Annotated in this window: 103 protein-coding genes and 1 other RNA gene (2 of these 104 running past the window's edge); 60 read left to right on the forward strand and 44 right to left on the reverse strand. The window is 60.8% G+C overall.

The annotated features are described in order from the left end of the window. The 3 genes from J3P91_RS04470 to J3P91_RS04480 all read right to left on the reverse strand — a co-directional run. Positions 1-261 carry the beginning of a FecR domain-containing protein gene (locus tag J3P91_RS04470; protein ID WP_434602857.1) on the reverse strand. Its footprint begins 687 nt before the window's first position, so the window shows 261 of its 948 coding nt (coding positions 1-261); it begins with the start codon at positions 259-261; its stop codon lies off the left edge, out of view. Between the two features lie 8 nt (positions 262-269). Beyond that, positions 270-758, reverse strand: a complete 489-nt coding sequence (locus tag J3P91_RS04475; RefSeq protein ID WP_434569758.1) for a sigma-70 family RNA polymerase sigma factor — start codon at positions 756-758, stop codon at positions 270-272. A 156-nt stretch (positions 759-914) separates the two neighbouring features. After that, entirely contained in the window at positions 915-1,790 is an 876-nt protein-coding gene (locus tag J3P91_RS04480) for a helix-turn-helix domain-containing protein (protein WP_434602858.1), read from the reverse strand. Between the two features lie 135 nt (positions 1,791-1,925). Between J3P91_RS04480 and J3P91_RS04485 the strand changes: the two genes are divergently transcribed. Further along, entirely contained in the window at positions 1,926-2,825 is a 900-nt protein-coding gene (locus J3P91_RS04485) for a DMT family transporter (protein WP_434602859.1), read from the forward strand. A 159-nt stretch (positions 2,826-2,984) separates the two neighbouring features. On the opposite strand, the gene J3P91_RS04490 is transcribed toward J3P91_RS04485, so the two are convergent. The 5 genes from J3P91_RS04490 to norR form a co-directional block, all read right to left on the reverse strand. Then, positions 2,985-3,956, reverse strand: coding sequence for a 2-hydroxyacid dehydrogenase (locus tag J3P91_RS04490; RefSeq protein ID WP_305496709.1), 972 nt, complete (start codon positions 3,954-3,956; stop codon positions 2,985-2,987). Between the two features lie 218 nt (positions 3,957-4,174). After that, positions 4,175-4,924: a YkgJ family cysteine cluster protein gene (locus J3P91_RS04495; RefSeq protein ID WP_434602860.1), complete on the reverse strand. Its 750-nt coding sequence runs from the start codon at positions 4,922-4,924 to the stop codon at positions 4,175-4,177. A gap of 78 nt (positions 4,925-5,002) precedes the next feature. Continuing rightward, positions 5,003-5,329, reverse strand: a complete 327-nt coding sequence (locus J3P91_RS04500; RefSeq protein ID WP_434602861.1) for a hypothetical protein — start codon at positions 5,327-5,329, stop codon at positions 5,003-5,005. A gap of 116 nt (positions 5,330-5,445) precedes the next feature. Next, positions 5,446-6,348, reverse strand: a complete 903-nt coding sequence (locus tag J3P91_RS04505; RefSeq protein WP_030139917.1) for a chemotaxis protein CheV — start codon at positions 6,346-6,348, stop codon at positions 5,446-5,448. A gap of 277 nt (positions 6,349-6,625) precedes the next feature. Then, on the reverse strand, positions 6,626-8,179 hold the full coding sequence (gene norR, locus J3P91_RS04510) for a nitric oxide reductase transcriptional regulator NorR (RefSeq protein ID WP_434602862.1): 1,554 nt from the start codon (positions 8,177-8,179) through the stop codon (positions 6,626-6,628). A gap of 150 nt (positions 8,180-8,329) precedes the next feature. Between norR and hmpA the strand changes: the two genes are divergently transcribed. The 10 genes from hmpA to J3P91_RS04560 all read left to right on the forward strand — a co-directional run bounded on the left by hmpA (position 8,330) and on the right by J3P91_RS04560 (position 16,749). Then, entirely contained in the window at positions 8,330-9,511 is a 1,182-nt protein-coding gene (gene hmpA / locus J3P91_RS04515; RefSeq protein WP_434602863.1) for an NO-inducible flavohemoprotein, read from the forward strand. 303 nt (positions 9,512-9,814) lie between these two features. Beyond that, positions 9,815-10,324 carry a disulfide bond formation protein B gene (locus tag J3P91_RS04520; RefSeq protein ID WP_434602864.1) on the forward strand — a complete coding sequence of 170 codons (510 nt, stop codon included), beginning with the start codon at positions 9,815-9,817 and terminating at the stop codon, positions 10,322-10,324. Positions 10,325-10,437: 113 nt separating this feature from the next. Then, positions 10,438-10,773 carry a hypothetical protein gene (locus tag J3P91_RS04525; RefSeq protein ID WP_434602865.1) on the forward strand — a complete coding sequence of 112 codons (336 nt, stop codon included), beginning with the start codon at positions 10,438-10,440 and terminating at the stop codon, positions 10,771-10,773. 332 nt (positions 10,774-11,105) lie between these two features. After that, positions 11,106-12,053, forward strand: coding sequence for a ubiquinol oxidase subunit II (gene cyoA / locus J3P91_RS04530; protein WP_305496696.1), 948 nt, complete (start codon positions 11,106-11,108; stop codon positions 12,051-12,053). Between the two features lie 3 nt (positions 12,054-12,056). After that, positions 12,057-14,087 (forward strand): cytochrome o ubiquinol oxidase subunit I, encoded by a 2,031-nt coding sequence (cyoB, locus tag J3P91_RS04535; RefSeq protein ID WP_305496694.1) that lies wholly within the window; start codon positions 12,057-12,059, stop codon positions 14,085-14,087. A gap of 3 nt (positions 14,088-14,090) precedes the next feature. Further along, the gene (locus J3P91_RS04540) at positions 14,091-14,717 is read left to right on the forward strand and encodes a cytochrome o ubiquinol oxidase subunit III (protein WP_053125033.1); all 627 of its coding nucleotides are present in this window, start codon (positions 14,091-14,093) and stop codon (positions 14,715-14,717) included. Continuing rightward, positions 14,718-15,053 (forward strand): cytochrome o ubiquinol oxidase subunit IV, encoded by a 336-nt coding sequence (gene cyoD, locus J3P91_RS04545; RefSeq protein WP_249876093.1) that lies wholly within the window; start codon positions 14,718-14,720, stop codon positions 15,051-15,053. Positions 15,054-15,064: 11 nt separating this feature from the next. After that, a complete protein-coding gene (cyoE, locus tag J3P91_RS04550) occupies positions 15,065-15,952 on the forward strand; it encodes a heme o synthase (protein WP_039591595.1) in 888 nt (295 codons plus the stop codon). Between the two features lie 141 nt (positions 15,953-16,093). Continuing rightward, positions 16,094-16,438 carry a toxin gene (locus J3P91_RS04555; protein WP_434604996.1) on the forward strand — a complete coding sequence of 115 codons (345 nt, stop codon included), beginning with the start codon at positions 16,094-16,096 and terminating at the stop codon, positions 16,436-16,438. Next, positions 16,435-16,749, forward strand: coding sequence for a helix-turn-helix domain-containing protein (locus tag J3P91_RS04560; RefSeq protein ID WP_305496690.1), 315 nt, complete (start codon positions 16,435-16,437; stop codon positions 16,747-16,749). Before J3P91_RS04555 ends, J3P91_RS04560 begins: the two co-directional genes overlap by 4 nt. A 192-nt stretch (positions 16,750-16,941) precedes the next feature. Here J3P91_RS04560 and J3P91_RS04565 read toward each other — a convergent pair whose 3' ends face one another. The 4 genes from J3P91_RS04565 to J3P91_RS04580 form a co-directional block, all read right to left on the reverse strand. After that, positions 16,942-17,646: a hypothetical protein gene (locus J3P91_RS04565; protein WP_434602866.1), complete on the reverse strand. Its 705-nt coding sequence runs from the start codon at positions 17,644-17,646 to the stop codon at positions 16,942-16,944. 121 nt (positions 17,647-17,767) lie between these two features. After that, positions 17,768-18,511 (reverse strand): DUF72 domain-containing protein, encoded by a 744-nt coding sequence (locus J3P91_RS04570; RefSeq protein ID WP_434602867.1) that lies wholly within the window; start codon positions 18,509-18,511, stop codon positions 17,768-17,770. Positions 18,512-18,587: 76 nt separating this feature from the next. Continuing rightward, complete coding sequence (locus J3P91_RS04575; RefSeq protein WP_434574282.1) at positions 18,588-19,601, reverse strand: sensor domain-containing diguanylate cyclase; 1,014 nt, start codon at positions 19,599-19,601, stop codon at positions 18,588-18,590. A gap of 115 nt (positions 19,602-19,716) precedes the next feature. After that, the gene (locus J3P91_RS04580; protein WP_434569747.1) at positions 19,717-20,619 is read right to left on the reverse strand and encodes a LysR family transcriptional regulator; all 903 of its coding nucleotides are present in this window, start codon (positions 20,617-20,619) and stop codon (positions 19,717-19,719) included. 98 nt (positions 20,620-20,717) lie between these two features. Between J3P91_RS04580 and J3P91_RS04585 the strand changes: the two genes are divergently transcribed. Beyond that, positions 20,718-21,893 (forward strand): aspartate aminotransferase family protein, encoded by a 1,176-nt coding sequence (locus J3P91_RS04585; protein ID WP_434569746.1) that lies wholly within the window; start codon positions 20,718-20,720, stop codon positions 21,891-21,893. A gap of 153 nt (positions 21,894-22,046) precedes the next feature. Next, entirely contained in the window at positions 22,047-22,781 is a 735-nt protein-coding gene (locus J3P91_RS04590; protein WP_018604257.1) for an OmpA family lipoprotein, read from the forward strand. A 291-nt stretch (positions 22,782-23,072) separates the two neighbouring features. On the opposite strand, the gene J3P91_RS04595 is transcribed toward J3P91_RS04590, so the two are convergent. Then, a complete protein-coding gene (locus J3P91_RS04595; RefSeq protein ID WP_305496666.1) occupies positions 23,073-23,510 on the reverse strand; it encodes a YhcB family protein in 438 nt (145 codons plus the stop codon). A 148-nt stretch (positions 23,511-23,658) separates the two neighbouring features. Here J3P91_RS04595 and J3P91_RS04600 point away from each other — a divergent pair, with 148 nt between their 5' ends. From J3P91_RS04600 to zapE, 3 genes are all read left to right on the forward strand, one after another. Next, entirely contained in the window at positions 23,659-24,288 is a 630-nt protein-coding gene (locus J3P91_RS04600) for an alpha/beta hydrolase (protein ID WP_305501353.1), read from the forward strand. A gap of 24 nt (positions 24,289-24,312) precedes the next feature. Then, positions 24,313-25,668, forward strand: coding sequence for a tryptophan--tRNA ligase (locus J3P91_RS04605; RefSeq protein WP_434602868.1), 1,356 nt, complete (start codon positions 24,313-24,315; stop codon positions 25,666-25,668). A gap of 100 nt (positions 25,669-25,768) precedes the next feature. After that, positions 25,769-26,863: a cell division protein ZapE gene (zapE, locus tag J3P91_RS04610; RefSeq protein ID WP_305496664.1), complete on the forward strand. Its 1,095-nt coding sequence runs from the start codon at positions 25,769-25,771 to the stop codon at positions 26,861-26,863. 181 nt (positions 26,864-27,044) lie between these two features. Here zapE and J3P91_RS04615 read toward each other — a convergent pair whose 3' ends face one another. Then, positions 27,045-27,941: a GlxA family transcriptional regulator gene (locus tag J3P91_RS04615; protein WP_305501352.1), complete on the reverse strand. Its 897-nt coding sequence runs from the start codon at positions 27,939-27,941 to the stop codon at positions 27,045-27,047. Positions 27,942-28,185: 244 nt separating this feature from the next. On the opposite strand from J3P91_RS04615, the gene J3P91_RS04620 reads away from it, so the two are divergent. After that, positions 28,186-29,322: an acyl-CoA dehydrogenase family protein gene (locus J3P91_RS04620; protein WP_434602869.1), complete on the forward strand. Its 1,137-nt coding sequence runs from the start codon at positions 28,186-28,188 to the stop codon at positions 29,320-29,322. A gap of 126 nt (positions 29,323-29,448) precedes the next feature. Here the strand turns inward: J3P91_RS04620 and J3P91_RS04625 are convergent, their stop codons facing one another. Beyond that, positions 29,449-30,489: an NADP(H)-dependent aldo-keto reductase gene (locus J3P91_RS04625; protein WP_198796609.1), complete on the reverse strand. Its 1,041-nt coding sequence runs from the start codon at positions 30,487-30,489 to the stop codon at positions 29,449-29,451. 245 nt (positions 30,490-30,734) lie between these two features. On the opposite strand from J3P91_RS04625, the gene rplM reads away from it, so the two are divergent. The 7 genes from rplM (at position 30,735) to J3P91_RS04660 (ending at position 35,611) form a co-directional block, all read left to right on the forward strand. After that, complete coding sequence (rplM, locus tag J3P91_RS04630; protein ID WP_003205365.1) at positions 30,735-31,163, forward strand: 50S ribosomal protein L13; 429 nt, start codon at positions 30,735-30,737, stop codon at positions 31,161-31,163. Between the two features lie 14 nt (positions 31,164-31,177). Then, positions 31,178-31,570 carry a 30S ribosomal protein S9 gene (gene rpsI, locus J3P91_RS04635; protein ID WP_003228056.1) on the forward strand — a complete coding sequence of 131 codons (393 nt, stop codon included), beginning with the start codon at positions 31,178-31,180 and terminating at the stop codon, positions 31,568-31,570. A gap of 257 nt (positions 31,571-31,827) precedes the next feature. Continuing rightward, positions 31,828-32,421, forward strand: a complete 594-nt coding sequence (gene petA, locus J3P91_RS04640; protein ID WP_305496657.1) for a ubiquinol-cytochrome c reductase iron-sulfur subunit — start codon at positions 31,828-31,830, stop codon at positions 32,419-32,421. Further along, positions 32,421-33,632, forward strand: coding sequence for a cytochrome b (locus tag J3P91_RS04645; protein ID WP_305496655.1), 1,212 nt, complete (start codon positions 32,421-32,423; stop codon positions 33,630-33,632). Before petA ends, J3P91_RS04645 begins: the two co-directional genes overlap by 1 nt. Next, the gene (locus J3P91_RS04650) at positions 33,632-34,414 is read left to right on the forward strand and encodes a cytochrome c1 (RefSeq protein WP_305496653.1); all 783 of its coding nucleotides are present in this window, start codon (positions 33,632-33,634) and stop codon (positions 34,412-34,414) included. The genes J3P91_RS04645 and J3P91_RS04650 overlap by 1 nt, the downstream gene beginning before the upstream one ends. A gap of 152 nt (positions 34,415-34,566) precedes the next feature. After that, the gene (locus J3P91_RS04655; RefSeq protein WP_003178195.1) at positions 34,567-35,184 is read left to right on the forward strand and encodes a glutathione S-transferase N-terminal domain-containing protein; all 618 of its coding nucleotides are present in this window, start codon (positions 34,567-34,569) and stop codon (positions 35,182-35,184) included. A gap of 16 nt (positions 35,185-35,200) precedes the next feature. Then, on the forward strand, positions 35,201-35,611 hold the full coding sequence (locus J3P91_RS04660; RefSeq protein WP_434569742.1) for a ClpXP protease specificity-enhancing factor: 411 nt from the start codon (positions 35,201-35,203) through the stop codon (positions 35,609-35,611). A gap of 1,171 nt (positions 35,612-36,782) precedes the next feature. Here J3P91_RS04660 and J3P91_RS04665 read toward each other — a convergent pair. The 4 genes from J3P91_RS04665 to J3P91_RS04680 form a co-directional block, all read right to left on the reverse strand. Then, positions 36,783-37,361 carry a BON domain-containing protein gene (locus tag J3P91_RS04665; protein ID WP_030139689.1) on the reverse strand — a complete coding sequence of 193 codons (579 nt, stop codon included), beginning with the start codon at positions 37,359-37,361 and terminating at the stop codon, positions 36,783-36,785. Continuing rightward, positions 37,358-37,951: a phosphoheptose isomerase gene (locus J3P91_RS04670; RefSeq protein WP_007928463.1), complete on the reverse strand. Its 594-nt coding sequence runs from the start codon at positions 37,949-37,951 to the stop codon at positions 37,358-37,360. The genes J3P91_RS04665 and J3P91_RS04670 overlap by 4 nt, the downstream gene beginning before the upstream one ends. Before the next feature lie 97 nt (positions 37,952-38,048). After that, positions 38,049-38,411: a YraN family protein gene (locus J3P91_RS04675; RefSeq protein WP_434569741.1), complete on the reverse strand. Its 363-nt coding sequence runs from the start codon at positions 38,409-38,411 to the stop codon at positions 38,049-38,051. Then, a complete protein-coding gene (locus J3P91_RS04680; RefSeq protein WP_434569740.1) occupies positions 38,411-40,222 on the reverse strand; it encodes a penicillin-binding protein activator in 1,812 nt (603 codons plus the stop codon). Before J3P91_RS04680 ends, J3P91_RS04675 begins: the two co-directional genes overlap by 1 nt. Positions 40,223-40,474: 252 nt before the next feature. Here J3P91_RS04680 and rsmI point away from each other — a divergent pair, with 252 nt between their 5' ends. From rsmI to lpxC, 18 genes are all read left to right on the forward strand, one after another. Further along, entirely contained in the window at positions 40,475-41,347 is an 873-nt protein-coding gene (gene rsmI / locus J3P91_RS04685) for a 16S rRNA (cytidine(1402)-2'-O)-methyltransferase (protein WP_434602870.1), read from the forward strand. Positions 41,348-41,421: 74 nt separating this feature from the next. Then, positions 41,422-41,775: RNase P RNA component class A (gene rnpB, locus J3P91_RS04690), an RNA gene on the forward strand. Between the two features lie 308 nt (positions 41,776-42,083). Beyond that, positions 42,084-42,539 carry a division/cell wall cluster transcriptional repressor MraZ gene (gene mraZ, locus J3P91_RS04695; RefSeq protein WP_186530428.1) on the forward strand — a complete coding sequence of 152 codons (456 nt, stop codon included), beginning with the start codon at positions 42,084-42,086 and terminating at the stop codon, positions 42,537-42,539. Then, positions 42,536-43,483: a 16S rRNA (cytosine(1402)-N(4))-methyltransferase RsmH gene (gene rsmH / locus J3P91_RS04700; RefSeq protein WP_305496646.1), complete on the forward strand. Its 948-nt coding sequence runs from the start codon at positions 42,536-42,538 to the stop codon at positions 43,481-43,483. Before mraZ ends, rsmH begins: the two co-directional genes overlap by 4 nt. Next, positions 43,480-43,773 carry a cell division protein FtsL gene (ftsL, locus tag J3P91_RS04705; RefSeq protein ID WP_003178214.1) on the forward strand — a complete coding sequence of 98 codons (294 nt, stop codon included), beginning with the start codon at positions 43,480-43,482 and terminating at the stop codon, positions 43,771-43,773. The genes rsmH and ftsL overlap by 4 nt, the downstream gene beginning before the upstream one ends. Continuing rightward, positions 43,773-45,512, forward strand: a complete 1,740-nt coding sequence (locus J3P91_RS04710; RefSeq protein WP_305501351.1) for a peptidoglycan D,D-transpeptidase FtsI family protein — start codon at positions 43,773-43,775, stop codon at positions 45,510-45,512. Before ftsL ends, J3P91_RS04710 begins: the two co-directional genes overlap by 1 nt. Next, positions 45,512-46,975, forward strand: coding sequence for a UDP-N-acetylmuramoyl-L-alanyl-D-glutamate--2,6-diaminopimelate ligase (locus tag J3P91_RS04715; RefSeq protein ID WP_434602871.1), 1,464 nt, complete (start codon positions 45,512-45,514; stop codon positions 46,973-46,975). The genes J3P91_RS04710 and J3P91_RS04715 overlap by 1 nt, the downstream gene beginning before the upstream one ends. Continuing rightward, entirely contained in the window at positions 46,968-48,335 is a 1,368-nt protein-coding gene (locus tag J3P91_RS04720; protein WP_434602872.1) for a UDP-N-acetylmuramoyl-tripeptide--D-alanyl-D-alanine ligase, read from the forward strand. Before J3P91_RS04715 ends, J3P91_RS04720 begins: the two co-directional genes overlap by 8 nt. Further along, a complete protein-coding gene (gene mraY / locus J3P91_RS04725; RefSeq protein ID WP_030139681.1) occupies positions 48,335-49,417 on the forward strand; it encodes a phospho-N-acetylmuramoyl-pentapeptide-transferase in 1,083 nt (360 codons plus the stop codon). The genes J3P91_RS04720 and mraY overlap by 1 nt, the downstream gene beginning before the upstream one ends. A 5-nt stretch (positions 49,418-49,422) precedes the next feature. Further along, entirely contained in the window at positions 49,423-50,769 is a 1,347-nt protein-coding gene (gene murD, locus J3P91_RS04730; RefSeq protein WP_434602873.1) for a UDP-N-acetylmuramoyl-L-alanine--D-glutamate ligase, read from the forward strand. Then, positions 50,766-51,983 carry a putative lipid II flippase FtsW gene (gene ftsW / locus J3P91_RS04735; protein ID WP_370870999.1) on the forward strand — a complete coding sequence of 406 codons (1,218 nt, stop codon included), beginning with the start codon at positions 50,766-50,768 and terminating at the stop codon, positions 51,981-51,983. The genes murD and ftsW overlap by 4 nt, the downstream gene beginning before the upstream one ends. Then, on the forward strand, positions 51,973-53,043 hold the full coding sequence (murG, locus tag J3P91_RS04740; RefSeq protein ID WP_434569735.1) for an undecaprenyldiphospho-muramoylpentapeptide beta-N-acetylglucosaminyltransferase: 1,071 nt from the start codon (positions 51,973-51,975) through the stop codon (positions 53,041-53,043). The genes ftsW and murG overlap by 11 nt, the downstream gene beginning before the upstream one ends. Then, a complete protein-coding gene (gene murC / locus J3P91_RS04745) occupies positions 53,036-54,496 on the forward strand; it encodes a UDP-N-acetylmuramate--L-alanine ligase (protein ID WP_305496639.1) in 1,461 nt (486 codons plus the stop codon). Before murG ends, murC begins: the two co-directional genes overlap by 8 nt. Continuing rightward, positions 54,493-55,458, forward strand: coding sequence for a D-alanine--D-alanine ligase (locus tag J3P91_RS04750; RefSeq protein WP_305496638.1), 966 nt, complete (start codon positions 54,493-54,495; stop codon positions 55,456-55,458). Before murC ends, J3P91_RS04750 begins: the two co-directional genes overlap by 4 nt. Before the next feature lie 3 nt (positions 55,459-55,461). Next, positions 55,462-56,328, forward strand: coding sequence for a cell division protein FtsQ/DivIB (locus J3P91_RS04755; RefSeq protein ID WP_434569734.1), 867 nt, complete (start codon positions 55,462-55,464; stop codon positions 56,326-56,328). A 15-nt stretch (positions 56,329-56,343) separates the two neighbouring features. Then, positions 56,344-57,603, forward strand: a complete 1,260-nt coding sequence (gene ftsA, locus J3P91_RS04760; protein ID WP_058542749.1) for a cell division protein FtsA — start codon at positions 56,344-56,346, stop codon at positions 57,601-57,603. Positions 57,604-57,700: 97 nt separating this feature from the next. Then, positions 57,701-58,894 (forward strand): cell division protein FtsZ, encoded by a 1,194-nt coding sequence (ftsZ, locus tag J3P91_RS04765; protein WP_305496634.1) that lies wholly within the window; start codon positions 57,701-57,703, stop codon positions 58,892-58,894. A 112-nt stretch (positions 58,895-59,006) separates the two neighbouring features. Continuing rightward, positions 59,007-59,918: a UDP-3-O-acyl-N-acetylglucosamine deacetylase gene (lpxC, locus tag J3P91_RS04770; protein ID WP_030139673.1), complete on the forward strand. Its 912-nt coding sequence runs from the start codon at positions 59,007-59,009 to the stop codon at positions 59,916-59,918. A gap of 92 nt (positions 59,919-60,010) precedes the next feature. Here the strand turns inward: lpxC and J3P91_RS04775 are convergent, their stop codons facing one another. The 5 genes from J3P91_RS04775 to J3P91_RS04795 all read right to left on the reverse strand — a co-directional run bounded on the left by J3P91_RS04775 (position 60,011) and on the right by J3P91_RS04795 (position 68,059). Beyond that, positions 60,011-61,495, reverse strand: a complete 1,485-nt coding sequence (locus J3P91_RS04775; RefSeq protein ID WP_434604998.1) for a sensor domain-containing diguanylate cyclase — start codon at positions 61,493-61,495, stop codon at positions 60,011-60,013. 258 nt (positions 61,496-61,753) lie between these two features. Beyond that, positions 61,754-63,133, reverse strand: a complete 1,380-nt coding sequence (locus J3P91_RS04780; protein WP_434569733.1) for a heavy metal sensor histidine kinase — start codon at positions 63,131-63,133, stop codon at positions 61,754-61,756. Continuing rightward, on the reverse strand, positions 63,108-63,782 hold the full coding sequence (locus tag J3P91_RS04785; RefSeq protein ID WP_434569732.1) for a heavy metal response regulator transcription factor: 675 nt from the start codon (positions 63,780-63,782) through the stop codon (positions 63,108-63,110). The genes J3P91_RS04780 and J3P91_RS04785 overlap by 26 nt, the downstream gene beginning before the upstream one ends. Before the next feature lie 9 nt (positions 63,783-63,791). Next, positions 63,792-66,905: a multidrug efflux RND transporter permease subunit gene (locus J3P91_RS04790; RefSeq protein WP_434602874.1), complete on the reverse strand. Its 3,114-nt coding sequence runs from the start codon at positions 66,903-66,905 to the stop codon at positions 63,792-63,794. Beyond that, positions 66,902-68,059 (reverse strand): efflux RND transporter periplasmic adaptor subunit, encoded by a 1,158-nt coding sequence (locus J3P91_RS04795; protein WP_434602875.1) that lies wholly within the window; start codon positions 68,057-68,059, stop codon positions 66,902-66,904. The genes J3P91_RS04790 and J3P91_RS04795 overlap by 4 nt, the downstream gene beginning before the upstream one ends. A 280-nt stretch (positions 68,060-68,339) precedes the next feature. Here J3P91_RS04795 and J3P91_RS04800 point away from each other — a divergent pair, with 280 nt between their 5' ends. Beyond that, positions 68,340-68,597, forward strand: coding sequence for a hypothetical protein (locus tag J3P91_RS04800; RefSeq protein ID WP_434569729.1), 258 nt, complete (start codon positions 68,340-68,342; stop codon positions 68,595-68,597). A gap of 29 nt (positions 68,598-68,626) precedes the next feature. Here the strand turns inward: J3P91_RS04800 and J3P91_RS04805 are convergent, their stop codons facing one another. Then, on the reverse strand, positions 68,627-69,595 hold the full coding sequence (locus J3P91_RS04805; protein ID WP_434569728.1) for a LysR family transcriptional regulator: 969 nt from the start codon (positions 69,593-69,595) through the stop codon (positions 68,627-68,629). 312 nt (positions 69,596-69,907) lie between these two features. Between J3P91_RS04805 and J3P91_RS04810 the strand changes: the two genes are divergently transcribed. Genes J3P91_RS04810 through J3P91_RS04825 form a run of 4 tightly spaced genes read left to right on the forward strand, consistent with a single transcriptional unit; the run spans position 69,908 to position 74,645 of the window. Next, the gene (locus J3P91_RS04810) at positions 69,908-71,389 is read left to right on the forward strand and encodes an efflux transporter outer membrane subunit (protein ID WP_434602876.1); all 1,482 of its coding nucleotides are present in this window, start codon (positions 69,908-69,910) and stop codon (positions 71,387-71,389) included. Between the two features lie 11 nt (positions 71,390-71,400). Beyond that, positions 71,401-73,581, forward strand: coding sequence for an FUSC family protein (locus tag J3P91_RS04815; protein ID WP_434602877.1), 2,181 nt, complete (start codon positions 71,401-71,403; stop codon positions 73,579-73,581). Continuing rightward, positions 73,571-73,771 (forward strand): DUF1656 domain-containing protein, encoded by a 201-nt coding sequence (locus J3P91_RS04820; protein ID WP_434569726.1) that lies wholly within the window; start codon positions 73,571-73,573, stop codon positions 73,769-73,771. The genes J3P91_RS04815 and J3P91_RS04820 overlap by 11 nt, the downstream gene beginning before the upstream one ends. A 10-nt stretch (positions 73,772-73,781) precedes the next feature. Then, complete coding sequence (locus J3P91_RS04825; RefSeq protein ID WP_434602878.1) at positions 73,782-74,645, forward strand: efflux RND transporter periplasmic adaptor subunit; 864 nt, start codon at positions 73,782-73,784, stop codon at positions 74,643-74,645. A gap of 687 nt (positions 74,646-75,332) precedes the next feature. On the opposite strand, the gene J3P91_RS04830 is transcribed toward J3P91_RS04825, so the two are convergent. The 15 genes from J3P91_RS04830 to yaaA all read right to left on the reverse strand — a co-directional run bounded on the left by J3P91_RS04830 (position 75,333) and on the right by yaaA (position 95,038). Next, entirely contained in the window at positions 75,333-76,157 is an 825-nt protein-coding gene (locus tag J3P91_RS04830) for an SDR family oxidoreductase (RefSeq protein WP_434602879.1), read from the reverse strand. A 30-nt stretch (positions 76,158-76,187) separates the two neighbouring features. Beyond that, positions 76,188-76,652, reverse strand: a complete 465-nt coding sequence (locus tag J3P91_RS04835; RefSeq protein ID WP_434602880.1) for a multidrug transporter — start codon at positions 76,650-76,652, stop codon at positions 76,188-76,190. Positions 76,653-76,854: 202 nt separating this feature from the next. Continuing rightward, positions 76,855-78,306: a mannose-1-phosphate guanylyltransferase/mannose-6-phosphate isomerase gene (locus tag J3P91_RS04840; protein WP_434569722.1), complete on the reverse strand. Its 1,452-nt coding sequence runs from the start codon at positions 78,304-78,306 to the stop codon at positions 76,855-76,857. Between the two features lie 150 nt (positions 78,307-78,456). Then, positions 78,457-79,122 (reverse strand): alginate O-acetyltransferase AlgF, encoded by a 666-nt coding sequence (locus tag J3P91_RS04845; RefSeq protein WP_305496612.1) that lies wholly within the window; start codon positions 79,120-79,122, stop codon positions 78,457-78,459. Positions 79,123-79,136: 14 nt separating this feature from the next. Continuing rightward, a complete protein-coding gene (locus J3P91_RS04850; RefSeq protein ID WP_305496611.1) occupies positions 79,137-80,312 on the reverse strand; it encodes an alginate O-acetyltransferase in 1,176 nt (391 codons plus the stop codon). A gap of 11 nt (positions 80,313-80,323) precedes the next feature. Beyond that, positions 80,324-81,889 carry an MBOAT family O-acyltransferase gene (locus tag J3P91_RS04855; protein ID WP_434569720.1) on the reverse strand — a complete coding sequence of 522 codons (1,566 nt, stop codon included), beginning with the start codon at positions 81,887-81,889 and terminating at the stop codon, positions 80,324-80,326. Positions 81,890-82,101: 212 nt separating this feature from the next. Next, positions 82,102-83,226, reverse strand: a complete 1,125-nt coding sequence (locus J3P91_RS04860) for a mannuronate-specific alginate lyase (RefSeq protein WP_434574278.1) — start codon at positions 83,224-83,226, stop codon at positions 82,102-82,104. A gap of 23 nt (positions 83,227-83,249) precedes the next feature. Beyond that, the gene (locus tag J3P91_RS04865; protein ID WP_305501347.1) at positions 83,250-84,701 is read right to left on the reverse strand and encodes an alginate O-acetyltransferase; all 1,452 of its coding nucleotides are present in this window, start codon (positions 84,699-84,701) and stop codon (positions 83,250-83,252) included. Positions 84,702-84,713: 12 nt separating this feature from the next. Then, positions 84,714-86,306, reverse strand: coding sequence for a mannuronan 5-epimerase AlgG (algG, locus tag J3P91_RS04870; protein ID WP_434602881.1), 1,593 nt, complete (start codon positions 86,304-86,306; stop codon positions 84,714-84,716). A 26-nt stretch (positions 86,307-86,332) separates the two neighbouring features. Beyond that, entirely contained in the window at positions 86,333-87,817 is a 1,485-nt protein-coding gene (locus J3P91_RS04875) for an alginate export family protein (protein ID WP_305501346.1), read from the reverse strand. A gap of 5 nt (positions 87,818-87,822) precedes the next feature. After that, on the reverse strand, positions 87,823-89,334 hold the full coding sequence (gene algK, locus J3P91_RS04880; RefSeq protein ID WP_434602882.1) for an alginate biosynthesis TPR repeat lipoprotein AlgK: 1,512 nt from the start codon (positions 89,332-89,334) through the stop codon (positions 87,823-87,825). 9 nt (positions 89,335-89,343) lie between these two features. Further along, positions 89,344-90,513 (reverse strand): alginate biosynthesis protein Alg44, encoded by a 1,170-nt coding sequence (locus tag J3P91_RS04885; RefSeq protein WP_305496605.1) that lies wholly within the window; start codon positions 90,511-90,513, stop codon positions 89,344-89,346. A gap of 35 nt (positions 90,514-90,548) precedes the next feature. Next, complete coding sequence (gene alg8, locus J3P91_RS04890) at positions 90,549-92,030, reverse strand: mannuronan synthase (protein WP_370870998.1); 1,482 nt, start codon at positions 92,028-92,030, stop codon at positions 90,549-90,551. 100 nt (positions 92,031-92,130) lie between these two features. Further along, positions 92,131-93,447 carry a nucleotide sugar dehydrogenase gene (locus tag J3P91_RS04895; protein WP_305496603.1) on the reverse strand — a complete coding sequence of 439 codons (1,317 nt, stop codon included), beginning with the start codon at positions 93,445-93,447 and terminating at the stop codon, positions 92,131-92,133. Positions 93,448-94,258: 811 nt separating this feature from the next. After that, entirely contained in the window at positions 94,259-95,038 is a 780-nt protein-coding gene (yaaA, locus tag J3P91_RS04900; protein ID WP_434569716.1) for a peroxide stress protein YaaA, read from the reverse strand. Positions 95,039-95,355: 317 nt separating this feature from the next. Here yaaA and J3P91_RS04905 point away from each other — a divergent pair, with 317 nt between their 5' ends. From J3P91_RS04905 to moaE, 5 genes are all read left to right on the forward strand, one after another. Further along, positions 95,356-96,480, forward strand: a complete 1,125-nt coding sequence (locus J3P91_RS04905; RefSeq protein WP_434569715.1) for a polysaccharide deacetylase family protein — start codon at positions 95,356-95,358, stop codon at positions 96,478-96,480. A gap of 340 nt (positions 96,481-96,820) precedes the next feature. After that, positions 96,821-98,215, forward strand: a complete 1,395-nt coding sequence (locus tag J3P91_RS04910; protein WP_030139644.1) for a PhoH family protein — start codon at positions 96,821-96,823, stop codon at positions 98,213-98,215. Between the two features lie 247 nt (positions 98,216-98,462). After that, the gene (moaC, locus tag J3P91_RS04915; RefSeq protein ID WP_434602883.1) at positions 98,463-98,936 is read left to right on the forward strand and encodes a cyclic pyranopterin monophosphate synthase MoaC; all 474 of its coding nucleotides are present in this window, start codon (positions 98,463-98,465) and stop codon (positions 98,934-98,936) included. Then, positions 98,933-99,175: a MoaD/ThiS family protein gene (locus tag J3P91_RS04920; protein ID WP_434602884.1), complete on the forward strand. Its 243-nt coding sequence runs from the start codon at positions 98,933-98,935 to the stop codon at positions 99,173-99,175. Before moaC ends, J3P91_RS04920 begins: the two co-directional genes overlap by 4 nt. 3 nt (positions 99,176-99,178) lie before the next feature. Next, complete coding sequence (gene moaE / locus J3P91_RS04925) at positions 99,179-99,631, forward strand: molybdopterin synthase catalytic subunit MoaE (RefSeq protein WP_305496593.1); 453 nt, start codon at positions 99,179-99,181, stop codon at positions 99,629-99,631. A gap of 82 nt (positions 99,632-99,713) precedes the next feature. Here moaE and rhlB read toward each other — a convergent pair whose 3' ends face one another. Next, entirely contained in the window at positions 99,714-101,189 is a 1,476-nt protein-coding gene (gene rhlB / locus J3P91_RS04930; protein ID WP_434569712.1) for an ATP-dependent RNA helicase RhlB, read from the reverse strand. Positions 101,190-101,287: 98 nt separating this feature from the next. Then, a complete protein-coding gene (locus tag J3P91_RS04935; RefSeq protein WP_434602885.1) occupies positions 101,288-101,944 on the reverse strand; it encodes an alpha/beta hydrolase in 657 nt (218 codons plus the stop codon). A 472-nt stretch (positions 101,945-102,416) separates the two neighbouring features. Between J3P91_RS04935 and J3P91_RS04940 the strand changes: the two genes are divergently transcribed. The 4 genes from J3P91_RS04940 (at position 102,417) to J3P91_RS04955 (ending at position 106,578) form a co-directional block, all read left to right on the forward strand. Continuing rightward, a complete protein-coding gene (locus J3P91_RS04940; protein ID WP_434569710.1) occupies positions 102,417-103,448 on the forward strand; it encodes an amino acid ABC transporter substrate-binding protein in 1,032 nt (343 codons plus the stop codon). Between the two features lie 65 nt (positions 103,449-103,513). Next, positions 103,514-104,695, forward strand: a complete 1,182-nt coding sequence (locus tag J3P91_RS04945; RefSeq protein WP_305496587.1) for an amino acid ABC transporter permease — start codon at positions 103,514-103,516, stop codon at positions 104,693-104,695. A 10-nt stretch (positions 104,696-104,705) separates the two neighbouring features. Then, positions 104,706-105,803 carry an amino acid ABC transporter permease gene (locus tag J3P91_RS04950; protein ID WP_186610952.1) on the forward strand — a complete coding sequence of 366 codons (1,098 nt, stop codon included), beginning with the start codon at positions 104,706-104,708 and terminating at the stop codon, positions 105,801-105,803. A gap of 10 nt (positions 105,804-105,813) precedes the next feature. After that, the gene (locus J3P91_RS04955; protein ID WP_003178331.1) at positions 105,814-106,578 is read left to right on the forward strand and encodes an amino acid ABC transporter ATP-binding protein; all 765 of its coding nucleotides are present in this window, start codon (positions 105,814-105,816) and stop codon (positions 106,576-106,578) included. Positions 106,579-106,634: 56 nt separating this feature from the next. On the opposite strand, the gene J3P91_RS04960 is transcribed toward J3P91_RS04955, so the two are convergent. Then, the gene (locus J3P91_RS04960; RefSeq protein ID WP_434602886.1) at positions 106,635-107,078 is read right to left on the reverse strand and encodes a type II toxin-antitoxin system MqsA family antitoxin; all 444 of its coding nucleotides are present in this window, start codon (positions 107,076-107,078) and stop codon (positions 106,635-106,637) included. Between the two features lie 84 nt (positions 107,079-107,162). Here J3P91_RS04960 and J3P91_RS04965 point away from each other — a divergent pair, with 84 nt between their 5' ends. The 4 genes from J3P91_RS04965 (at position 107,163) to J3P91_RS04980 (ending at position 110,055) form a co-directional block, all read left to right on the forward strand. Next, the gene (locus J3P91_RS04965; protein ID WP_434602887.1) at positions 107,163-107,822 is read left to right on the forward strand and encodes a FadR/GntR family transcriptional regulator; all 660 of its coding nucleotides are present in this window, start codon (positions 107,163-107,165) and stop codon (positions 107,820-107,822) included. Continuing rightward, positions 107,812-109,140 carry a CynX/NimT family MFS transporter gene (locus tag J3P91_RS04970; RefSeq protein ID WP_434602888.1) on the forward strand — a complete coding sequence of 443 codons (1,329 nt, stop codon included), beginning with the start codon at positions 107,812-107,814 and terminating at the stop codon, positions 109,138-109,140. Before J3P91_RS04965 ends, J3P91_RS04970 begins: the two co-directional genes overlap by 11 nt. Positions 109,141-109,227: 87 nt before the next feature. Then, positions 109,228-109,698: a nuclear transport factor 2 family protein gene (locus J3P91_RS04975; RefSeq protein WP_434569706.1), complete on the forward strand. Its 471-nt coding sequence runs from the start codon at positions 109,228-109,230 to the stop codon at positions 109,696-109,698. Positions 109,699-109,740: 42 nt separating this feature from the next. Next, positions 109,741-110,055 (forward strand): GIY-YIG nuclease family protein, encoded by a 315-nt coding sequence (locus J3P91_RS04980; protein ID WP_434602889.1) that lies wholly within the window; start codon positions 109,741-109,743, stop codon positions 110,053-110,055. A gap of 119 nt (positions 110,056-110,174) precedes the next feature. On the opposite strand, the gene J3P91_RS04985 is transcribed toward J3P91_RS04980, so the two are convergent. After that, positions 110,175-114,573, reverse strand: partial view of an RHS repeat-associated core domain-containing protein gene (locus J3P91_RS04985; RefSeq protein WP_434602890.1) — the 3' portion only. It continues 716 nt past the right edge of the window; 4,399 of the gene's 5,115 nt are visible here — the last part of the coding sequence; the start codon falls outside the window, past its right edge — the gene reads right to left on this strand; it ends in the stop codon at positions 110,175-110,177.

Below are 114,573 nucleotides of genomic sequence, written 5' to 3' on the forward strand. Positions count from 1 at the left end.
CAGCAACATCTTGAGGGCCCGGCGCCGCGTTGCCGACTTCGGTGTGTTGAGCGTCGCATGGGCCAACGGAGAAGACACATTGCGCAGCCGCTGGTTGACCCGCTGGATATGCTCCCAGGCGCGGCGATGTTCGCTGTGTGCATTGAGCCACTGTTCCCAGGCTTGCTGCTGGCGCGTATCGAGTGGCCCCTGCTGCATTTCCAGCAGCCAATGCACCGCCTGCTCGGCGACTTGCGCGCTCACGTTCGGCGCGCTGGGCATCGGCGGGTTCACAGGGCGAAGTAGCAGCGCATCGCTGCCTTGTTCAGGTGGCGCTTGACCGTCGCCAGGGAAATACCCAGTTCACGGGCGATTTCGTTGTAGGTCAGGCCATCGATCTGCGCCAGCAGGAACGCCTTTTTGACCGCACGTGGCAGACCATCGAGCAATTGGTCCAGCTCCAGCAGGGTCTGCAGGATAATCGCCCGCTCCTCTTCCGACGGCGCCACTTGCTCCGGCATCTGGGCGAGGGTGTCGAGGTAGGCGCGTTCCAGGTCCTGGCGGCGGTAATGGTTGAACAATACGCGCTTGGCGATGGTGGTGAGAAATGCACGGGGCTCCAGGACCGGCTGCGGATCGCGCGCGGTCAGCACGCGCATGAACGTGTCCTGGGCCAGATCGGCGGCACTGTCGGGACACCCGAGTTTTCTTCGCAACCAGCCGTTGAGCCAACTGTGGTGGGCGTTGTAGAGCACTTCGACGGTGTGTGCAGGCGGCAACGAGGAACATCCCGACAGCGGTAAGCTGTGCTAGAGAACAAGAATTGTTCGCATTGTAGAGTCGCGCAGAGGGAAACGGCAATCGGGATGAGTGTTTCGTTTCGGTTATGGACCGGATCGGGCTTTCGCGAGCAGGCTCGCTCGCACATGGATGCGCTAGGGCAAAAACGCCTGCCGATACTCCCCGGGAGCTGCCCCCAAGGCCTGGCGAAAGCGGTTGGTAAAATGGCTGGCGCTGGCAAATCCGCAGGCCAGAGCCACCTCGCCCAACGGTTGTAAGGTATGGCGCAGTAAGTGCCGCGCCCGGGCGAGACGCCGCGCCAGGACGTACTGGTGCGGTGGCAGGCCGAAGGTTTCGCGGAACATCCGGGCGAAATGGTATTCGGACAGGGCACACAGCGCGGCGAGTTGACCAAGGCTGATGGCTTCGGCCAATTGAGCGTCGATGTAATCCACCAGCAAGCGTCGCTGGTGCGCGGCCAACCCACCCTTCAGGCGCAGGCCCTGGCGCTGGCCAACCTGATTGAGCAGCAGGTGGCTGAGCAGCTCATGGGCCAGGCTGGTGCCGAGCAGGCGTTCAGCCGGCTCGGCCCAGTCCAGCTTGATCAACTGCCGAAAGCGCTGTGCCTGCCGCGGGTCATCGAGAAAGGTTGCCTCGTGCAATTGCACTTGCCGCGGTTCGCGATCCAGCAGCGTGACGCAACCCAGGGCGAATTGCTCGGGGCTGAAATACAGGTGGGCGAGGCGAATGTCGCCGTTGATGACCCAGGCCGATTCATGTTCGGCCGGCAACACGCAGAGTTTGCCGGGCGCCCCCGTGGTGTCGGGACGCTCGCGGCGAAAAGTGCCGGTGCCGCCGGCGATGTAGCACGACAGCGTATGGTGGGTTGGCGCCTCGTAGTCACGGGCGTCGTGATGGTTGCTCCACAAAGCCGCCGCCATGCCGTCACCGAGCTCGGCGCTGTGCTCCAGGCGAGCATTGGGCGAGCTGTTGAGGGCTTGGAAGACTTGCAGGGTTTGCAGACTGGTCATGATCGGTTTCTCCAGCTCGAATCCTACTCCCTCGAGGCGCCCATGCCAGCCTGTCCCTGATAAAAACCGCAAGTTTACGCAAGCGTCGGGCAGGTATCGGCGTGAGACTGGCCGTCATTGCCAGGAGTCGTCGCCATGAACCTTTCGTTGTACCTGCTTACCGTGCTCATCTGGGGGACCACCTGGATCGCCCTGAAACTGCAGTTGGGCGTCGTCGCCATTCCGGTGTCGATTGTCTATCGCTTCGGCCTCGCCGCGCTGATCCTGTTCGTGATGCTCCTGCTCAGCCGACGCCTGCAGGTCATGAACCGGCGCGGTCATTTGATCTGCGTCGCCCAGGGCCTGTGCCTGTTCTGCATCAACTTCATGTGTTTCCTGACCGCCAGCCAGTGGATTCCCAGCGGCCTGATCGCCGTGGTGTTTTCCACCGCGACGCTCTGGAACGCCTTGAATGCGCGGGTGTTCTTCGGTCAGCGGATCGCCCGCAACGTCTTGCTCGGCGGTGCCCTTGGGCTGCTCGGGCTGGCGTTGTTGTTCTGGCCGGAGCTGGCCGGGCACCGCGCAAGTCCGCAAACGCTGCTCGGGTTGGCGCTGGCGCTGTTGGGCACCTTGTGTTTCTCGGCGGGCAACATGCTGTCGAGCCTGCAACAGAAGGCCGGCCTCAAGCCGTTGACCACCAACGCCTGGGGCATGGCCTACGGGGCCGCGATGCTGTCGGTGTGGTGCTTGTTCCAGGGCATTCCGTTCGAGATTGAATGGAATACGCGCTACGTCGGCTCGCTGTTGTACCTGGTGATTCCGGGTTCGGTCATCGGCTTTACCGCGTACCTGACGCTGGTAGGGCGCATGGGGCCGGAGCGGGCGGCGTATTGCACCGTGCTGTTCCCGGTGGTGGCCTTAAATGTCTCGGCTGTTGTCGAGGGTTATGAGTGGACGGCACCGGCGCTGGTCGGACTGGTGCTGGTGATGCTGGGCAACGTGTTGGTGTTTCGCAAGCCGCCACCCGTGACCGTGAAAGTCGCGCTGGCTCGTTAAGCCACAACCTCTGAGGTGTGGCGAGGGAGCTTGCTCCCGCTGGGTTGCGAAGCAACCCCAAGGCGTATCTGCCACCGCGCTACATCAGATAAACCGCAAGGGGCTGCTGTGCAGCCCAGCGGGAGCAAGCTCCCTCGCCACGGTGAGTACTCGGCCCGCTTATTTCCAGACTTGCGGGTTGACCAGGTTCTTCGGTCGTTCGCCCAGCAGGGCGCTGCGCAGGTTTTCCACGGCCAGATTGGCCATGGCCTCACGGGTTTCATGGGTAGCCGAACCGATATGCGGCAAGGTGACGGCATTTTTCAACTGGAACAGCGGCGACTCGGCCAGCGGTTCCTTTTCGTAGACATCCAGCCCGGCGCCGCGGATGCGGTTGTTCTGTAAGGCTTCGATCAACGCTGGCTCATCCACCACCGGACCGCGGGAAATGTTCACCAGGATGGCGCTCGGTTTCATCAGGGACAGCTCGCGCTGGCCGATCAGGTGGCGGGTTTTCTCGCTCAACGGCACCACCAGGCAGACGAAGTCCGCTTCGGCCAGCAACTGATCCAGTTCGCGGAACTGTGCGCCCAACTGGTTCTCCAGCTCGGGCTTGCGACTGTTGCCGCTGTAGAGGATCGGCATGTTGAACCCGAGCCGACCACGTCGGGCAACAGCCGCGCCGATATTGCCCATGCCCACGATGCCCAGGGTCTTGCCATGTACATCGCTGCCGAACAGCTGTGGCCCGACAGACGCCTGCCACTGTCCAGCCTTGGTCCACGCGTCCAGTTCGGCGACACGCCGGGCACTGCTCATCACCAGGGCGAACGCCAGGTCGGCGGTGCTTTCGGTGAGCACGTCGGGAGTGTTGGTGAGCATGATCCCGCGTTCATTGAAGTACGCCAGGTCGTAATTGTCATAGCCCACCGACACGCTGGAGACCACTTGCAGCTTCGTGGCGTGCTGCAGTTGCTCGCGGCCGAGCTTGCGGCCAACGCCAATCAGCCCATGGACATGGGGCAAGGCTTCGTTGAACTGCGCATTGATGTCGCCGTTCGACGGGTTGGGCACGATCACGTCGAAGTCCTGGCGCAGGCGCTCGATCATGGGGGGCGTGATACGGCTGAAGGCGAGTACGGTTTTTTTCATCGTGCAAGGCTCATCTGCGGAGAATACCAAGCACGCTAACATTCCTGGCGCGGGTTAGGCGAGAGGGACAGTGCATCCCAGCGCCACACTTTTCCTTTTGGGAGTGAGCTTATGTGGGAGTGAGCCTGCTCGCGATCGCGGTGTGTCAGTCACCGGATAAGCCGGCAGATAAATCGCCATCGCGAGCAGGCTCGCTCCCACAGGGGAGTTCCGTAAATTCAGGCGGCCCGCAGCGAAATAAACGCGTAGTTGACCGGCTCCTCGGTGACAACACTTGCGCCGCTGTCGGTGACCTGGCGAGCAATGTCATCACCTGACAAGTGGAACTGCCATTCGCCCGCCTCTTGGTCCATTGGCTGCGCGCGGGCCTGATCGATGGCGGCGGCAAACGCCGCCATGTTCGGCAGGTACGCGGTGAAGCCGTCGCCCTTCAGCGCGGTGGTGTGGATGCCCAGGGACACGCAGATGCGTTCCTTGATGGCGATCTCTTCACGGTCGGCCTGGCGGGAGCGCTCGATCAACCGGGCCAGTTCCTGATCTACCAACTGACCGCCGACGATCAACTGCGGCCCCGTTTCCCACGACTCCGGCGGGCAATCCTTGGCGCCGGTATCGAGAGGAATGTGCGGGTTGATTTCCATGGGATAGATGCGGCACACCAAGGGACGACGCTCATAGATGCGGCACAGGTTGTCGGCGTCCAGATTATGGCAAGGACCGGGATTATAGGCGGCGAAGGTGATCGCCACGCGGGCCTCGCTGACGCCGCTGCGCACTACTGCCGAGCGCCGTTCGGCGTGCTCGCGTTGCGCCACCGGCAGGCCGAGGCCATTGGGCAGGAAGGCCTCGACCAGGACAATCACCTGGCCGCCATCATTCGCCCACATCCTGGCTTCATCGAGCGTCAGGGGAACGTGATGGCCCGTGCAGCATTTACCGCACCCTACGCAGGAAAACGTCGTGTTCATTGATTGACCGAAGGCAATTGGCTAAAGCGGCGACAGAAAAACGCCGTGATAAGCCATGCAAAGCAATTTATGCGCCATTCATCGGGAGGTTTCGGTCGGGCGGATCGAGTCCCATTCGGTCACGAACGCGCTCTTGGTTTTCTTGCGGTAGAGGCACAGCTCGGTGCCGGTCGCGCCTTTCATGTGCTTTTGCGGGTATTGGCCTTGCAGCAACAGCGCCGTGTAGCCGACCCGGTCGTCGAATTGCGCGGGGCTGCCGACCGGTTCGGCATTTTTCAAACCGCTGGCCTTGATGCAACTGGCGAGGACTTTCTTGTCATAGGCAGCCCAGGCATCGGAGCTGTAGGCATAGGCCTGGGCAGCCAGGGCGCTGAGAGCAAAAAAAATCAGGCAGGGTACTTTCATCGGCAAGATCCTTGTTCTGGGAGGCCAGCGCAGGAGTATGCCTGAGGTTGGGAAGGTATCGAGGCCGCGAACTCGCAGCCTCGTGCACTCGGCGCACCGTCGGAATGCGGGCGGGTTTAGCGACCTTGTTCGGCGACGGCCTTGGCCGCCGTGATCAGGCACTTGGTCAGTTCCGGCGAGGAGAACTTGGTCAGTACCCCGTTGGCGCCCGCCAGCCGCGCTTTCTCACTGTTCATCGCGCTGTCGAGCGAGGTGTGCAACAACACATAGAGGTGAGCGAAGTCCGGCGTTTCCCGCAGGGTCCGGGTGAGGGCGTAACCGTCCATCTCGGACATTTCGATGTCGGAAACGATCAGGTTGATCTCCTGCGCCGTGCCTTGCAGCTCAAGCAGGCAGTCGATGGCTTCCTTGGCGCTGCGGGCGGTGTGGCATTGCAGGCCCAGGTTGCGCAGGGTATGCACCGATTGCTGGAGCGCCACCTGGCTGTCATCGACCACCAGGATTCGGGCGTTGCCGAGGACTTCGGCGTCTTCCATGCTCAGTTCGGTGGGCGCCGTCTCGATTTGCGCCGGGGCGATGCCGTGGATGACTTTTTCGATGTCCAGCACCTGCACCAGCGTGCCGTCCACCGAAGTCACGCCAGTGATGAACGCACGCACACCGCCGGAGCCGTAGGGCGGCGGTTTGATGTCGGTAGTCAGGCAATGCACGATCTTGCTCACCGCCTGCACGTGCAGGCCCTGCTTGGAGCGGCTGACGTCGGTGACGATCAGGCACCCGCCGTCCGGGTCTTCCAGCGGCCGCTCGCCAATGGCGCGGCTGAGGTCGATCACCGACAACGATGTTCCGCGCAACGTGGCGATGCCTTTTACGTGTGGGTGCGACTCCGGCAGTTTGGTCAGCGGCGGGCAGGGAATGATTTCGCTGACCTTGAGCAGGTTGATTGCCATCAGCTTGCCGCTGCGCAAGGTAAACAGCAGAAGCGAAAGGGAATCTGCGCGGGCTTTGTTGGAAGACATAAAAACCTTCTGTGGAAAAAGGTGGGGCGAGCATGAAGATCGCCAAGACAGCTTTTGATAACGGGTTATCGACTTGTCGGGGGCAGGCTTTAGGGCGAAAAACTGTCAATGGCGAGGATCGCTGCAGCACTGTCCACATAACGCTGCTTTTGTGGCGAGGGAGCTTGCTCCCGCTCGGCCGCGCAGCGGTCGCAAAATTCGAAACCGCGCTGCAGGTGAGGGCTGCTTCGCAACCGAGCGGGAGCAAGCTCCCTCGCCACAAAATCTCCTCGGCAAACTATTTGAGGCCCAGCCGCCTGGCCATCCGCCCCAGGTTGGCCCGATCCAGGCCCAGTTCCCGGGCAGCGCTGGCCCAGTTGTGCTGATGGCGTTCCAGGCAGGCGCTGATCATTTGCCGTTGATAGTTTTCCGTGGCCTGGCGCAAGTCACCGGAAACCTTCACCGTGGAGGCTGGCGCGAGGCTGTTGTTCGGAGCATTTTCCGGGAGTATGTGAGGCAGATCCAGATCATCGGCGCTCAAGCTGAGAATCTTCGGCCGAACCGGATGCTTGCCCAATGCCTTCAACGCGCTGCGACCGATCAGGTGTTCCAGTTCGCGCACGTTGCCCGGCCAATCGTAGGCCAGCAACGCAGCCTGGGCGTCGCTGGTCAGGCGCAGGCTGCCAAGGCCCATGCGCGAGCGGTTCTGTTCCAGGAAGAAGCCGGCGAGCAGCAGCACATCGCGCCCGCGATCACGCAGCGCAGGCACTTGCAGCGGGTAGACACTCAACCGGTGGTAGAAGTCGGCCCGATAACGGCCATTGCGCACTTCCTCGGCGAGGTCGCGGTTGGTCGCCGCAATCAGGCGCACATCGACGCGGTGCTCCTTGTCCGAGCCCAGGCGTTGCAGCTGGCCGCTTTGCAACACGCGAAGCAATTTGGCCTGGACGGTCAGGGACAGTTCGCCCACCTCGTCGAGGAACAGCGTGCCGCCATCCGCCAGCTCGAATTTGCCGCGCCGGTCATGGGTGGCACCGGTGAACGCGCCTCGAACATGGCCGAAGAGTTCACTTTCCACCAGCGTGTCAGGCAGCGCCGCGCAATTGAGGCTGATCAGCGGCTGGTCGGCACGGTGGGAGGCGGCGTGAATGGCCTGGGCGACCAATTCCTTGCCGACGCCGGTTTCGCCAGTGATCAGTACCGTCAGGTCACTGCCCCCGACCAGCTTGATCTCTTCCACCAGGCGTTTATGGGGCTTGCTCTGGCCGACCATGTCGCGCTGCTGCTGGCCGCTGGCCTGACGGTAGACCTCGGCGCGGCGATGCTCGTCCTCGGCCCTCAACGCAAGGCGCTCGATACGTTCGGCGGCGCTGACAGTGGCGGCGGCGAGGCTGGCGAAGGCTTGCAGGGCGCTCAGGTCAATAGGTTCGAAGCGTTCCGGGTCCAGCGAGTCCAGGGTCAGCAAGCCCCAGGGCTGCTCATCGACAAACAGCGGGCAACCCATGCAATCGTGAACCTCCAGATGTTCATCCAGCCCTTCCACCAATCCGTCGTACGGATCGGGCAGGTCACTGTCGGTGGCGAAGCGAGTGGGCTGCGGATTGGCCAGCAAAGCTTCGAAACGCGGATGCTCGCTGACCCGGAATCGCCGGCCCAGGGTGTCGGTGCTCAAGCCATCCACGGCCAGCGGGACGAGGCAGTCGCCGTCCAGGCGCAACAGCGCAGCGGCGTCGCAAGGCAACAGGCTGCGCAGGGCTCCGAGCAGGCGCCGATAGCGCTCGCCTTCAGGCAGTTCGCGGGACAGGTCGGCCACCAGCGGCAATAGCGAGGTCAGCAAGGAAGTTGCGGTCATAATGACTCCATCTAGTCATAAGGACTATAAGTGCTGTCTTGTCGATATGACTACATCGTCTTCAACTGCCTGAAATACAAGGTCAAAATTTGTGGCATGAAAACTGATAGGCATAGGTAACTGTTATTTGTACCACGCGAGGAGCCACCCATGCTGAGTCGAGAACAACGCGCCATCATCCGTTCCACTGTCCCCTTGCTTGAGAGCGGTGGGGAAGCGCTGATCACTCACTTCTACCGCATGATGCTGTCCGAATACCCGCAAGTGCGCCCGCTGTTCAACCAGGCTCACCAGGCCAGCGGCGACCAGCCGCGTGCGCTGGCTAACGGTGTATTGATGTATGCGCGGCACATCGATCAACTCGACCAGTTGGGCGACCTGGTGGCAAAGATCGTCAACAAGCACGTGGCCTTGCAGATCCAGCCACAGCATTACCCGATCGTCGGCTCCTGCTTGCTGCGGGCAATCGCCGAGGTACTGGGCGAAGAAATCGCTACACCTGAAGTGATTTCGGCGTGGGGCGCGGCCTATAACCAGTTGGCCGATATCCTGATCGGCGCCGAAACCAGCTTGTATGACCGCAAAGCCGCGGCACCCGGCGGCTGGCGCGGTGAACGTGAGTTCATCCTGACGGCCAAGGTGCAGGAAAGCGCGGAAATCACTTCGTTCTACTTCGAACCGGCGGACAAGGGGCCTATCCTGCAAGCCGAGCCCGGCCAGTACATCGGTATGAAGCTGGTGCTGGACGGTGAAGAAGTGCGCCGCAACTATTCGTTGTCGGCCTTGGCTAACAATGGCCAGTACCGCATCAGCGTCAAGCGCGAGGCGGGCGGACGGGTGTCCAATTACCTGCACGACCATTTCCAGGTCGGCAGCAGCATCCAGCTGTTTCCGCCATCGGGAGATTTTTACCTCACCGCCAGCGACAAGCCGCTGGTGCTGATCAGTGGCGGCGTCGGCATCACTCCGACCCTGGCGATGTTGCAAGCGGCGCTGCAAACCGAGCGCCCGGTGCATTTCATTCACTGCGCGCGCAATGGCCAGGTCCATGCCTTTCGCGAGTGGATCGACGACCTGGCCAAGCGGCACCCGCAACTCAAGCGTTTCTACTGTTATGACGAGCACGACGGCGCTGGGCCGGCGGCTGACAAGGTAGGGCTGTTGAGTGAGGAGCAACTGGCGCAGTGGTTGCCCGAGCAGCGAGACCTGGACGCGTACTTCCTTGGGCCGAAGGGCTTCATGGCGGCCATCAAGCGTCATCTCAAGGCCTTGGGCGTACCGCCGGGACAAAGCCGCTATGAATTCTTCGGGCCGGCGGCTGCTTTGGAGTAAATGCCAGGGCAATCCGGGTGACCGGGTTGCCTTCTTCGCGAGCAGGCTCGCTCCCACAGAGAATCTGCGTTATCCGGAACACGCATGCACGACGCATGACCTGTGGGAGCGAGCCTGCTCGCGAAAGGGGCGGCATGACCGGCGCTGCGCTGGAATTAATCCCCGCTTAACCTCTTTCCTGTCTATTCCCTCCATATTGCCGACTGCGCTCGTTCACGATCTGCGTGTAGACTTCGGCCATCCGAAAGCGCGCCGGTCGCCGCAAGGCCGCGCGTCGATCCATGCCTATCAAAGGGAAAAGCAATGAGTGAGGAAATGCTGCGGCTGGGCCGTGAGCGGCGCTATCTGGTGCTGCTGGGGTTGATCTGCCTGGGACTGATCGGCGGTGCTTTATATATGCAGGTGGTGCTTGGTGAAGCGCCATGCCCGCTGTGCATCCTGCAGCGCTATGCGTTGTTGCTGATTGCCATCTTCGCTTTTATCGGCGCGGCCATGCGTACGCGCCGCAGCCTGACGGTCTTCGAAGGCCTTGTCGTGCTTTGCGCGCTGGCAGGGGCGGGTGTGGCCGGGCACCATGTGTACACTCAGTTTTTCCCCGCGGTCAGTTGCGGCGTAGATGTGTTGCAGCCAATTGTCGATAGCCTGCCGCTGGCGAAGATCTTCCCGCTGGGCTTCCAGGTCGATGGTTTCTGTTCCACCCCGTACCCGCCGATCCTCGGCCTGTCACTGGCGCAATGGGCACTGGTGGCGTTTGTCCTCACCGTCGTGCTGGTGCCATTGCTGGTGTCGCGCAATCGCAAGGCGCTTCGCTGAAGTATCGTGGAAAAACGCCCCGGCTCTTCTTCGGAGCCGGGGCGTTTTACGTTTCAGGGTCGATGAGGCACCGTCTTGATCAGAGGCAGGAACACCCTGCGACAGTGTGCGACATGTTGTCACATATCTGCTGTCTCGCTGCCGTCCGAGGGCCGAATTGCCGCCTCATTCTGCAACAAAAAAACCGCTTGATCACCCTTCGCTTTCAATTGGGAGTCGCTCTGCAGCAGGCATTTTTAACAGCGCAGCGGGTTGCCTTCAAGGCCCCGGAAAATGGGCGCCTAAAGCGGGTCAAAGCTCGCCGTAAATTGCTGGAGCTGTCTAAATCGGGCGTAGTAGCCTTACGTTTTTTGGGGTTCTTGTTGAGAATTAATTTCGATAACATGCTGGCCCGTTGCAATATCGGCGGCAGATTATTGCCGGATCGGAGAAAAATTATTTCGGGTTAAGACATGGTCTCGAACGCCGCAGCTCACTACAATCGCCCGCACCGATTTTCCGACCCGGCTCAGGCTTGAGCACGAGAGTGGTCGAAGGGCGCCAGCGCCCCATGCGACCCCAGGTGTCGGTGCCTCCAACTACCCGCACCAAACGGAATTGGGCTTGAACAGGCCTTTGACCAACGAATAAGAACTCACTGCTGGCCCAGGATGTGTCGAACAGCGTCTGACGTTCGACGGGCAGCCCTTATTCAATCCAAGAAAATGCCAACCCTTGGCAGGGTGAAGTGTTGGCGATCAAAACCCAACTGCATTGCGCAAGCTGCTTTAGAGGTCGTGAGATGAGTAAAAACAGGTACCCCCGATTACTAGGCTTGTTGCCGCTGCTCGGCACGTTGCTGCTGGGAGGCTGCAACATGACCCTGCTCGATCCCAAGGGCCAGGTCGGCCTGGATGAACGAAACCTGATCATCACCGCCACGTTGCTGATGTTGCTGGTCGTCGTGCCGGTTATCGTCATGACGTTCCTGTTCGCCTGGAAATATCGCGCGTCCAACACCAGTGCCACCTACACGCCGAAATGGTCCCACTCGACCAAGATCGAAATCGCGGTGTGGACCATTCCGGTACTGATCATCATTGCCCTGGGTTACATCACCTACAAGTCGACCCACGCCCTGGACCCGTACCGTCCGCTGGATTCCGACGTCAAGCCGATCACCATCGAAGTGGTCTCGATGGATTGGAAGTGGCTGTTCATCTATCCGGAACAAGGCATTGCCACGGTCAACAAGATCGTGTTCCCGGCCCACACGCCGATCAACTTCAAGGTCACCTCCGACACCGTGATGAACTCGTTCTTCATCCCGGGCCTGGGCGGCCAGATCTACGCGATGGCCGGCATGCAGACCAAGCTGCACCTGATCGCCAACCAGAACACCGAACTTGAAGGTATCTCCGCCAACTACAGCGGCGCGGGTTTCACCGGCATGAAGTTCAAAGCGACCGCCACCACCCAGGAAGAGTTCGACGCCTGGGTAAACGAAGTGAAGAAGGCACCTAAACAGCTTGAAAAAGCTGAATACGAAGCCCTTTCCAAGCCGAGCCAGAACAACCCTGTCGAACTCTACTCGTCGGTCACGCCGAACCTGTTCCAGACCATCATCGATAAGTATGAAGGGATGAATCCGGGCAAGCCGATGCATCACGAGAAGAAAGACAAGGAAGTGGCCCACAACATGGAAGGGATGGACATGAGCTCGCATTCAGCTGCCGGGGCAGAGGAGTAAACGATGTTTGGTAAATTAAGTTGGGAAGCGATCCCGTTCCACGAGCCGATTGTCATGGTGACCCTCGCCATCATCGCGCTCGGTGGTCTGGCGTTGTTCGCGGGTATCACTTATTTCAAGAAGTGGACTTACCTGTGGACTGAATGGTTGACCTCGGTCGACCACAAGAAGATCGGCGTGATGTACATCATCGTCGCCATGGTCATGCTGCTGCGCGGTTTTGCCGACGCGATCATGATGCGTACCCAGTTGGCCATGGCCACCGAGGGCTCGCCCGGCTACCTGCCGCCTGAACACTATGACCAGATCTTCACCGCCCACGGTGTGATCATGATCATCTTCATGGCGATGCCATTCTTCACCGGCCTGATGAACCTTGCAGTGCCGCTGCAGATCGGCGCGCGTGACGTTGCCTATCCATTCCTGAACTCCCTGAGCTTCTGGCTGCTGGTGTCCGGCGTGGTGCTGATCAACGTTTCCCTGGGTGTTGGCGAATTCGCCAAGACCGGTTGGGTTGCCTATCCGCCGTTGTCGGGGCTGCAATACAGTCCGGGCGTGGGGGTGGATTACTACATCTGGGCGCTACAGCTATCCGGGTTGGGGACAACGCTGACGGGGGTCAACTTCCTGGCCACCGTGTTGAAGATGCGTACCCCTGGCATGAAGCTGATGGACATGCCGATCTTCACCTGGACCTGCACCTGGGCCAACGTGCTGATCGTCGCTTCGTTCCCGATCCTCACCGCTACCCTGGCACTGCTGACGCTTGACCGCTACATGGATTTCCACATTTTCACCAATGAACTGGGTGGAAATCCGATGATGTACGTCAACCTGTTCTGGGCCTGGGGTCACCCTGAGGTGTACATCCTGATCCTGCCGGCGTTCGGTATTTTCTCCGAAGTCATCTCGACCTTCTCCGGCAAGAAACTGTTTGGCCACCACTCGATGATCTACGCTTCCGGCGCGATCTCGGTACTGGGCTTCATGGTCTGGCTGCACCACTTCTTCACCATGGGTTCGGGTGCCAGCGTCAACGCCTTCTTCGGCCTGGCGACGATGCTGATCTCGATTCCGACGGGTGTGAAGCTGTTCAACTGGCTGTTCACCATCTACCAGGGCCGCCTGCGTTTCACCAGCCACGTGCTGTGGACCCTGGGCTTCATGGTGACCTTCGCCATCGGCGGCATGACCGGCGTACTGCTGGCCATCCCGGGTGCGGACTTCGTGTTGCATAACAGCCTGTTCGTGATCGCGCACTTCCATAACGTGATCATCGGCGGCGCCGTGTTCGGCTACATCGCGGGTTTTGCGTTCTACTTCCCGAAAGCGTTCGGCTTCAAGCTGCACGAAGGTTGGGGCAAGGCAGCGTTCTGGTTCTGGATCTCGGGCTTCTTCGTCGCGTTCATGCCGCTCTATGCACTGGGCTTCATGGGCATGACCCGTCGCCTGAACGCCACCACCAACCCTGAGTGGGTGCCGTACCTGTACGTTGCCATGTTCGGTGCGGTGATGATCGCTGTCGGTATCGCCTGCCAGCTGATCCAGCTGTACGTCAGTGTGCGTGACCGCAAGAAGCCGGAAAACATGTGCGAACACGGTGATCCGTGGAATGCCCATACCCTGGAATGGTCGACTTCTTCGCCACCACCGTTCTACAACTTTGCGGTGCTGCCGAAAGCGGAAACCATCGACCCGTTCACCGAAGCCAAGGAAAACGGTACCGCGTACCAGACTCCGGCCAGGTACGCGCCGATCCACATGCCCAACAACACCGCTACCGGTGTGGTCATGGGGGCTCTGTTGACCGTGTTCGGTTTCGCGATGATCTGGCACATCTGGTGGCTGGCCATCGCCAGCCTGGTCGGCACCGTGGTGTATTTCACCATCCATGCCGCCCGTGATGATCAGGGCTACATGGTGCCGGTGGATGTCATCGAGCGCATCGAAGCCGAGCAGCACAAGCGTCTGGTCGCGGCCGGGAAAGTCCCAGCCTCCGCCACCCGTGTTGAAACCTCGTTGGAACAGGCTTAAACCATGTCGAACTTAGTGACCAATGTTGGACACGCCCATGGTCATGACCATGGGCACGATGACCATCACCACGACTCGGGCGAGATGACCGTATTCGGTTTCTGGCTCTACCTGATGACCGACTGCATTCTGTTTGCGTCGATCTTCGCGGTATATGCGGTGCTGGTTAACAACGTCGCCGGTGGCCCGTCGGGCCACGACATCTTCGAACTGCCTTATGTACTGGGCGAAACCGCGCTGCTGCTGTTCAGTTCGATCACCTACGGCTTCGCCATGCTGGCGTTGTTCAAGGGCAAGAAAACCCAGGTACTGGGCTGGTTGGCAATGACCTTCCTGCTGGGCGCCGGCTTTATCGCCATGGAGATCAACGAGTTCCACATCCTGATCGCCGAAGGCTACGGCCCTAGCCGCAGCGGCTTCCTGTCCGGGTTCTTCACCCTGGTCGGCACCCACGGTCTGCACGTGACCAGCGGTCTGATCTGGATGGCGATCATGATGTACCAGGTCCAGAAAAACGGCCTGACCGCCACCAACAAGACGCGCCTGAGCTGCCTGAGCCTGTTCTGGCACTTCCTGGACGTGGTGTGGATCTGCGTATTCACCGTTGTTTATCTGATGGGGACCCTGTAAATGGCTAACGCACATTCCCATGATGGCCATGACGCCGGCCACGGCAGCGTCAAGTCCTACGCCATCGGTTTCATCCTGTCGGTGATCCTGACCGTCATTCCGTTCGGCCTGGTGATGTATCCAACGCTGCCGAAGAGCCTGACGCTCTGGATCATTCTGATCTTCGCCGTGGTCCAAGTATTGGTCCACCTGGTGTACTTCCTGCACCTGGACCGCTCGGCCGCCCAGCGTAACAACGTCATTGCGTTTGTCTTCGCTGCGCTGGTGATCGTACTGCTGGTCGGCTTGTCGTTGTGGATCATGTTCAGCATCCACTCCAACATGATGGCGCACTGAGGAAAATCCGGATGTCACTGAAGCACTTTATCCAAATCACCAAGCCGGGGATCATTTTCGGTAACGTGCTTTCTGTGGCGGGCGGGTTTTTCCTGGCCTCGAAAGGGCATGTCGATCTGGCCATCTTCCTGGCAGCGATGATCGGCACTTCCCTGGTGGTGGCGTCCGGTTGCGTGTTCAACAACTGCATCGACCGCGACATCGACATCAAGATGGAACGCACCAAGAATCGGGCGCTGGTCCAAGGCCTGATTCCGGTGCAACTGGCCCTGGCATTCGCCACGGTGCTGGGCGTGGCCGGCGTGGCGCTGTTGTACTGGGTGGCCAATCCGCTGGCGGCGTTGTTCGCGGTGATCGGCTTTGTCATCTACGTCGGTCTCTACAGCCTGTACCTCAAGCGCAAGTCGGTCCACGGCACGCTGGTGGGCAGCCTGTCGGGGGCCATGCCGCCGGTGATCGGTTATGTCGCGGTCAGCAACAGCTTCGACATGGCTGCGCTGACGCTGCTGGTGATGTTCAGCCTGTGGCAGATGCCGCATTCCTATGCCATCGCGATCTTCCGCTTCAACGACTACCTGGCGGCCTCGATTCCGGTGCTGCCGGTCAAGCGGGGCATCCAGGTGGCCAAGAAGCACATCCTGCTCTACATCCTGGCCTTCCTCGTGGCGACCTTGATGTTGACGTTCAGCGGTTACGCCGGCATGAGCTACCTCGCCGTCGCCGCCGCCATGGGCATGTACTGGCTGTACATGGCCTGGACCGGTTACAAGGCGGTGGATGACACGGTCTGGGCACGCAAGCTGTTCGTGTTCTCGATCTTCACCATCACCGCGCTGAGCGTCATGATGTCCCTGGACTTCAAAGTGCCAAGTGAGCTGCTGCTGACGTACGCGCCTTAAGCTTCAGACGCTGCACAAAAAGCCCCGCCTTCAAGAGAAGCGCGGGGCTTTTTTGTCGCTGCGCGGCATCGAAGCATGTTGTCATTCGTCGCAATAGATTATCGGTTGTTGAACTATGCGCAAATTGCCTATAGTTTTGCCATGCGAACCCTATTTTTTGAAACGACTTCATTTACCGCCACGGTCGGCCATTACCTGACTGACGATGAGTATCGCGTCCTTCAGTCCTTTATGTTGCTGCATCCGGAGGTCGGTGACGTCATGCCACGAACCGGCGGATTCCGTAAGCTGCGTTGGTTCGATAGTCGTCGTGGCAAAGGGAAGCGAGGTGGGTTGCGAGTCATTTACTATTGGCTTATGCACGACTGTCAGTTCTGGATGTTCGCAATTTATGACAAGGACGAGTTGGAAAACCTCACCTCCGAGCAAGAGAAGACGCTCAAACGCGCCATAGAAGCAGAGTTGAAAGTACGAGGTGCCTTATGAAAAAGCGCGATCTGTTTGCCGAGATGATGCAAGGCGTCGAAGAGATGGCCGCTCACCGCGAGGGCAAGATTACCCTTCGCCAGATAACGGTTGAAGACAAACCAGTTCCCGAGGTGTCAGCCCAGGAAATAGTAGCTTTGCGCGACCGGCTCCATATGTCTCAAGCTGTTTTTGCCAAGAGCATCAGGACCAGCCCTGGCACTCTCCGGAACTGGGAGCAGGAAAAATCCAAGCCTAACGCCCAGGCGGCTTTGTTGATCAAGCTGGTCGAGAAGTTTCCGGACATGGTCGAACGGCTTGGCGCTGTTTGAAAAGCTGATAGCTATGAAAAAGCCCCGCCTTCGAGAGAAATGCGGGGCTTTTTCATAGGTGATATTCAGGGCGTTGTTGACCTTCCTGTGGGAGCGAGCCTGCTCGCGAAGCGGTGGGTCAGTTGAGCTGAGGCTGACTGACACGGCGCATTCGCGAGCAGGCTCGCTCCCACAAGGGCCCGGATTCGGGGGTTATTGCTGGGCGATGCTGTAGCCGTCGAAGGCTTTTTGCTGCTGCAAGGCGGTGATGATGCTTTTGCGGGTGACCGGCTGTTCGGTGCCGTCGTTGTCCAGGAAGGTTTCGCTTTCCAGCTCTGCTTCGTCGCCTTCGCCGATGAAGTTGAAGCCGAGGAATTCGAAGGCCTCGCGGTCGACGTTCGGCTTGGAGCGTGGTGTGCGCAAGGGCAGGGTGACGCTGATGCCGTCCTTGCTGATGACAAACACCTCGGCTTCCTTCTTGGCGCGCGCGGCCTTGCCCTTGCCGCCGCTCGGGTTGCTCATGGCCTGATGGGTCTGGTTCAGCACCTTCAGGGCCAGGCCGTAGACCAGTTCCTGGAAGGCCGGGTCATCCTTGTAGCTGGAAAGGATACGGCTGATCGGGAAGCGGCTGCTGAGGTCTTCCAGCGCGGCGAAATCGGCGGCTTCGGCGTCCTTGAGCTGCTTGAGCTGGCCCATCAGTGCGTAGGCCTTGTCGTCGTCGAACGCATCGTGAGCCTGGCGAATGGCGGTGCGCAGTTCGCGGATCTGGTCGCTTTCGCGGTTCGACTGGAAGGCATCGAGGACCATTTCGCTGATGCTTTTGGCCTGGGGCAGATGCTGTGAAAGATTGATGGAGTTTTCGTATTCCGCTTTGGACGACAGGGAGATTACAGATTCAGCGGTATTGGAATCGGACATTGAAATTTCACTACTTCTGTTAGCGGGATATGGCGAGAAAACGCACGGGACTTTTTTCGGTCGCCTAATCTATTGGACCCGGGCGGTGTTGTCACGGTCGGACCGGCCACCGGTGACTATTTCAATCGCCCACCAGCTCCAGCAATCGCAACGCATCGGGCGTCGCGGCGCCGCTGGCGGTGTTGTCGAAGATGCACCAGGTCGGCGTGTCCGGGGCAGCCTTCAGTAGGACTGTCAGTCGCTGCAGCCAGGCGTCTTCGTAGGCGGAGTAATAAATGCGCGGCGAGCCATGCAGCCGGTAATAACGCACGCCCGCCCAGCCCGCCGTTTTATCGCCGCCCGGCACAGGCGACGGGTCGGCGGCGACGCGAGCGATGCGCTCTCCCTCAAGCAGTGCCATGGCCTGTGGCGCGAGCCAGCTCGGGTGCCGGGGTTCGAGTACCGCGTGGCCCTGATAACGGTCACGCAAGGCTTTGAAAAAGCCCTCGGCCTGGGTGTTATCGAAGGCCAGCGACGGCGGCAACTGGATCAACAGGCAACCAAGTTTCTCCCTCAATTGCGAGCATTGCCCGAGGAACTCATCCACCAGCCCCTCGCAATCATGCAAGCGCCGCTCATGGGTGATCTGCTTGGGCATCTTGACTGAGAAGCGAAAGCCCGTCGGCACACTGTCGGCCCATTTTGCATAGGTGGCGGGACGGTGCGGGCGGTAGAACGAACTGTTGACTTCCACCGCCGGGAAGCGGGCGCTGTAGCGCTGCAAATGGGTGCCTTCAAGGAGAAAAGCGGGCCATTGCTCCCTTGGCAGTGACCAGCCCGCGCAGCCCACCAGCACGGGCGAAGAGGAGAGGAGTCGAGTCGGCAATGGCGAGGACCTGATTGCGGGAGTTACAGCCTATGACCACCGTAGCGGCCTGAGAATCCAATCGGACATTGCCCGTTCAATCACAAATCACATTCTTGCCGGCCATCTTGGAGCGATACAGTGCCTGGTCAGCCCGATCCAGTAGCGCCGCTTGCGGTTCGTCTTCGCGGCGTTGCACCACGCCAAAACTCATGGTGATCTGGAAATCGCCCACCGGCAGCAGGTCGGACAAGCCGCGGCGAATGGTTTCGGCCAACAGGACTGCGTCGGCCTTGGATGTGTTGGGCAAGATCATGATGAATTCATCGCCGCCCCAGCGCACCAGCAGGTCGCCGTCGCGCTCGCAGCGCTTGACCGCCTGTACCACTTGCACCAGCGCTGCATCGCCGAAGGCATGGCCGTAGCGATCGTTGATGTCCTTGAAGTCGTCGACGTCCATGGCAATCAGCGACAACGGCTCGCGAAAGCGCTGCGCACGTTCGCAGGCCAATGGCAGCGCCTGCTCCAGGCGATAGCGGTTGGCGACCAGCGTAAGGGCGTCGGTTTCGGCGAGCCTGCGGTTTTCCTCGAGCTGGATTTGCAACTGTTCGTTGACCCGGGACAGTTCGTGGGTGCGTTCTTCGATGATGGCTTCGAGGGACTTGTTGCGCCGTTCAAGTTGTTCGAACAGACGCTTCTTGTCATCGATGCTGCGATGGGCACCGATCATGCGGGCGACGCTGCCATCGGGGTTGCGGGCGATCACGTAGCCGCGGTCTTCGATCCAGATATAGGAGCCGTCATAGGCGCGGCAGCGGTATTCGGCCTGGTACTTAGGGGCGCGTTGTTTGAGGTAATCGTCGAATAGCGCCATCACATGGGGATAATCTTCCGGGTGGATCACACTCTCCCAGGTCAGCACGGTATTGCTCAGGGAGTGAGGCGTGTAGCCGAGCATCGTGTACCAGCCGGGATTTCGATAGACGAAGCCGGTGTTGGCGTTCCAGTCCCAGATGCCATCGCTGACCAGTTCCATGATGGTGTGCAGCACGTTTTCGTCCAGATCGGACAAATCGAACCGCAGCAAATCGATCTTCGAGGCGTCGTCCATCATCGTTCCCTCAATCAGCCCTGATATCAAAATGCTTTCCAGGGATTAAGAGTAGCCGATGGGGCGGGGCGCCACTAGCGGGGGCAATCTTCCTCGCCACGGAGAATTTATTACTTCAGGGTTTGCTCCATTTTTGCAGCGCAAACTCGACGAAACTGCGCAGCTTCGGCAAACGATAGCGATCCTGGGCGTACATCAGGCTCATCGGCCGGTGGGGCAGTTGATAATTCTGCAACAGCGCCACCAAGTGTCCATCCTCCAGATCCTGCGCCACCAGCGCGTCCGGCAGCATCACCACGCCCATGCCGGCCAGGGCGGCGCGGTGCAGGCCCGACGAGCTGTTGATCAGCATCGGCCCGCGCACCGGCACTTTGATTTCCCCGTCCGGCCCGTTGATGGGCCAGTGCTCCTGGGCGAAACGCCATTCGTCTCCGGCGGAATAGGCAAACGACAGGCAGTCATGCTGTTGCAGGTCTTCGGGCTTTTGCGGCGTGCCGCGTCGTGCCAGGTAGGCCTTGGAGGCGCAGACGGTCAGGGTGTAGTCCATCAGGGGACGAACGATCAGCTTCGGGTCGGGACTGCCCAGGCGAATGGCGACGTCGAAGCCGTGGTCGAGCAGGTCCAGACGCTGGTTGGTCAAGACAACGTCGAGCTTGACCTGGGGATAACGCTGGCTGTACTCGGCCAGCGCCGGGGCGAGGCGCTCCGTGCCGAAGGTCAGCGGCGCGGTGATACGCAAGGTGCCGCTGGGGTCGCCTTGGGTCTGCTCGGCCAGGCGTTCGGAATCGGCAACCAGCCCGATCACTTCCAGGCAGCGTTGATAGTAGGCCGAGCCGAATTCAGTCAAGCGCTGACGACGCGTCGTACGGTTGATCAGGCGCACACCCAGGCGTTGCTCCAGCGCCCGGAGGTGATTGCCGACCATGGTCGTGGACATTTCGCACGCCTGGGCCGCTGCGGTCAGGCTGCCGGTTTCCACTACTTTCACGTAAACGGTCATTGCCTGGAACAGGTCCATTATCAAGCTCTGCTTTTAAATTAATGAAGTAAAGCGAGGTTTATCCAACGAGAGTGGCTAACCATACTGGAAAAAACCACCCGATGGAGCTAGATGTCATGACTGCCGCCTGCCTGATGAGCACTTACCAACCCTTGGCGCTGAACTTCACCCATGGCTTGGGTACGCGCCTGTGGGATCAGGATGGTCGCGAATACCTTGATGCGGTGGCGGGCGTAGCAGTGACCAACGTGGGTCATTCCCATCCGCGGTTGGTGGCAGCCATCAGTGAACAGGCCGGCCTGCTGCTGCACACGTCCAACCTGTACAGCATCGACTGGCAGCAGCGGTTGGCCCACAGACTCACCCAGCTCTCGGGGATGGAACGGGCGTTTTTCAACAACTCCGGCGCCGAGGCGAATGAAACCGCATTGAAGCTGGCCCGCCTGCATGGCTGGCACAAAGGCGTCGAACAGCCCTTGGTCGTGGTGATGGACAATGCTTTCCACGGGCGCACCCTGGGCACGATGTCCGCCAGCGACGGACCCTCGGTGCGGCTCGGCTTCAATCGGTTGCCGGGGGACTTCATCAAGGTGCCGTTCGGCGATCTCGGCGCATTGGAAAAAGTCCAGCAAGTCCACGGCGAGCGCATCGTTGCGATCCTGGTCGAGCCGATCCAGGGCGAAAGTGGCGTACAACTCGCGCCACCGGGTTACCTGAAGGCTTTGCGGGAGTTGTGCAGCCGGCGCGCCTGGTTATTGATGCTCGACGAGATCCAGACCGGCATCGGCCGCACCGGGCAGTGGTTCGCGTTCCAGCACGAGGGCATCGTCCCGGACGTGATGACCCTCGCCAAAGGCCTCGGCAACGGCGTGCCCATCGGTGCCTGCCTGGCGCGCGGCAAGGCCGCCGGACTGTTCACCCCCGGCAGCCACGGCAGCACGTTCGGCGGCAATCCTCTGGCCTGTCGGGTCGGCTGCACCGTGCTGGACATCATCGAGGAGCAAGGCCTGCTGGAGAACGCCAGACGTCAGGGCGAGCAATTGCTCAGCCGGTTGCGGGCTGAGTTGGCGGACAACCCGAACGTGCTTCAGATACGTGGCCAAGGCTTGATGATCGGCATAGAGCTCAAGCAACCGGTGCGCGACCTGACCCTCTGTGCCGCCCGGGATCATGGTTTGCTGATCAACGTCACCCGGGGCAAGACCATTCGCCTATTGCCGCCGCTGACGATCGACGGGCGGGAAGTCGAGATGATCGTCAGAGGGGTGAGCCGCTGCCTGGCGCAGGCGTGAGGCTACCTCGTCCGGGCCGATGACTTGTGGTGATCGGTCCGGGCGAAGCGCAGCGCGACGGGACGGAATTTTTGACGATTGTCGCGTTCCAACGCCAGCCAGAGTCGATTGCCTACACTTTGGCACTCAGACTGAAAACCCAGGAGCATCTTCATGTTCACCTCGCGTCGCTTGATCGTTGTCGCTACTGCCGTGGCCCTGTTGTCCGGCTGTGCGTCGCCCAACCCCTATGACAACCAGGGCCAGGCCTCTACCGAATCTTCGGGCATGAGCAAAACCGCCAAGTATGGCGGCCTCGGCGCCCTGGCCGGGGCATTGGCCGGTGCGGCCATCGGCCACGATAATCGGGGCAAGGGTGCGTTGATCGGCGCGGCGGTGGTGGGGGCCTCCGCGGCCGGCTACGGTTACTACGCGGACCAGCAGGAAAAGAAATTGCGCGCCAGCATGGCCAATACCGGCGTTGAGGTGCAGCGCCAGGGCGACCAGATCAAGCTGATCATGCCGGGCAACATCACCTTCGCCACCGATTCGGCGAACATCGCATCGAGCTTCTACCAGCCGCTGAACAACCTGGCCAACTCCCTCAAGGAATTCAACCAGAACCAGATCGAGATTGTCGGCTACACCGACAGCACCGGCAGCCGCCAGCACAACATGGACCTGTCCCAGCGCCGTGCCCAGAGCGTGGCGACCTACCTGACGTCCCAGGGCGTGAGCGGTGCCAACCTCTCGGCCCGTGGCGCCGGCCCGGACAACCCGGTGGCAAGCAACGCCGACGTCAACGGCCGTGCGCAAAACCGTCGCGTCGAGGTCAACCTCAAGGCTATTCCTGGCCAGCAGTACCAGGCGCCGCAGCAGCAGGGGCAGACTTACCAGCAATACCCATGACCGCTGGACGGTGATGAAAACGGGGGCCATGGAAACATGGCCCTTTTTTTACGGCTGTCGCCTGGGCCTTCGTGGCGAGGGAGCTTGCTCCCGCTGGGCTGCGAAGCGACCCCAAAACCAGGCAGCTCGGTGTGCCAGGAAAATCGAGTTCGCTGCTATAAGGGCCGCTTCGCGACCCAGCGGGAGCAAGCTCCCTCGCCACAGGTGATCAAAATTGAATAGGAGAAATTGGTAGCAATAAAAAGCCCGCCCGATCATGCGATCGGGCGGGCTTTTTGGTATTGCTGGAAATTACTTCTTCAAACCGTAATGCTCATCCAGCATCCCCGGAGAGTTCGGGGCCTTGGGGGCGTAGTCCCGTGGCGGTTCCTGGATCCCTTTGGGCGGGGTCAGGCGCTCCCGTGGCGTCTGCGCCGTGTCGGCTTGCAGGGCGGCCAGCAGGCGCTGGCGCGTCTGCTCGTCCAGGGCCAGGCGGTTGGCGCCCTCGGACAGATGATCCTGGACTTCCTGGTAGCTCTGGGTGAGCTTTTTCACCAGGGAAGCGGTGCTGTTGAAGTGGGTTACCACTTCATTCTGGTAACTGTCGAAACGTTCCTGGATGTCGTCGAGCTGACGTTGGGTGCTGTTGGGCACCGCGTTAGGCAGCAGTCGGGCAATCAGGAAACCAATGGCGACACCGGCAACCAGGGCAAGAGTCGGCAACAGCCAAACTAAGAGCGAGTGTTCCACGAGTCCTTCCTCTATAAACGGCTTTGCTTTACGTTAACGGCTCGGACCTGCGCTGTATACCGCGAAGAACATCGCAATCATGCCAGGCACAGACTTTTAGCTAGACGAGTCGACCCTATTCGGGGTCACGGAGTTCTTTCCCTTGCTTATGCGCGAAACCCCTGTAGTCATCGATGGCCCGGTCGGCCAACTGGAAGCCTTGTACCTGGACAGCGAAGCGCCCCGTGGCCTGGCGCTGATCTGCCACCCCAACCCGGTACAGGGCGGGACCATGCTCAACAAAGTGGTCTCGACCCTGCAGCGTACCGCCCGCGACGCTGGCCTGGTTACGTTGCGTTTCAATTATCGCGGCGTCGGCGCCAGTGCCGGTAGCCATGACATGGGCACCGGCGAAGTGGACGATGCCCAGGCCGCGGCCGCCTGGCTGCTGGAAAAATACCCGCAGTTGCCCCTGACCCTGTTTGGTTTTTCCTTCGGCGGCTTCGTCGCCGCCACCCTTGGCGGACGCCTGGAAGCCCAAGGCCAGGCGCTCAAGCACCTGTTCATGGTTGCTCCGGCGGTGATGCGCCTGGATGCGCAAGCGCCCCTGCCGACCAGCGGCGAATTGACCGTGATCCAGCCGGAAACGGACGAAGTGGTCGATCCCCAACTTGTCTACACATGGTCCGACGCGCTCCAGCGCCCCCATGAGCTGCTGAAAGTGGCAGAATGCGGACACTTTTTTCATGGCAAGCTGACTGATCTCAAGGATCTGCTCCTGCCGCGCCTCTCGAATTGACAGCAGTCTGACAAGCGATAACCCATGACGACTCGTACCCGTATCCTGACCGGCATCACCACCACCGGCACCCCGCACCTGGGCAACTATGCCGGCGCCATCCGTCCGGCGATCCTCGCCAGCCGCGAAAGCAATGCCGATTCGTTCTATTTCCTGGCCGATTACCACGCCCTGATCAAATGTGATGACCCGCTGCGCATCCAGCGCTCGCGCCTGGAAATCGCCGCGACCTGGCTGGCCGGTGGCCTGGATGTGGACCGCGTGACGTTCTATCGCCAGTCCGATATCCCCGAAATCCCGGAACTGACCTGGCTGCTGACATGCGTCGCCGCCAAGGGCCTGCTCAACCGCGCCCACGCCTACAAGGCGTCGGTGGACAAAAACGTCGAGACCGGCGAAGACCCGGATGCCGGCGTCACCATGGGCCTCTACAGCTACCCGATCCTCATGGCGGCCGACATCCTGATGTTCAACGCCCACAAGGTGCCGGTCGGTCGCGACCAGATCCAGCACGTGGAAATGGCGCGGGACATCGGTCAGCGCTTCAACCACCTGTTCGGCAAGGGCAGGGAGTTCTTCACCATGCCCGAGGCGCTGATCGAGGAAAGCGTCGCCACGCTGCCGGGCCTCGATGGTCGCAAGATGTCCAAGAGCTACGACAACACCATTCCGTTGTTCAGCAGCGCCAAGGACATGAAGGACGCGATCTCGCGGATCGTCACCGACTCGCGCGCGCCGGGCGAAGCCAAGGACCCGGACAACTCGCACCTGTTCACACTGTTCCAGGCCTTCGCCAGTGCCGAGCAGTGCGCCGCGTTCCGTAGCGAACTGCTGCAAGGCCTGGGTTGGGGTGAGGCGAAGAATCGTCTGTTCCAACTGCTCGACGACCAATTGGGTGAGGCGCGCGAGCGGTACCACCAGTTGATCGAACGCCCGGCGGACCTTGAAGACATCCTGCAACTGGGCGCGAAAAAAGCCCGGGCCGTAGCAACGCCGTTCCTCAATGAACTGCGCGAGGCAGTTGGCCTGCGGTCCTTCGTCAGCCAGGTGCAAGTGGCAACGCAGACCAAAAAGAAAGCGGCCAAGGCTGCGCGCTTCGTCAGCTTCCGCGACGATGACGGCAGTTTCCGCTTCCGCCTGCTTTCTGCCGATGGCGAGCAGTTGTTGCTTTCGAACAACTTCGCCGACGGCAAGACCGCTGGCCAGGTGACCAAGCAATTGCAATCCGGCCAGCCCTTGGACGTGCGCAGCGATGAACTGAATTTCAGCGTCTGGCTCGATGGCGAATGCGTGGCCCACAGCCCGGTCTTTGCCGACAGTAGCGCCCGAGACGCGGCCATCGATGCGTTGCGCGTGGCACTGACGCCTGCCCAGGATTGATTGAAGGCGTTCCCGACCATCGGCCCGAATAAGGGCCGATTGCCATTCCTCTGGGCCATCGCTACAGTGACGGCCCGTTTTTGTTGCCTTGCTAACGAATATGACGCCCCTAGAACGATATCAAGCTGATCTGAAACGCCCGGAATTCTTCCACGACGCAGCCCAGGAAACGGCCGTGCGGCATTTGCAGCGCCTGTACGACGACCTGGTTGCCGCGTCGAACAATAAGCCGGGCTTGTTGGGCAAACTGTTCGGCAAAAAAGACCAGACACCGGTCAAGGGCCTGTACTTCTGGGGTGGCGTCGGCCGTGGCAAGACTTACCTGGTGGACACCTTCTTCGAAGCGTTGCCCTTCAAGGAAAAGACCCGGACGCACTTTCACCGCTTCATGAAGCGCGTGCACGAAGAAATGAAGACCCTGGGCGGCGAAAAGAACCCGCTGACCCTCATCGCCAAGCGCTTCGCCGCCGAGACGCGGGTGATCTGCTTCGATGAGTTTTTCGTTTCCGACATCACCGACGCCATGATCCTTGGCACGCTGATGGAAGAACTGTTCAAGAACGGCGTGACCCTGGTCGCCACCTCGAACATCGTCCCCGACGGCCTGTACAAGGACGGTCTGCAACGGGCGCGCTTCCTGCCGGCGATCAAGCTGATCAAGGAACACACCGAAATCGTCAACGTCGACAGCGGCGTGGACTATCGCCTGCGTCACCTCGAACAAGCGGAGCTGTTCCATTTCCCGCTGGATGCCGCCGCTGAAGAAAGCCTGCGCAAGAGCTTCCGCGCCTTGACGCCGGAATGCACCCAGGCAGTGGAAAACGATGTGCTGATCATCGAAAACCGCGAAATCCGTGCGATCCGCACCTGCGACGATGTGGCCTGGTTCGACTTCCGTGAACTGTGCGATGGCCCCCGCAGCCAGAACGACTACATCGAGCTGGGCAAGATCTTCCACGCCGTGCTGCTCAGCGGCGTCGAGCAGATGAGCGTCACCACTGATGATATCGCCCGCCGTTTCATCAACATGGTCGACGAATTCTACGACCGCAACGTGAAGCTGATCATCTCGGCTGAAGTCGAGCTCAAGGACCTCTATACCGGCGGTCGCCTGAACTTCGAATTCCAGCGGACCCTCAGTCGCCTGCTGGAGATGCAATCCCACGAATTCCTGTCGCGGGCGCATAAGCCGTAGGGCGTTCGGAGCACAAAAGAAGGCCTGCGATTGCAGGCCTTTTTATTTGCTGATTCCCCACCGGACCCTGTGGGAGCGAGCTTGCTCGCGATAGCGTCCTGCCAGCCAATATCCATGCTGCTGAACCACCGCCATCGCGAGCAAGCTCGCTCCCACACTGGATTTTTGCCATGTACTTGGCTCACGCCGCCTGCTGGAATTGCTGCCGATATTGGTTCGGTGACAGGTCGGTGTGCTGCCGGAACAGTCGTGCGAAAAAGCTCGCGTCGTCGTAGCCGACCTCATAGCTGATCGTCTTGATGCTCTTGCGGCTGCCGGACAGCAGGCCCTTGGCGGTTTCTATCCGCAGGCGTTGCAGGTAGTGCAAGGGCTTGTCGCCGGTGGCGGTCTGGAAGCGGCGCATGAAATTGCGGATGCTCATGCCGTGCTCCCGGGCGACGTCCTCGAAGCGGAACTTGTCGGCGAAATGCTCCTCCAGCCATTGCTGGATCTGCAGGATGATCACGTCCTGATGCAGTTTCTGCCCGCCAAAGCCGATGCGTCCCGGCGAATAGTTGCGTTGCACTTCATACAGAATGTCCCGCGCCACGGCTTGGGCGACGTTGGCGCCGCAGAAGCGTTCGATCAAGTAGATGTAAAGGTCGCAGGCCGAGGTGGTGCCACCGGCGCAGAACAGATTGTCGGCGTCGGTCAGGTGCTTGTCCTGGTTCAGGTGCACCTGAGGGAAACGCTCCTTGAAGGCATTGAAGAAGCGCCAGTAGGTGGTGGCTTCCTTGCCATCGAGCAGCCCGGCCTCGGCCAGCCAGAATACTCCGGTGGCTTCGCCGCAGAGCACCGCGCCGCGAGCGTGTTGTTCGCGCAGCCAGGGCAGGACCTGGGGATAACGTTGGCAGAGCGTGGCAAAGTCATCCCAGAATGCCGGCAGGATGATCACATCGGTATTTTCGAGGCCACCGTCCACCGGCATGAGCACATCGCTGAAGCTGTTGACTGGCTTGCCGTCAGGGCTGACCAGCCGGGTTTCGAACGCTGGGGTCAGGCCGTGGCCAAGCTGTTTGCCGTAGCGCAGGCTGGCCAGGTGGAAAAAATCCTTGGCTTGCATGAGGGTGGAAGCGAAAACCCGGTCGACTGCCAGGATGCTGACGCGCCGCAAGGGCGTGGAGGCGTGCATGGACATAACTCATCTTTATTTTTATAGGGGAAAGTGGTCACCAGACGGCTGGATCGTCTTATTTTTTGTCGGATGTGTCCAGTGTCCTGTCGTATGCCGCAGGCTTAGGCTTTGTCGGATAACCACGTCCAACAATAACCAAAGGTGCGCCATGATCCCCAGAACCCTGTTCAGTCCCGAACACGAGTTGTTTCGCGACACCGTACGAACCTTCCTTGAAAAAGAAGCCGTGCCGTACCACAGCCAGTGGGAGAAACAGGGGCACATCGATCGCCAGCTCTGGAACAAGGCCGGGGAGGCGGGGATGTTGTGCTCGCATCTGCCGGAGGCCTACGGCGGACTGGAGGCGGATTTTCTCTACAGCACGGTGGTGATCGAGGAAATCGGCCGCCTGGGGCTGACCGGGATCGGTTTCTCGTTGCACTCCGATATCGTCGCGCCTTACATCCTGCATTACGGCAGCGAAGCGTTGAAGCATAAATACCTGCCGAAACTGGTGTCCGGCGAAATGGTCACGGCCATCGCCATGACCGAGCCGGGCGCCGGCTCCGACCTGCAAGGCGTGAAGACTACGGCAGTGCTCGACGGTGATGAATACGTGATCAACGGCTCCAAGACGTTCATTACCAATGGCTTCCTGGCCGACCTGGTTATTGTCGTCGCCAAGACCGACCCGAAGGCGGGGGCCAAAGGCACCAGCCTGTTCCTGGTGGAGGCGGGTACGCCGGGCTTTGAAAAAGGCAAGCGCCTGGAAAAAGTCGGAATGAAGGCCCAGGACACGTCTGAGCTGTTCTTCCAGGATGTCCGCGTGCCGAAGGACAATCTGCTGGGCCAGGCCGGAATGGGCTTCGCCTACCTGATGCAGGAACTGCCTCAGGAGCGCCTGACCGTCGCCATCGGTGGCCTGGCCTCGGCCGAGGCGGCGCTGCAATGGACGCTGGATTACACCCGGGACCGGAAGGCGTTCGGCAAATCCATCGCGGATTTCCAGAACACCCGCTTCAAACTGGCGGAAATGGCCACCGAGATCCAGATCGGCCGGGTCTTTGTCGACCGCTGCCTGGAGCTTCATCTGCAGGGCAAGCTCGATGTACCGACGGCGGCGATGGCCAAGTATTGGGGCACCGACCTGCAATGCAAGGTGCTCGACGAATGCGTGCAGCTGCATGGTGGCTACGGTTTCATGTGGGAATATCCGGTCGCCCGGGCGTGGGCTGATGCGCGGGTGCAGCGGATCTATGCGGGGACCAACGAAATCATGAAGGAGATTATTGCGCGGTCGCTTTGATGCATTAGGACAGTTAGACCGCTATCGCGAGCAAGCTCGCTCCCACAGGGTTTGTGTCTGATCATTATTTTGTGATCGACAAAGAACCCTTGTGGGAGCGAGCTTGCTCGCGATGGGGCCTATGGATCAAGGCGCCGGATTCGGCTGGTCCTTGTGAATCGCCTCGATTCCCGCCAGCACCTCATCCGACAGCTTCAGGTCGAAGCTGGCGATGTTGCTGTCCAGTTGCTCCAGCGTGGTGGCGCCGATGATGTTGCTGGTCACGAACGGCTGCTGGGTAACAAATGCCAGGGCCATCTGCGCCGGGTCCAGGCCGTGTTCGCGGGCCAGTGCCACATAGCGGCTGCAGGCGGCTTCCGATTGCGGGTTGAAGTAACGCATGAAGCGGCTGTACAGCGTCAGGCGGCCCTTGGCGGGCCGTGCGCCGTTTTCGTATTTGCCCGACAGGAAACCGAACGCCAGGGGCGAATAGGCCAGCAGGCCGCATTGCTCGCGAATGGCGATTTCCGCCAGGCCGATTTCGAAGCTGCGGTTGAGCAGGTTGTACGGGTTCTGGATCGACACCGCGCGAGGCCAACCGCGGGCTTCGGCTAGGGCGAGGAATTTCATGGTGCCCCACGGCGTCTCGTTGGACAGGCCTATATGGCGGATCTTGCCGGCCCGGACCTGTTCGTCCAGGGCTTCGAGGGTTTCCTCCAAAGGGGTGAAATCTTCGTCGGCCTTGTGCGTGTAGCCCAATTGGCCAAAGAAATTGGTGCTGCGCTCCGGCCAGTGCAGTTGGTACAGGTCGATCCAGTCGGTCTGCAGGCGCTTGAGGCTGGCGTCCAGCGCTTCGACGATGTGGCGGCGGTTGTGCTTGAGATTCTTGTCGCGGATATAGTCGATGGTATTGCCCGGGCCGGCGATCTTGCTGGCCAGGATCCAGTCGGCGCGGTCGCCACGGCTCTTGAAATAATTGCCGATATAACGCTCGGTGGTGGCGTAGGTCTCGGCCTTCGGCGGCACGGGGTACATCTCGGCGGTGTCGAGGAAATTGATCCCGGCACCCTTGGCGCGTTCAATCTGGGCGAACGCCTCTGCCTCGCTGTTCTGCTCGCCCCAGGTCATGGTTCCGAGGCACAAGGCGCTGACATTCAGATCGGTACGGCCTAGCTTGCGATAGTCCATCAGGGACTCCTTGGGCAAAACAATCATAAAAGCAGGTTGAAATATTTTTCGCAATCTGCATAATTGCGCACCTCTTTCTGCAGTGGAAGTGATGCGCCGCCGCCGAAGAATCTTGCCGTTGAACGGACGCGCCGACCCGAGCCCCCGAAAGCGTCTGTATCCGGCTGCCTTTGACTTGTCAAAGTACGCACTATTCAGTAAGATCCGCCGTCTAATTTACAGGGCGGCCCCTGAGGCTATAAAGAATGAAAACTTTTACTGCTAAACCGGAAACAGTAAAGCGCGACTGGTTTGTCGTCGACGCTGCTGGTCAGACCCTGGGTCGTCTGGCCACCGAAATCGCGAGCCGTCTGCGTGGCAAGCACAAGCCTGAGTACACCCCTCACGTTGACACCGGCGACTACATCGTCGTGATCAATGCCGAGCAAGTACGTGTTACTGGCGCTAAAACCACTGACAAAATGTACTACTCCCACTCCGGTTTTCCTGGCGGCATCAAGTCGATCAACTTCGAAAAGCTGATCGCCAAAGCCCCTGAGCGCGTGATCGAGACCGCGGTTAAAGGCATGCTGCCTAAAAACCCACTGGGTCGCGACATGTATCGTAAGCTGAAGGTTTATGCGGGCGCTGCTCACCCTCATACTGCTCAGCAGCCCCAAGAACTGAAGTTTTAACGGAATAGTTCATTATGTCGGCGACTCAAAATTACGGCACTGGCCGTCGCAAGACTGCAACCGCACGCGTTTTCCTGCGTCCGGGTACTGGCAACATCTCCATCAACAACCGCTCCCTGGATAACTTCTTCGGCCGCGAAACTGCCCGCATGGTAGTTCGTCAGCCGCTGGAACTGACCGAGACCGTCGAGAAGTTCGACATCTACGTCACCGTTATCGGTGGTGGTGTAAGTGGCCAGGCTGGCGCAATCCGCCACGGCATCACTCGCGCCCTGATGGATTACGACGAAACTCTGCGCAGCGCCCTGCGTAAAGCTGGCTTCGTAACTCGCGATGCTCGCGAAGTAGAACGTAAGAAAGTCGGTCTGCGTAAAGCGCGTAAGCGTCCGCAGTACTCGAAGCGTTAATTTCGCTTCCGCGTTCAAAAGGCGCCCAGTTCCTCACGGAGCTGGGCGTTTTTTTTATGCTCGAAATAATTGCTCTGTGACAACTTGCCACATTCGTAGAGCCCCTATACTACAAGGCCTGGCGGTTTGGCCGCTGGGTAATTACCTTGTCAGAATTGGGGGTTTTCATTACCATTCGGCAAAATTTTTATAAGTTCAGATTTTTACTTAGTAGACGCCTGATTTAACAGGCCACAAAGCTGATGGGAGAGGACTGAATGAGCAATGACGGCGTGAATGCAGGCCGGCGTCGCTTCCTGGTAGCAGCCACATCCGTGGTGGGTGCTGCAGGAGCGGTGGGGGCTGCGGTCCCGTTCGTGGGGTCATGGTTTCCCAGTGCCAAGGCGAAAGCCGCAGGCGCACCGGTGAAAGTGAATGTCAGCAAGATCGAGCCAGGCCAGCAGATGATTGCTGAGTGGCGCGGCCAGCCGGTATTCATCGTCCGCCGTACAGAGGAGATCCTGGGGAATCTGAAAAAGATCGAGGGCCAGCTGTCCGATCCCTCTTCCAAGAACTCGGTCCAACCGGAGTACGTCAACCCTGAAACCCGTTCGATCAAGCCGGAAGTGCTGCTGCTGATCGGGATTTGCACTCACCTGGGTTGCTCGCCAACGTTCCGTCCCGAAGTGGCGCCTGCCGACCTGGGCAAAGACTGGGTCGGTGGTTATTTCTGCCCATGCCACGGCTCCCACTATGACCTGGCCGGTCGCGTCTACAAATCGCAGCCTGCACCTCTGAACCTGCCAGTTCCCCCGCATTCCTATGAGTCGGACGACATCATTGTCGTTGGCGTCGATACGGAGAAAGCGTGATGAGCAAATTAATGGACTGGTTTGATGCGCGCTTTCCCGCGACCAAGATGTGGGAAGACCATCTCAGCAAGTATTACGCGCCGAAGAATTTCAACTTCTTCTACTTTTTTGGCTCCCTGGCATTGCTCGTCCTGGTCAACCAGATCGTTACCGGTGTCTGGCTGACCATGAGCTACACCCCGTCGGCGGAGGAAGCGTTTGCCTCCGTCGAGTACATCATGCGTGATGTCGAGTACGGCTCGATCCTGCGTCTGCTGCACTCCACCGGCGCCTCGGCGTTTTTCATCGTGGTCTATCTGCACATGTTCCGTGGCCTGCTCTACGGTTCGTACCAGAAGCCGCGTGAGCTGGTGTGGGTGTTCGGCATGCTGATCTACCTCGCGCTGATGGCCGAAGCCTTCATGGGTTATCTGCTGCCGTGGGGCCAGATGTCCTACTGGGGCGCCCAGGTGATCATCTCGCTGTTCGGTGCGATCCCGGTCATCGGCGATGACCTGACCCAGTGGATCCGCGGTGACTACCTGATCTCGGGCATTACCCTGAACCGCTTCTTCGCCTTGCACGTCGTGGCCTTGCCGATCGTGATCCTCGGCCTGGTGGTGCTGCACATCCTGGCGTTGCACGAAGTCGGCTCGAACAACCCCGATGGCGTGGACATCAAGAAACACAAGGACGAGAACGGCGTGCCGCTGGATGGCATCGCCTTCCACCCGTACTACACCGTGAAAGACATCGTCGGCGTGGTGGTCTTCCTGTTCATCTTCTGTTCGATCGTGTTCTTCTTCCCGGAAATGGGCGGCTACTTCCTCGAGAAGCCGAACTTCGAACAGGCCAACGCCTTCAAGACCCCTGAGCACATTGCCCCTGTCTGGTACTTCACCCCGTTCTACGCGATCCTGCGGGCGGTTCCCGACAAGCTGCTGGGCGTAATTGCCATGGGTGCCGCGATTGCCGTGCTGTTCGTCCTGCCCTGGCTGGACCGCAGCCCGGTCAAGTCGATGCGCTACAAGGGCTGGCTGAGCAAGATCTGGCTCTGGGTGTTCTGCATCTCGTTCGTGATCCTCGGCGTGCTGGGTGTGCTGGCACCGACACCGGGCCGGACGCTGCTATCGCAGGTCTGCACCTTCCTGTACTTCGCCTACTTCATTCTGATGCCGTTCTACACCAGGCTCGAGAAGACCAAACCGGTTCCGGAAAGGGTGACTGGCTGATGAAAAAGCTATTTTCTGTACTGATTCTTGCTGCTTTGCCTGTCCTGTCCTTTGCGTCCACATCGAGTGGTCCGGAGCTGGAAAAAGTCGACATCGACGTTTCCGACAAAGCGGCCATGCAGGACGGCGCCCGTACTTTCGCCAACTATTGCATGGGCTGCCACAGCGCCAAGTTCCAACGCTACGAGCGCGTGGCCGATGATCTGGGTATTCCCCATGAGTTGATGCTTGAAAAACTGGTGTTCACCGGCGCCAAGCTGGGCGACCACATGAACATCGGCATGCAGCCGGCGGATGCCAAGACCTGGTTCGGCGCGGCGCCGCCCGACCTGACCCTGGTGGCGCGCGTGCGTGGTACCGACTGGCTCTATGGCTATCTGCGTTCGTTCTATGAAGACCCTGCGCGCCCCTGGGGTGTGAACAACAAGGTCTTCCCGAACGTCGGCATGCCGAACGTTCTGGTCGGCCTGCAGGGTCGTCAGGTGATAGGCTGCAAGCAGGTTCAGATCGTCGAGGACGGCAAGAAGCAATATGATCCGCTGACCGGCACCGCTTTGACCCATGAGGCCTGCGACCAGCTGACCATCGTGCCGAACTCCGGCAGCCTGACCCCGGAGCAGTTCGACGAGAAGGTCAAGAACCTGGTGACCTTCCTGGCCTACTCGGCCAACCCGGTGAAGCTGGAACATCAGCGCATCGGTACGTATGTATTGCTGTACCTGGCGTTCTTCTTCGTATTCGCTTATCTGCTCAAGCGTGAATACTGGAAAGACGTGCATTGATAAAGCTGTAAGCCGTTGCTGTTAATCGTGCGCGCCCAAGGGCGTCTCTGAAGGTGTAACGAGCCTGGTCGGCCAGGTGGTTACGGGAGACGCCCTCTGGGCGCGCTCGTTTTTCCGTTTTTCGATAATTTCAACAAGCGAGGAGGATCGCCATGGGCGTGACCAATCGGTTGGCCTGTTACTCCGACCCCGCCGACCACTATTCCCACCGGGTACGTATCGTACTGGCCGAGAAGGGTGTCAGCGCCGAGATCATTTACGTCGAAGCGGGCCGTCAGCCGCCGAAGCTGATCGAGGTGAACCCTTACGGCAGCCTGCCCACGCTGGTCGATCGTGACCTGGCACTGTGGGAGTCGACCGTGGTGATGGAATACCTGGATGAGCGTTATCCGCATCCGCCTTTGCTGCCGGTGTACCCGGTCGCGCGTGCCAACAGTCGTTTGCTGATCCATCGCATCCAGCGTGACTGGTGCGGGCTGGTGGACCTGATCCTGGATTCCAGGACCAAGGAGCCGGCGCGTGTCGTGGCGCGCAAGGAATTGCGCGAAAGCCTGACCGGCGTGTCGCCGCTGTTTGTCGACAAGCCGTTTTTCCTCAGTGAGGAACAAAGTCTGGTGGATTGCTGCCTATTGCCCATACTCTGGCGTTTGCCGATCCTGGGTATCGAACTGCCACGGCCCGCCAAGCCGTTGCTTGATTATATGGAGCGCCAATTTGCGCGTGAGGCTTTCCAGGCGAGTCTGTCTGGTGTCGAACGTGACATGCGCTAAGGCTTAGGGAGCCGCTATGAACTCCAGTCGACCTTATCTGGTCCGCGCGCTCTACGAGTGGATTGTGGACAACGATTGCACCCCGCACATGCTGGTCAATGCCGAGTATCCGTCGGTACAGGTGCCGCAGGGTTTTGCCAATGACGGGCAAATTGTCTTGAACGTATCGCCGGCCGCTGTGCGTCATTTGCACATGGACAACGATGCGGTCAGTTTCGAGGGGCGCTTCGGTGGGGTGCCGCATACGCTGTACGTGCCGATTGCCTCCATCCTGGGGATCTATGCCCGGGAGAATGGCCAGGGAATGGTATTCGAGCTGGAAGTGCCGTTGGACGGTGAGGAAGAGTTCGAGGCGGATGAGGATCTGCCGCCCGACGACGAGCCGCCGCGTCCTAGCGGGCGGCCTAGTTTGAAAGTGGTGAAGTGATCGGGTCTGTGTGAAAGGCCGGTTACCTGGTTGAGAAAATGCCCGTGTCGTGAGATGCGGGCATTTTTTTGCTTGAGTGGGGTGTATATCCGTTTTTTTGGTAACGGCTGCCTATGGTTCCGCCCTTACGGCGGGTCACTTTTTTCAGACGCCAAAAAAGTAACCCAAAAGGCTTTGGGTATGACTCACCCACATAGGTTACAAATCAGTTCACTCACATAGGTAACAGTTTCTAACTGGCAGGGTCGGTTTTCGAGGATCTGACCATGCCATGGCGAGAGCTGAAACCTATGGAACTGAAACTGCTATTCATCGCGGACTACATCAAAGGCCCACTGCGCAATGCCTGCGTTCGACCAGCGTGGTGAACGGGGCGCCCCAGATCAAGATCAACAGCGAGGCGGCGTAGTAGCCGGTCTGTTTCTTCAGCTTCACTCCGATCCAACTGTGGGAGCGAGCCTGCTCGCGAATGGGGCCTCACAACCGGCATATCTTTACCGGTCGTACTCCGATCCTATTGTGGGAGCGAGCTTGCTCGCGATGGCGGCCTGACAGTCGGCCAGGGTTTTATTGGCTGAGTGCATATCCGTTGCTGCGGTCACGGCTGCTTAGGGTTCCGCCCTTACGGCGGGTCACTTTTTTCAGACGCCAAAAAAGTAACCCAAAAGGCTTTGCCCCACCACTCGGTGCCTCGCCAAGGCTCGGCATGCCCTCACTCCGGCATTGCTCCGTGGGCCCGCCGCGAAGGGCCATCCCTGGCCCAGCGCGGCTATCCCGGCATCCATGCCGGGATGCCTACTGCGCAATGCCTGCGTTCGGCCATCGTGGTTAACGGGGCGTCGAAGATCAAAATCCAAAGCAAGAGCAAGAGCGGGGTGCACACCGACCAAGCCTACCAGCGATGCATAAAAAAACGGCGCTTTCCTTTTAAGGAAAAGCGCCGTTCTTGTACGGTAATGCTGCCCACTTAAGGCAATCGTGGAACCCGTGGCGAGGGAGCTTGCTCCCGCTGGGCCGCGAAGCGGCCCCAAAACCTGCCAAATACGTAGTATCAGACACACCGCATCCGCCGGTTTACGACCGCTTCGCAGCCGAGCGGGAGCAAGCTCCCTCGCCACGGGTACATCATTCTGTTTAGTGAACAGCATTACGTTCTTATACGGGGACTTTATCAGTCAATGTACTCAAACAACTTCACAATCTTTTGCACCCCAGACACACCCTGAACCAGATTGGTCGCCTGCGCGGCCTCCTGTTTGGTCAGCAACCCCAGCAGATAGACAATCCCGTTCTCTGTCACAACCTTGATGCGCGAACCAGGAATGCTGGCGTCGGTGAGCATCTGCGTCTTGATCTTGGTGGTCAGCCAGGCGTCGTTCTGGCGGGCCAGCAGTGAGGAGGGCTGGAGGACCTGCAGCTCGTTGTGCACGGTCTTGACCCGCTGCACCGCGCTGGCTTCCTGTTCGGCCTTGGCCTTGAGGTCGGCGCGGGGGGTCTGGCCGGCCAGCAGCACAACGCCGTTGAAGCTGGTGACGACGATGTGCGAATTGTTGTCCAGGTCCGGGTCGGCCTTGGCAATGTTCACGCCCACTTTGGTTTCGATCAACGAGTCGTCGATCTTGCTGCCGAAGGTGCGGGTGCCGCGGTCGTCTTCAATCGGCTTTTCCCGGCTGGCGTTAACCACCGATGTGCAGCCGCTGATGCCGAGGCACAGGGTCAGGGCCAAAAGGCCTAGGCGATTAGGGGTCATTCTTCACTCCCGAACAGTTGGCTGTCGATCAAGTCGCAAAGGCAGTGGATCGCCAGCAGGTGGACTTCCTGAATACGTGCGGTGACATTGGCCGGTACGCGGATCTCGACGTCTTCAGGCAACAGCAGTGAAGCCATGCCGCCGCCGTCGCGACCGGTCAATGCTACGACAATCATTTCGCGATCATGTGCGGCCTGGATCGCTTGAATAATATTCGCCGAGTTGCCACTGGTGGAGATCGCCAGGAGCACATCGCCAGGCTGGCCGAGGGCGCGGATCTGTTTGGAGAACACTTCGTTGTAGCTGTAGTCGTTGGCGATTGAAGTAATCGTCGAGCTATCGGTCGTTAGTGCGATGGCCGGCAGGCTCGGACGTTCGCGCTCGAAGCGGTTGAGCAGTTCCGAAGAAAAGTGCTGGGCGTCGCCGGCCGAACCGCCATTGCCGCACGAAAGCATCTTGCCCTCGTTGAGCAAGGCATTGACCATCACTTGGCTGGCTTGCTCGATGTGCGGTGCAAGTACGTCCATCGCCTGTTGCTTGGTGTCGATACTGGCCTGAAAAAGCTGGCGGATTCGCGATTGCATGTCCATCTGTGTGACCTTAAGTAGCGCGACTTATCGGCACAAATGTGCGGCGCGCAAAGCAAAGAGCAAAAAAGTTGAGTGAAGGTGTCCGGCTCGGCTGCGCTCAACTGTCGAAGGCGTTTTGCAGCCAATTCAGTTGGTCGACGTTGCTATCGATGGCAACCACGTCGAAGCGACAAGGATGATCGGCCCAGCGAGACTCGCGTTGCAGGAAATACTGCGCCGCGAAAACCAGCTTCTGGCGCTTGCGCTGGTCAATGCTGTCGAGCGCGCCACCCCATTGGGTATTTTTTCTGTAGCGGACTTCGACGAATACTACTGTATCGCCGTCAAGCATGACCAGATCCAGCTCGCCGCGTTTGCACAGCCAGTTTTGCGCCAGCAGTCGCAGGCCGTGTTGCTCAAGATGCGCGAGGGCGAGGCCCTCGGCATCCCTGCCGCTTTGCTGGCGCGATCGGTCGGGCATCAGCGCGGAGTGTCCGGCAGGCGCTGGACCTGGCCGTTGACGAACTGCGCCCAAGGGAGCTGACGTTGCACGCGCTGGGTCGGGGAGACAGCCAGGCTGCCCGACAGGCCTTCGATGCGGCTGTCCGGCAGGGCCTTGAGCTGGCCGAGGCGCGGAGCCAGGCGATAGGCGTCAGCGCCCATCGCGTATAGCCGGCCCAGGCTGCCGGCCGCCTGGGGCCACTGCGCGGTGACCTGCTGGCGCAGCGGATCGTTCGCGTCGAGCAGCCATGGGGTTTCGCAGAAGCGAACGCCGTTCATGTCGTTGTACTGGTTCTGGTCGCCGCTGACGCTGAACACCGAGGAGGTCGCGTAGACCGGCACGTCGCCGGCGTACTGGAAGTTCAGGGTCGGCTTGATCTGCTGGGCCTGCTGCGGGGTCGACGCGAGGAAAATGAACTCGATATCCTGGCGACGCGATGGCTGCGCCGCGACCGCGGTGCCTACCGTGCTTTGCAGGCTCTTGGCACGACCTTCGCTCTGGCGCAGCTGGAACATGTCGGCGATCTGCTGGGCCAGTTGCACCGGCTGGTCGACACGCTCGATTGCCATGATGGTCCCGCCATTGGTCTGCCAATCCTGACTGAAGGCTTTCAATACGCGATCGCCCCATTCGCCTTTCGGCACCATCACGGCTGCGCGATGCAGGCCGTCGGCGCGGGCGCGCCGGGAGACTTCGCGGGCTTCGTCTTCAGGCGCCAGGCCGAACTGGAACAGTTGCGGCGGGCCTTGTTCGCCTTCGCTGTAGTTCAACGCCAGGGTGGTGATCGGCAATTGCGGGCGGGTGCTGATCTGTTTGACCAATGGTTTTTCCAGCGGGCCGACCACCAGCTGTACGCCGTCGGCCTGGGCCTTGCGATAGAAGTCGTCCATCGAGGTCAGGCTGGCGCTGTCATAGAACTGGATGCTCGGCGGCTTCTGCCCGGCCTGTTGGGCTTGGTAATGCGCGGCCATGAAGCCTTCGCGCAGTGCTTTTGCGACCGCGGCCAGCGGGCCATTCTGCGGTAGCAACACGGCGATCTTGCCCAGTGGCTGGCTTGCCAGCTCCTTGAGCTTGACCAGCGGCGTCGGCAACTGGAGTGCGGCCGGGTGTTTCGGGTTCTGTTCGCGCCAGCTGTCGATGGCGGCTTGCTGCTGCTCCAGGGTGCCGGCGGTTTTCACGGCTTTGGCCAGGCTCAGCCAGCCACCAAGATCGTCGGTAGTGGTCGGTTGCAGTTGATCAGTGGGCAGCGAGGCGATCAGTGTCCAGATGGCTTCGTGATTTTTTGCCTTTGCTTCGTCTTCAAGCAGCGGAGCAATGAAGATCCGTTCGCGGGCGGCGGCCAGGGTCTGGCCATCGGCCTCCAGGGCGCGAGCGCGGACGGTACCGGTGCGGACTTGCTGCTCCACGGGCATTTCGCTCAGGTGCTGCAGGCTCGGATGGCTCAGCGAAGTCAGCGCGGCCTTGGGCTGGTTGCGCGTCATCGCCAGTTCGGCCGACAGCGTGTTGGCGAAAATCTGCTGGCCGGGCTTGAGCTGCTCCATCGGCACTTGTTGCAGGATCTGTGCGGACTGGCCGGCATTGCCCTGGCGGTAGGCCAGGTCGGCGGCGCTCAAGCGCAGCAGGGCGGCCTGTTCCGGGGTTTTACTCTGGGCGGCCTGTTCGAGCAATTGCTCGATACTGGCGTCCGGGGTCCGTGGAAGTTCGCCAAGGCTGGACGAGGGCGAGCTGACGCAAGCCGCCAGGAGGGCAGCGAGGCAGAGGGCGGAGAGCAGCCGCAGGCAAGCGATCATGTAAGTGTTCCTGATACGAGATCAAATTAGCGTCGAATTGTACCCAAGCACTGGCCGGGGCGCGATGTTAGTGGTGTGAATCGGTCAATTTAGGTATTTCAAAGCGTGCATTGCAGCACAAAGATGCTGCTCACTCGAATGTCTGACCCCGTGGGGAGGGAGCAAGCTCCCTCGCCACAACGGTTAATGTGAGCGGCTGAGAATGGCGGCACACGCTACAATGCCCACTTTCATGATCATGAGGTGTGCGCTTTGACTGCTCCAGGTGCTTTGAATTCCGCTGCCGGCTCGCTTTACGTGGTGGCGACGCCCATCGGCAACCTGGACGATATCAGCGCCCGCGCGCTGAAGATCCTTGGCGAGGTCGCCCTTATCGCCGCCGAAGACACGCGTCACTCCCAGCGTCTGCTGCAGCACTTCTGTATTTCCACGCCATTGGCAGCTTGCCATGAACATAACGAACGGGACGAAGGCAGTCGTTTCATTACCCGTCTGCTGGCCGGCGACAATGTGGCGCTGATTTCCGATGCCGGCACGCCGCTGATTTCCGATCCGGGTTACCACCTGGTGCGCCAGGCCCGCGCTGCCGGTATCAATGTAGTGCCGGTGCCAGGTGCTTGCGCATTAATCGCGGCGTTGTCGGCGGCCGGCTTGCCATCGGACCGGTTTATCTTCGAAGGTTTCCTGCCGGCCAAGGCGGTGGGGCGGCGAGGGCGCCTGGAAGCTATAAAGGAGGAACCTCGAACGCTGATCTTTTATGAGGCGCCGCACCGTATCCTCGAATGTCTCCAGGACATGGAGCTGGTGTTCGGTCCCGAGCGCCAGGCATTGCTGGCTCGGGAACTGACGAAAACCTTCGAGACCTTGAAGGGGCTGCCTCTGGCGCAGTTGCGTGCGTTTGTCGAGAGCGACAGCAATCAGCAGCGTGGCGAGTGTGTGGTGCTGGTCGCGGGCTGGACACCGCCCCAGGACGAAGACGCGGTCAGCGGCGAAGCAATGCGCATCCTTGATCTGTTGCTGGAGGAAATGCCCCTCAAGCGAGCGGCGGCCCTCGCCGCGCAGATCACCGGCGAGCGCAAGAATGTGCTGTATCAGGCTGCGCTGGATAAACAGAAGGCCCAATGAAACCGGCGCGCCAAGCTGGCCAAGGGCTTTTAGCGCTTGTTCTTCGGACGCGCTACCGTTAACCTTCGCGGCGGAGAGTCGATCGGACAGTCGCTGCCCTCTATGAAAATTAGGGGGGGGAGGAAAGTCCGGGCTCCATAGGGCGAGGTGCCAGGTAATGCCTGGGAGGCGCGAGCCTACGGAAAGTGCCACAGAAAATAACCGCCTAAGCGCTTCGGCGCCGGTAAGGGTGAAAAGGTGCGGTAAGAGCGCACCGCACGACTGGCAACAGTTCGTGGCTAGGTAAACCCCACTTGGAGCAAGACCAAATAGGGTCCCAAGGCGTGGCCCGCGCTGGGACCGGGTAGGTTGCTAAAGATGTCCAGTGATGGCCATCGTAGACGAATGACTGTTCAAGACAGAACCCGGCTTACAGATCGACTCTCCACCTTTTCCCTCCCTGCCGGAATCAATGGCAGAAGCAGTTCCTAAGATCAAAAAAATCTTACTCTTAATAAATCACTTTAACTTCTGCGTGCAGCCCCCTGTGTGCCTTCGAGTTAAAGCGAATTTTCCTACGTCAGTTTCTTGTTACCCCTCCTGAAACGCTCCTAAATCTCCGATCTATAAGGCTTTTCCTTCATTCCGTGCCTTGACGGTGCGGTGGGCGCATTCCTATAGTGTGCGCAAGTGGCGGAAAGTGGCATGAAGTGGGTTTTTTTGAAGGTAAAACGCCAAAAAGTGGAGAAACGCTGACGTGTTTCGCGGAGCTAACGCTATCAGTCTCGATGCAAAAGGCCGTCTCGCCATGCCGAGCCGGTATCGTGACGAGCTCGTTTCGCGAAGTTCAGGGCAGTTAATCGTCACGATCGATGCCGTTGATCCATGTTTATGCGTTTACCCTCTCGATGAGTGGGAAATCATCGAAACCAAACTGCGCGCACTGCCTTCGCTGCGGGAAGAGAACCGTCGCCTGCAACGCTTGCTGATCGGTAATGCCGTCGACCTCGAACTCGACGGCAGCGGTCGTTTCCTGGTGCCGCCGCGTCTGCGCGAGTACGCCAGGCTGGACAAGCGCGCGATGCTGGTGGGCCAATTGAACAAGTTCCAGCTGTGGGACGAAGATGCCTGGAATGCGGTTTCTGCCGCCGACCTTGCTGCTATTCAACAACCGGGCGCCATGCCTGATGAACTGCGTGATTTGATCCTGTGACTACTGATAGCGGCTTTAACCACATCACCGTACTGCTTGACGAAGCCGTCGAGGCTCTCGCCGTACGTCCTGATGGCTGCTATCTGGACGGCACGTTCGGGCGTGGCGGGCATAGCCGGCTGATTCTCAGCCAGCTCGGTCCGGACGGTCGGCTGCTGGGGTTCGACAAGGATCCTCAAGCGATTGCCACCGGGCAAGCGCTAGCGGCCGAAGACGGCCGCTTTGTCGTTGTGCAGCGCAGCTTTGCGGAGCTCGGTTCGGAAGTCGCCCAACGCGGCCTGGCAGGCAAGGTCAGTGGCGTGTTGCTTGACCTGGGCGTGTCTTCGCCGCAGCTGGACGACCCGGAACGCGGCTTCAGTTTTCTCAACGACGGTCCGCTGGACATGCGCATGGATCCGTCCCGTGGCATCAGCGCGGCTGAGTTCGTCAATACCGCGTCCGTAGAAGAAATCGCCCGCGTGTTCAAGGAATACGGCGAGGAACGTTTTTCCGGGCGCATGGCGCGCGCGGTGGTCGAGCGTCGCGACATCAAGCCGTTCGAGCGTACCGGTGATCTGGCCGAAGTGCTGAAGGTTGCCAACCCTGCCTGGGAAAAAGGCAAGAACCCGGCGACCCGGGCTTTCCAAGGGCTGCGTATCCACGTCAACAACGAATTGGGCGATCTTGAGGCCGGTCTCGAAGCCGCTCTCGAGGCGCTGGAAATCGGTGGGCGCCTGGTGGTGATCAGCTTCCATTCCCTGGAAGACCGTATCGTCAAGCTGTTCATGCGCAAGCTCACCAAAGGCGAAGCCGATAACCTGCCGCGCAATCTGCCGGTGCGTTTCGAGGCCTTCGTACCGAAAATCAAGATTCATGGCAAAGCGCAGTTCGCCTCCGAGGCCGAGCTCAAGGCCAACCCTCGCGCCCGTAGCGCCGTTATGCGTGTCGCGGAGAAGTTGCGGTGAGCAAGCTCTTCGCCAAGCCCCTGCCAGGCGGCAGCTTTTTCATGCTGCTGCTGTTTATTGGCGTGCTCGTGTCGGCCATTGCCGTGTCTTACAGCGCGCATTGGAACCGGCAGTTGCTCAACACCCTTTACAACGAGCTCAGCGTGCGCGACAAGGCGCAGGCCGAGTGGGGTCGGTTGATCCTGGAGCAAAGTACCTGGACCGCCCACAGCCGTATCGAAGTCCTGGCGACCGAACAACTGAAGATGCGCATCCCCGGTGCGGCTGAAGTGCAGATGGTGGCGCCATGATGAAGCTCGAAGGGGCGCTGTTCCCGTGGCGGTTCCGCCTGGTCCTGGGTTTGCTCGGGATCATGGTCGCGGCCATCTCGTGGCGCATCATCGACTTGCAGGTGGTCGACCGTGACTTCCTCAAGGAGCAGGGCGACGCCCGTAGCGTGCGTCATATCCCGATCCCGGCTCACCGTGGCCTGATCACCGACCGCAATGGCGAGCCGCTGGCTGTCAGTACCCCGGTGACCACCTTGTGGGCGAACGCCAAGGAAATGCAGCAGGCCAAGGAGAAGTGGCCGGCGCTGGCTGCCGCCCTCGGCCAGGACCCCAAGGCTCTGACCGAACGCCTCGAAGCCCAGGCCAACAAGGAATTCATCTATCTGGTGCGCGGGCTGACGCCCGAGCAAGGCCAGAGCGTGCTCGACCTGAAAGTGCCGGGCGTCTACGGCATCGAAGAGTTTCGGCGTTTTTATCCGGCCGGTGAGGTCACCGCCCATATGGTCGGGTTTACCGACATCGATGACCGGGGACGGGAAGGGGTCGAGCTGGCCTACGACGAATGGCTCGCCGGTGTCGCCGGCAAGCGCCAGGTCATCAAGGATCGGCGCGGCAGGCTGATCAAGGATGTCCAGGTCACCAAAAACGCCAAGGCCGGCAAGCCCTTGGCGTTGTCCATTGACCTGCGCCTGCAATACCTGGCCAACCGCGAGCTGCGCAACGCCATCGTCGAGAACGGTGCCAAGGCCGGTAGCCTGGTGATCATGGACGTGAAGACCGGCGAGATCCTCGCCATGGTCAACCAGCCGACCTACAACCCGAACAACCGTCGCAACCTGCAGCCGGCAATGATGCGCAACCGCGCGATGATCGACGTGTTCGAACCCGGTTCGACGATGAAGGCCGTGTCCATGGCCGCCGCCCTGGAAACCGGGCGCTGGAAGCCGAGCGACACCGTCGAGGTCTATCCGGGCACGTTGCAGATCGGCAAGTACACCATTCGTGACGTATCCAAGACCGAAGGACCGGTGCTCGACCTGACCGGCATCCTGATCAACTCCAGTAACGTCGGCATGAGCAAGATCGCCTTCGATATCGGTGGCGAGGCGATTTATCGCCTGGCCCAGAAGATCGGCCTCGGCCAGGACACGGGCCTGGGCTTCCCAGGCGAGCGCGTCGGCAACCTGCCCAACTATCGTGAATGGCGCAAGGCGGAAACAGCCACTCTGTCCTACGGCTACGGTGTTTCCGTGACGGCGATCCAGCTCGTCCACGCGTTTTCCGCGCTGGCTAACAATGGCCGTATTGCCCCGCTGACGCTGATCAAGACCGACAAGGCGCCGCAAACCACCCAGGTAATCCCTGAGGACGTCGCCAAGACCATGCAGGGCATGCTGCAACAGGTGATCGAGGCGCCGCGCGGTGTCTATCGCGCTCAGGTTCCGGCCTATCACGTTGCCGGCAAGTCCGGTACGGCGCGCAAGACTTCCGTGGGCACCAAAGGTTATGCCGAGAATTCCTATCGTTCGCTGTTCGCCGGCTTCGGCCCGATGAGCGACCCGCGCTATGCCATCGTGGTGGTCATCGACGAACCGAGCAAGGCCGGTTATTTCGGCGGCCTGGTATCGGCGCCGGTGTTCAGCAAAGTGATGTCCGGCACCCTGCGCCTGATGAATATCACCCCGGATAACCTGCCGCCGACCCAGCAGGCGAGTACCGCCCCGGTCGTCCCCCTGAAAGCCGACGGAGGGCGTGGCTGATGTCCCTGAGCCTGAACAAGATTTTTGCCCACGCCGGGCATGACCTGCTGATTCGCGAGCTGGCCCTCGACAGCCGCGACGTGCGCGCCGGAGACCTGTTCCTGGCGGTGCCGGGTGCCCGTTTCGATGGCCGTGACCACATCGCCGACGCCTTGAAGCGCGGCGCGGCGGCGGTAGCTTATGAAGTGAACGGCGCAACCGTGCTGCCGATCACCGATGTTCCGCTGATTCCGGTCAAGGGACTGGCGGCGCAGCTGTCGGACATCGCCGGGCGTTTTTATGGCGAACCGAGCCGTCACCTGAACCTGATCGGCGTGACCGGCACGAACGGCAAGACCAGCGTCACCCAGTTGGTGGCGCAGGCGCTGGATCTGCTCGGCCAGCATTGCGGCATCGTCGGAACGCTGGGCAACGGTTTCCATGGCGCGCTGCAAAGCGGCCTGCATACCACGCCGAACCCGATTGCCGTGCAGGCGACCCTGGCCGACCTGAAGAAGGCCGGCGCCAAGGCCGTGGCGATGGAAGTCTCTTCCCATGGCCTCGATCAGGGTCGCGTCACTGCACTGGCGTTCGACGTCGCGGTGCTGACCAACCTGTCCCGGGATCACCTGGACTACCACGGCTCCATGCAGGCCTACGGCGAAGCCAAGGCCAGGCTGTTCGCCTGGAACGACCTGAAGTGCCGGGTCATCAACATTGATGACGAGTTCGGCCGCCAGCTGGCCGCCGAGCAACGCGAGTCCCGGTTGATCACCTACAGCCAGGAAGACCCCAGCGCCTACCTTTATATCCGTCAGGCGCAGTTCGATGACGAAGGCGTGCGCGCCACGCTGGTCACGCCCCAGGGCGAACACCACTTGCGCAGCACCTTGCTGGGGCGTTTCAACCTGAGCAACGTGTTGGCCGCCATTGGCGCCTTGCTCGGGCTGGACTATGCCCTGGACGAAATTCTCAAGGTGCTGCCGAAACTCGAAGGCCCGGCCGGCCGCATGCAGCGCCTGGGCGGCGGAACCCAGCCGCTGGTGGTGGTCGACTATGCGCATACCCCCGATGCACTGGAAAAAGTCCTCACGGCCCTGCGCCCGCACGCCAAGGGCAAGTTGCTCTGTCTGTTCGGCTGCGGCGGCGATCGTGATCGCGGCAAGCGCCCATTGATGGCCGAGGTCGTGGAACGACTGGCCGATGGCGTGCTGGTCACCGATGACAATCCGCGCAGTGAAGATCCTGCGCGCATTTTCGACGACATCCGCGCCGGTTTCTCGGAGGTCGACAACGTCACCTTCGTGGCCGGGCGTGGCCAGGCCATTGCCCAATTGATCGCCAGCGCTTCGGCGGACGATGTCATCGTCCTGGCCGGCAAGGGGCACGAGGACTACCAGGAGATAAACGGCGTGCGCCAAGCCTTTTCCGATCTGGTGGAAGCCGATCACGCCCTGACCGCATGGGAGGTGGCCCATGCTTAAGGCCTTGAAGCTCAGCGAGCTGACCAACGCTTTGAATGCGCGCCTGATCGCCGCGGACGCCTCGTTCGACGGCGTCAGCATCGACAGCCGCGCGATCGCGCCGGGGCAGTTGTTCGTCGCCCTGGCCGGACCACGTTTCGACGGTCACGATTACCTCAACGAGGTGGCAGCCAAAGGCGCGGTCGCGGCACTGGTCGAGCGGGAAGTAAGCAACAGCACGCTGCCGCAGTTGCTGGTCAGTGACACTCGCCAGGCCCTGGGCCAGCTCGGTGCGCTGAATCGCGCGGCGTTTGCCAACCCGGTCGCGGCCATCACCGGTTCCAGCGGCAAGACCACGGTCAAGGAAATGCTCGCGAGCATCCTGCGCACACGCGGTCCGGTCCTGGCGACCCGTGGCAACCTGAACAATGACCTCGGCGTGCCTTTGACGCTGCTCGAACTGGCGCCGGAGCACAGCGCCGCGGTCATCGAGCTCGGCGCTTCGCGGCTCGGCGAGATTGCCTACACGGTCGGCATGACCAAGCCTCACGTGGCGGTGCTCAACAACGCCGGGACCGCCCATGTCGGCGAGTTCGGCGGCCCCGAGAAAATTGTCGAGGCCAAGGGCGAGATCATCGAAGGGCTGGCTGAAGATGGCGTCGCCGTGCTCAATCTCGACGATAAAGCCTTCGAAATCTGGAAGAGCCGGGCCGGGGAGCGCAAGGTGCTGACCTTCGCCCTGAGCAACCTGGCGGCGAATTTCTACGCCAGCGACCTGGATCGCGACGCCCGTGGTTGCCCGGCTTTCAACCTGCACAGCCCTGGTGGCGCGGAGCGCGTGCAGTTGAACCTGCTTGGCACGCATAACGTTGCCAATGCCCTGGCCGCCGCGGCCGCCGCCCATGCGCTGGGTGTGTCATTGCCGGGCATTGTCGCCGGGTTGAACGCCGTACAACCGGTCAAGGGACGCAGCGTCGCGCAGTTGGCGAGCAACGGCATGCGCGTCATCGACGACACCTACAACGCCAACCCGACGTCCATGTGCGCTGCTGTGGATATCCTTGCCGGTTTCTCCGGTCGCACCGTGCTGGTGCTCGGGGATATCGGTGAACTGGGCGAGTGGGCGCAGCAAGGCCATCACGATGTAGGTGCCTACGCGCGCGGCAAGGTCGATGCGCTGTACGCCGTCGGCCCGATGATGGCCCACGCCGTGGCGGCGTTTGGCGAGCACGCACAGCATTTCACCACGCAGGCCGAGCTGATCCAGGCCCTGGGCGCCGAGCAAGACCCGAACACCACCCTATTGATCAAGGGCTCACGCAGTGCGGCGATGGAAAACATCGTTGCGGCTTTGTGCGGCACCCGTATGGAGAAACATTAATGCTGCTGCTGCTAGCGGAGTACCTGCAACAGTTCCACAAAGGCTTCGCGGTCTTCCAGTACCTGACCCTGCGCGGGATCCTGGGTGTGCTGACCGCGTTGTCGTTGTCGCTGTTCCTGGGCCCGTGGATGATCCGCACCCTGCAGAGCCTGCAGATCGGCCAGTCGGTTCGTAACGACGGCCCGCAGTCGCATCTGTCCAAATCCGGCACCCCGACCATGGGCGGCGCGCTGATCCTGTCGTCCATCGGTATCAGCACCTTGCTCTGGGCCGACCTGGCGAACCGTTACGTCTGGGTCGTGCTGCTGGTGACGCTGTTTTTCGGCGCCATTGGCTGGGTCGACGACTACCGCAAGGTCATCGAGAAGAACTCCCGTGGGCTGCCAAGCCGCTGGAAATATTTCTGGCAGTCGGTGTTCGGCCTCGGCGCGGCGATCTTCCTTTATATGACCGCCGCCTCGCCGGTGGAAACCACTCTGATCCTGCCGATGCTCAAGGACTACAGCATCCCGCTGGGCGCAGGTTTCATCGTACTGACTTACCTGGTGATTGTCGGTTCGAGCAACGCGGTCAACCTCACCGACGGCCTCGACGGCCTGGCGATCATGCCGACGGTGATGGTCGGTGGTGCGCTGGGAATCTTCTGCTACCTGTCGGGTAACGTGAAATTCGCTGAATACCTGCTGATTCCTTATGTGCCGGGGGCGGGCGAGCTGATCGTATTCTGCGGCGCGCTGATCGGTGCCGGCCTGGGCTTCCTCTGGTTCAACACCTACCCGGCGCAAGTCTTCATGGGCGACGTCGGTGCGCTGGCGCTGGGCGCGGCCCTGGGCACCATCGCCGTCATCGTTCGCCAGGAAATCGTCCTGTTCATCATGGGCGGCGTGTTCGTGATGGAGACCCTGTCAGTCGTCATTCAGGTTGCTTCCTTTAAATTGACCGGCCGCCGGGTATTTCGCATGGCGCCGATACACCACCACTTTGAACTCAAGGGCTGGCCCGAGCCGCGCGTGATCGTCCGTTTCTGGATCATCACCGTGATTCTCGTGCTGATCGGCCTTGCCACCCTGAAGCTGAGGTAGAACGAGTGTCCCTGATCGCTTCTGACCACTTCCGCATCGTTGTCGGCCTCGGCAAGAGCGGCATGTCCCTGGTTCGCTTCCTGGCGAACCGGGGTGTGTCGTTTGCCGTCGCCGATACGCGGGAAAATCCGCCTGAGCTGGCCACGCTGCGTCGTGACTATCCCCAGGTGGATGTGCGTTGTGGCGAGCTGGACGTCGAGTTCCTGTGCCGCGCCGACGAACTCTACGTGAGCCCCGGCCTGGCCCTGGCGACCCCGGCCCTGCAGGCTGCCGCGGCCCGTGGCGTGAAATTGTCCGGCGACATCGAGCTGTTCGCGCGCAACGCCAAGGCGCCGATTATCGCCATCAGCGGTTCCAATGCGAAAAGCACCGTCACCACGCTGGTCGGTGAAATGGCCGCGGCCGCCGGCAAGCGTGTCGCCGTAGGCGGTAACCTCGGCACCCCGGCGCTGGATCTGCTCAGCGACGAGGTCGAGCTGTACGTCATGGAACTGTCGAGCTTCCAGCTCGAGACCACCGATCACCTAGGCGCTGAAGTGGCCACCGTGCTGAACATCAGCGAAGACCACATGGACCGCTACAGCGGCCTGCCGGCCTATCACCTGGCCAAGCACCGGATTTTCCGTGGTGCCCGGCAAGTGGTGTTCAACCGCCAGGACGCCTTGACCCGTCCGCTGATGAGCGAAGGGCTGCCATGCTGGACTTTCGGCCTCGGCGCTCCAGATTTCAAAGGCTTCGGTTTGCGCGAAGAGAACGGCGAGAAGTATCTGGCCTTCGAATTCCAGAACCTGATGCCGGTGCGCGAACTGAAGATTCGCGGCGCCCATAACCAGGCCAATGCCCTGGCCGCGCTGGCCCTCGGGCATGCCGTCGGGCTGCCGTTCGACGCCATGCTTTCGGCGCTGCGCAGCTTTGCCGGGCTCGAGCACCGCTGCCAGTGGGTGCGCGACCTGGATGGCGTGGCCTGGTACAACGATTCCAAGGCCACCAATGTTGGCGCCGCCCTGGCTGCCATCGAAGGCCTCGGCGCGGACATCCAGGGCAAGCTCGTGCTGATCGCCGGTGGCGACGGCAAGGGTGCCGATTTTAAAGACCTGCGCGATCCGGTGGCGGCCAACTGTCGTGCCGTGGTGCTGATGGGCCGCGATCGCGAACTGATCGCCCAGGCCCTCGGCGATGCCGTGCCGCAGGATCGCGTCGCTTCGCTGGACGAAGCCGTGCAGCAATGCCGTGCCCTCGCGCAACCGGGCGATGCCGTGCTGTTGTCGCCGGCCTGCGCCAGTTTCGACATGTTCAAGAATTACGAAGAGCGCGGGCAACTGTTCGCCCGGGCTGCGGAGGACTTGGCATGAGCCTGATGAATATCATCAAGCCGTACCCGTCGCCGCTGATTACCGGTCGCGGTATCGACCTGGACTTCCCGATGCTCGCCGGTTGCCTGGCGCTGCTCGGCCTGGGCCTGGTGATGATCACCTCCGCCTCGTCGGAAGTGGCCGCCGTGCAATCGGGCAACACCCTTTATCACATGATCCGCCACCTGATTTACCTGGTGATCGGCCTGGGCGCGTGCATTGTCACGATGATGGTGCCGATCGCCACCTGGCAACGCCTGGGCTGGCTGATGCTGCTCGGAGCCTTCGGCCTGTTGGTGATGGTGCTGGTGCCGGGTATTGGCCGCGAGGTCAACGGCTCCATGCGCTGGATCGGCTTCAGCTTCTTCAACGTGCAGCCTTCGGAAATCGCCAAGGTCTTTGTGGTGATCTACCTCGCCGGGTACCTGGTGCGTCGTCAGAAAGAAGTGCGCGAGAGCTGGATGGGCTTCTTCAAGCCGTTCATCGTGCTGCTGCCGATGGCCGGCCTGCTGCTGATGGAGCCGGACTTCGGCGCGACGGTGGTGATGATGGGCGCGGCGGCCGCAATGCTGTTCCTTGGCGGTGTCGGGCTGTTCCGCTTCACCCTGATGGTAGCGCTGGCGTTCGCGGCAGTGACCGTCCTGGTGCAGGCCCAGCCGTACCGGATGGCGCGCCTGATCACCTTTACCGATCCGTGGGCCGACCAGTTCGGTTCCGGCTACCAGTTGACCCAGGCGTTGATCGCCTTCGGTCGCGGCGAGTGGCTGGGCGTGGGCCTGGGCAACAGTGTGCAAAAGCAGTTCTACCTGCCGGAAGCTCACACTGACTTCGTGTTCTCGGTTCTCGCCGAGGAGCTGGGGGTAGTGGGTTCCCTGTGCACCGTCGCGCTGTTCGTCTTCGTTTGTGTGCGCGGCATGTACATCGGCTTGTGGGCCGAGAAGGCCAAGCAGTTCTTTGCCGCGTACGTGGCGTACGGCCTGTCGTTCCTCTGGATCGGCCAGTTCCTGATCAACATCGGGGTGAACGTCGGTCTGCTGCCTACCAAAGGCCTGACGCTGCCGTTCCTCAGTTATGGCGGCAGCTCCCTGGTGATCTGCTGTGCCTGTCTCGGCCTGTTGCTGCGCATCGAGTGGGAAAGTCGAACCCACCTGGGCAGTGAGGAAATGGAATTCCATGAAAGCGACTTCGCCGAGGAGCCGACTCATGGGCGCTAACGTGCTGATCATGGCGGGCGGAACCGGCGGGCATGTATTCCCGGCGCTGGCCTGTGCCCGGGAGTTCCAGGCGCGCGGCTACACCGTGCATTGGCTGGGTACGCCCCGGGGCATCGAGAATGAACTTGTACCCGCCGCCGGCCTCGAGCTGCATCGGATCAACGCCAGTGGCCTGCGAGGCAAAGGCAAGCTGTCGCTGCTCAAGGCACCGCTGATGCTGCTCAAGTCGATCTGGCAGGCGCGGGCGGTCATCCGTCGGCTGCGGCCGGTGTGTGTCGTCGGCTTCGGCGGTTATGTGACCGGTCCTGGCGGCGTCGCGGCAAAACTGGCCGGTGTGCCGGTGATCGTTCATGAGCAGAACGCGGTCGCTGGTACCGCCAATCGGTTACTGGTGCCGTTGGCCGCTCGAGTGTGTGAAGCCTTCCCCGACACCTTTACCCTGTCGGGCAGCCGTCGCACCACCGGTAACCCGGTGCGCACGGAGCTGTTCCTCGATACACCGCGCCCGGCCCTGGCCGGACGCAAGGCGCGTTTGCTGATCCTGGGTGGAAGTCTGGGAGCGGAACCGTTGAACAAACTGCTGCCCGAAGCCTTGTCCCAGGTCGCCGCCGAATTGCGCCCTGAAGTGTTTCACCAGGCTGGCAAAAACCACGATGAAGTGACCGCCGAGCGCTATCGCGCCGTTGGCGTCGAGGCGCAAGTGCAGCCTTTCATCAAAGACATGGCCCAAGCCTATGGCTGGGCCGACCTGGTGGTCTGCCGCGCAGGCGCGCTGACCGTCAGTGAACTGGCTGCCGCCGGTCTGCCCTCGATGCTGGTGCCTTTGCCCCACGCCATCGACGATCACCAGACCCGCAACGCCGATTATTTGGCCCGCGAAGGCGCTGCCTTCCTGATGCCACAAAGAACGACTGGCGCCGCGGATCTAGCCGCGCGCCTGACAGAGGTCTTGATGCAGCCGCAAACACTCGAAGACATGGCCCGCGCCGCGCGCCGCCTGGCCAAACCCGATGCCACGGCCCAAGTGGTCGATACCTGCCTGGAGGTGGCCCATGGTTGAGAATCGCAAAGCCATGCCGCAGCCGGAAATGCGCCGCATCCGCCGCATCCACTTCGTCGGGATCGGCGGCGTGGGCATGTGCGGGATCGCCGAGGTGTTGCTGAACCTGGGTTACCAGGTCTCGGGTTCCGACCTGAAGGCTTCGCCGGTCACCGAGCGCCTGGAATCCTTCGGTGCACAGATTTTCATCGGCCATCGTGCCGAGAACGCCGCCAACGCCGATGTGCTGGTGGTCTCCAGCGCCGTGAACACTTCCAACCCGGAAGTCGCCACCGCCCTGGAGCGTCGCATCCCCGTGGTGCCGCGCGCCGAGATGCTCGCCGAGCTGATGCGCTATCGCCACGGCATCGCCGTCGCCGGTACTCACGGCAAGACCACCACCACCAGCCTGATCGCCTCGGTGTTCGCTGCCGGTGGCCTGGACCCGACGTTCGTGATCGGTGGGCGCCTGAACGCCGCGGGCACCAACGCCCAACTGGGCACCAGCCGCTACCTGATCGCCGAAGCCGACGAGAGCGATGCAAGTTTCCTGCACCTGCAACCGCTGGTGGCCGTGGTCACCAACATCGACGCCGACCACATGGCGACCTACGACGGTGACTTCAACAAACTGAAGAAAACCTTCGTCGAATTCCTGCACAACCTGCCGTTCTACGGTCTGGCGGTGGTGTGCCTGGACGATCCGGTGGTGCGCGAAATCCTGCCGCTGATCAAGCGTCCGACCGTGACCTACGGCTTTGGCGAAGACGCCGACGTGCGCGCCATCAACGTGCGCCAGCAGGGCATGCAGACGTTCTTCACCGTGCTGCGTCCTGATCGCGAGCCGTTGGACGTGTCGGTGAACATGCCCGGCAACCACAACGTGCTCAACTCGCTGGCGACCATCTGCATCGCCACCGACGAAGGCGTCAGCGATGAAGCCATCGTCCAGGGCCTGTCGGGGTTCCAGGGCGTGGGTCGACGCTTCCAGGTCTACGGCGAGCTGCCGGTGGACGGCGGCAACGTGATGCTGGTGGACGACTACGGCCATCACCCGACCGAAGTCGCGGCGGTGATCAAGGCCGTGCGCGGTGGCTGGCCGGAGCGTCGGCTGGTGATGGTCTACCAGCCGCACCGCTACAGCCGCACCCGCGACCTGTACGACGATTTCGTCCAGGTGCTGGCCGACGCCAACGTGCTGCTGTTGATGGAAGTCTACCCGGCCGGCGAAGAGCCGATCCCGGGCGCCGACAGCCGTCAGCTGTGCCACAGCATCCGCCAGCGCGGCCAGTTGGACCCGATCTACATCGACCGCGGCGTGGACCTCGCGCCGCTGGTCAAGCCGCTGCTGCGCGCCGGCGACATCCTGCTCTGCCAGGGCGCCGGTGATATCGGTGGCCTGGCCCCGAAACTGTTGAAAAGTCCGTTATTCGCCGGAGCCACCGTGGCCTCCAGCGAGGGGAAACTGAAATGACTGCTGCCTACGCCAACCTGGTCTCGACCCTTGATCCGAAAGCCTTCGGCCGCGTGGCCGTGCTGTTCGGTGGCAAGAGCGCCGAGCGCGAGGTCTCTCTCAAGTCCGGCAACGCCGTGCTGCAAGCCCTGCAAAGCGCCGGTGTCGACGCATTCGGCATCGACGTGGGCGACGACTTCCTGCAGCGCCTGCTGAGCGAAAAGATCGATCGCGCCTTCATCATCCTTCATGGCCGTGGCGGCGAAGACGGCAGCATGCAGGGCTTGCTCGAATGCCTGGGCATCCCCTACACCGGCAGTGGCATCCTGGCTTCCGCCCTGGCGATGGACAAGTTGCGCACCAAACAGGTCTGGCACAGCCTCGGCATCCCGACGCCGCGTCACGCGGTGCTGGCGTCCGAGGCCGATTGTATTTCGGCGGCGACGGAACTGGGCTTCCCTTTGATCGTCAAACCGGCCCATGAAGGTTCAAGTATCGGCATGGCGAAAGTGAATTCGCTGCCTGAGTTGACCGCAGCCTGGAAGGACGCCAGTTCCTACGATTCGCAAGTGTTGGTCGAGCAATGGATCACCGGTCCCGAGTTCACCATCGCCACCCTGCGTGACCAGGTGTTGCCCCCGATTGCGCTGGGCACGCCCCACACGTTCTACGACTACGACGCCAAGTACATCGCCAATGACACCCAGTACCGCATTCCCTGCGGGCTGGACGCTGCCAAGGAAAAACAATTGATGGACCTCACGGCCAAGGCCTGTGAGGCGCTGGGTATCGCCGGTTGGGCGCGGGCGGACGTGATGCAGGACGCCGATGGGCAGTTCTGGTTCCTGGAAGTCAACACCGCCCCCGGCATGACCGATCACAGCCTGGTCCCGATGGCGGCTCGCGCTGCCGGCCTGGATTTCCAGCAACTGGTGCTGTCGATCCTGGCCGCCAGTGTCGGCAATCAAGAGTCCAGGGGTTAAGCCATGCAAGGCGCATCGCTTCGTCATCAGCCATCCGCACCCGGTCGCAAGCCGGTGCCGCGGGGTGCCAGCCGAATGGTGGCCAAAGAGCCGATGTCGGCGCGCTTGCCGAAAGCCAATTTTGGCTTTCTCAAGAGCCTGTTCTGGCCAGTGATGCTGGTGGTATTGGGGTTCGGCACGTATGAAGGCGCGCAGCGGCTGCTGCCTTATGCCGATCGGCCGATCGCCCGGATCAACGTCCAGGGTGACCTGAGCTACATCAGCCAGCAGGCGGTGCAGCAGCGGATCGCTCCGTTCGTCGCGTCGAGCTTCTTCACCATCGACCTGGCGGGCATGCGCACCGAGCTGGAGCAGATGCCCTGGATCGCCCACGCCGAAGTGCGGCGGGTATGGCCGGACCAGGTGTCGATTCGTCTGGAAGAGCAGCTGCCGGTGGCCCGTTGGGGCGACGAGTCGCTGTTGAACAATCAGGGCCAGGCGTTTACGCCACGGGAACTGGCCAATTATGAACATTTGCCACAACTGTTCGGTCCACAGCGGGCCCAGCAGCAAGTGATGCAGCAATACCAGGTGTTGAGTCAGATGTTGCGCCCACTGGGCTTCTCCATCGCGCGCCTGGAATTGCGTGAGCGCGGCAGCTGGTTCCTGACCACTGGCGCGGGCAGCTCGGGGCCGGGCATCGAGCTGTTGCTCGGGCGCGGCAACCTGGTGGAAAAGATGCGCCGCTTCATTGCCATCTATGACAAGACGCTCAAAGAACAGATTACGAACATTGCGCGCATCGATCTGCGCTACGCCAACGGCCTCGCTGTTGGCTGGCGGGAACCTGTAGCGCCGACGACGGCCGAACCCGCCGTCGCGAAGAATTAAGAAGAGGCAGGACCCATGGCAAACGTGCAAAGCGGAAAAATGATCGTCGGTCTGGATATCGGCACTTCCAAGGTGGTAGCGCTGGTAGGCGAGGTCGCGGACGACGGCACGCTGGTCATCGTCGGGATCGGTACACACCCGTCCCGTGGCTTGAAGAAAGGCGTGGTGGTGAACATCGAGTCCACCGTCCAATCGATCCAGCGCGCCATCGAAGAAGCGCAGCTGATGGCCGGTTGCCGGATCCACTCGGCGTTCGTCGGTGTCGCGGGCAATCACATCCGCAGCCTGAACTCCCACGGCATCGTGGCGATTCGGGACCGTGAAGTCAGCTCCGCCGACCTTGAGCGCGTACTCGACGCGGCACAGGCCGTGGCGATTCCGGCCGACCAGCGGGTGCTGCACACCCTGCCGCAGGATTACGTGATCGATAACCAGGAAGGCGTACGCGAGCCCCTGGGTATGTCCGGCGTACGCCTGGAGGCCAAGGTCCACGTGGTCACCTGCGCCGTGAACGCCGCGCAGAACATCGAGAAGTGTGTGCGTCGCTGCGGCCTGGAAATCGACGACATCATCCTTGAGCAACTGGCTTCGGCCTACTCGGTGCTGACCGACGACGAGAAAGAACTCGGCGTGTGCCTGGTCGACATCGGCGGCGGCACCACCGACATCGCGATCTTCACCGAAGGCGCCATCCGCCACACGGCAGTGATCCCGATTGCCGGCGACCAGGTGACCAACGACATCGCCATGGCGCTGCGCACCCCGACCCAGTACGCCGAGGAAATCAAGATCCGTTACGCCTGCGCCCTGGCCAAGCTGGCCGGTGCCGGTGAAACCATCAAGGTGCCGAGCGTCGGCGACCGTCCGCCGCGCGAATTGTCGCGCCAGGCCCTGGCCGAAGTGGTCGAGCCGCGCTACGACGAACTGTTCACGCTGATCCAGGCCGAACTGCGCCGCAGCGGCTACGAAGACCTGATCCCGGCCGGCATCGTGCTGACCGGCGGTACGTCGAAGATGGAAGGCGCGGTCGAGCTGGCCGAAGAGATTTTCCACATGCCGGTGCGCCTGGGCGTGCCCCATGGCGTCAAGGGCCTGGATGACGTGGTGCGCAACCCGATCTATTCGACTGGCGTGGGCCTGTTGATGTACGGCCTGCAAAAGCAATCCGACGGGATCTCGTTCTCGGGCATCGGCAGCCGTGACAGCTACAGCAGCGAAGAGCCCAAGGCACCGCTGTTCGAGCGGCTCCAGGCTTGGGTGAAGGGCAATTTCTAAACGATTTCAGATTCAGGCGTCGGGTTTCAGGCCCGGCGTTGCAAGACGGCAACAAACGCAGTAGGCGAAAAAACTAGAGAATGAAAGGAGAGGGAAAATGTTCGAACTCGTAGACAACATCCCCGCCAGCCCGGTTATCAAGGTAATCGGTGTCGGCGGTGGCGGCGGCAACGCTGTCAACCACATGGTCAAGAGCAACATCGAAGGCGTTGAGTTCATCTGCGCCAACACCGATGCTCAGGCGCTGAAAAACATCGGCGCCCGGACCATCCTCCAACTCGGTACCGGCGTGACCAAGGGCCTGGGTGCCGGCGCGAATCCCGAGGTTGGCCGTCAGGCTGCCCTGGAAGATCGCGAGCGCATCGCTGAAGTCCTGGCTGGCACCAACATGGTGTTCATCACCACTGGCATGGGCGGCGGTACCGGTACCGGTGCAGCGCCGATCATTGCCGAAGTGGCCAAGGAAATGGGCATCCTCACCGTTGCGGTGGTGACCCGTCCGTTCCCGTTCGAAGGCCGCAAGCGCATGCAGATCGCCGATGAAGGCATCCGCGCGCTGAGCGAAAGCGTCGACTCGTTGATCACCATCCCCAACGAGAAGCTGCTGACCATCCTCGGTAAGGACGCCAGCCTGCTGTCGGCTTTCGCCAAGGCCGATGACGTACTGGCCGGTGCCGTTCGCGGTATCTCCGACATCATCAAGCGTCCGGGCATGATCAACGTCGACTTTGCCGACGTACGCACCGTGATGTCCGAAATGGGCATGGCGATGATGGGCACCGGCTGCGCCAGCGGTCCGAACCGTGCACGCGAAGCCACCGAAGCGGCCATCCGCAACCCGCTGCTCGAAGATGTGAACCTGCAGGGCGCCCGCGGCATTCTGGTAAACATCACCGCCGGTCCGGACTTGTCCCTGGGCGAGTACTCCGACGTGGGTAGCATCATCGAGGCGTTCGCTTCCGACCACGCGATGGTCAAGGTCGGCACCGTTATCGATCCGGACATGCGTGACGAACTGCACGTGACCGTGGTTGCCACTGGCCTGGGCGCGAAAATCGAGAAACCGATGAAGGTGATCGACAACACCGTGCAGACCGCCATGGCTTCGCAGCCACAGCAGCAAGCTGCCGCTCGTCAGGAAGCTCCCGCGGTGAACTACCGTGACCTGGACCGTCCGACCGTCATGCGCAACCAGGCTCAGGCCGGTGCTGCGACTGCCGCGAAGATGAATCCGCAAGACGATCTGGATTACCTGGACATCCCGGCATTCCTGCGTCGTCAGGCCGATTGATGGAATGTATCAGGGGTATACGGGTGATTGGTGTTCAGCAAAGGTCTGGTCTGCTATCATCGCCAGCCTTTGTTGATACCAGTTCGCAATTTGCGCTGAAGCGGCCCATGCCATGATTAAACAACGCACCCTGAAGAATATTATCCGTGCCACAGGTGTCGGCCTGCACTCCGGCGAGAAGGTCTATCTGACCCTCAAGCCCGCGCCTGTCGACACCGGCATTGTGTTTTGTCGTGCCGACCTCGACCCTGTGGTGCAGATTCCTGCTCGCGCGGAAAACGTTGGTGAAACCACTATGTCGACCACGCTGGTCAACGGTGACACCAAAGTGGACACGGTGGAGCATTTGCTCTCGGCCATGGCTGGCCTGGGCATCGATAACGCCTACGTCGAGCTCTCCGCGTCCGAAGTCCCGATCATGGATGGCAGCGCCGGACCTTTCGTATTCCTGATTCAATCGGCTGGCCTGGAAGAGCAGGACGCGGCCAAGAAGTTCATCCGCATCCTGCGGGAAGTGACAGTGGAAGACGGCGACAAGCGCGCCACTTTTGTCCCTTTCGAAGGTTTCAAGGTGAGCTTCGAGATCGATTTCGATCACCCGGTTTTCCGTGACCGCACCCAGAGTGCAAGCGTGGATTTTTCCAGCACTTCGTTCGTCAAAGAAGTCAGCCGCGCGCGTACCTTTGGTTTCATGAGTGATATCGAGTACCTGCGCAAGCACAACCTCGCACTCGGTGGCAGCGTGGAAAACGCGATCGTGGTCGATTCCGATGGCGTGTTGAACGAAGACGGCCTTCGTTATGAAGACGAATTCGTCAAACACAAGATCCTCGATGCAATCGGCGACCTCTACCTGCTGGGCAACAGCCTGATTGGTGAGTTCAAGGGCTTCAAGTCCGGCCACGCACTGAACAACCAGCTGCTGCGCAAGTTGATTGAGCAGAAAGACGCTTGGGAAGTCGTGACGTTCGAAGACGCCAGCACCGCACCAATCTCTTACATGCGCCCTGTAGCGGCCGTGTAAGCAAAAAACCTCTCTAGTTTTTTAAGGGCTGCCTTCGGGTGGCCTTTTTTTATGGCTGGGTTTTATGTCGGCTGCGAAAGCAGGAGCAAGGCTTACATCGCACAAACAACTCGATTACGTCCACTGGCCTTGGCCTGGTAGAGCGCCTTGTCGGCGGCGAGCAGCAACGCCTCAAGTTCGTTGTAAGGCCCGTTCGCCCACGTAGCGATGCCGATGCTGACGGTCATGGGGGCGTCGCCGGGCAGTTGCTCAACGGCTTCGCGAATGTTTTGCGCCATGGTGAACGCTCCTGCGGTCGTCGTCTCCGGCAGCACCACCGAGAACTCTTCACCGCCATAACGCGCCGCCAGGTCGGCCGGTCGGCGCACGTACCCGCCGATCAGTTGCGCCAGGGTTCGTAACGCCTCGTCACCGCGTTGGTGGCCCAGGCGATCATTGAGCGCCTTGAAGTGGTCGGCATCGATCATCAGGATCGACAACGGTTGACCGGAGCGCTGGGCGCGCAGCCACTCCAGTTGCAGCGTCTGGTCCAGCGTCCGGCGGTTGGCCAGGCCTGTCAGCGGGTCGACGGATGCCAGCAGGGCCAGTTCCCGTTCAGCGGTGTGCCGGCGTCTTAATTCCCGACGCAGCAGCCAGGTGAGCCAGAGCAAGCTGAAGCACAGCGCGCCCGTGGCGCCACTGACCAGCAGCGCCGTGCGTTGCCATGACGCGAAAACCTCTTGGGAAGAGAGCGCGACCACGACGACCAGCGGCAGATTACCGACCTGGGAAAAGGTGTACAGCCGCTGCTTCTGATCCACGCTGGACACGCTGGTAAAACTGCCATCGCCTTCGCGCAGGATCCGCACGAAGTTCGGTCGGCTGCTGAAATCCTTGCCGATCATGTCTTCGGCCAGAGGCGGCTCCTGAGCCAACAGGATCCCGTCGCGGCTGACCAGGTTGACCGTGCCGCCATGGCCGATGTTCAAGCTCTTGAAGAGCTGGCTGAAGTAGCCCAGGCGCATTGCAGCCTCGGCCACACCCATGAACTCTCCCCGGTCGTCGTTCAAGCGGTAGCTGAAGCTGATGCGCCAATCATGCGGACTGCTCCGGGCCCGGAACGGACGGCTGATCTTCATGCCCGGGCCCGGATCCTTCAGATGGGACTGGAAATATTCCCGATCGGCGTAATTGCCCTTGCGCGGTTCGACCGAAGCGGAATCGGCGACCACGTCGCCGCGCTTGTCGAGCAGCAATATGTCGCCTTTATAAGGGGCTGCGGTGGCGCGGTCGAACAGGGCGAGGTGGCGGATCGTTGGCGAAACGTCCTGGAGATCCTGGCGTTTCGCTGCGGCAATCAGGCCTTGCAGCGAAAGATCGTAGAGTTCGACATTGCGCAGTACGTCGGCGTCGATCAACTGCACAATGTTGCTCGCCGCGCGCGTCGCTGCCTGCTGCGCGCTGGCGTGTTCACGGATCAGCAGGAACGTCACGATAGCTACGATGGCGATGACAACCAGCGAGCTGGCCAAAACGAGTACCCGTTCCGAACGTATCGAAAGCGGGATGTTGCCGGGTGTTGCACTGCTCGCGCTCATGATTCCGATCTGCATTGTCATGTGGCTGGGATCCTTCCCATAGGCTGCTCATCTTTAATAGCGGATGACTGGCATCAGACAATGCTGGCCTTTTGCAAGATTGTGCTTGTGACACTGGAATTGAGCAATCCACATCGTGGCTTATTGCATGGACATCGAGGTTGGATGGACTGCCGCCTTCGCGAGCAGGCTCGCTCCCACAGTGTTGTCCTTGGGTGGGCATATGCCACAGGAATCTTGTGGGGGCGGGCTTGCTCCTCAGGCCGGCAAGCGGATCCCGAAGGTGTTGGCACCACGGTCGCTGCGCACGAATACATCGCCGCCGTGCATGAGTGCAATCGCCTTGACGATGGCCAGGCCCAGGCCGTGGTTGGCGCCACTGTTGCTGCGGGAGACGTCGACCCGGTAGAAGCGCTCGAACAGGCGCGGCAGGTGTTCGCCGGCGATAGGCTCGCCGGGATTGGTGACGCCCAGGGTGACCTGGTCGCCGGTGGCTTCGATGTCCACGTCGATCACCTGGCCGGGCGCGGTGTGCTGGACGGCGTTGCTCAGCAGATTGATCAAGGCCCGGCGCAGGTGGGCGATCTCGATACTGGCCTGGGCATCGCCGCTGACGCGAACCTGGACCTGGGCGTCTTCGAGGATGAAGTCCAGATAATCAAGGGTGGTTGCCACCTCATCGGCCAGGGAGGTCGTGGTCAGCTTGGTGGCCTTGCTGCCCTGGTCGGCGCTGGCCAGGAACAACATGTCGTTGATGATCGAGCGCAGTCGCTCCAGCTCTTCGAGGTTCGATTGCAGCACTTCGAAGTAATGCTCTGCCGAGCGCCCACGGGTCAACGCCACCTGCGTCTGGCCGATCAGGTTGGTCAGTGGCGAGCGCAGTTCATGGGCCACGTCGGCATTGAATGACTCCAGCCTTGAATACGCCTGCTCGACGCGGTCCAGGGTTGCGTTGAAGGAACTGACGAACTGATTGAGTTCCGGTGGCAGCGGCGACAATTGCAAGCGCCCGGTGAGCCGCGGCGGGGCCAGGCGCCGGGCTTCGTCCGACAACTTGATGAGTGGCTTGAGGCCGATGCGCGCCACCCAGTAGCCCAGCAACGAGGCCAGCAGCACGCCGACGATCGCCAGGCTCACCAGCGCGACCAGCAAACGATGCTGAGTCTGGTAGAAGGTCTCGGTGTCGATACCGATCATGAACCGTAGCGGCGGCCGCTGGTCCTTGGCCGGGAACTGGCTCACCAGCACTTTCATCGGGTAATGCTGCGTCGCCAGCTTCAGGTCACGTTTGCCCAATGGACCTGCGGCGAAGGCACGGATCTGTGCATCGGGGTTACCGTATTCAAAGCGCGGGTCATCGCTGACGATCCAGAAGTGGATGCGTTTGTCCTCTTCGCCGAGCAAGCGCAGCTTGTTGTTGATCTTGACCCAGTGCTCCGGCGTGCCATAGCGGCCGACGGTGGACTCCAGCACGCTGTAGCGGGCGTCGAGCTCCGCCTCCGGCAACAGGCCGAGACCTTTTTCGACCTGCTGGTACAAGCCGCCGCCAATCAACAGGAACACCAGCGCCGCCACCAGCGTGAACATGCCGCTCAGGCGCAGGGCGATGCTGTTACTCACCGCGATTCTCCAACACATAACCCATCCCTCGGATGGTATGCAGAAGCTTGTGCTCGAAAGGCCCGTCGAGCTTGGCCCGCAGGCGTTTGATCGCCACTTCGACGACGTTGGCGTCGCTGTCGAAATTGATGTCCCAGACCATTTCGGCAATCGCGGTTTTCGAAAGGATCTCGCCTTGGCGGCGAGCCAGCACGCTGAGCAGCGAAAACTCCTTGGCGGTCAGGTCCAGGCGCTGCCCGGCGCGGCTGGCCTTGCGGCTGATCAGGTCGATCCACAGGTCGGCGATGCTCACCTGCACCGGTTCATGGCCGCTGCTGCGGCGGGTCAGGGCTTGCAGGCGGGCCACTAGCTCCAGGAATGAAAACGGCTTGCCCAGATAATCGTCGGCGCCATCGCGCAGGCCCTTGATGCGATCTTCGACCCGTTCGCGGGCGGTGAGCATGATGACCGGCGTCTGCTTGCGGGCGCGCAGGGCCCGCAGCACGCCAAAGCCGTCGAGGCCCGGCAGCATGACGTCGAGCACGATCACCGCATAGTCGCTTTCCAGGGCCAGGTGCAGCCCTTCGACGCCGTCCCCTGCCACGTCCACGGTGTAACCCTGTTCGGTCAGGCCGCGGTGCAGGTAGTCGGCGGTTTTTTCTTCGTCTTCGATGATCAGAACGCGCATGGCCCGGCCTCAGTCTGCATTTGCCAGCGCCGCCGTCGGCGCAGAACCGGGTCGAGGCGCGGGCCGATGGAACAATCGCTCCAGCCACAAGTATATGACCGGCGTGGTGAACAGCGTCAGTGCCTGGCTCACCAGCAGGCCACCGACCACCGCGATGCCCAGTGGTTGGCGCAACTCCGCGCCGGGGCCATAGCCGAGCATCAGCGGCAGGGCGCCGAGCAGGGCGGCCAGGGTCGTCATCATGATCGGACGGAACCTCGTCAGGCAGGCCTGGAAAATCGCCTCCTGCGGCGCCATCCCGCCGTTGCGCTGGGCATCGAGGGCGAAGTCGATCATCAGGATGCCGTTCTTCTTGACGATACCGATCAGCAGCACCAGGCCGATCAGCGCCATGATCGAGAAGTCCTGGCCCAACAGCCAGAGCATGATCAACGCGCCGAGGCCGGCCGAGGGCAAGGTGGAGATGATCGTCAACGGATGGACGAAACTCTCGTAGAGCACGCCGAGGATGATGTACACCGCCACCAACGCGGCGAGGATCAGCCACGGCTGGCTTTTCAGCGAGCTCTGGAACGCCTGGGCCGCGCCCTGGAAGCTGCCGGTGATGGCGGCGGGCATGCCGATCTCGTTCTTGGCCTGGTCGAGCAGGCGCACGGCATCCCCCAGCGCCACGCCCGGTGCGAGGTTGAACGACAGGTTGGCGGCCGGGAACATGCCGTCGTGGGCAATCGACAGCGGGCCGTTGGTCGGTGCGTCGAAGCGGGCGAGGGCCGAGAGCGGGACCATTTCCCCGCTCAGCGGCGAGCGCAGATAGAAATACGCAAGGCTTTCGGCCTTGCCGCGTTGCTGGGTGTCGAGTTCCAGGATGACGTTGTACTGGTTGGTCTCGGTCTGGAATTCATTGATCTGCCGCTGGCCGAAAGCGTCGTAGAGCGCCTGGTCGACATCGCTGGCGGTGAGGCCGAAACGCGCCGCCGCGCTGCGGTCGATGTTGATGTGGGTGATGCTGCCGCCCAATTGCAAGTCGTTGGAAATGTCGCGAAATGCCGGAATGCTGCGCAGCTTGTCGGTGAGTTTCTGCGTCCAGGCGTTGAGGGTCGGCCCGTCATTGCTCTTGAGCACGTATTGATACTGAGCGCGGCTCGGGCCGGAGCTGAGGTTGATGTCCTGTCCGGCCCGCAGGTACAGCACAACGCCGGGAATCTTCAGCAACTTGGGGCGGATCCGGTCGATGAAGCCGCTGGCCGATACATCGCGCTCGCCCCGAGGCTTGAGGGCGATCCAGAAACGGCCGTTGGCGATGGTCTGGTTGTTGCCCGAGACGCCGACGGAGTGCGAGAAGGTCTGCACTGCCGGGTCGGCGGCGACGATCTCGGCCAGGGCCTTGTGCTTGGCCACCATGTCCGGGAACGAGATGTCGGCGGCCGCCTCGCTGGTGCCCAGCACCAGGCCGGTGTCCTGGACCGGGAAGAAACCCTTGGGGATGAACACGTAGCCCACGACCGCGAGGGCGAGGGTCAGGCCGAACACGCCGATCATCAGTTTCTGGTGGGCCAGGGCCCGGCGCAGGCCGCGTTCGTACCAGCCGAGCAAGCGCTCGCCGAAACCCGGCCTGGCCTGCGCGTGATGTTTCGGGGCGCGCATGAACAAGGCGGCCAAGGTCGGCGCCAGGGTCAGGGACACCACGACGGAAATCAGGATGGTCGAAGTGGCGGTCAGGGCAAATTCCTTGAACAGCCGCCCGACCACGCCGCCCATGAACAGCAGCGGAATGAACGCCGCCACCAGCGAGAAACTGATGGACACCACCGTGAAGCCGATTTCCCCGGCACCCTTGATCGCCGCCTCGCGCACGCCATCGCCGGCTTCCAGGTGCCGGTGGATGTTCTCCACCACCACGATCGCGTCGTCCACCACGAACCCCACCGAGATGACGATCGCCACCAGGGTCAGGTTGTTGAGGCTGAAACCCATCACATACATCAGCGCGAAACTGGCGGTCAGCGACACCCCGAGCACTGCCGAGACGATCAATGTCGCCGAGAGCTGGCGCAGGAACAGCGCCATCACCGCCACCACCAGCAGCACCGCGATCAGCAGGGTGATTTCCACTTCATGCAGCGAAGCGCGAATGGTCTGGGTGCGATCGATCATCACCTTGACCTGTATGGCGGCCGGCAGCATGGCTTCCAGGGTTGGCAGCGCCGCCTGGATGCGGTCGACCGTCTCGACGATGTTCGCCCCCGGCTGGCGGAAGATCACCAGGTTGACGCCGGGCTGATCGTCGGACCAGGCCTGCACGTAGGCGTTTTCCGAACCGTTGACGACTTTGGCGATGTCCTTGAGATGGACCGGTGCGCCGTCCCGGTAGGAAACGATCAGCTCGCCGTATTCCTCCGGCTTGAACAGCTGGTCGTTGGTGGACAAGGTGGAAATACTCGACTCGCCATACAGCGCGCCCTTGGCCAGGTTGAGGCTGGCCTGCTGCAGGGACTGGCGAATATCGGCGAGGGTCAGGCCGATGGCGGCAAGCCGGTCGGCCGAGGCCTGGACCCGGATCGCCGGCCGCTGCTGGCCGGTGATATAGATCTGTCCGACACCGTCGATCTGGCTGATCTGGCGGGCGAGCAGCGTCTCGACGTAATCACTCAGTTCGGTGCCTGGCATCAGGTCGGAGCTGATGCTGAGAATCAGCACCGGGCTGTCGGCCGGGTTGACCTTGCGCCAGGTCGGCAGGTTCGGCATGTCATTGGGCAGCTTGCCGGCGGCGGTGTTGATCGCCGCCTGCACTTCCTGGGCGGCGGTGTCGATGCTCTTGTCGAGACTGAATTGCAGGGTCAGGTTGGTCGAGCCCAACGCACTGCTTGAGGTCATCTGGGTAATGCCGGGAATGGCGCTGAATTGCACCTCCAGTGGGGTCGCCACGGAAGATGCCATGGTTTCGGGACTGGCGCCGGGCAGTTGGGCGTTGACCTGGATGGTCGGGAATTCCGCCTCGGGCAAAGGCGCGACGGGCAGGCGGGGAAAGGCGATCAACCCCAGCAATACCAGGGCGAACGTCAGTAGCACCGTGGCGATGGGGTGGTCGATGCACCACGCCGATATCGAGCCGCGGCCCTTCATGGCTGCGCCTGCCCGGTCTTGGCGAGGGCGGGCGGATCGCTGAGCACCTGGACACTGGCGCCGGGCTTGAGGCGTGACTGGCCGTCACTCACCAGCTGATCGCCGGCGTTCACGCCTTTGATGATGTGCCTGTCGCTGTCCTGGTAAACCATTTGCACCGGCACGCTTTCGACCTTGTCACCCTTGACCCGATAGACGAAATGTTGCTCCAGCCCGCGTTGGACCACGGTGGGCGGCACTACCAGGGCGCCCTTGTCGATGGCGGTCTGGATTTTCAGCGTCACCAGTTGCCCCGGCCACAGCCGTTGCGCGGCGTTATTAAATTCGGCCTTGGCCCGCAGGGTTCCGGTGTTGGTGTTGATCTGGTTGTCGATGAGGCTGAGCCGTCCCTCGCCGAGCAATTCCCCGGTCGCGCCGTCGGCCCCGATGTAGGCCTTGACCAAGGCCTGGTCCGGGGCGGCGATCAATCGCTGCAGGGTCGGCAGCATTTGCTGGGGCAAGGAGAACTCCACGGCGATCGGGTCGATCTGGGTCACCGTGAACAGGCCTTCGGTGTCGCTGGTGCGCAGGAAGTTGCCTTCATCCACGTTGCGAATGCCGACGCGACCGCTCACCGGCGAGCGGATCTGCGTGTAGGACAGCTGCACCTGCGCCGAATCGATGGCCGCCTGGTTGCCCTGGGCAGTGGCCTTGAGCTGGTTGACCAGCGCCTGTTGCTGGTCGTAGGTCTGCTTCGATACGCCGTCATCGACGCTCAGCAGCTTGTAGCGCTTGAGGTTGACCTGGGCCACGGCCAGTTGCGCCTGGCTCTCGCTGAGCTGGGCGCGGGCCTGGTCGAGGCTGGCGCGGATCGAACGATCATCGATGGTCGCCAGCAGGTCCCCCTTCCTGACCAGTTGCCCTTCCTTGACCAGCAGCCTGGTGAGGATGCCGTCGATCTGCGGACGGATCACCACGCTGTGCAACGACAAGACCGTGCCGATGCCGCTGGCGAAGCGCGGCACATCCTGCTCGACAACGCTTATCACCTTCACTGGCACGGCGGTGGAAGCACCGGGTTTGCTGGCGACGGGCTTCATGATGAACCAGAGGGCGAGGGTGGCCAGGGCGATCAGTAACGCGACGAGCAGGACGGTTTTTTTCTGGATAGGCATGAACGTGAAACGCCGGTTCGGGACGGAGGAATTCCTAGCTTTCTTATATAGCGTTGTGAGCCCGTCAGGAAGGTGACCGCTAGCTGTCAGGGCTGTCAGTTTTGTCTTGGTTTCCCGTCAGACGGAACTCCACCGCTGCATCTGCTCCGTGGCACCGCGATTTCGCGCAGGTATACTGCTGCGTTTCGCGGCTCGGCTACCGAGCCACGCATACTCAATTGTGGCGAGGGAGCAAGCTCCCTCGCCACGGTTTGTTGTCCCACTCAAGTGAATAACTCAAATGACTTCCCCAATACCATCGCCCGCAGACGAACGCTTGCCAGGCGAATCGTCTGGCCAGACCGACAGCGATGTTTCCAGCGCCGACGATGACAAGGCGCCGATTCCAGCCTTCAAGTTCCCGTTCAAGCCTGGTGAACTGGCAGCGGCCAAAGGCGCTGGCCAGCAACCGTGGTACAAGAATGGCGCGAAGAATGGCCATACCAAGACCCCCGGCGCCGCGCCTCCCGGCACGCGTCGTTCGATGGGCAAACGCTGATTTCCCCCCCCCGGCGCGCGGTCGCGGATTCAGTTCGCGACCCGTGCTCCCGTCAGGCTTCCACTCAATTCATAGGCCGTCAGTTCGGCCTGGTGCGCCGCGAGGATTTCCGGCAACGAGCCTCGCAGGTATTCGACCCACGTCTTGATCTTCGCATCCAGGTATTGGCGCGAAGGGTAGATGGCGTAAAGGTTCAGTTCCTGGGAACGGTAGTTGGGCATGACCCGCACCAGCGTGCCGTTGCGCAAGCCTTCGATGGCGGCGTACACCGGCAGCACGCCCACGCCCATGCCGCTGGTGATCGCGGTTTTCATCGCATCGGCGGAATTCACCAGGAACGGTGAGCTGTTGATGGTGACCATCTCCTGGCCTTCCGGGCCGTCGAACACCCATTTCTCCAGCGGAATGACCGGGCTGACCAGGCGCAGGCAGGCGTGGTTCAGCAAGTCGCTGGGTTTCTGCGGGCAGCCGCTGGCCTTCACGTAGGCGGGCGACGCGCAGACGATGCTGTAGGTGATTCCCAGGCGCTGGGACACGAAGCCGGAGTCCGGCAACTCGCTGGCGAGTACGATCGAGACGTCGTAGCCCTCGTCGAGGATGTCCGGCACCCGGTTGGCCAGGGTCAGGTCGAAGGTCACGTCCGGGTGCGTCTTGCGATAACGGGCGATGGCATCGATGACGAAATGCTGGCCGATGCCGGTCATGGTGTGGACTTTCAATTGTCCGGCCGGGCGCGCATGGGCATCGCTGGCCTCGGCTTCCGCCTCTTCGACATACGCCAGGATCTGCTCGCACCGCAGCAGGTAGCGTTTGCCGGCTTCGGTCAGGGCGATGCGGCGAGTGGTGCGGTTGAGCAGACGGGTTTGCAGATGCGCTTCCAGGTTGGAAACCGCACGCGAGACGTTGGCCGTGGTGGTGTCGAGTTGCGCGGCGGCGGCGGTGAAGCTGCCGGCTTCGGCAACACAGCTGAACGCACGCATGTTTTGCAAAGTGTCCATGGAGGGCTCTCTTGGGAGGTGCCAAATTGTGACATGAAGTTACAGAGATGCGGGGCCCCGACTAATGGATTATCACGATAACGGTAACAAAGATTCGCAGAAAGGTCGGCTTATCGCCGTTGGGGGTGATGCCTAGAATTGCCGCCAGTCCTGGATCCTGTGGGAGCGAGCCCGCTCGCGAAATAGGCATCACAGTTGTTCTCGGTGTGCCTGCGCGGCCGCTTTCGCGAGCAGGCTCGCTCCCACAGGCGTGTTCCAGGGCGAAATTCTTATCGTCTCCTCTTGCCTCTCCATCTCAGGAATATTGCGCCCGTGCCGCGTTGCATCAGCAGAGAGCTGAAGACTCTCAGTGTTTGGGTTTTGACGCTGACCATCAGCGGTTGTATCGGGACGGGAGGGATCGCGCCGCAAGGCGAGCTCTTGTCGGCGAACCAGTTGGCGACCGATGCGGCGATACGCGAGGCTGCCCGCGATGCTCACTGGCCGACCCGCCAGTGGTGGAAAGCCTATGGTGACCCGCAACTGGACGGCTGGATTGACCTGGCCGTGCGGGACAGCCCGAGCCTGGCCATGGCCGTCGCCCGGGTGCGCCAGGCCAAGGCCATGGCGGGTGTCGCCGAGGCCGCCGAGTCGCTGCAGATCAATGGCGAGTCGGCCCTCAAGCGCCACAACTGGCCCACCGATCAGTTTTATGGCCCCGGCGAACTGGCCAACACCACCACTTGGGACAACAACGCCGCCCTGGGCCTGAGCTATGCGTTGGATCTGTGGGGCCGCGAGCGCAGCGCCAGCGAGCGGGCCGTCGACCTGGCCCATGTCAGCGTCGCCGAGGCGCGGCAAGCGCAGCTGGAATTGCAGGACAATATCGTGCGCGCCTACATCCGGTTTTCGCTGCGTTACGCCCAGCGCGACATCGTCGCCGCGACCCTCCGTCAGCAAGAGCAGATCCTCGAACTGGCGCAGAAGCGCCTGGACGGTGGCATCGGCACCCATTTCGAAGTCAGCCAGGCCCAGGCGCCATTGCCGGAAACCCATCGTCAGCTCGATGCCCTCGACGAAGCCATTGCCCTGAGCCGCAATCAATTGGCGGCGCTCGCCGGCAAGGGTCCGGGCGACGGCGCGCGCCTGCAACGGCCGAGCCTGGCGCTGGGGGCTCCGTTGAAACTGCCATCGGCATTGCCCGCCGAACTGCTCGGCCAGCGTCCGGATGTGGTTGCCGCGCGCTGGCAAGTGGCAGCCCAGGCCCGTGGGGTCGAATTGGCGCGCGCGGGTTTTTACCCCAACGTCGACTTGGTCGGTAGCCTGGGTTACATGGCTACTGGCGGTGGGGCGCTGGAATTCCTGACCGGCAAGAAGCTCACCTACAACGTCGGCCCGGCCATCTCGCTGCCGATCTTCGATGGCGGACGCCTGCGTGGCGAGTTGGGCGAGGCTGCGGCGGGTTATGACATCGCCGTGGCGCACTACAACCAGACGCTGGTGAATGCCCTCAAGAGCATTTCCGATCAGTTGATTCGCCGTGAGTCGATGGACAAGCAACAGGCCTTCGCCGCCGAATCGGTGGCCGCCGCCCAGCGCACCTACGACATTGCGCTGGTGGCGTTTCAGCGGGGGCTCACCGACTACCTCAACGTGCTGAACGCCCAGAGCTTGTTGTTCAAGCAACAACAGGTGCAACAGCAGGTAGAGGCAGCGCGGCTGAGCGCCCATGCCGACTTGGTCACCGCATTGGGCGGCGGGCTGGAGGCCGGCAGCGACATGCCTGTGGCAAGCGCTCCCTCGCCACGATGCTGAGCAGGCCTTTCATGACGTATTTACTTCGGCTTCATCGCCTCGAATGGCGCCGTGGCTTTTTCGACTGGGCCCGCAGCGATGGGGTGACCTGGGTCTACATCTTCAAGGTATTGCTCGCCGCGTTCCTGACCCTGTGGCTGGCGATGCGCCTGGAGTTGCCGCAACCGCGTACGGCGATGATCACCGTGTTCATCGTCATGCAGCCCCAGAGTGGCCAGGTCTTCGCCAAGAGTTTTTATCGCCTGCTCGGTACCTTGGCCGGCTCGACGGTGATGGTGGCGCTGATCGCCCTGTTCGCTCAGAACACCGAGTTGTTTCTCGGCTGCCTGGCGATATGGGTCGGCATCTGTTCGGCCGGAGCAGCGCGTTATCGCAACTTTCGCGCCTACGGTTTTGTGCTGGCCGGGTACACCGCGGCGATGATCGGCCTGCCGGCCCTGGCCCATCCGGAAGGGGCTTTCATGGCGGCGGTGTGGCGGGTGCTGGAGATTTCCCTGGGGATTCTCTGCGCCACTGCGATCAGTGCTGCAATCCTGCCGCAAACCGCGAGCGCGGCCATGCGCAACGCGCTCTACCAGCGCTTCGGCGTGTTCGCCCTGTTCGTCACCGATGGCTTGCGCGGACGCAGCCAACCCGAGGCATTCGAGGCACGCAACGTCGCTTTCATCGCCGAGGCGGTGGGCCTGGAAAGCCTGCGCAGCGTGACCGTGTTCGAAGACCCGCACATGCGCCGGCGCAACGGCCGACTCAGTCGCCTGAACAGCGAATTCATGGGCGTTACCACGCGCTTCAACGCCTTGCATCAATTGCTTGAACGCTTGCGCAATGGCGCGGCGGATGCGGTGGTGGATGCGATCAAACCCGGCTTGCAAACCCTTGCAGAATTGCTCGACGGCTTCAGCGCGCGGGCCTTGACCGACGCCGATGCGACGCGCCTGGCAGCGGCGCTGGCGGCCTACAAGGCCGACTTGCCAGCCCGGGTGCGCCAGCTGCGGGGACAATTTCAAGAGACGGATCCCAGTGAGGCGCAGCAGCTGGATTTCCATACTGCATACGAATTGCTGTATCGCTTCGTCGAAGACCTGCATGGCTACGCCCAGACCCACGCGTCACTGGCCGATCACCGCCACGAACGTGAGCGCTGGGACGAACCCTTCGTGTCGCAGACCAATGGCCTGGCCGCCGCGGCTGCCGGTTTTCGTGCTGCCTTCATCCTGGTGGTGCTGGGCAGCTATTGGGTCGCCACGGCCTGGCCGAGCGGTGCGACCATGACGATGATCGCCGCCGCCACCGTGGGCTTGTCGGCCGCCACGCCGAACCCCAAGCGCATGGCATTCCAGATGGCCTGCGGCACGTTGTTCGGGGCGTTGATCGGGTTTGTCGAGATGTTCTTCATCTTCCCGTTGATCGACGGCTTCCCCTTGCTCTGCGTGATGTTGGCGCCCGTGATCATGCTGGGCGCGTTTCTCAGCTCACGTGCGCAATACGCCGGCGTCGGGCTGGGCCTGCTGATTTTTTTCAGCACCGGCTCGGTGCCGGACAACCTGACGGTCTACAACCCCTACGCCTTCATCAACGACTACCTCGCGATGATCCTCGGCATGCTGGTGTGTGCGGCTGCCGGGGCGATCATCCTGCCGCCCAACAGCCGCTGGATGTGGCGCCGGCTGGAACAAGACTTGCGCGAACAAGTGGTGTTCGCCATCAGTGGCAAGCTCAAGGGCCTGGCGTCGGGATTCGAGAGCCGTACCCGCGATCTGCTGCACCAGGCCTACGGGCTGGCGGCGGGGCAGCCCCGGGTGCAACGGGACTTGCTGCGCTGGATGTTCGTGGTGCTGGAAGTCGGCCACGCGATCATCGAGTTGCGCAAGGAACAGGCGACGCTGCCGGTGCATCCGGCCTATGCCGAAAGCCAGCCATGGCGCCAGGCGATCCGGGTGATGGGGCGGGCGCTGGTGCGGCTGTTCCGCCAGCCCGGCCAGAACAACCTGGAGCGCGCCCTGGTCGCGGTGGACCAGGCCATCAGCCGGGTCCAGGCCACCGACGAACCTTTCGCCCCGCATTTCGACACCTCCGCCCTGCGCCGGGTAAAGAGCTACCTGCACTTCATCCGCACCTCCCTGCTGGACCCGCAATCACCCTTGGCGGCTTATGCCGCGTCGCTGCCCCAGGAACCTGAACATGCTCCGTGAGATCGCCTTCCACGGCGTATACATGCCGACCATGACCCTGATGTTTTTCATCGCCGCCGGCCTCGCCTGGGCGTTGGATCGTTTCCTCTCGGGGTTGGATCTGTACCGTTTTTTCTGGCATCCGGCGCTGCTGCGCCTGAGCTTGTTCACTTGCCTGTTCGGCGCGCTGGCGCTGACGGTCTACCGTTGAGATCGATGCGATGAAGAAATTTTTCAGCCTGCTGGCGACGCTGTTGGTGCTGGCGCTTGCGCTGTGGATCGGCCGGACATTGTGGGTGCATTACATGAACACCCCATGGACCCGCGATGGCCGGGTCCGGGCCGACATCATCAATGTCGCCGCCGACGTCAGCGGCGAAGTGATCGAGGTGCCGGTGCGTGATAACCAGTTGGTCAAGAAGGGCGACTTGCTGATGCGCATCGACCCCGAGCATTACCGCATTGCGCTCAAGCAGGCGCGTTCCCTGGTGGCGTCCCGCAAGGCCACTTGGGAGATGCGCAAGGTCAACGCTCATCGGCGCGCTGACCTGGACAGCCTGGTGATTTCCCGGGAAAACCGTGACGACGCCAGCAATATCGCCGACTCGGCCCTGGCTGATTACCAGCACGCCCAGGCGCAGCTGGAGGCGGCCGAGCTGAACCTGGCTCGCACCGAGGTCCGTGCGGCGGTGGACGGCTACGTCACTAACCTCAATGTGCACCGTGGCGACTATGCGCGCATCGGCGAGGCGAAGATGGCCGTGGTGGACATGAATTCGTTCTGGGTCTATGGCTTCTTCGAGGAAACCAAGTTGCCCAAGGTGCGGGTCGGCGATGCCGCGCAGTTGCAGTTGATGAGTGGTGAACTGCTCAAGGGGCACGTGGAAAGTATCTCCCGGGGCATCTACGACCGCGACAACCCCGAGAGCCGGGAACTGATTGCCGACGTGAACCCGACCTTCAACTGGGTGCGCCTGGCCCAGCGGGTGCCGGTGCGTATACATCTGGATGAAGTACCGGATGGCGTGCTGCTGGCGGCGGGGATGACCTGCACGGTGGTGGTAGAACCCCACGACAAGCGCTGAGCCCCTGTGGAGCGAGCTTGCTCGCGATAGCGGCGGTTCAGCCAACATCAATGTTGACTGTGAGACCGTATTCGCGAGCGAGCTCGCTCCCACACTGGATCTTCGGCGGGCATGAATGTTGTGTTCAGCCAAAGTCCCCTGTGGGAGCGAGCCTGCTCGCGATAGCGGTGGTTCAGTTGCATGGACGGTGACTGACACGCCGTCATCGCGAGCAGGCTCGCTCCCACACTGGATCTTCGGCGGGCATGAATGTTGTGTTCAGCCAAAGTCCCCTGTGGGAGCGAGCCTGCTCGCGAAAGCGGTGAGTCGGCTGCATGGACGGTGACTGACACGCCGTCATCGCGAGCAAGCTCGCTCCCACACTGGATCTTCGGCGGGCATGAATGTTGTGTTCACCCAAAGTCCCCTGTGGGAGCGAGCTTGCTCGCGATAGCGGTGGTTCAGCCAACATCAATGTTGACTGTGAGACCGTATTCGCGAGCAGGCTCGCTCCCACTTTTTTACCGGTTGCTCTTGGATTTTCTTTCACCCGTGGCGAGGGAGCTTGCTCCCGCTGGGCGGCGAAGCCGCCCCAAACCAGCCACTGCGGTGCGTCAGGTAAACCGCATCAGCCGGATTGCGACTGCTGCGCAGCCGAGCGGGAGCAAGCTCCCTCGCCACAACAGCAAAGCTTGCAAGCCTTGATAGTTACAACGACCGACCCAATCCGAACCGCTTCATCAAGCCTTTCTCCAGCAACCCCTTGGGCAACAGACCGGCCATCAACGGCAAGGACCGGCTGCCGTTGCCCAGACGCAACAAGCGCGGCGGTTTGGGTTGTTGCACGGCTTTGAGCAGTGCGGCGGCGAATTCGGCGGTGGGGGTGGGGTTGTCCTGGGAGGCCTTGGCGCGGGCGCGGATACCGTCACGCAGGGGCCACCAGGGCGATTGTTCGCTGATCAACTGCTCGGCTTCATGGCCGGCATTTTTCGCGAAGCTGGAGGCAATGGCACCGGGCTGGACCTCCATCACGCGGATCCCGAACGGCGCCAGTTCCATGCGCAGCGCATCACTCAAGGCATGCACGGCAGCCTTGGAGGCGCAGTACGCCCCGGCAAATGGCGTGACCAGCACACCGGAAACACTGCCGATGTTCACCACCAGCCCCTTCGCCCGGCGCAGCACCGGAAAGAGCGCGCGGGTCACGCCGACGATGGCGAACACGTTGGTTTCGAACTGACGCTGCATGGCCGGCACGCCGCCATCCAGCAACGGACCCATGGCGCCATAACCGGCGTTGTTGACCAGCACATCGAGGCCGCCATGTTCCTGGTTGATTCGCTCGCCGAGCTGTTCCAGCGCCTGAGCGTCATTGACGTCCAGTTGTACCGCGGTGAACCCGGCGGCGCGCAACTGCGCCACGTCCTCATCCTTACGGGCGCTGGCCCAGACCTGGTAACCGGCGGCCTTGAAGCCATCGGCGAGGGCGCGGCCGATGCCGCTGGAACAACCGGTGATCAACGCAACGGGCATGGCGCTTTCCTTGTGCAAAAAATGGGAGGGTCAGTTGGAGAAACTACCTTGCAGTCGCTCGGCACGAAACTCCAGGGTTTGCGGGCGGTAGCCGGGGCGCAGTGGCGGTATCGGCAGGCAGTCCTGCCAGTCGGCGCCGGGTTGCAATTCGCCGGGGCCGCGGTAGCGCGGTGAGCTGTACTGGTTGTCCGCCAGGTTGATGGTGTCGCCGGGGGCATAGGCCGCGATTTGCCAGCGCAGCTCGGTCAACGGCACGTCGTTGCCATTGCGCATTTTCAGCTGCAGCGGGCGATCGGCCGGGCACTGCTCGGGGGCAAAAGTGATACTCAGATCCAGACGTGCCAGTTGCCGAGTTTCCCGGTTCTCTTCCCAGAGTACCCATGCCGCCACCAGCCCCAACCCGACAAACGCCGCCAGGGACACCGGCAATGCCTTGGCCGGGTAGCGCAACAGCAGGATGAGCCAGGTGATGACCAGCAAGACGCCGATAAGCATGGTTGAAGCCTCCGTGACCGTCGGCACATCCTACCGAAGGGGGCGGGCCATGGGTATTGCTCCCTGGATGGGTCACCGAACGCCCAGGAAAAAGCCCCCGCCCAACCCGCTGCGGATAGGGGACGCAGTGGGCTGGACGGGGGCTTCTTGTACGACTGATCTTTTGTTGCCGATCGTTACTACTGACCGTTGCTACTAGTTGTTACTGCGCGATGGTCTTCACCGACACGCCGCGTTCGATCGGGGTGGAGCGACCGTAGATGTCTTCGAAGCGCTCGATGTCGTCTTCGCCCAGGTAGCTACCGGACTGCACTTCGATGATTTCCAGCGGGATCTTGCCCGGGTTGCGCAGGCGGTGGACCGACGCGATCGGGATGTAGGTCGACTGGTTTTCGCAGAGCAGGAACACATTCTCGTCGCAGGTCACTTCGGCGGTGCCGCTGACCACGATCCAGTGTTCGGCGCGGTGGTGGTGCATCTGCAGCGACAGGCACGCACCCGGCTTGACCGAGATGTGCTTGACCTGGAAACGACCGCCCATGTCCACCGAGTCGTAGGAACCCCATGGACGATAGACTTCGCAGTGGTTCTGGGTTTCGGTGCGGCCCTGGGCATTGAGGGTGTTGACCATCTGCTTCACGCCTTGGACCTTGTCCTTGTGGGCGATCATCATGGCGTCCTTGGTTTCGACCACGACGATGTTGTCCAGGCCGATCACCGACACCAGCTTGCCGTTGCCGTGGATCATGCAGTTGCGGCTGTCCTGGACCACGACGTCGCCCTTGGTGACGTTGCCGTTGGCGTCCTTCGGATTGACTTCCCACAGCGACGACCAGCAGCCGACATCGCTCCAGCCGGCCGACAGCGGCACTACGCAGGCGCGTTGGGTTTTTTCCATCACGGCGTAGTCGATGGAGTTGTCCGGGCAGCAGGCGAAAGTGGCTTCGTCAAAAGTGATGGTGTCGGCGGTCTGCTCGCTGCGCTCCAGGGTCAGCAGGCAGGTGTCGTAGATGTCCGGATCGTGCTTTTTCAGCTCTTCGAGGAAGCGGCTGGCGCGGAACAGGAACATGCCGCTGTTCCAGAAGTAACCGCCGGCATCGACGAACTCAGTGGCGCGCTTGACGTCGGGTTTTTCGACGAAGTGCGAAACGCGGCTGACGCCTTCAGGCAGCAGGGCATCGTTGGTCGACTTGATGTAGCCATAACCGGTTTCCGGCTTGGTCGCCGGTACGCCGAACAGCACCATTTCGCCACGCTCGGCGGCCACGGTGGCCAGCGCCAGGGCGCGTTGCAGGGCCTTCTGGTCTTCGACGACGTGGTCGGCCGGCAGCACCAGCATCAGTTCGTCGCGGCCTTCATTGACCAGCATCATCGCAGTCAGGGCCACGGCCGGTGCGGTGTTGCGACCGAACGGTTCCATCAGGATGCGCTGGGCTTCCAGGTTGCGGGCCGACAGCTGCTCGTTGACGATGAAACGGTGGTCCTTGTTGCAGACCACGATCGGCGTGTCCATGCCTTCGAACACCAGGCGCTCGAGGGTCTGCTGGAACAGGGTGTGTTCGCCGGTCAGGGCCAGGAACTGTTTAGGGAATTGCTTGCGCGAAAGCGGCCAAAGACGTGAGCCGCTACCACCTGACAAGATCACCGGAATCATGTGTGTTACTCCTACAAAATCGAAATGGTTTCAGAGCTACTGCGTTCTGTCGTTTCACTCTCTTGTTGTTGTTCCGTGCCTGAATGACGCCTCGGTTCAAAGTGGGAGCAGGTTGGCTTCCACAGGCAGGGCGTCAGTCAGGAAAACTCATCAGCGGGTCGACACCGGGCGTTTCACCCAGACTGGCGACAGGCTGCTGCCGGAGCCGGTTACGTACAGCACGGCCGCTTCGCCACGCTCCAGGGCAACAGGCTTGACGTCGCCGACTTTCTTGTCGCCTTCGTACAGTGCCAGGCTCACTTTCACCGGGTTGATTTCACGTTCGCCACGGCCCTTGGCCGCTACGTTCGGAACCACTTCGGTCTTGCCATCAGCGGTCTTGAGGGTCAGCGGCTTGTCGCTGAGGTTTTGCACGCGGACCAGGGATTTCTGCTTGTTCTTGAACGGTGGCTCTTCGATCAGTTGTGGCTGGCCGCTGGCGTTATTGACCAGGGTGTAATAGTGATCGGAGGCCAGTTTAACCGGTACGGTCTGGCTGCCCACCTTGGCGCTGTAGTCGCCGCCAGGCATGAAGCTGAAGTCGCTGCTGGCCAGCGGGGCCACGTCGCTGATATTGGTGCTGCCGACGGTGGCGCTGACTTCGGCGTTGCTGGCGTTGTAGATCCGCACGAAGCTCGAACCTTTTGGCGCGACCGGGCCGTACAGGGCCGAGTCACCGGCAAACGCTGAGAAGGACAGGGCACTCATGCTGGCGACCAGGGCAACGGCCTTGAAGGAGCGAGCAGCGAGACGGCGAGGAGTAGTGTTGAAAGTCATGGTGGACCTCTCTTTCAGTTTTGCGCCCGGTCGGGCGTCTCGGATTGTGTGTTTGCAGCTACGTTCTGTTGGCGGGCGCCGGCTTGTTTGAGCTCGGCGACCCATTGCGGATCGGCGTCGCCGATCTCGTTGTTCACGGGCAGATAACGTTCAGGAAACTCCCAGATCAGCACTTGTGGCGGGCTGTTCTTGAAGGCGTCGCTCTTGAGGTAGCTGAGCATCGGCAGAATCGGGCCATGGCCGTCTTCGGCGTAGTTGACGACGTCGCTGTGCAGGGCTTGCTTGAGTGCACCGACGAAGTTCCAGTTCGGGTTGGCGCTGTAGCTGGTACCGATCAGGGCCACGGGCACCTGGGCATCGGCGAACAGTGCGTCTTCGCTGGCCGGCTGGTCGTCGGCTTCGCGGGTGTTGCGCTTGACCAGCGGTTCCTGGGCTGGCATCAGGTTTTCGAACAGCGGGTCCAGCGGCAGGAACTGACGCAGGTCGCCCTTGTGGATGATTTTTTCCGCAGGCTCTGTGACGAAACGCTGTGGCTCACCATTCAGTGGTGTGCGTTCGGCAATCGCTTTGGCCAGATGTTCCGCAGCGATTTGCGCGCCTTCCGGAGTCCAGTGGGTGTCGGTGCGCAGGAACACTTGCTGACCGCTTTGCTTGGCCTGTTGCAGCGGGGCGAGCAAGTCAGGAGCAAGGATCTTGTCCGCCGCGACACGGGCGTGGAAATCCTGATACAGGTTGGCGTGAATGCTCGAAGGCTTCACTTCACCCAGGTGCTCCGGATACAGCCGCGCCTTGGCCGGCACGATGGCCATGACCAGGGTAATGCCTTGCTCCTTGAGCTTCTGGCGCACGCCTTCGATCAGCGCGTAGTTGCCTTGCAGGTTCTGGTCTTCGTTGACGATCGGGTTGAATTCCTCGTCGCTGAACAGCCACTGATCGCGGCCCAGGACCACGCCTTTGCGGCCCTCGTTGAACAGCTTGTAGTCCAGCGCCGCCCAGATGTTGGTGCCCAGGCGTTTGATCGGGAATTCTTCGTCGTAATGCGTTTCCACGGCCTTGGCCCAGCGACCGTTGAGCACGGTCGCATCGGGGTTGGTGCTGAAGCCGAGGAAGCTGCGCATCGACCAGATACCCAGCGCTGTCAGTATCAGCATGAACAGTGCGACGTAGAAGATGCGTAATGAGCGGGTCATGTCCGGATCCCTCAGAACTGGAAGTAAAGGAACGGCGAGAAGCTTTGCGCCGACAGTTTGAGAATCGAGGCGATGAACAACACCAATACCAGGGTGCGCATCACGTAGCGCGACCAGTCCACGGTCCAGTAGGCCGGTTGCACCTGGGCTTCGACGCCGACGGTGTAGCCTGGTTCATGGATAGTCGACGGGTTGTCGCCCGGTACGGCTTTGATCAGTCCCGGTTGCGCGGTGGCAGGCCCATTGGCTTCGGTGCTTTCTTCAGGCTTGGCCTTGACCGGCGGACGATTGGTGTAGAAGTCGCGCAGGCCGAAGAAGGCGAGGGTGATGTAGGCCACCGCCAACGTGGCGATCTGCAGGCCGGTGAGGTTGGCGCGGGTCAGTTCCGACAGCGACCAGTCACCGAAGCTGAACATCGCGCTGTACATGCGACCGGCGACGTGCAGGTTTTCGGCACGGAAGATCACCCAGCCCATCACCACCAGCAGGAAGGTCAATGCCCAGCGGATCGGGTTGATGCTGCGTGGCGTGGTGTTGATGCCCACCGCTTTTTCGATGGCCAGCCACATGCCGTGCCAGGCACCCCAGATCACGTAGGTGATGTTCGCACCGTGCCACAGACCACCGAGCAGCATGGTCAGGAACAGGTTGCGATAGGTCATCAGCGTGCCTTTGCGGTTACCGCCCAGGGTTATGTAGAGGTAGTCGCGCAGCCAGGTCGACAGGCTGATGTGCCAGCGCCGCCAGAACTCGGTGATCGACTGGCTGATGTAGGGCTGCTTGAAGTTTTCCATGAAACGGAAACCCATCATCAGGCCCAGGCCGATGGCCATGTCGCTGTAGCCGGAGAAGTCGAAGTACAGCTGCGCGGTGTACGCCAGGGCGCCAAGCCAGGCGTCGCCCGTGGTCGGGTTCTCCAAGGCGAAGCAATGGTCGGCCACCACCGCCAGGGTGTCGGCGATGAACACTTTCTTGATGAAGCCCTGCATGAAGCGCGTGCAGCCTTCGGAGAACTTGTCCAGCGTGTGGGTGCGGTTGTTGAACTGGTCGGCCAGGTCACGGAAACGCAGCACGGGGCCGGCGATCAGGTGCGGGAAGATTGCCACGAATGCCGCGAAGTCGATCAGGTTGCGAGTGGCCGGTGTGTCACCGCGATACACGTCGATGATGTAGCTGATGGACTCGAAGATGTAGAACGAGATACCGATCGGCAACAGTACGTGGGTCAGGATGAACGGGTTCAGCCCGAAGCTGGTGATGATCGCGTTGAGGCTGTCGACACCGAAATTGGCGTACTTGAAATAGCCCAGGATGGCCAGGTCCACGCCCACGCCGAGCAGCAGCCAACGTTGGGCCGGCTTGGTGCGCACGCCGGCGGCGCCGACTTTCAGGCCGATCCAGTAGTTCCACAGGGTGACGCCGGCGAACAGGGCGAGGAAGTCCACCCGCCACCAGGCATAGAACACGTAGCTGGCGATCAGCAGCAGCAGGTTGCGATAGCGTTGCCCGCTCAGGTAGTACAAGCCGAGAAAGATCGGCAGGAACAGGAACAGGAACACATTGGATGAAAATACCATCCCGATCTCTCCATGTTGAATCAACAGTCAAGGGCCAGAGCCCCCCCAAACCCCCCCATGAAAATTGGGGGCTATTACATTTCGAACACTTGCTTACCTGTGGCGAGGGAGCTTGCTCCCGCTCGGCTGCGAAGCAGTCGCATCGTCAGGCTTGGGGGCGCTACGCACCCCAGCGGGAGCAAGCTCCCTCGCCACAGGTAATGTGTTGAGTCTTAACTACCTTTCTCGCCTTTCTCCCGCGAAGGGTCATATACCCGGGTCAGGTCGCCGCCGAGCCGGAAGGTCTTGAACGGTTGCATTTCATGCTTGCGTTCCAGCACGTCCTCGGAGCAGGTGTAGAGGCTGCAGAACGGTTCGAGCCAGGCGAATTTCGAATCGATCTTCAGATCCTTCATGTCCTGCTCGTCGCCGTTCTTCTCTTCGAAGATGTCCGGGTCTTCCACCCCGGCCAGCACCCGGTCGCCCAGTCGCTTGAGGGCGCCATTGTTTTCCTGGCGCAGGTCCACGCCGTTGACCTGGGCGAAACTGGCGATCATCGCCAGCGGCGGCAGGGCATAGTTGTGGTAGGACAGGGCGCGTTGCTTGCGCTTGAGCTCGTTGGGCAAGAAGCCTTCGGCGTCGACCTGGTTGACGCCGACCTTGTATTCCTTGACGGCCCAGTCGAACAGGTCACGACGGTTGGTCGCCACGGCGGTCGCCATCACTGACCAGGCGGCCCAGTACGAGTGGTTGTTGGTCTTGTCCAGCGGCAGGTTGTCCCAGTCGCTGACGACCTGGTCGGCCATCTTGCTGAACCAGCTCTCGATCAGTTGCGCCTGTTCCTGGTGGTTCGCCAGCGGGCGCGACTCGGAGAACTTCAGGCGCACATAGGCCGAAGCCATGCTGCCCAGCGCCCATTTGCGCATGGACTTGCCGGTGTGGTTGAAGTCCTTGGACATCAACGCATCGGCCTTGGCCCAGGCGGTCAGCCAGTTCAGGGTGCATTCCAACTGCTCGGGGCGGCCGTCGCGCATGAACTGCATGACCTGCTTGCTGATGCCGCGCTCGATCTTGGTGATGTCGGCAGTGCTGTCGCGGAAGGCTTTTTCCGACTGCACGTTCAGCGTCGCGCGAGCCTTGTCGGAGCCCTCGTACTTGCTGCGAAACTGCAGCGAGCCGGTGTAAGGCGTCGGCACGGCTTCGCAGCCCTGGCCGCCGGAGCCTTCCTTGACCTTTTCAATCGGTGCGAAGTAGCCCTGCGGCGGGCGCAGTGGAGCCGCGGCCTGCGTGGCCCCGGCGAACATCGCCAGGGTCAGCAGCGATGGCGCCAACAGCGTTTTCAACGTTCGGGTGCGCATGGTTCTGGTCATGAGACGAGACCTCATTGTCCGATTTGAGCCGTTTGTTGCTCGGCTTGCGGAGATGCATTGCGTTTGCAGACTTTCGCTTCCACTTGCAGTGGCTCCTTACCGGCTTCAGGACCCTGGACCTCTAGAGCCAGGAGGTTCTGCGAGGCCCAGTCTTCGTCGGTGCGCAGTTGGAAGGCGAAACGCCCGTCGGTTTCGGAGGTGTTCGGTTTTTCGATCTTGATGTCCTCGTGGCGCCCATTCATGTACCAGAGGGTGGCTTGCAAGGTTTTCACCGAGGTGTCGGCGAAGCGAATGTCGATCTGGTGACTGCCGTTACGCAGGTCCATATTCTTGCTGTTGACCATCAATTCGTTCTTGCCCGGCTTGAGCTTGGCCTTGCTGCTCATCAGCGCCGGCTTGCCTTCGCAACCGTTGTTGTCGAGCAGCGCCATCATCTGGCGGTAGATGGTTTCCTGGTCCAGGCGATACAGCGGCGAGAATTCCCAAATGAGAATCTTCGGCGGGTTCTTCTGGAACTCTTCGCTGCCCAGGTACTGGATCATCGCGCCCTCGAAACCGCCGCCCGGGAAGGCCACGTTGAGGATGTCGGCGCCGATGGCTTCTTGCAGGAAACCGGCGAAGTTGTAGTTCTTGCCGCTGTGGCTGGTGCCCACGAGGGTGATCTGCGGATTGCCGGAATCGCCGAACAGGTCGCCGTCGCCAGCCTCGCCCTTGGGCTCGGTGGTGAACTGGTCCATGTACTGGATCGCATAGCTGGTGCCGCAGAGTTGCCCGGCCATGTTGTGCAAGGTGCCGGTCTTGCCCATGCGGCCAGACTTCTTGGTCTCGAATTCCTGCTTGGGAATGTCAGCGAAGGCCGGGATCTGCTTGACCTTCTCGGCGACGATTTTCGCCGTGCGCTGGGCGCCGTACGGGGTCCAGTGCTGGTCGCCACGGAAGTAGAAGTCGTGGGCCGGCAGGGTTTCGGGCAGGTTTTCGTTGGTCAGTGGCGACAGGTCCGGCACCACGTAACCCATCTGCGCGAAACGGCCGAGCATGGTTTTGTAATTGGCCAGGGCCTTTTCGTAGTCGAAGGAAGCCTTCTCCTGCGGGTTGAGCTTGTTGCGGTTCACCAGGCCACGGGTCGGCTGGTAGACGATCACCAGCTCGACGCCTTTTTTCTTGAACGCATCGTGCAGTTGCTGCATGCGCTTGTAACCGGCCGGCGTGGTATTGAACTCGGTACGCAGGTCTTCCTGGGTACGGAACAGCCAGTCGCCCTGGGCCTGCACTAGCGTGGTGAAGTTCTGCTGGTAGCGCGTGGTGTAGTTCTTCGCGTCATGGGCAGCCGGGCACAGGTTGCAGCAGGGTTCGGCGGTAAAGGTCGGTGCTTTGACTTCATCGGCGCGCGCGCCGCTTGCGGCGGCGAGAATGCCGGCAGTCAGGGCGGACAGGCCCAGAAGTTTGATCATCTGTGGGTTCATAAAGGTCATTCCTCAGTCCCGCATTTCGGTCTGGCGTTCGACAGGGTCGATCAGCACGGCTTTTTGCTGGCGCACCAGCAGGTCGAGGATTTCGTCCTGGCGTTCGCCAAGAATCCCCGTGAAGCTGATGCCGCTGGATTTGGTCGGCGCGAGCATGGACACGCGGTACAGCTCGACACTCAATGGCGAGTCGATGGACAACGGGCCGCTGCCATTGCCGGCCAGTTCGCCGCCGACCACGATCAAGGAGACCTGGGCGTCGAACGGGTCGAGCTTGATGTCCCGGTCGGTGTCGGAGAGGTCCTTGATGTGGCCGTAGAGCCCGGTCAGGCCGTTGGCCATGGACAGGTTTTCGTACAAGCGGATGTTCACGCTGTTACGAATCCGAATGCCGTGGCGCTGGTTGCTGATCACCTTGTTGCCCCACAACAGGTTGTCACCACTCTCATAAAGCGTGATGCCGTCGGTGTGGTTCTTGTAGATCTCGTTGTAGGCGATCACGTTGTTCACGCTGTTACGGTCGATCACCAGGCCCGAGAGTTTGTTGTCGTAGCTGCGGTTGTTGAAAATGAAGCTGTCGTTGACCTCACGGGAAATAATGATCCCGTGCTTTTTCTTGGTCCCATAGACGGTGTTGTCGGCAATGATCAGCCGATGGGAACGGTCGTGGGGGTCGATGCCGTAGACGATGTTGTCTTTGTAGGTGTTGCTCTTGACCACGAAGTCGTTGGTTTCGTAGCAGTAGAAGCCGTACCACATGTCCGAGAACTCGGAACCGATGATCCAACCGGTCGGTTCCTTGCGCTTGAGGACCTTGGCCATGTTCGGCGTGTACTGGGAAATACTGACGCCGTACGACTTACTGTTGGCGTAGCCGAAGCTGGCCATCTTGGTGTTGACGATGTAGGTCTCGGTGCCGCCCCAGGACAGCAGGAACGGCCGGAACTCGTTGGCCGAACGGAACGTGGCGGGGCCGTTGTCCTTTTCACGCCAGCCGGTGACCTTGGTGTCGCGGATGAACATCCGGCCATCGTTGACCAGGAACGAGCCACCCTCTTGGGACAGGCGCAGTTCCTGGGTCTGCTTGTCGATCTCCAGGATGCCTTTTTCGCCCACGACAATCGGAATCCGCGCCAGGAAGACGCCTGGCGAAGTTTCCTTGAGGTACTGCTTGGGCACCTTCTTGACCAGATCCTTGAGGTTCATGTAGCCGTCGTCGATGAAGATGGCCTGCGGGATGCCGTGCTGGCGCACCACCCACTCGGCCATCTTGTTGTCGCCGCCGATGAAGTCCTTCAAGGCGTTTTCCTGCATCATCCGCCGCACGCTGACCTTGCCGGGCTTGCTGCGCACGATCTTCGCCGCGACCGCTTCGGCGGTGTAGCCGGAGAGGTCGGGCAGGGTCGGTGCGGCCAGTTCCAGCGGTGCGGTTGGCGCGCTGCTGACGGTGTAGGTCTTGGCTTGCTGCAGTTCCTTGACCACGTTGCCCGGCTTGACCACCGGTTCAACGTTGGCGAACGCCGACGAGCCGGCCAGCAGCATGGCTGCGGCCAACAGGCTGATCGAACCTTTCATCGCCTGGCTGTTCCTGAGGTAGTGGTTCATATCGGGCACTCCCATGGCCGTTCGCATCAGAAGCGCCAGATCACGTCGACAAAGGCGCGATGCATGTACGAATCGACCTCTTTGCCGTAGGCGTCGCCTGGCTTGAACACGCCGCCACGAAAGCGCACCAGCGCCGACGGCTCATCAATCGATTGACTCAGCGCAGCCGGCAGCAGGCCTTGCTTGAAGTACTTGGTGACGACCAGGTCGACTTCCTGGCCCAGGTCCTTGTTGCCGTCGCGCAGCGGCAGGGACGAGGTGGACAGGATCGCGCCGGTCACGTCATCGGTGTTGTTTTCCACGGCGTTGATGCCGTTGCTGCCCACTGCCTTGTTGCCGTCCACGCGCCAGAACTTGTGGTACACCAGGCTGGCGTCGTATTCGTCACGCAGCTGCCAGGAACCGAACAGGCTGGCGCTCTGGGTGTTGGCCATCTCGCCACGGAACGCCTCGCCGAAACGATGCACGCGCGAGCGGGTGCCGGTGAAGTTCGAGCGGTTGCTTTGCAGGCCGTTCTGTTCGTAGTCCTCGCTGGCGCGGGCATAGGCCGCACCGACTTGCCATTGCGGGTCGAGGCGCAGGCGGATACCCAGGTCGGTGGCCCAGCCGTCGACGTCGTCGCTGCGCTTGAGCTGCGCGGGGCGGGTGCCGTCGGCGTTGAGCGGGTTGACGGTGTCGCGGTCGCCGGTCATGCCGGTGACGCTTGCCCAGTAGTTGACGGTATTGGTGTTGCGCCAGTTGTAGGCGTCGCTGTTGGCTTCCAGGCCGAGCCAGGTCAGATCACCGTTCTGGGTCTTGTCCAGGGTGTCGGTGGCCTGGCCCGGGACCGGGTAGTCGAGGCTGCCGCTGTCATGGCTGTGGTGGGCACGGATCCCGGCCCATTGGCCTGGCATCCACTGATAGCCGACGTCACCGTAGACATGCATACGGTCCTTGTCCTGGGGCGACAGCTCCTTGAGGTCGGTGCGGTATTCGCTGAACCGCTCGGCGACGCCCAGGTTGGCCCGCAGCAGCGTGGTGTCGAAGGTCCAGTTCAGGGCTTCGATGTTGGTGTCGCGCCATTGCCCGTCGTCATTGCGCAGGCGTTGGCGGCCGAACTTCAACTGCTCGCCCGGATAAGGGGTCAGGCCCCGGTAGCCAATCCAGAATTCGCGCATGGCCAGGTAGCTTTTCTTGGCCTCGCGGTCGCCGCTGTCGGTTTGCTGGGTCGCGTCGTCCGACTGTTGCAGGGTGTCGGTCTCGATGATGTCGGTGGACGTCACGGCCTGGGCCATGGCATAGGCGCTCCACGCACCGCTTTCGCCGTAGACCCAAGGGCGCAGGTCGAGGCCGATGCCGTTGACGTCACCACCACGCTGGGTGCCGAGGTCGCGGTCATCTTCGGACTGGCCGGTGATCTTCACTTCCAGGCCGAAATTCTTGCTATCGGTCAGGGCCGCCAGGGTCGGGCAGGACCACAGCAGGGCAAACGACAGGCCAATACCAGCCTGTACAAAAGGATTGAGCTTCAAAAGCTTCATAGAGGTTCCTCGCCGTCATCTTCTTTTAGGGCTTGCAGTTCCAGCGTATCGGGGCTCATGGCGCCGCGAATGGCCTGCTCTTGTTGTAGCAGGCGTTGCGCTTGTGCAAGTTGTTCCGGCGGTAATTGTTCTTCGAGGGTCTGGGCAAGCTCGATGGCTTGCGGGGTGTTTTGCGCCTTGGCCAACTGGCTGAACACATAAGCGTTGACCGGGTTGGGCTTGGTGCCCTTGCCTTGGGAAAACAGCTGGGCAATGGCGTAGTCGGCGCTGTTCTGGCCGTTGCGGGCGGCCTTGAGCAGGTGATCCAGGGCCTTTTGCGAGTACACCTGGCCCAGGTAGCCGCGACGATAGATCTGGCCGAGGTAGTAATCGGCGGCCACTTCACGGCCCACGGCCTTCTGGAAATGCGCCTCGGCGACCTTGGCGTCGGCGGGTACCCACTTGCCTTCGTAGTACAGCTTGCCCAGCAACAGCTCGGCGCGCGGCTGGTCGGCGGCGCGGCCGTTTTCCAGGTACTGCATCATCTTGTCGACGTCGCCCAACTCAGGGAAATCGTAGAGCAGCTGCGCCAGGCTGACCCAGGAAGCAGGGTTGCCGGGCGCGATGCCTTCGAGCAGCGACTGAGCGGTTTTCTCGTCGGTCTTGCCCAGGCTGGAATCGGCCAGGACACGCGCGACACTGTCCACGCGCTGGGCCGAGACCACACCGCGAGCGTGACCGGCCTGCATCTGCTTGATCAGCTCGGCCTGCTGTTCCGGCTGGCCGCGTTTCTGATAGACCGTGGCCAGTTCGACGTAGCAGATGTCGGTGGTCGCCAAGGCGGCCTTGCAGACTCTTTCCACTTCGTCCAGATGCTGGTCGTACGTACCCTGGGTGCGATAGAGCAGGATCTGCGCCAGGCCCGCTTCCGGATAACCGGCGCTGCGCCATTGGCTGATTTGTTGCTGCGCGTTGACGTTCGGGAAGCTGTGGGGATATTGCAGGTACAGCATCGCCAGCGGGATCAGCGTATTGCCTTCACCGTTGGCAAAGGCTTTTTTCAACAGGCCTTCGGCTTCGTGCTTTTCAGCTTCGGTGGAACCGGGCTTGGCCACCAGCAGGCGACCCAGGCGAGCCTGGGCGCGCGGCGAGATGTCGGCGGCGGCGCGGTAGGTCGCCTCGGCCTTTCTCATCTGCTCGGGGTCGCGGCTGTCCACCTGGATATCGGCCAGGCCCACCTGGGCCTCGCTGTAGCCCAGGTCTGCCAGTTGCTGATAATTCTGCTGCGCCAACGCCGTGTCGCCGCGCTTGAGGGCTTCGTTGGCCAGGCGCTGGTCGGGCAGGCCGGCGCAACCGCTAAGACTGACTGCCAGCGCCAGAGCACACAACGCATATCCTGTGTGGGAGCGAGCTTGCTCGCGATGCAGGCCGCTCGGTGTACCAGACAGACCGCGTCGATCCCATCGCGAGCAAGCTCGCTCCCACAGGGAATGCGGTGCATTGTTGTTTTGTGGAGTGATCACGGGCATTTCCTCGACTTAAAGACCGACGGCCATGGCTTTGTCGATCAGCCAGTTCAAGTTCGGGCCACGGTCGCTGACGACTTCCACCGGACGGCCGGCCAGCGCGCTGTCCAGGGCTTCGTCAGGCTGGATCAGCACACGGATATCGGAAGACAGGTCGGCGCTTTTCAGGCTGGTGCTGCTGACGATCTTGCCAGTGCGGGTGGCGTCTTCGCCGGCTACCTGGAAGCTGACCGGGGTGCCTGGACGCACGTCGCCGAACTGGCGATAGGAGAAACGCGCCTCGACGTTGGCTTCGGCGCCGCGAGGAACCAGTTGGAAGATCACGTCACCCTTGCTGGCGTACTGGCCGTTGGAAACCAGTTGCTGGGCCACGATGCAATCGCATGGCGAGGTCAGGGTGCCGGTCATTTGCTTGCCGAACAGTTCCTCGACCTTGGCTGGCTGCAGCTGGTTGTCGTCCAGGTGACCCTTGAGCACGTCGAGCATGCTGGTGCTGAAGGTCGCCAGCGGGGCGCCTTTGGCGGCCAGGCCGTCGGCCTTGACCAGGCTTTGCACGGTGCCGTCGCGCGGCATGGTGATGGCCATGCCCGGTACGTTGACGATGCCGGCCTGGGCGTGGCTGACGAAGTACATGCCGTACACCGACTTGAAGATGAAGCCGAATGCCGCCAGGCCGACAATGAAGATGCCCAGGCTGAAGGTCACGGCGCGCAGGCGACCGAAGGCGCTCATGCCACCGTTTTCATCTTTCTGCTTGCGAGCCTTGGTGAAATTGTCGCGCTGCAAAGTCGCCAGCACATCACCGACGCCGACGATGTCGCCGGCCAGGTGCGAGGTGATGATGTGGCGCAGTGTCGAGATGTCCCGCGGCTCCAGGTTCTGGAACTGGCAACCGGCGCGGCCGGTCTGGCGGTCGTAGGAACGGATCTGCAATTCGACGTCCATGGCCAGGCCGAGGTTGTCGATCACGAACTGCAGGCGCGCCTTGTAGGTCTCGCCAACCTTGAGCGGCAGTTGGCCGGCGTTGAAGCACAACCCACCGGCGGACAGGTCGAGGACCTTGACTTCCATCGGCGTACGGTCGGGGCCGAAGAAGCGCAACTTGGCCGGGATTTTGACCCGGGCGTGTTGGCGTTGGGCTTCGGATTCATGCACTACGTTGACATTCACGGCGGTGTTCATAGGGGCGATTTCCTAGTTAATTCATTCAAGTCCGGTCAGACCATCGTCAGCAGCACGGCGACAAAGATGCTGCCGGCGGAGAAGGTCATGGTCCGAGACGACCAAGTGTTGAACCAACGTTGAAAGCTGGCGAGATCACGGGTCAGGTGGGTGGGCTGGCGAGTCCAGGATTGTTGATCGAGGCGGAAGAACACGTAGATCTTCACCAGCGCGCCGACGATCTGGTTGTAATAGAGAATCGCCGGGTAGGCCGGGCCGATCCGGTGTCCGGAGCACGACAGCAGCAGGGTCAGGAGCAACCGCGTGATGCCGATCCACAGCAGGTACACCAGGATGAACGCGGTGCCGTACTTGACACTGGCGATGATCGCCACGGTCAGGCCCAGCAGCGAGGTCCACATCGACACGCGCTGATCGAACAGCACTACCGAGGTGAACAGGCCCAGACGTTTCATGCCCAGGCCCAATGCCCGGGAGTTCTGCCGCAGGTTGTTCCCGTACCAGCGGAACATCAGTTTGCGGCTCGCCTTGATGAAGCTTTTTTCCGGCGGGTGCTCAACCGTGTTGATGGCGGCGTCTGGCACGTAGAACGTGTCGTAGCCCAGGCGCATCAGGCTGAACCAGCTCGACTTGTCATCGCCGGTGAGGAATTTGAAGCGGCCCAGGCGCCAGTGTTGCAGCGAGTCGCTTTCGACGTCGGCGATGAAGTCCGGGTTGGTCACCACGGTGGCGCGGAACACCGACATTCGCCCGGTCATGGTCAACACGCGTTTGGACAGGGCCATGGAGCACATGTTGATGTGACGCTGGGCGAAACGCAGCTTGTGCCACTCGCTCATGATGTAGCCGCCGCGCACTTCGCAGAACTCGTTGGTGGTCAGGCCGCCGACGTTGCCGAACAGCTGGAACCACGGCACGGTCTTGCGCACGACGCCTTCGGCCAGGACGGTATCGCCATCGATCACGGCCACGACGGCGCGGTCGTCCGGCAGGTGACGGGAGATGGCACGGAAACCGAAGGCCAGGCCGTCACGCTTGCCGGTACCGGGAATGCGCACAAAGTCCAGCTTGACGTGCTCTGGCGGGTTCATGCGGGCCCAGAGGCTCTTGACCAGCAGTTCGTCGGACATTTCCACGATGGAGCAGACCACGGTGGTCGGCAGCCCGCAGTCGATGGCTTCGCGGATGACCGAGCTGTAGACCTGGGCGGTGGTCAGCGCATCGATGCGGAAGCTGGTGACCATCAGGTAGACGTGGGACGGATCCGCCGCCTTGCCCAGCTTGCGCACTTTGCGGCGCAGGTGTGGGTAGACGATGTACAGGAAAATCATGCCGCGCACGAAATGCGTCGCGCCCATGGAATAACGCCAGATGCCCACGGCGCCGATCAGGAAGATGAAATCCTTCGATTCGGAGTCGAACGTGGACGTGGGCAGCGCCGTGGCGATGCCCATCAATAAACTCAAGTAAAACAGCCAACCGGCGGCCTGAAGCAGGCCGTGCTTTAGCCTGTGCATAATCTGCATCCGTCTCTATCTCGGGCGGGCCTTGTGGGCGGCCCGATGGGTTAAGGCAGGCGAAAGGCCGGCCGAGGCATGCCCCGGCCGGCTAACAGACTTACCAGCAGATGCCTTCGGTCCGGCCACTCGGGGAGGTGGCCTTGGACATGAAGCCAACCAGGTCGATGACCTGCTTGCCTTCCGGTACGTTCTCGGTCAGCGCGCGGAACTTCTCGTCGCGGTTACCAAGGATGATGATGTCGGAGTTGTCGATCACCGCGTCGAAGTCGGAATTGAGCAAGGACGAGACGTGAGGAATCTTCGACTCGATGTAATCCTTGTTCGCACCGTGGACGCGTGCGTATTCGACGTTGCTGTCGTAGATCTTCAGGTCGAAACCCTTGCCGATCAGCATTTCCGCCAGTTCCACCAGTGGGCTTTCACGCAGGTCGTCGGTGCCGGCCTTGAAGCTCAGGCCCAGCAGGGCGACTTTGCGCTTGTCGTGGCTGGAGACGATGTCGAAGGCGTTCTGCACCTGGGATTCGTTGCTGCGCATCAGCGAGTTGAGCAGCGGCGCTTCCACGTCCAGCGAGCCTGCACGGTAGGTCAGGGCGCGCACGTCTTTTGGCAGGCACGAGCCGCCGAAAGCGAAGCCTGGACGCATGTAGTACTGGGACAGGTTCAGGACCTTGTCCTGGCAGACTACGTCCATCACTTCACGACCATCGACGCCGACGGCCTTGGCGATGTTGCCGATCTCGTTGGCGAAGGTCACCTTGGTGGCGTGCCAGACGTTGCAGGTGTACTTGATCATCTCGGCGACGGCGATGTCCTTGCGGATGACCGGTGCGTCGAGTTCTTCGTACAGCGATTGCAGGACGTCGCCCGAGGCTTTGTCGAACTCGCCGATGACGGTCATTGGCGGCTGGTCGTAGTCCTTGATCGCGGTGCTTTCACGCAGGAACTCGGGGTTGACCGCGACGCCGAAATCGACGCCGGCTTTCTTGCCGGAGCAGTCTTCGAGGATCGGGATGACCACATTGGCTACGGTGCCCGGCAGTACGGTACTGCGAACCACGATGGTGTGACGGGTGGTCTTGTCACGCAGGACAAAACCGATCTCGCGGCACACGGCTTCGATGTAGTTCAGTTCCAGGTCGCCGTTCTTTTTGCTCGGTGTACCGACGCAAATCATCGACAGGTCAGTATCACGAATAGCTTCGGCGAAGTTGGTAGTACCGCGCAGGCGACCTGTTTGAATGCCTTGCGCCAATAGCTCGCCCAGGCCCGGTTCAACGATCGGCGATTTACCGGCGTTGATCATGTCGATCTTGTCTTTGGCGACATCTACGCCAACTACATCATGGCCCCGTGCAGACAGGCAACCGGCACATACTGCACCGACGTAACCCAAACCAAATATGCTAATGCGCATCGCATTTACCTCTGTTTTCACGCCATCAAATGGCCGGAGTTAATAAGTGTTCAGCGGTCATCGCGCACTCGGAAGTGTGGAATGCAGGCGCCACAGTGCCGTGTGCAGGCATACTAAGTTCCGAGTGTCTAAATAAATGCACTCAAGTTGTGCGCAAAGCGGCCTAGTTGTTATGACCTGCCCTGTTATGCAGCCAGTCCTCGTTGGCGGGACGTTCGTGCAACGGTCGTTCACTTTCCGATTTCTGGCAAAAAGCCCACAAAATCAGAAGCTTGTGTGCTCGGGTGAGCACGTTATAGGGGCGCAGCCTTGGCCTTGTAGGGGATACAAATGGTGCTTTATCTCCCGTCCTTTTAAGGGTGGATCCAATTAGACGACCGTTTCGCTAAGTTGTCGTGACAACTCGGTTACTTCGGACGACGTGCCACGTAAGTTATCTCGTACACGCTCGGCGAGAATCGTTACGGGTGGTATGAGCCGTGCAATTTCACATAGTTCCGATCCGCTCATCGCCATTTTCGAAATTTTTCGAAATATCTGCCTAGATGGCACTGCTCTCAAATTGATAGCACGCGCGCTTTTGGCCTTTAGTTTCGGGGAGTTGGCGGGGGTAGATAGTTTTGTGCCACTACTGATGAAAAATTTCCGTGCCACTACGGAAAAATCTGACATTTGTCGAGTGAAAGAAAAGTTAGAGCAGGGGGTGTTTGTTTTGTTGACGCCAAGAAAGTGTCAAGTGCGGTGGGGAAGTGGGATGACAATATAGCGGGATGATCGAGGCCCCTTATCGGGGCCCGAAACAGGTGTTGCGTTATTGCGGGGCGTGGTCGCGCAAAAAGACCAACTTGTTCGGGGAGGATTGTTCGGGGTTGTAACGATAGCCCTGTACATCGAAGTGTCTCAGTTGCACGGGATCGTTGATGCGCTGCTCGATGACAAACCGGCTCATCAAGCCCCGGGCTTTCTTGGCGTAGAAACTGATGATCTTGTATTGGCCGTTCTTCAGATCCTTGAACTCGGCATCAATGACGCGGGCTTTCAGTGCGCTACGCTTGACCGCCGAGAAATATTCATTGGAAGCCAGGTTCAACAGTACGTCGTCGCCCTGATCGGCCAAGGCTTCGTTCAGCCATTCGCTGATGCGGGTGCCCCAGAATGCATAAAGGTCCTTGCCCCGGGCATTGGCCAGCTTTGTGCCCATCTCCAGGCGATAAGGTTGCATCAAGTCCAGCGGACGCAGCAGACCGTAGAGGCCGGAGAGCATGCGCAGGTGCTGTTGGGCGTAGTCAAAATCGGCTTCACCGAGGCTTTGCGCGTCGAGGCCGGTATACACATCGCCCTTGAACGCCAGCAACGCCTGTTTGGCATTGGCCGGGGTAAACGCCGGGTTCCAGCTGCCGAATCGCGCGGCATTGAGGCCGCCGATCTTGTCGGAGACGTGCATCAACTCGCTGATCTGCGCCGGCGAGAATTCGCGCAATTGTTCAATCAGCTCTTGGGAGTGATCCAGGTACTGCGGCTGGGTAAAACGCTCGGTGGCCGGCGGTGTTTCGTAATCGAGGGTCTTGGCGGGGGAAATCACCATCAGCATGCAAACGTCTCCTTTAAGGGTGCGGCGATTCTAGGGGGTTGTCCGGGTGGACTCCAGCTATTGAGGTGATAGGGGATGGGTGGTGGGCGGATTGATTGCAGAGAAGCCTTTGTGGCGAGGGAGCTTGCTCCCGCTCGGCCGGGCTGGCGCTCCAGTGCGCAGCGACCGTAAGATCTGGGGCCGCTGCGCCCGAAGCGTCGGACCGACCCAGCGGGAGCAAGCTCCCTCGCCACAGAAGCTCCCTCGCCAGTTTGCCAATGGGTACTGCCTCTCGATCAGCTATCATCCCGCGCGGGTTTCGTTATGGAGCATCCCTTTTGCGTATCGTCCTTTTACTGTCGGCCTGGTTGTTGAGCCTCGGCGCTTTCGCTGCGCCCAACGACGTCGCTACCCTGGACCGCAGCACCTGGCCTGAACAGCTCACCAGCCCGACGCTGTTCGATGTGGCTTCGCGGGCCGAGGTCCTGATGTTCGCCCGGGTATTGCTGGATGCCGATGCCATGGACGAAATAGCCCTCAAGCAATACCTGGGGCTGCGCTCGGTTAATATGGCCGCGGTGAACGCCTTGCGCGCGAGGCTATGGCAGCGCCTGCTTTCGAGCTACAACTTCGCCCAGCGCAGTTGCACGCTGGATGCCTCCTTCTGCTACCTCGTCGAGGACATGGCGACCCTGCGCGAAGAAGCGGCCCGGTTCCGGCTCGACGACAATTCCTATTACATCAAGTGGGCCGAGCCGAGCCGGATCTTTCATACGCAGTACCGCGACGAGCTGCTGCGCAAGGCTGCTCTGTTTCCCCAGGTCAGCAGCGAAGTAGAGCGTTTCGGCGATTACGAGCGCAACGGTGAGCAGATGAATGATCGACTGTTCTTGCTGACCTTCGACAGCGCTGCCAACGTCGCGCCGGACCACACGCCATGGCTGACCGAGTACCTGCGCAAGTCGAACATGAACGGCACGTTTTTTGTGCTGGGCAAGGACATCCAGGCGCGCCTGACAGACGGCTCGGCAAATGATCTCCAGACTCTGTTTGCTGGGCAATGCGTCGGGGTGCAGGGCTGGGAGTTCCGCTCCCACAGCCATTGGCAGGACTGGCAGGACTCGGTACGGCGCAGCGTTGACTTGGTCAAGGGCCGGCTGCCGGAGAATTACGTGCCCTTGTTCCGTCCGCCACAGGGCCAGCGTCGAGGCGATGCCCAGGCATTTTTCAGGAACCAGGGCCTGCAAGTGGCGCTATGGGATATCGATCCCCAGGACAGCACCAACCGCCTCAAGCCCGAGCAGAGTGCCCAGCGCGCGCTGACGCTGATGCTGTTGTGGCGCCACGGGGTCATCAACTTCAACGCCAAGCAGGACGCGGTGAAAACGGCGCTGCCCTGGCTCGTTACGCAAACGGCGCAAAGCGGGATCGGCTGGGAGGAGTGTCAGGACGCGTTTCGCTGAAAAAAAGGCAAAAGTCCCGTAAACATTGGGCGGGGCGGGAATCGGGTCGCGCATTCAGGGCGACCGGACTTCCGACTTTAACGGCGTCGGGGCAGTACGCCAAGGGTTATTCGTCACTCTGAAAAATAAACTTCAAAAAAGCGTCAAAGTGCTTTTTCCTGTCATCGTTTTTGGAGTATCAAGAAGTCAGACCGCCGAAACCTGCAACACAGGTGGCGTCTTCCAAGACCCAGATTGTGTGCAGTTCACCCGAAATCCTCGCGGGTGAATTCGGTGGCTACCTCGAGGCGCAGCACTGTCACGGTATTGCGTCGAATGGCCCCCACAAAGGTGACCGAGTATGGATGACCACGGACGTAGCCCTTCCTCCAACCAGCCAATCCTGTATGTACTCGATACCAACGTATTGATCCACGATCCAAACGCGCTGCTGAATTTCGAAGAACACCATGTTGCCCTGCCGATGACTGTCCTTGAAGAGCTGGACAAGCTCAAGAGTGGCCATCACAGCGTAGCGGCCGAATGTCGCCAGGCGATCCGCCTGATCGACAAGACCCTGGGCGACGCTTCCCCGGAAGACGTTGAGCTGGGCGTACCGATCCAGCGTGGCAAAAGCGGTCCCAAGGGCCTGCTTTCCATCCTGATGAGCAAACGCACCGAACCCAACCTGGTGCTGCCTGAACACCTGAACGACAACATCATCATCAACCAGTTGATCGACCTGCACGCGCGCAACAAGGATCAAGCCGTGGTGCTGGTGACCAAAGACATCAACATGCGCCTCAAGGCCCGCGCCTGCGGGATCGCGGCGGAGGACTACAGCACCGACCAACTGGTCGACGACGTATCGCTGTTGCCTAACGGCTACCACACCATGACCGGCTCCTTCTGGGACCGCGTGAGCAAGGTCGAGACCCGCCAGGACCATGGGCGCACCTGGCACCAGGTGCAACTGATCGACAACCTGCCGGCGGTGCACATCAACGAATTCATTATCGATGAACAAGGATTCGTCGGCTGGATCAAGGAAATCCAGGTCGACAAGCTGCTGATCCTCGACCTGCACCAGGAACCCCTGCTGCATCAGGAGGCGTGGGGCCTCAAGCCTCGCGACATCTACCAGAGCCTGGCGCTGTTCGCCTTGCTCGACCCGGACATCCACTTGGTCAACCTGTCCGGCGCCGCCGGTTCCGGCAAGACCATCCTGGCCCTGGCCGCCGCCATCGAACAGACCATGGTCAGCAAGCGTTACCGGCGCATCATCGCCACCCGCAGCGTGCAGGGCCTGGACCAGGAAATCGGCTTCCTGCCCGGCACCGAAGCGGAAAAAATGGAGCCGTGGCTGGGCGCCATTACCGACAACCTCGAAGCCTTGCACATGGATGACGAGAGCACCCATGGCAGCGTCGACTACATCCTCAGCAAAGTGCCGTTGCAGTTCAAATCCCTCAACTACATCCGAGGCCGCAGCTTCCAGCAGAGCCTGATCCTGATCGACGAATGCCAGAACCTGACCCCGCACCAGATGAAAACCATCATTACCCGTGCCGGCGCCGGTTCCAAAGTGGTGTGCCTGGGTAACCTGGCGCAGATCGACACCCCTTACCTGTCCGCGACCAGCTCCGGGCTGACCTACCTGACCGAACGCTTCAAGGACTTCCCCAACGGCGTCCACATCACCCTGCAGGGCGTACCGCGCTCGATCCTGGCCGAATACGCCGAATCTCATCTGTAACCCCAGCCGAACCGGGCGGCTATCAAGGTCGCCCGGTTTTTTATGACTGGACGAAAACCCTGTGGGAGCGAGCTTGCTCGCGATGACGGAGTGTCAGATAAAAATAGGTGTCTGACACGCCGCCATCGCGAGCAGGCTCGCTCCCACAAGGGATTTGCGGTAATAGATCCAAGCAGGTACGACAATCAACCCTGCCGGAATTTGACTCACAGGTTTACAATCGACGCTCCTGATCAGGAGTTACCCTGTGCTGACCCATCTCGATTCCCAAGGTCGCGCCAACATGGTCGACGTGACCGACAAGGCCGTGACGTTCCGCGAAGCCACCGCCGAAGCCTTTGTGCGCATGCTGCCCAACACTCTGCAAATGATCGTCAGCGGCGGCCATCCCAAGGGCGATGTGTTCGCCGTTGCGCGCATCGCCGGTATCCAGGCGGCAAAAAAAACCAGTGACCTGATCCCGCTCTGCCATCCGCTCATGCTCACCAGCGTCAAGGTCGAATTGACCGCCGAAGGCGAGGACCGGGTGCGCATCGTGGCCCGCTGCAAGCTGTCGGGACAGACCGGTGTCGAAATGGAGGCGCTCACCGCCGCTAGCGTCGCCGCGCTCACCCTCTACGACATGTGCAAGGCCGTGGACCGGGGCATGACCATCGAGGGCGTGCGTGTGCTGGAAAAACTCGGCGGCAAGAGCGGCCACTTCCAGGCGGATGCGTCATGAACATCACCGTGAAGTTCTTTGCCCGTTATCGCGAAGCGCTCGGCGTGGATTCGTTGAAAGTGGAGGGCGTTTTCGCCACGGTTGACGATGTGCGCGCATTGCTCGCTCAGCGTGCCGGAGCCGAAGTGCTGCGAGAGCAGAACCTGATGTGCGCCCGCAACGAAGACCTGTGCCAGCTCGATGAACCGCTGGCGGACGGCGACGAAGTGGCCTTTTTCCCCACCGTGACCGGAGGCTGAGCCATGGCGATTCGGGTGCAGGCCGAGCCGTTCGACCCGGGGGCCGAGGTCAATGCGATGCAGGCAGCAAATGTCGGCGTCGGCGCCGTGGTGAGTTTTGTCGGCTACGTGCGCGACTTCAACGACGGCCTCGATGTGTCCGGGATGTTCCTCGAGCATTATCCGGGCATGACCGAAAAAGCCCTTGGCAAGATCGCCACCGAAGCCGAGCAGCGCTGGCCGCTGCTCAAGCTTGAGGTATTGCACCGCATCGGCGCCCTGGAACCGGGTGAGCCGATCGTTTTTGTCGGCGCCGCCAGCGCCCATCGCCAGGCGGCATTTGACGCCTGCGCCTTTGTCATGGACTACCTGAAGACCCGCGCACCGTTCTGGAAAAAGGAAAATACCGCCGACGGCCCGCGTTGGGTCGAGGGGCGGGACAGTGATCATGCGGCGGCGGATCGCTGGAAGCGGTAGGCAACCTGTTGAACTGCCAGTGTATCCAAGACAAAAAAAAGCGCAGCCTGGTTGGGCTGCGCTTTCGGTACTGTGAAGACGGTTAAGGTCGCTTGCGCTCGACCGGCCGCAACAGATGAGTCGGCGGCATCTCGCAACTGATCTTGCGACCCAGCAGTGCCTCGATCGAGGGTAACTGGTAGGAATCATCCTCGCCGGCGAAGCTGATCGAAACTCCGGCGGCCCCGGCACGACCGGTGCGGCCGATACGGTGCACGTAGTCGTCCGGCACTTCCGGCAGGGTGAAGTTGATCACGTGGCTGATGCCGTCAATGTGAATGCCGCGACCGGCCACGTCGGTGGCAACCAGCACGCGGATCTTGCCTTCACGGAAACCTTCGAGTGTCTTGATGCGCTTGTGCTGCGGCACGTCGCCCGACAGTTGCGCGGCGTTGACGCCATCGCGCACCAGGCGTTCTTCGATGCGCCGCACTTCGTCCTTGCGGTTGGCGAAGACCATCACCCGCTCCCAACCGTTGTCATTGACCAGGTTGTAGAGCAGTTTGTACTTGTCGGCACCGGCGACCGCATAGATGTGCTGTTCGACATTTTCGCTGGCGACGTTTTCGGCTTCGATCTCGACGATTGCAGGATCGGTGGTCCATTGCTTGGCCAGGTTCATCACGTCTTCGGTGAAGGTGGCGGAGAACAGCAATGTCTGGCGTTCGTTTTTCGGCGGGGTCTGGCGAATGATCTGGCGTACCTGGGGGATGAAGCCCATGTCGAGCATTCGGTCGGCCTCGTCGAGCACCATCACTTCGACCATGTCCAGGTGCACGTCGCCGCGCTGGTTGAAGTCCAGCAGGCGGCCCGGCGTCGCCACGAGGATGTCGCAGTGGCGAGCCTCGAGGTGCTTGAGCTGTTTGTCGAAATCCATGCCGCCGACGAACGTCATCACGTTCAGGCCGGTGTACTTGGTCAGGTCGGCGGCATCCTTGGCGATCTGCACCACCAGCTCACGGGTTGGCGCGATGATCAGCGCCCGCGGCTCGCCCATGTAGCGTTCCTTGGGGGGCGGGGTCTGGAGCAACTGGGTGATGATCGAAATCAGGAACGCGGCGGTCTTGCCGGTGCCGGTCTGGGCACGACCGATAGCGTCCTTGCCGGCGAGGGTATAGCCCAGCACTTGCGCCTGGATCGGCGTGCAGTACGGGAAACCCAGGTCCTGGATGGCATGCATCAGCTCGGGGGCGAGCTTGAAATCGTGGAAGCGGGTCTTGCCTTCCTGGGGTTCTACGACGAAGTCTTCGAGCTTCCAGGCAACGACCGGCGGTTTGGGTGCGCGCTCGCGACGTGGCTTGGGGGCTTCGCTGCGTGGTTTTTCCGGCTCGGATGCCACCACAGGTTGCGCGACGGATGCGGTCGACGGCGATAGTTTTGCGTCCGCAACGGGGGCGGTCCGACGTGGTTGGTGCGCATCGGTGCGGCTCGCGCCGTGGACGGGGGCGCTGGCTTCAGGCGCGAGTTGCTCGGCCTCGCTTTTACCGAACATCTTCTTGAGTGCTTTGAGCACGGTCATCTCATCGGTTGGTTAAGGAATGTACGCCGGCCAGTGTAATGCAAGAAACGGGCGCGGCGTAGTGTGATCATCAAAGCGCTGGCGTGGCTATCTGCCTCTTAGCGCAAGCGTTCCGCCAGCCAGGTACCGATGTCGCGAATCTCCTCGGGTAACACTTCGTGGCCCATTGGGTATTCTTGCCATGTCACGGTGACACCATGCTGCTTCAGATACTCTTTCGCGGTCCGGCCCATCGGGTTGAGTACCACTTCGTCGTACTGTCCGTGCAGCGCCAGTACCGGAATGCGTTGCTGGCTGGCCGACAACTGCAGTTCTTCGCCGAAAGTTGGCGCATAAGTGGACAGCGCAATCACGCCGCCCAGCGGTCCCTGCCACTTGACGAATGCCGTGTGATAAACCACTGCTCCGCCTTGGGAAAAACCTGCCAGGAAAATCCGCGAGGCGTCTATTCCGCTGGCTCGCTGGGTTTCCATCAGGCTGATGACCCGTTGCGCCGAGGCTTCCAGTTGTTGCTCGTCGATCGCCCGCGCCGGGCTCAAGGCACGAATGTCATACCAGCTGGGCATGGCGTAGCCACCATTGATGGTCACCGGTTGCGTCGGTGCCTGGGGCAATACGAAGCGCGTGGTCAGCAGGCTTTGCTGCAGCATTTCGGCGACCGGCATGAAGTCGTAGCGATCGGCGCCCAGGCCGTGCAGCCAGATAACGCACGCATCGGCAGTGCCGGAGGGCTCGAGAATCAAGGGGTCGGTCATGGTGTGCTCCAAAAATGTGCGGGTGCGCTCAATCAGTGCCTGATTGCAGTGCGCGCCTGGTGCCTCAGTTAATTAGATGTCGCAATGCTACAAGTTTTTGTCTTGACGTCGCCAGTAACGGACAAGCGCAGCGGTGTGGTACGGGCTTTGCTATTGGTTTAGCCGAGTGATGATTCTTACGCAGCGCGGTAACACTATCAGCTCGACGCGACGCATGGGATATCAGAAATCCGGTGATGGATGTTCGCCAATAGCCGCTACGGGCTTCGCGAACGTGAAGGGCTACAGCCCGTTCGGCCGATTGGTGAGAAGTGAGTAAGGCGCCGTTTATAGCCGCTCTCATTTATTAGACTCATAGCGAAGGCCCAGACGTCGGTTGACCCTAAAAAAAGCCAACAAGGGTCGGCAATGCCTCAAAAGGGTGCGACAGGGTCCCAGCTCCGACACAACAAGAGCAAAACTGGAGGTTTGAATGAAGTTACTGAAATCCACCCTGGCAGTCGTGACTGCAGCAGCAGTTCTCGGTGTCAGCGGGTTCGCTCAGGCGGGTGCAACCCTGGATGCCGTGCAGAAGAAAGGCTTTGTACAGTGCGGTGTGAGCGATGGTTTGCCGGGTTTCTCGGTACCTGATGCCTCCGGCAAGATCCTCGGCATCGACGCTGACTTCTGCCGCGCCGTGGCCGCCGCCGTATTTGGCGACGCCAACAAGGTGAAATTCAGCCAGCTGAACGCCAAAGAGCGTTTCACCGCGCTGCAGTCTGGCGAAATCGATATCCTGTCGCGCAACACCACCATGACCAGTTCCCGCGACGCCGGCATGGGCCTGGTGTTCCCTGGCTTCATTACCTACTACGACGGCATCGGCTTCCTGGTAAACAACAAGCTGGGCGTCAAGAGCGCCAAGGAACTGGACGGCGCGACCATCTGCATCCAGGCCGGTACCACCACTGAGCTGAACGTTTCCGACTACTTCCGCGGTAACGGCCTGAAGTACACCCCCATCACTTTCGACACCTCCGATGAAAGCGCCAAGTCGCTGGAATCCGGTCGCTGCGACGTGCTGACCTCCGACAAGTCCCAGCTGTTCGCCCAGCGCAGCAAGCTGGCTTCGCCGAAGGACTACGTAGTTCTGCCGGAAACCATTTCCAAGGAGCCACTGGGCCCAGTCGTGCGTAATGGCGATGAAGAATGGTCGAAAATCGTCCGCTGGACTGGCTACGCCTTGCTCAACTCCGAAGAAGCCGGCATCACTTCGAAGAACGTCGAAGCTGAAGCCAAAGCCACCAAGAACCCGGACGTTGCCCGTATGCTGGGTGCTGATGGCGAATACGGCAAAGACCTGAAACTGCCGAAAGACTGGGTTGTTCAGATCGTCAAGCAAGTCGGCAACTACGGCGAAATCTTCGAGCGCAACCTCGGCAAGAGCACCCCGCTGGAAATCGATCGTGGCCTGAACGCTCTGTGGAACGCAGGCGGCATTCAATACGCACCACCAGTGCGCTGATGGTTCTATCACCCGGTGGGCCAACCACCGGGTGATGTTCTGTTCCATTCCTTGCGGGGCACTTCATGCAAAATTCAATCGGCGCACCTAAGCAGAGGCTCAGCCTCAGCGATCCACGAGTGCGTGCGTGGGTATTTCAGATCGTCACCATCGTGGCGGTCATTTCTCTGGGCTGGTTTCTGTTCGACAACACGCAGACCAACCTTGAGCACCGGGGTATTACCTCCGGTTTCAGCTTCCTGGAGCGCAGTGCCGGTTTCGGCATCGCTCAAACCCTGATCGACTACACCGAGGCGGACAGCTATGCCCGCGTCTTCGTCATCGGGCTGCTCAACACGCTGCTGGTGACCTTCATTGGTGTCATCCTGGCGACAATCCTCGGTTTCATCGTCGGCGTAGCCCGCCTGTCGAAGAACTGGATCATCGCCAAGGTGGCGACGGTGTATGTGGAGGTCTTTCGCAACATCCCGCCGCTGCTGCAGATCCTGTTCTGGTACTTCGCGGTGTTCCTGACCATGCCGGGGCCGCGTAACAGCCATAACTTCGGCGACACCTTCTTTGTCAGCAGCCGTGGCCTGAACATGCCGGCGGCGCTGATGGCTGAAGGGTTCTGGCCGTTTGTGGTCAGTGTCGTGCTGGCGATTGTCGCCATCGTGCTGATGACCCGCTGGGCCAACAAGCGTTTCGAAGCGACCGGCGAGCCGTTCCATAAATTCTGGGTCGGCCTGGCGCTGTTCCTGGTGATCCCGGCGTTGTGCGCACTGATCTTCGGCGCGCCCGTGCACTGGGAAATGCCGCAGCTCAAGGGGTTCAACTTTGTCGGTGGCTGGGTACTGATCCCGGAACTGCTGGCCTTGACCCTGGCGCTGACGGTGTACACCGCGGCGTTCATCGCCGAGATCGTGCGTTCGGGCATCAAGTCGGTCAGCCATGGCCAGACCGAGGCGGCTCACTCGCTGGGCCTGCGCAACGGTCCGACCCTACGCAAGGTGATCATCCCGCAAGCCCTGCGCGTGATCATCCCGCCACTGACCAGCCAGTACCTGAACCTGGCGAAGAACTCTTCGCTGGCGGCCGGTATCGGTTATCCGGAAATGGTTTCGCTGTTTGCCGGCACGGTGTTGAACCAGACCGGGCAGGCCATTGAAGTCATTGCCATCACCATGAGCGTGTACCTGGCGATCAGTATCAGCATTTCCCTGCTGATGAACTGGTACAACAAGCGCATTGCGCTGATCGAGCGGTGAGGAAACGCGCATGACATCCCATACTTTCAAACCTGATATGCCGCCACCGAGCAAAGTGTTCGGGCCGATGGCATGGATGCGCGCAAACATGTTCTCCAGCTGGCTCAATACGCTGCTGACCCTGTTTGCGTTCTATCTGATCTACCTGGTGGTTCCACCGATTCTCAGCTGGGCGATTCTCGATGCCAACTGGGTCGGCACCACTCAAGCCGATTGCACCAAGGAGGGCGCCTGCTGGGTGTTCATCCAGCAGCGTTTTGGCCAGTTCATGTACGGCTATTATCCAGCGGATCTGCGCTGGCGCGTGGACCTGACCGTGTGGCTGGCCGTGATCGGCGTGGCGCCGCTGTTCATCTCGCGTTTCCCGCGCAAGGCGATCTACGGCCTGAGCTTCCTGGTGTTGTACCCGATCATTGCCTGGTGCCTGTTGCACGGCGGCGTGTTCGGCCTGGCGACCGTGGCGACCAGCCAATGGGGCGGCCTGATGCTGACCCTGGTGATCGCCACCGTCGGTATTGCCGGCGCTTTGCCGTTGGGCATCGTCCTGGCGCTGGGGCGTCGTTCGAACATGCCGGCGATTCGTGTGGTCTGCGTGACCTTCATCGAGTTCTGGCGCGGCGTGCCGTTGATCACGGTGCTGTTCATGTCCTCGGTGATGCTGCCATTGTTTCTGCCTGAGGGCATGAACTTCGACAAGCTGCTGCGGGCATTGATCGGCGTGATCCTGTTCCAGTCGGCCTACGTGGCCGAAGTGGTGCGTGGCGGTCTGCAAGCGATTCCGAAGGGGCAATACGAAGCGGCCGCGGCGATGGGCCTGGGCTATTGGCGCAGCATGGGCCTGGTGATTCTTCCGCAAGCCCTGAAGATGGTGATCCCGGGGATCGTCAACACCTTCATCGCATTGTTCAAGGACACGAGCCTGGTGATCATCATCGGCCTGTTCGACTTGCTCAACAGCGTGAAACAAGCTGCCGCCGACCCGAAATGGCTGGGCATGGCCACCGAAGGCTATGTATTCGCCGCCCTGGTGTTCTGGATTTTCTGTTTTGGTATGTCCCGCTATTCCATGCATTTGGAACGCAAGCTGGACACTGGCCACAAGCGTTAGGAGTTGACTCATGAGTGAAGCGATCAAACAGCCTGTGAGCCCTGAAGGCATTATTCAGATGCAGGGCGTGAACAAGTGGTACGGCCAGTTCCACGTGTTGAAAGACATCAACCTGAACGTCAAGCAGGGCGAGCGTATCGTCCTGTGCGGCCCGTCGGGTTCCGGCAAGTCCACCACCATCCGCTGCCTCAATCGCCTGGAAGAACACCAGCAGGGCCGCATCGTGGTCGACGGCGTGGAACTGACCAACGACCTCAAGCAGATCGAAGCGATCCGTCGCGAAGTCGGCATGGTGTTCCAGCACTTCAACCTGTTCCCGCACCTGACCATCCTGCAGAACTGCACCCTGGCGCCGATGTGGGTGCGCAAGATGCCCAAGCGCAAGGCCGAGGAAATCGCCATGCATTATCTGGAGCGCGTACGCATTCCGGAACAGGCGCACAAGTACCCGGGCCAGCTTTCTGGCGGTCAGCAGCAGCGCGTGGCGATTGCCCGCGCCCTGTGCATGAAACCGAAGATCATGCTGTTCGACGAACCGACCTCGGCCCTCGACCCGGAAATGGTGAAAGAGGTTCTGGACACCATGATCGGCCTGGCCGAAGACGGCATGACCATGCTCTGTGTGACCCACGAGATGGGTTTCGCCCGCACCGTGGCCAACCGCGTGATCTTCATGGACAAAGGTGAAATCGTTGAACAGGCTGCGCCGAATGACTTCTTCGACAACCCGCAGAATGACCGTACGAAGTTGTTCCTGAGCCAGATCCTGCATTGATCGATCTCAGGCAGTGAAAATAGACCCGGACTTGTCCGGGTTTGTTTTTTTTCGGGTCAGGAATCCGCCGTGTCATGTTCCGGATGGCGACCCGACAACAGTTGCTGCAAATGGGCTTCGTCGTTCAGCGAGTGGACTTCAGCCATCAGGTGCGGATGCCGATCAAGCAGGCGCATCAGCACGAATAACGACTGAGCCGGGGTAACTTCGCCGCGTTCATAACGGGAGAACGCATTATGCCCGCCTCCGGATAGCAGCTTCACCGCGTCTTTTTGCGTGAGGTGCAGTTTGCGGCGGATGCGTTTGATTTCCGCACCTGTCGCCAGCGCGTAGTCTTCCAGCAATCGATCGCTGGCCCTGGAGTAACGTTCGGCGCTGTCGGTGTCGTGATCGAATTCGATTTCACCGCAGATCCGGCATTCCCATCCGGCAATATGGTGTACTTGCCGAGTCACCTGCCTGTAGTCGACCGTAAAGCTACGGCCTTTGAAGTGATGCATCGCCTCGATGGCGTTGCCGTCCTACGCGAAGCTGACTAACATGTCAGAAAATTCATCCCATGATTGGATGAAAAGGCGAGCCCGATGTCAGAGATGTCCCCGCTAATAAAGCGCTCCCTGGTCGATCAAGCCTTGGAGCAACTGCGCCAACGCATCAGCGACGGCGTGTGGGCTGTCGGCCAGCGCCTGCCTACCGAGCCGGAATTGGTCGCCGAGCTAGGCATCAGCCGAAACACGGTGCGCGAAGCCATGCGCGTACTGGCGTTTTCCGGATTGATCGAGATTCGTCAGGGCGACGGCAGTTACGTGCGTGCGGTCGTCGACCCGCTGGACACGCTCAAGGCACTATCCCGTTGCTCGTTGGAGCAGGCCCGGGAAACCCGGCACATCCTCGAAGTCGAGGCCATCGGCCTGGCGGCGCTACGGCGCACCGAGGAGGATCTGCTTGCCTTGCGCCAGGCGCTGAAAACCAGCGGCGAGCATTATCACGGCGACCTGGAGCACTACATCGCCTGCGACCTGGTGTTCCATCGCCTGCTGGTGGACGCCGCGCACAACCCGGCCCTGAGCGAGCTGTATCGCTATTTCTCCAGCGTGATCGGCGCTCAATTGCGCCAGAGCCTCAATATCATTCCCCGCCATCAACACGTGTTCGACCTGCACATCGAAATCCTCGAAGCAGTCGAACGCCAGGATCCGGAGCGGGCCAAGGCCCTCTGCCGGCAGTTGATCAATGAACCCTGAACCCGAGCTTTCCATGTCCCGCGATCCGCTTGACTGCACTACCGCAACGCCGAACAAACGCGGCGCCGAACTCGAAGAATTGCTGATCGACGCCGAGGCGGACGACGAGCAGGCCCAGCAGAGCCAGCCGCTGATGCGTCGGCCCTGGTTGTTGTTGCTAGGCCTGATCCTGGTCGCGTTGAACCTGCGCCCGGCCTTGTCGAGCATGGCGCCGCTGCTCAGCGAAGTGTCGAAGAGCCTCGGCCTGTCGGCCGCCCAGGCCGGTCTGCTGACAACCCTGCCAGTGCTCTGCCTGGGCCTGTTCGCGCCATTGGCGCCAGTGCTGGCGCGCCGCTTCGGCGCTGAACGAGTGGTGCTCGGGATCCTGCTGACGCTGGCAGGCGGCATCATCCTGCGCAGCTCGTTCGGCCAGTTCGGCCTGTTCGCGGGCAGCATCCTCGCTGGCGCCAGCATCGGTGTGATCGGCGTGTTGCTGCCGGGCATCGTCAAGCGCGACTTCGCCAGGCAGGCCGGCACCATGACCGGCGTCTACACCATGGCGCTGTGCCTGGGTGCGGCGATGGCGGCCGGCGCGACGGTGCCATTGAGTGAACACCTGGGCCATGACTGGGCCCTGGGCTTGGGCTTCTGGATGCTGCCGGCCCTGCTGGCCGCCGTGTTCTGGCTGCCGCAAGTGGGCCAGAAACACGGGGCGCATCAAGTGGCGTATCGTGTCCGCGGGCTGCTGCGTGATCCCCTGGCCTGGCAGGTGACCTTGTACATGGGGCTGCAATCGTCCCTGGCCTACATCGTGTTCGGCTGGTTGCCGTCGATCCTCATCGGTCGCGGGCTGACCCCGACCCAGGCGGGGCTGGTGCTGTCCGGCTCGGTAATCGTGCAACTGGTCAGCTCTCTCGCGGCGCCCTGGCTGGCAACGCGCGGCAAAGACCAGCGCCTGGCGATCGTGATCGTCATGCTGATGGTGCTCGGCGGGCTGTTCGGCTGCCTCTACGCGCCCATCGAAGGGTTGTGGGGCTGGGCGATCCTGTTGGGCCTGGGGCAGGGCGCGACGTTCGCCCTGGCTCTGACGCTGATCGTGCTGCGCTCGCGCGACGCCCATGTGGCCGCCAACCTCTCCGGCATGGCCCAGGGTTTTGGTTATACGCTGGCGTCATTGGGGCCGTTCGCGGTCGGCGTGGTACATGACTTGACCGGCGGCTGGAATGCCCTGGGCTGGATCTTTGGCCTGGTTGGCCTGGGCGCGATCATCGCCGGCCTCGGCGCCGGTCGAGCGTTGTATGTCGGTGTCGTCAGCGAAAGAGTCGGCGAGCTTCGCTGATGTCATTTTCATAGCGAATGACGATAGTGTTCCACGCGACGGCAGATTATCGTGCAGGCCTACTGAAACGATTTTCGGAGTCCGTCCATGAGCGATGCCCACACAGCCCTGATCACCCGGTTCTACCAGGCATTCCAGCGCCTCGATGCCGAGGCCATGAGCGCCTGCTACACCGATGACGTGGTGTTCAGTGATCCGGCCTTCGGCGAACTGCGTGGGCGCGATGCCGGCGACATGTGGCGCATGCTCACCACGCGGGCCAAGGATTTTTCCCTGACGTTCGATAACGTGCGCAGCGACGAACGTTCCGGCGGCGCCCATTGGGTGGCGACTTATCTGTTCAGCCAGACCGGCAATACAGTGGTCAACGACATCCAGGCGCGCTTCGTGTTTCGTGACGGCAAGATCTGCGAACACCACGATCATTTCGACCTGTGGCGCTGGTCGCGCCAGGCCTTGGGCACCAAAGGCCTGCTGTTGGGTTGGACACCGCTGGTGCGCAACGCCGTCCGCGCCCAGGCGCTCAAGGGGCTGCGGGCGTTCCAGGCCAGTCGCTGATAAGATCGCGGCTTGTTTCCATCGCGGCTGTTGAATATTTCCGTGACCACCATCGAATCATCCCCCGGCCTCGCCGCCCCCGCCACGCCCGAACCGGCCAAGCCCTGGTTCGTCTATCTGGTGCGCGCCGCCAACGGCTCGCTGTACTGCGGCATCAGCGATGACCCGGTGCGGCGTTTCGCCAAGCATCAGAGCGGCAAGGGCGCGCGTTTCTTTCTCTCCAGCCCGGCGGTCGCGCTGGTCTATACCGAGGCCTGCCGTGACAAGGGCGAGGCGTTGCGGCAGGAGCGGTTGATCAAGAAGTTGAGAAAAAAAGCCAAGGAAGTTTTGGTTGGGGGCTATAGCTCTGGCGCGTGACTAAATCTCTATTGTCTGCAGTTTAAGTTTTAATGGCCAGCGCCCAACAATGTTGAGCACCGGCTTAAATGTAGTGTATGTCAGTGTCTAGTATTCCTAGATTTCATAAGTGGCTGGAACTAAAAGAGCCTCAAATGTCGCCGAAAATACTTCACAGCCCCCCAGCTGTTACGGCCGATCGTGCCGCGACAAAAGTTTCCTACAATGCGGTCATAATGAAAGCCTTCATTATGTATCGTGTTGATTAAATCGCTGAAGCGCATGGTGTCGATTGGGCGAACTATGTCCGCATTTAATGTTTTTGAGATATAGATCAGATCTGCCTGGTAGTTTGTGGATAGCATGCCGCTCTCAAGGTGCGACGCAGCTTTATATTCGGAGAGTATGTAATCCGGGATATCCGTGGCTCCGGGGGCGTATCTGTAAGGAGTTCGGTTATTCACCAGATCAGCCCACGACGAACCTTTATCCCCAGCTTGCGTCCCTAAACCTGAGCGAAACTGTACGTCGGTCTTAGGCAATGGTTTGAGCATGTAACGACCTCGCGCAAATCCATGCGCGTCTATGAGCAGAGTTCGGCTGTTTGGTCCACCAACATACATCTCATAGCTCGATATTAAGGCTTGCTCTCCAGCAACACCCTTGACAGTGCCAGTAACTGCCTGTCCTGCTGGGAGCCTCCCCCCACGAGGTATGAATTTTTGTACTCCCTGTCGAAGTCCTCTAGAGACCGCCTTAGCCATTGCGCCACCCACCCCGACGGCGACATTTGCAAGTCCCGTGCCCATAGAAATCCAACCCAATCTTTCCGACAGTTCTGGATCGCTTTCCTGAGTGGCTGCCGCGGCAATTCCAAATGCTCCTGATACAGTGGCCAATCCTACGGTAGCGACGGTCATTACAGTACCCCCGGTAACAGGGGTGAGGATCAGGCCGATGGTAGCTCCGTAGAGCGCATTGAGGGTAGCTACCTGTGTAGGGGTAAATAGGGGGGTAGTGGTCCTCATAACTTCCTTCCGGACGATCCGCGCGTGACCGCTGGGGTCGCTGAAGTTGATCGGGTTATTATCGCAGTAGCAATAGCTATTGAGGCCGCCCTCATCAAAGGGGCTGAGGATGTCTGGTGCTTGAAAGCATTGATTCACCGGGTCGTAGACACGGTAACCATTACCGAGGGGGTACGTGCCTGTGACCCGGTCAATCGGTTGACCATTGAAACCCAGCCAACTGGGCTTGGTCCTGTCATCGGGCCGATAGCCAAAAGGCGTGTACGCAAAGAAAGTCGGCGAATTGTCAGAAAGGTTATAGCTGGCGACCAGGGTGCCATGTGCATCCTTGATCTCGAAGCTGTTGGAAATGCTGGCCTCCCCCTTGCTGTTCTCCAGCGTCTGTTGTTGGAGGACGCAGGCGCTGCTGTCGTTCAGGAGCGACAAAGTCCGATAATACTGCTCTCCATCAATCTGCAGCTCAGCTTTACGAGCATATTGGTAGTGGTCCTTGTAATAGTACTGCTCGGAATAATCAGCTCCAGAGCACGCGACCTGTCTGCCCGAAGGGTCATATATGTATTCGTAGCTGGTGTCGGGAATTTGTGTTTTCAGATTACCCAATCTCGATGCCTGGTTGTAGCGTAGGGTTTTTCCGTGACTGTCTTTATGTAGACGGCCCAGTTCGTCGTACGTGAATGTTGTAGGCGGATAATTCTCTGCGGAGTGAGAGATAGACTTCAGCTGGGTGTAGTCAGTCTCATCATACGTATATTTAGTAGTGTTCTCGCCTTGTGCAAAAATACTGCTGCATTCGCTGATATTGCCAAATGCATCGTAAACAAACGTTTGCTCATTTAAAGAGTTTCCTTGAGGGTCAAGCGGTACCTCGCTGCCAGAACACCAATAGCGCTCGAGACGCCCTTCAGGGGTATAGCTGAATTCTTCCCGGCGCAGCAGCTCTTCATTCGCGAGCATTTCCGTGCTGGCCAACCACCCACCTTGATAGGTTCGCTTGATTGCAAGCTCCGCAAAACCTTCAACAGTGAAGCGGCGTTCGCTTTCGCGCAGTTGTTCATCGTAGGTGTAGGCGATGGCCATACAGCGTCCGCTGTCTATGTCTGTGACGGTTTCCTCACTCAAGGCGCCGCTGTCGTCGTAGCTTAAACTTGTTATCACCTTATCGCTCGATGATCCCGTGGGGCGCCCTAGCGAGTCGTACTCATATTTTGTTGTATGGCCAAAGGCATCCTTGCATTCAAGCAACACACCGCCTAACGAATATGTAAAACAGGCCTCAGTCAAGGTTGTGTCTGGATAACCGGTAGCCTTTTCAGTAACCTTGCCGGTGTATCTATCGTAACTCGACTCGAAGCTTGGTGTCTGGGTCGGCTGGAAGACGTCGGAGGGTGTAAGACTGCTTGCCCCCAATGAACTATCACCTGCGTAGTTATAGGTATAGGTCTGCTGTCTTCCACCGACCTGTACTTCATTGAGACGTCCTAAACCATCGAATTTACGCTTACCGAATGTATGAGCCTCTGTGTCCTCAGGTGTCTGAATACTCGCAGACGCGACCGCCATTACGGGGGCATGTGCTGGGTAACCGTAACAGGTCACCGTACCTGCGTGAGTCATGCTGATCATGCGGCCAAAATGATCATAGTCATATTGGCTATTTTCGCCGGTGGACGAGACTTCCTCGCTTAAACGGCCCCAGGCGTCATAGGCGCTGATTGTTTTTTGCGCTACTGTTTCTCCACTGATTTTCTCGTCAGTTTCTTTGTCAATTTTTACTACTGTACTGAAGAACTCATTTTCCTGTATCTGCCCACCTTTCCCGTCATCCTTGATCCGGGTGCGGACGCCGCTGGAGTAGTCTCCCCATTCCCGCCATTGCTTGGACTCGCGTGAAATCGGGTCGTAATCGAAACAGGTGGCACCCGCGCCGTCGAGCTGAATCTTCGAGCGTTGGCCCCAGTCGTTGTAGGTTGTGACCAGTTGACTTTCAAACAATAATCTACCGTCCGGACGGTAGTCGTACTCTGTGGTCTGTTTTTCGCGACCCAGTTCGTCATAGGTCGTGCTGGACAAAGTACGCCAATCGTTGATACCCCAAATATAGTGTTTCGTACTTACGATTCTCCCCAGGGCATCGAACTCCTCCCGATACTCCTCTGATTTACCCTTCTCATTCGTAGGGGTAAAAGTTGAGCGGCACTGGAGGCCGTTTTCAGTGTAGTAAGTAAAACCGGTTCTACTGCGCAGTTCATCGCTTTGATAGAAATCATTTTTACCGATCAGGCGGCCCATATAGTCGTACTCATAGTACGTTTCGTTACCGAGACTATCGACGGTCATGATCACTTCTGCGGTGAGCGCTGAAACTGTCTGGCTGGTAATGACGGGGATATTTTCCGCCGTTGTCAGGGTGCTGGTGGTGGTCAAATTGCGGCCTTGAAGTTTGTACTGCCTTGTGATTGTCTGGCCAGAAAGCGGCACCTCATTGCCTTGGCTATCGAGGATCTGCTGGGTAATGGACTTCACTCGGCCGAAGGTGTCTGGGGCGTTGATGTCGGTGTAGTACGCCGTCGTTTCCAGCGTCATTGCGCCGTCCTGCCAGGATTTCAGTTTGACGTAATCGTCGGTTACAGGGTCGAGAACTGTAAGTTTTATCGAAGGCTTAATCGCCGGGCCGGCAAGTGTAGGATCCTTTGTCGGCACCTCAGTGTATCCATAGAAAGTCCACTTGAGATCGACGCGCTTGTCATCGCGTTTTGTATAGACTTTTTCGGATTCGACAAACACCTTGAAAAGGTTCGGGTCTCCTAGGGGGATAATGTCGATGGGTAAGTTGTAGTCTTGTTTTCCGTTAATGCCGTAGGAGTAAGCGCGGTGATGGACAGTAGCGTCGTAGTCAATCGTCCCATAGGTGAACCCTTGACTGACTTGCTTCTTATCAGTCACCAACGGCAGTATCATGTCATCGAGGAGATATCCCACAAGACCCTGCGAGTTGCCTTGCTCGCGCATGAGGATATGTTCTTCCTTGAAAGCTTTGTAATAAGTCCATTCGGTGGTGATACCATTTTCTGTTGTGCGGATCAGGTTTCCGGCCGTGTCCAATATTGATGTGGATGTTTCCGTCCTTGATGTTTCTTTATTTTTGTAGGTGTGTTGGGTTGTGTTGACTAGTTCTTTCTCTTCCTTGTGGTGCTCGCTTGTCATTTCGATTGTATGTGTGCAGTCGCCTAGAGTGTGGATCTCGCTGGTTTGAACGCCGTCGGAGTTGTAATGAAAGGCTGTGGTGCTTGGCGTTCCCTCAGTCATATTTGTACGCGTGGTGATATTTTCCTCGTATGAATAGTCGCATTTGCTTGTCAGTATGCCACTGGCGCTTAATGTATGGCAGGCTACTTTCCAGTCAGTGCCGTAAGAGATCTCTTCTCGCAGGCCTGATGGATGTTCAATTGAACAGAGCGCGCTGTATTTTTTATCGTCGCGGAAATTATACTTGAATGTTTTTGTGGCG

Origin of the sequence: Pseudomonas sp. Z4-7 (genome assembly GCF_051131965.1) — a bacterium.
Lineage (GTDB): Bacteria > Pseudomonadota > Gammaproteobacteria > Pseudomonadales > Pseudomonadaceae > Aquipseudomonas.

Bases quoted from the DNA above. Each gene is read 5' to 3' on its own strand.
- J3P91_RS04775 (WP_434604998.1), bottom strand. From the start codon at position 61,495: ATGAGCGCGAGCAGTGCAACACCCGGCAACATCCCGCTTTCGATACGT.
- J3P91_RS04750 (WP_305496638.1), top strand. From the start codon at position 54,493: ATGACTGCTGCCTACGCCAACCTGGTCTCGACCCTTGATCCGAAAGCC.
- J3P91_RS04790 (WP_434602874.1), bottom strand. From the start codon at position 66,905: ATGAAGGGCCGCGGCTCGATATCGGCGTGGTGCATCGACCACCCCATC.
- J3P91_RS04505 (WP_030139917.1), bottom strand. From the start codon at position 6,348: ATGTCTTCCAACAAAGCCCGCGCAGATTCCCTTTCGCTTCTGCTGTTT.
- ftsW (WP_370870999.1), top strand. From the start codon at position 50,766: ATGAGCCTGATGAATATCATCAAGCCGTACCCGTCGCCGCTGATTACC.
- J3P91_RS04565 (WP_434602866.1), bottom strand. From the start codon at position 17,646: ATGTCCGATTCCAATACCGCTGAATCTGTAATCTCCCTGTCGTCCAAA.
- J3P91_RS04520 (WP_434602864.1), top strand. From the start codon at position 9,815: ATGAGTGAGGAAATGCTGCGGCTGGGCCGTGAGCGGCGCTATCTGGTG.
- J3P91_RS04805 (WP_434569728.1), bottom strand. From the start codon at position 69,595: ATGGACACTTTGCAAAACATGCGTGCGTTCAGCTGTGTTGCCGAAGCC.
- J3P91_RS04895 (WP_305496603.1), bottom strand. From the start codon at position 93,447: ATGCGCATTAGCATATTTGGTTTGGGTTACGTCGGTGCAGTATGTGCC.
- J3P91_RS04850 (WP_305496611.1), bottom strand. From the start codon at position 80,312: ATGACCCGCTCATTACGCATCTTCTACGTCGCACTGTTCATGCTGATA.
- J3P91_RS04965 (WP_434602887.1), top strand. From the start codon at position 107,163: ATGTCAGAGATGTCCCCGCTAATAAAGCGCTCCCTGGTCGATCAAGCC.
- ftsA (WP_058542749.1), top strand. From the start codon at position 56,344: ATGGCAAACGTGCAAAGCGGAAAAATGATCGTCGGTCTGGATATCGGC.
- J3P91_RS04755 (WP_434569734.1), top strand. From the start codon at position 55,462: ATGCAAGGCGCATCGCTTCGTCATCAGCCATCCGCACCCGGTCGCAAG.
- J3P91_RS04935 (WP_434602885.1), bottom strand. From the start codon at position 101,944: ATGACCGACCCCTTGATTCTCGAGCCCTCCGGCACTGCCGATGCGTGC.
- norR (WP_434602862.1), bottom strand. From the start codon at position 8,179: ATGACCGCAACTTCCTTGCTGACCTCGCTATTGCCGCTGGTGGCCGAC.
- J3P91_RS04855 (WP_434569720.1), bottom strand. From the start codon at position 81,889: ATGGTATTTTCATCCAATGTGTTCCTGTTCCTGTTCCTGCCGATCTTT.
- algK (WP_434602882.1), bottom strand. From the start codon at position 89,334: ATGCCCGTGATCACTCCACAAAACAACAATGCACCGCATTCCCTGTGG.
- J3P91_RS04795 (WP_434602875.1), bottom strand. From the start codon at position 68,059: ATGCCTATCCAGAAAAAAACCGTCCTGCTCGTCGCGTTACTGATCGCC.
- moaE (WP_305496593.1), top strand. From the start codon at position 99,179: ATGGCGATTCGGGTGCAGGCCGAGCCGTTCGACCCGGGGGCCGAGGTC.
- J3P91_RS04955 (WP_003178331.1), top strand. From the start codon at position 105,814: ATGAGTGAAGCGATCAAACAGCCTGTGAGCCCTGAAGGCATTATTCAG.
- zapE (WP_305496664.1), top strand. From the start codon at position 25,769: ATGACGCCCCTAGAACGATATCAAGCTGATCTGAAACGCCCGGAATTC.
- algG (WP_434602881.1), bottom strand. From the start codon at position 86,306: ATGAACCACTACCTCAGGAACAGCCAGGCGATGAAAGGTTCGATCAGC.
- J3P91_RS04920 (WP_434602884.1), top strand. From the start codon at position 98,933: ATGAACATCACCGTGAAGTTCTTTGCCCGTTATCGCGAAGCGCTCGGC.
- J3P91_RS04585 (WP_434569746.1), top strand. From the start codon at position 20,718: ATGACTGCCGCCTGCCTGATGAGCACTTACCAACCCTTGGCGCTGAAC.
- J3P91_RS04560 (WP_305496690.1), top strand. From the start codon at position 16,435: ATGAAAAAGCGCGATCTGTTTGCCGAGATGATGCAAGGCGTCGAAGAG.
- petA (WP_305496657.1), top strand. From the start codon at position 31,828: ATGAGCAATGACGGCGTGAATGCAGGCCGGCGTCGCTTCCTGGTAGCA.
- J3P91_RS04865 (WP_305501347.1), bottom strand. From the start codon at position 84,701: ATGAACCCACAGATGATCAAACTTCTGGGCCTGTCCGCCCTGACTGCC.
- J3P91_RS04940 (WP_434569710.1), top strand. From the start codon at position 102,417: ATGAAGTTACTGAAATCCACCCTGGCAGTCGTGACTGCAGCAGCAGTT.
- J3P91_RS04670 (WP_007928463.1), bottom strand. From the start codon at position 37,951: ATGGACATGCAATCGCGAATCCGCCAGCTTTTTCAGGCCAGTATCGAC.
- J3P91_RS04845 (WP_305496612.1), bottom strand. From the start codon at position 79,122: ATGACTTTCAACACTACTCCTCGCCGTCTCGCTGCTCGCTCCTTCAAG.
- cyoD (WP_249876093.1), top strand. From the start codon at position 14,718: ATGGCTAACGCACATTCCCATGATGGCCATGACGCCGGCCACGGCAGC.
- J3P91_RS04480 (WP_434602858.1), bottom strand. From the start codon at position 1,790: ATGACCAGTCTGCAAACCCTGCAAGTCTTCCAAGCCCTCAACAGCTCG.
- J3P91_RS04800 (WP_434569729.1), top strand. From the start codon at position 68,340: ATGACTTCCCCAATACCATCGCCCGCAGACGAACGCTTGCCAGGCGAA.
- J3P91_RS04785 (WP_434569732.1), bottom strand. From the start codon at position 63,782: ATGCGCGTTCTGATCATCGAAGACGAAGAAAAAACCGCCGACTACCTG.
- J3P91_RS04485 (WP_434602859.1), top strand. From the start codon at position 1,926: ATGAACCTTTCGTTGTACCTGCTTACCGTGCTCATCTGGGGGACCACC.
- J3P91_RS04500 (WP_434602861.1), bottom strand. From the start codon at position 5,329: ATGAAAGTACCCTGCCTGATTTTTTTTGCTCTCAGCGCCCTGGCTGCC.
- J3P91_RS04590 (WP_018604257.1), top strand. From the start codon at position 22,047: ATGTTCACCTCGCGTCGCTTGATCGTTGTCGCTACTGCCGTGGCCCTG.
- cyoE (WP_039591595.1), top strand. From the start codon at position 15,065: ATGTCACTGAAGCACTTTATCCAAATCACCAAGCCGGGGATCATTTTC.
- murG (WP_434569735.1), top strand. From the start codon at position 51,973: ATGGGCGCTAACGTGCTGATCATGGCGGGCGGAACCGGCGGGCATGTA.
- hmpA (WP_434602863.1), top strand. From the start codon at position 8,330: ATGCTGAGTCGAGAACAACGCGCCATCATCCGTTCCACTGTCCCCTTG.
- J3P91_RS04605 (WP_434602868.1), top strand. From the start codon at position 24,313: ATGACGACTCGTACCCGTATCCTGACCGGCATCACCACCACCGGCACC.
- J3P91_RS04860 (WP_434574278.1), bottom strand. From the start codon at position 83,226: ATGCGCACCCGAACGTTGAAAACGCTGTTGGCGCCATCGCTGCTGACC.
- J3P91_RS04885 (WP_305496605.1), bottom strand. From the start codon at position 90,513: ATGAACACCGCCGTGAATGTCAACGTAGTGCATGAATCCGAAGCCCAA.
- yaaA (WP_434569716.1), bottom strand. From the start codon at position 95,038: ATGCTGATGGTGATTTCCCCCGCCAAGACCCTCGATTACGAAACACCG.
- lpxC (WP_030139673.1), top strand. From the start codon at position 59,007: ATGATTAAACAACGCACCCTGAAGAATATTATCCGTGCCACAGGTGTC.
- J3P91_RS04820 (WP_434569726.1), top strand. From the start codon at position 73,571: ATGCTCCGTGAGATCGCCTTCCACGGCGTATACATGCCGACCATGACC.
- J3P91_RS04555 (WP_434604996.1), top strand. From the start codon at position 16,094: ATGCGAACCCTATTTTTTGAAACGACTTCATTTACCGCCACGGTCGGC.
- J3P91_RS04780 (WP_434569733.1), bottom strand. From the start codon at position 63,133: ATGTGTTGGAGAATCGCGGTGAGTAACAGCATCGCCCTGCGCCTGAGC.
- J3P91_RS04655 (WP_003178195.1), top strand. From the start codon at position 34,567: ATGGGCGTGACCAATCGGTTGGCCTGTTACTCCGACCCCGCCGACCAC.
- J3P91_RS04540 (WP_053125033.1), top strand. From the start codon at position 14,091: ATGTCGAACTTAGTGACCAATGTTGGACACGCCCATGGTCATGACCAT.
- J3P91_RS04960 (WP_434602886.1), bottom strand. From the start codon at position 107,078: ATGCATCACTTCAAAGGCCGTAGCTTTACGGTCGACTACAGGCAGGTG.
- J3P91_RS04680 (WP_434569740.1), bottom strand. From the start codon at position 40,222: ATGATCGCTTGCCTGCGGCTGCTCTCCGCCCTCTGCCTCGCTGCCCTC.
- mraY (WP_030139681.1), top strand. From the start codon at position 48,335: ATGCTGCTGCTGCTAGCGGAGTACCTGCAACAGTTCCACAAAGGCTTC.
- J3P91_RS04970 (WP_434602888.1), top strand. From the start codon at position 107,812: ATGAACCCTGAACCCGAGCTTTCCATGTCCCGCGATCCGCTTGACTGC.
- J3P91_RS04815 (WP_434602877.1), top strand. From the start codon at position 71,401: ATGACGTATTTACTTCGGCTTCATCGCCTCGAATGGCGCCGTGGCTTT.
- J3P91_RS04645 (WP_305496655.1), top strand. From the start codon at position 32,421: ATGAGCAAATTAATGGACTGGTTTGATGCGCGCTTTCCCGCGACCAAG.
- J3P91_RS04650 (WP_305496653.1), top strand. From the start codon at position 33,632: ATGAAAAAGCTATTTTCTGTACTGATTCTTGCTGCTTTGCCTGTCCTG.
- J3P91_RS04835 (WP_434602880.1), bottom strand. From the start codon at position 76,652: ATGCTTATCGGCGTCTTGCTGGTCATCACCTGGCTCATCCTGCTGTTG.
- J3P91_RS04660 (WP_434569742.1), top strand. From the start codon at position 35,201: ATGAACTCCAGTCGACCTTATCTGGTCCGCGCGCTCTACGAGTGGATT.
- J3P91_RS04580 (WP_434569747.1), bottom strand. From the start codon at position 20,619: ATGGACCTGTTCCAGGCAATGACCGTTTACGTGAAAGTAGTGGAAACC.
- J3P91_RS04675 (WP_434569741.1), bottom strand. From the start codon at position 38,411: ATGCCCGACCGATCGCGCCAGCAAAGCGGCAGGGATGCCGAGGGCCTC.
- J3P91_RS04950 (WP_186610952.1), top strand. From the start codon at position 104,706: ATGACATCCCATACTTTCAAACCTGATATGCCGCCACCGAGCAAAGTG.
- rpsI (WP_003228056.1), top strand. From the start codon at position 31,178: ATGTCGGCGACTCAAAATTACGGCACTGGCCGTCGCAAGACTGCAACC.
- J3P91_RS04625 (WP_198796609.1), bottom strand. From the start codon at position 30,489: ATGGACTATCGCAAGCTAGGCCGTACCGATCTGAATGTCAGCGCCTTG.
- alg8 (WP_370870998.1), bottom strand. From the start codon at position 92,030: ATGCACAGGCTAAAGCACGGCCTGCTTCAGGCCGCCGGTTGGCTGTTT.
- J3P91_RS04600 (WP_305501353.1), top strand. From the start codon at position 23,659: ATGCGCGAAACCCCTGTAGTCATCGATGGCCCGGTCGGCCAACTGGAA.
- J3P91_RS04665 (WP_030139689.1), bottom strand. From the start codon at position 37,361: ATGACCCCTAATCGCCTAGGCCTTTTGGCCCTGACCCTGTGCCTCGGC.
- J3P91_RS04715 (WP_434602871.1), top strand. From the start codon at position 45,512: ATGTCCCTGAGCCTGAACAAGATTTTTGCCCACGCCGGGCATGACCTG.
- J3P91_RS04575 (WP_434574282.1), bottom strand. From the start codon at position 19,601: ATGGACGACGCCTCGAAGATCGATTTGCTGCGGTTCGATTTGTCCGAT.
- J3P91_RS04490 (WP_305496709.1), bottom strand. From the start codon at position 3,956: ATGAAAAAAACCGTACTCGCCTTCAGCCGTATCACGCCCCCCATGATC.
- J3P91_RS04825 (WP_434602878.1), top strand. From the start codon at position 73,782: ATGAAGAAATTTTTCAGCCTGCTGGCGACGCTGTTGGTGCTGGCGCTT.
- J3P91_RS04620 (WP_434602869.1), top strand. From the start codon at position 28,186: ATGATCCCCAGAACCCTGTTCAGTCCCGAACACGAGTTGTTTCGCGAC.
- cyoB (WP_305496694.1), top strand. From the start codon at position 12,057: ATGTTTGGTAAATTAAGTTGGGAAGCGATCCCGTTCCACGAGCCGATT.
- J3P91_RS04720 (WP_434602872.1), top strand. From the start codon at position 46,968: ATGCTTAAGGCCTTGAAGCTCAGCGAGCTGACCAACGCTTTGAATGCG.
- J3P91_RS04830 (WP_434602879.1), bottom strand. From the start codon at position 76,157: ATGCCCGTTGCGTTGATCACCGGTTGTTCCAGCGGCATCGGCCGCGCC.
- J3P91_RS04945 (WP_305496587.1), top strand. From the start codon at position 103,514: ATGCAAAATTCAATCGGCGCACCTAAGCAGAGGCTCAGCCTCAGCGAT.
- J3P91_RS04495 (WP_434602860.1), bottom strand. From the start codon at position 4,924: ATGAACACGACGTTTTCCTGCGTAGGGTGCGGTAAATGCTGCACGGGC.
- J3P91_RS04975 (WP_434569706.1), top strand. From the start codon at position 109,228: ATGAGCGATGCCCACACAGCCCTGATCACCCGGTTCTACCAGGCATTC.
- J3P91_RS04710 (WP_305501351.1), top strand. From the start codon at position 43,773: ATGAAGCTCGAAGGGGCGCTGTTCCCGTGGCGGTTCCGCCTGGTCCTG.
- cyoA (WP_305496696.1), top strand. From the start codon at position 11,106: ATGAGTAAAAACAGGTACCCCCGATTACTAGGCTTGTTGCCGCTGCTC.
- rplM (WP_003205365.1), top strand. From the start codon at position 30,735: ATGAAAACTTTTACTGCTAAACCGGAAACAGTAAAGCGCGACTGGTTT.
- rhlB (WP_434569712.1), bottom strand. From the start codon at position 101,189: ATGACCGTGCTCAAAGCACTCAAGAAGATGTTCGGTAAAAGCGAGGCC.
- J3P91_RS04525 (WP_434602865.1), top strand. From the start codon at position 10,438: ATGTTGTCACATATCTGCTGTCTCGCTGCCGTCCGAGGGCCGAATTGC.
- J3P91_RS04840 (WP_434569722.1), bottom strand. From the start codon at position 78,306: ATGATTCCGGTGATCTTGTCAGGTGGTAGCGGCTCACGTCTTTGGCCG.
- ftsZ (WP_305496634.1), top strand. From the start codon at position 57,701: ATGTTCGAACTCGTAGACAACATCCCCGCCAGCCCGGTTATCAAGGTA.
- J3P91_RS04910 (WP_030139644.1), top strand. From the start codon at position 96,821: ATGGATGACCACGGACGTAGCCCTTCCTCCAACCAGCCAATCCTGTAT.
- murC (WP_305496639.1), top strand. From the start codon at position 53,036: ATGGTTGAGAATCGCAAAGCCATGCCGCAGCCGGAAATGCGCCGCATC.